The following is a 113880-nucleotide window of genomic DNA, read 5'->3' as shown; positions in this document are numbered from 1 at the left end:
GCTCACCAAGTGCATGGCCCTCGAACTGGCCCCGCACATCCGGGTCAACGCCCTGATCCCCGGCTTCACCGACACCCCCGAAGTCACCGAACGCTACCGGCTGGACGACCCGGACCGGCGCGCGGCCGTCCTCGCCACCATCCCCGCGGGCCGGATCGGCACGCCCCGGGACATCGCCGACGCCCTGGAGTTCCTCGTCACCTCCCGCAGCGCCTACCTCACCGGTCAGCAACTGATCGTGGACGGCGGCAACTTCATGGGCTGATCAGGGCCCGCCCGCGAACTCCCCTACACACCATGGAGCACTACACCATGCACCTGACCCAGGAGCAGCTCGACCACTACCACGACAACGGCTTCCTCCTCATCGAGTCCCTGCTGGATCCGCGCGAGGTGACGGCCCTGCGCGAGGCCTTCGCCCGCGACTGCACCGTCCCCGGCCCCCACCTCGTCACCGAGGAGACGGGCGAGGAGGTCCGCGCCGTCTACGCCTCCCACCACCGGCAGGCGGAGTACGCCGGACTGATCCGCGACCCCCGCGTGCTCGGCCCCGTCCGCCAGCTGCTCACCGACGACGTCTACGTCTACCAGTTCAAGATCAACGCCAAGCCGGCCTTCGGCGGCGACAAGTGGGCCTGGCACCAGGACTACCTCGCCTGGCGGCTCGCCGACGCCCTGCCCGCACCCCGGCAGGTCAACATCGGCGTGTTCCTCGACGACGTCACCGAGTTCAACGGGCCGGTCATCTTCCTGCCCGGCTCCCACCGCAACGGCATGGTGCGCGACGGCCGCAAGGCCGACGCCCGCTCGGATCAGCACCTCGACCCCGACGACATCGCCCTGACCCCCGCCCAGCTCGCCGAGCACGTCGACCGGTACGGCATGACCAGCCCCAAGGGACCGGCCGGATCGGTGGTGTTCTTCTCCCCGGAGATCGTGCACGGCTCCGCGCCGAACATGTCCCCGTTCGCCCGCCGCCTGCTCATCGCCACCTACAACGACGTCACCAACCTGCCCAGCTGGTCCGGCACACCCCGCCCCGAGTACGTCGTCTGCCGCGACAGCGTGCCGCTGCGCCCGTTGTCCGAGCCCTTCCTCGACGCCCTCCAGGGGGTGAAGGCATGACCGCGCGCACCGGAAAGGCCGTGGTCCTGGAGGAGTTCAACGCGCCGCTCGCCCTGCGCGAGTTCGGTATCCCGCAGGCCCCCGCCGGGGGCATGATCGTGGCCTGCGGCTACGGCGGCATCTGCGGCACCGACCTGCACCTCCAGCAGGGCCACCTGCCCATCCCCACCCCGCTCGTCCTGGGGCACGAGGGCTACGGCGTCATCCGTGAACTCGGCGCCGGGGAGCACCGCGACGCCACCGGCGCACCGCTGGCCGAGGGCGACGCGGTGATGTGGGCCTCGTCCATCGCCTGCGGCGAGTGCCCGCCCTGCCGGCTGCACCGGGAACCCACCCTGTGCGAGAACCGCCGCACCTACGGCGTCAACCGCCCGGTGACGGAAGGGGCCGGGCTGTCCGGCTCGTGGGCCGACCACATCGTGCTGCAGCCCGGCACCACCGTCGTCAAGGCGGCCGAGGGCGTCGACCCGCTGGCCGCGATGTCGCTGGCCTGCGCCGGGCCCACCGTGGTCCACGCCCTCTTCGAGCGCCGGCCCGTCCGGCTCGGCGAGACCGTCGTGGTCCAGGGCAGCGGCCCCGTCGGCCTCGCGGCGGCGGCCTTCGCCCAGCTCGCGGGCGCCGCCAAGGTGATCCTCGTCGGCGGCCCCGCCGAACGGCTGGCCCTGGCCGCCAAGGCCGGTATCGGCGACGTGCACATCGACATCGCCGGGGGACAGGACGCCGTTCGGCAGGAGGTGCGCGACGCCACCGGCGGCGCCGGGGCGGACCTCGTCATCGAGTGCGCCGGGGTGCCCGCCGCCGTCGCCCAGGGCCTCACCCTGGCCCGCCGCGGCGGCTCGTACCTGGTCATCGGCCAGTACTCCGACGCGGGCGACACCCTGCTCAACCCGCACCAGATCGTCCACCGCCAGCTCGACGTGATCGGCTCCTGGGCGTTCACCGGAGCCCATCTCACCGAGTACGTACGGCTGTTGCCGACGCTGGCCGCCCGGTTCGACCTCGCGGGGCTGGTGACGGCGTACCCGCTGGAGCAGCACGCCGAGGCGATGGCGGCGGTCGCCGCCGGATCGGTGATGAAGGCCGTGCTCACCAGCTGACCACTCGAAAAGAGATGGGGGAGCCGCCCGCGACACCGCGGGCGGCTCCTTCTCACGTCTCTCCGGCCAGCCGCCGTACGGCCGTTGCCGTCGCCGGGTCGTCCGGCACATAGGCCAGGAAGTGGTGGCCGGGCTCGTCGACGGCCGCCAGCTTCACGTACCGCAGATGCAGATCGCCCGCCACCGGATGGCGGAAGTGCCGCACCGCCGGGTGGAACGCCGCCGTCTCCCGCTGCCCGTACCAGCGGGCCGCCTCCGGATCGGCCAGCAGCTCCTCGACGATCTCGGCGTACCGTCCGTCCCCGGGATGCCGCGCCGCGTGCGACCGGAACTGGCCCAGCAGACTGCGGGCTTCGGGCTCCCACTGCGCCAGCAGCGTCCGGCTCGGCGGCCAGCGGAACACCAGCCACAGCAGATTGCGCTGCTTCGGAGGCAGCCGCGCCGGGTCGGTGAGCAGCGCCGCGTAGCCGGCGTTCCACGCCAGCAGGTCCCAGTGCGGGTCGATCACCACCGCCGGGTTGGGGTCCGTCGCCTCCACCAGCGACAGCAGGTTCCGCGAGACCCAGCCCGGCGCCGCCGCCCCGGCCTCCGGGGCGTCCTCGGTGAACGACAGCACGTGCGCCGTCTCGTCCGCGTCCAGCAGCAGCGCCCGCGCCACCGCGCGCAGCACCTGCTCCGAGGTGCGCACCCGGCCCTGCTCCAGCCACGCGTACCAGGAACTGCTGATCCCGGCCAGCCCGGCCACCTCGCCCCGGCGCAGCCCGGGGGTGCGCCGCCGCGGCGAGCCCGGCAGACCCACGTCGGCGGGGGAGAGCCGCTCCCGGCGGGAGCGCAGGAAGGCCCCGAGCTCCTGACGCGGCGTGCGCGTCGTGGTGTCCATCGTCCCCCGTTCCTCCCCGTGCCGGCTCCTGGCGAGCCTGTCAGCGATGGTAATCGCTTGAGGTGATCACGGCAGGCCGCCGGGGAGTGAGATGGAGGCATGGGTGAAGAGAGGAGCACCTCCCCATGACTACTGTCGCGTCCCCCGTTTCCGCGCCTCCCGCAACCGGGCTGCCCGAGCAGTCGCTCCGGATGCTGAGCGCCGCCGGATTCGTCAGCAACTTCGACCGTTTCTGCATTGCACCGATGCTCGTGCTCATCGGCACCCACCTCGGCGCGTCCCTCTCGACCGTGGTCCTCGCGGCCAGCGGTTACTACCTCTGCTACGGGCTCATGCAGCCGGTGTGGGGGGTGGCCAGCGACCGGCTGGGGAGGGTGCGGGTGATGCGGTTCTCCCTCGCGGGAGCGGCCGTTGCCGCGTTCTGCTCGGCGGCGGCGCCCGACGCGCCGGTGCTGATCGTGGCGCGGGCCGTCGCCGGGGCCTTCTTCGCGGCCTCGATCGCCGCCTCGCTGACCTATGTCGGCGACACCGTCCCCGCGGCGGTGCGGCAACGCCCGCTGAGCTCGCTGATGACGGCCTTCGCCCTGGGCACGGCCGTGGCCACCGTGGTGGCCGGAGTGGTGGCTCTGTACGTCAGCTGGCGCGTGGTGTTCGCCCTGCCGGGCCTGCTCGCGCTGTACCTCGTGTTCGCCCTGCGCCGGCTGGAGGAGCCCGAACGGGAGCCTGTCGGCTCGCTGTTGGCGCCGATGCGGGACGTGCTGCGGTCGGGCTGGCAGTGGTACGTCATGGCCGTGGCCGCCCTGGAGGGCGCGGTGCTGCTGGGCTTCCTGACCTACATCGCCCCGGCGCTGGAGGCACGGGGCGTGCCGACCGCACTCGCCGGTGCGGTGTCCGCGCTCTACGGCGTGGGCTCGATGTCCGCCGCCCAGTGGGTCAAGCGCCTGGTGGGCCAGTGGGGTCCGGTCCGGCTGATCGTGGCGGGCGGCGTGCAGATGGCCGCCGCCTACGCGGTCGCGGCGGTCAGCCAGTCGGTGCCGGCGCTCGTGGTGACGGCCCTGCTGCTGGGCGGCGGCTGGTCGTTCATGCACTCCACGGTCCAGTCGTGGGCGACCGGCCTGTCGGCGACGGCCCGGGCGACCGGTGTGGCGATGTTCGGCGTGGCCCTCTACGTCGGCAGCGCAGTGGCCAGCGCCATCTCGGCCGGCGCGGCCGGGGCGCACCACTACGGGCCCCTGTTCACCGTCGCGGCGGTCCTGACGGTGCCGCTGACGGTGGCGGCGGCGGTGGGACGGTCGCGGTACGGGAAGCAGTAGTTGGCGGTGGTGCTGCTCCTGCCGGGAAGATGTCGTCCCGGCAGGAGCAGCATTCGTTCGTACCGATGTCCCGGGAGGCCGGCGTGACAGCCGTGGTGCATGTGTTCGAGCGGTTGGTGGGTGTCGAGCGGGCACAGTTCGCCCTGTGCGACGCGGAGGCGCCGTTCGGCGGGCGGCCGTGGCAGCTCCCGGCGCTCGACGGGCGGGAGTTGGCCGTCAACGGCAGCGGGTTGATGGTCGCCAGCACCGTTGCGATGCACGATGCGGATGTGCGGTTCGAGGTGTGGGACGGGCCGCCCCCGGAGCAGCCGGCCGGGCCGCCGGTGGGGGAGTGCGTGCTCGACGTGCCGTCCGGCGCCGTGACGGCCTGGGCGGTGGCGCACGGTCCGGCGGGCGAGCCGGTGGAACTGGGCGGGCCCGGAGCGTACGCCGTGCGCCTGTACCGGCATGGAGGAGGCCCGGAGGCGCGGGCACGGCAACGGGCCGCGGACCCGCCGTTGTTCACCGGTCTGGAGCGGTACGTCGTCCAGCTGTGGGCCCGGGTCCGGGGATGACGTACCGCCGACGGTCAGGTCAGTGGATGACGACGTAGAAGGCGTCCTTGTGCAGGATGCGGTCGGCCAGGTACCAGTTGTTCAAGTCGGTTCCGGCGTTGCCGTTCTGGGTGCCGTCGACGTACTTCACGGAGAAGTTGCCGTCGCCCTTGCCCGCGCCCTCCCAGGACGATGCGAAGGGGTACTCGTCGCACTCCTCGCCCGCCTTGTGCGGCAGGTGGGCGCAGGTGCTCTGGACCTTGCTGCGGTTCTTGTTGTACTCGGTGGTGGCCGTCGCGTCCCAGGTGGACACCAGCCGGTGCAGCGGCCTGCCGGAGGCGACGCTGCCGGGAATGGACTTGGTGTGTCCGGCGGGCGCGGGCGGATAGGTGGCCGCCGGGTTGGTCTGGGCGAGCTGTATGTGGCGGGCGACCGCTCCGTTGCGCGTGCTGCGGACGCCGTACTCGCCCATCGTCGGCATGACCCGGTCGAATATCCCCGCGCCCTTGATGCCGAGGTACTTCGCGGAGTCGAACCGGACGCCGTTGTCGAGGAACGCCCCGGTGCCGCCGCTGTTGGTCACGGACGAGCGGATCGCGCAGCGTGCCACCTTGTCCTGGCCGTAACCGTCGCTCACCGGCGAGGCGATGGTGTGGATGGCGGTGCCGCCGGCCTGCCACTCGCTCAGCAGGTTCGGCCCGGAACCGAAGACCCCGCACGCCTTGTTGCTGCCGTCCGGCCCGCGGTAGCCGCCGGTGGTCCACCCGATGGAGAGCAGCCCGTCGGTCGTCACGCCGACCCGCCGGAACCGGTCCATGCCGGTCACCAGCCGGATGACCCGGGAACCCTTGGTGCCGTCCCCCGCCGTGGTGTTCCGCCACGAGACGGTGCCGATCACCTTGCCGCCGCTCACGACGGAGTATCCGAGCGGGGTGACGCGGCAGTACGCGTAGTGGTTGAGGATCTGCTCGCCGGACGTCGGCAGCAGCCTCCGGCACGTGGCCAGATCCGCACCGGCGGCGAGAGCCGACGCACCGTGGGCCGTGGACGTGTAAGTGACCCCCAGCCGTTGCGCGGTCACGTCACCGTGCTCGTGCAGTGTGGCCGGCGGCTGCGGTACGGAATCGCGCCACTGCGCGGACCGGTGCTGGGCTCCGGCATCCCATCTGCTGCCGACGGCAGGCAGCGGATGCGCGGCGTCGACGACCTGTACGGACGTCGTGGTGACGGCGGTGTTCGCGGCTGTACCCGGTTGTGCCACTGCCGAGGTGGCGGGGAGAACGGTGCAGGCGGCGCCGACCAGGGCGGCGGTCAGCGCACGGCGTGTCGGCCAGTGCATGGGCGCTCCTCGAGTCGCTCCGCGCGGCCTGATGGCCACGGGAGGGCGACGCTAGGCACGCCGAACACATGAACCAATAGTTCCGGCCGAACCGCCCTCGGCCGGAGGGCGGTTTTCGGCCACGAGAGCCGCGAGGTGCCCCTGCGCCTCACCATCCCACCGGCATCGCCCGCGGCCCGCGGACCAGCATCTGGGTCTTCCAGACGATGTCACCGGCCAGTTGGAGACCCGGGAGCCGCAAGGAGAGGGCTCTCAGGGCCTCCTGCAGTTCGACGCGGGCCAGCGGGGCGCCGAGGCAGTGGTGGACGCCGTGGCCGAATCCCAGGTGCTGGTTGCCCGTTCGGCCCAGGTCGAGTGCGTCGGGGGCGGCGAAGCGCCGGTCGTCGCGGTTGGCGGCGCCCATCGACACCAGGACGGCCTCGCCCTCGCGCACCAGTGTCCCGCCCACTTCGACGTCCTCGGTGGCGTAGCGGGGGATGCCCGCCGCCATGCCCATGGGGACGAAGCGCAGCAACTCCTCGACCGCGGGCGGGATCAGGGCCGGATCGGCGCCCAGGCGCGCGAGTTCGCCGGGGCGGCCGAGGAGGGTCCAGACGAAATTGGGGATCTGGGTGGCCGTGGTCTCGTGCCCCGCGACCAGCACCGCCACGCACAGGTCGATCAACTCCTGCTCGGACAGCCGGTCCCCCTGGTCACGGGCCTCGATCAGGGACGTCATCAGGTCGTCCGCGGGCCGGACGCGGTGCCCGGCGATCAGCTCCGCCATGTAGGCGCGCAACTCCTGCCGGCTGGCCTCGGCTTCCTCGGCCGTCAGGGAGCTCGTGGAGAGCGCGTCGTCGCTCCACTTGCGGAAGAGCGGCCGGTCGGCCTCGGGCACGCCGAGCATGCGGCAGATGACGGAGACGGGCAGCGGCAGCGCGAAGGCGTCGACCAGGTCGGCCGGCGGGCCGGCCGCCACCATGTCGTCCAGCAGGCTCTCCGCCAGGGCGCGGATGTCCGGCCGCAGCCGCTCCATCCGCTGCACGGTGAACGCCCCGGCCACCAGCCTGCGCAGCCGGGAGTGGTCGGGCGGGTCCATGGCGAGGATGCCGCTGTTGTTCTGGTTCTCCGACTGCCGGGGCTCGTCGTGCGCGACGCATGCGGCGCGGCTGAAGCGCTGGTCGCCCAGGACGAGCCGGGCGTCCGCGTACCGCGTGACCAGCCAGGCCGGTTCGCCGTAGGGCAACTGGACGCGCGGCAGGCCCTCGTGGGCGCGCACCTCGGCGTACCGCTCGGACAGTTCCAGGCCGGCGGCTTCGTTGAAGGGGTAGGCGGCGGGCTCGGCGGGGGAGACGGACATCCGGACTCCTCGTTCGTCGTTCCTTGTTGCTTCACAAGGGGCAGTAAGGTCTCGCGGCGGTGCAGGAGCATGATGTAAGCAGGTGCTTACAACGACCGTAGGGCGGGGCGGGGCAGGCGTCAACAGGGCCTGCCGGCCCGGCGTTTGAGGAGGACCGGACATGACCGCAGAGAAGCCGCCGCGCCGCCGCGATGCCGAGGCCACCCGCAGATGCCTGGTCGAGGCGGCGGCGCAGCTCTTCGCCGAACGGGGCTACGACCGCACGACGGTGCGCGCGATCGCCGACCGCGCCGGCGTCAACCAGGCCCTGCTCTTCCGCTACTTCGGATCGAAGACCGCGCTCTTCGGCGAGGTCGTGGCGATGAACGGCCGCCGCCAACTGGAGGAGACCCCCGCCGAACACCTGCTGCAGTCCGCTCTGAAGAACCTGCTCGCCCCCGGCGGCACGGCGGCCGCCGACCGCTCGCTCGAAGTGTTCCTGCGCTCGGCCGGCAGCGACGACGAGGCGGCCCGGACGAACAGCCGCCTGACCGAGGAGTACACCACTGCGCTCACCGGCCTCACCGACGCCGCCGATGCCGAACTGCGCGCCGCACTCGTCCTCGCCTGGCTGCTCGGCATCGGTCTCACGCGCGTCGTCGTCCGCCAGGAACCGCTCGCCAGTGCCGATCCGGAGCACGTGAGCCGGCTGATGCTGGATGCGGTCCGCAGACTCCTGGAACGGCTGCCGTGACTCGACCTGGCCTGGCCTGACTTGACTTGACCTGACCGCCACCGCCCCCGTCAGCTGCCGACGTACTCCGCCAGATGCTCCCCCGTGAGGGTGGACCGGGCGGCGACGAGGTCGGCCGGCGTGCCCTCGAAGACGATGCGGCCGCCGTCGTGGCCCGCACCGGGGCCGAGGTCGATGATCCAGTCGGCGTGCGCCATGACCGCCTGGTGGTGCTCGACGACGATGACCGACTTGCCGGAGTCGACGAGCCGGTCGAGCAGGCCGAGCAGGTGCTGGACGTCGGCGAGGTGGAGCCCGGCCGTCGGCTCGTCGAGGACGTAGACGCCGCCCTTCTCCGCCATGTGCGTGGCCAGTCTGAGCCGTTGCCGCTCGCCGCCGGACAGCGTGGTGAGCGGCTGGCCGAGGCTGAGGTAGCCGAGCCCGACGTCGGCGAGGCGCTCCAGGATCCGGTGCGCGGCCGGGGTGCGCGCCTCGCCGGTGCCGAAGAACTCCTCGGCCTCGGTCACCGGCATCGCGAGCACCTCGCTGATGTCGCGCCCGCCGAGGCGGTACTCCAGCACCGACGCCTGGTACCGCTTCCCCTCGCACTCCTCGCAGACGGTGGCGACACCGGCCATCATCGCCAGGTCGGTGTAGACCACCCCAGCGCCGTTGCACGTGGGGCACGCACCCTCGGAGTTGGCGCTGAACAGCGCCGGCTTCACGCCGTTGGCCTTGGCGAACGCCTTGCGGACCGGTTCGAGCAGCCCTGTGTACGTCGCCGGGTTGCTCCGCCGGGAGCCGCGGATCGCGCTCTGGTCGACGGACACCACCTCCGTCCCGGGCGGGATGGACCCGTGCACGAGCGAGCTCTTCCCGGAGCCGGCGACACCGGTGACGACGGTCAGCACGCCGAGCGGGATGTCGACGTCGACGCGGCGCAGGTTGTGCGTCGTCGCGCCGCGGACCGGCAGCCGGCCGGTGGGTCTGCGCACCGTCTTCTTGAGGGCGGCCCGGTCGTCGAGATGCCGGCCGGTGACGGTGCCACTGGCCCGCAGCCCCTCGACGGTGCCCTCGAAGCAGACGGTGCCGCCCGCCTGGCCGGCGCCCGGACCGAGGTCCACGACGTGGTCGGCGATCGCGATCACCTCCGGCTTGTGCTCCACGACGAGCACCGTGTTGCCCTTGTCCCGCAGCCGCAGCAGCAGTTCGTTCATCCGCTGGATGTCATGGGGGTGCAGGCCCGTGGTGGGTTCGTCGAAGACGTAGGTGACGTCGGTGAGCGAGGAGCCGAGGTGGCGGATCATCTTGACGCGCTGTGCCTCGCCGCCCGACAGCGTGCCGGACGGCCGGTCGAGCGAGAGGTAGCCCAGGCCGATCTCCACGAACGAGTCGAGCGTGTGCAGGAGTTTGGCAAGCAGCGGCGCCACCGACGGCTCCTCGAGACCGCGGACCCACTCGGCCAGGTCGCTGATCTGCATCGCGCACGCGTCGGCGATGGTGATCCGCTTGATCTTCGACGACTTGGCCCCTTCGGCGAGCCGGGTGCCGTCGCACTCGGGACAGGTGGTGTAGGTGACCGCCCGTTCCACGAACTCCCGGACGTGCGGCTGCATCGCCTCCTTGTCCTTGGCGAGCATCGACTTCCGGATCCGGGGAACGAGACCCTCGTAGGTCATGTTGATGCCTGCGATCTTCATCCGGACCGGCTCGTGATGGAGGAAGTCGTGGAGTTCCTTCTTGCTGTACTTGCGGATCGGCTTGTCCGCGTCGTAGAAACCCGACTCGCTGTAGAGGCGGTGGTTCCAGCCACCCGCCTTGTATCCCGGGACGGTGATCGCGCCGTCGGACAGTGACCTGGAGTCGTCGTAGAGCTGGGCGAGGTCGAGATCGGTGACCGTGCCCCGGCCCTCGCAGCGCGGGCACATGCCGCCGGTGCGGGAGAAGGTCGCCTTCACCGTCTTCTGCGCACCGCGCTCGACCGTGATCGCACCGCTCGCCCTGACCGAGGGGACGTTGAAGGCGAAGGCACCGGGCGGGCCGATGTGGGGCTTCCCGAGTCTGCTGAAGAGGATGCGCAGCATGGCGTTGGCGTCGGTGACGGTGCCGACGGTGGAGCGGGGGTCGGCCCCCATCCGCTGCTGGTCCACGATGATCGCGGTGGTCAGGCCGTCCAGGACGTCGACGTCGGGCCGGGCGAGGGTGGGCATGAAGCCCTGGACGAAGGCGCTGTAGGTCTCGTTGATCAGCCGCTGCGACTCCGCGGCGATCGTGTCGAACACCAGCGAGCTCTTGCCCGAGCCGGAGACGCCGGTGAACACCGTCAGCCGCCGCTTGGGGATCTCGATGCCGACGTCCTTGAGGTTGTTCTCGCGCGCACCGTGCACGCGGATCAGCTCGTGGCGGTCGGCGGCGTGCGGCGCGGACGACCGCGGGGCGGCCTGCACGGGCTTCACCGTCTTCTCGGCGACCTTCTTCGTGGCTTTCTTCGCGACCTTCTTCGTTGCCTTCTTCGCGGCCTGGCTCATCGCGTCGTGCGGGGCTGGGTGAAGCGGAGCATGTTGCCGGCCGGGTCGCGGAAGGCGCAGTCGCGGACGCCGTAGTGCTGGTCCATCGGCTCCTGGAGGACCTCTCCGCCGGCGGCACGGATGCGTTCGAAGGTGGCGTCGCAGTCGTCGGTGGAGAAGATCACGCCGCGCAGCATGCCCTTGGCCAGCAGTTCCGCCATCGCCTGCTTGTCGGCCGGCGAGGCGTTGGGGTTGGCGAGCGGCGGTTCCAGGACGATCTGCACGTCCGGCTGCTCGGGCGACCCGACGGTCACCCAGCGCATGCCCTCGAACGCGACGTCGCCGCGCACCTCGAGGCCGAGGACGTCGCGGTAGAAGGCGAGCGCCTTGTCGTGGTCGTCGACTGCGATGAAGCACTGGGAAAGCTTGATGTTCATGCCCCCGACGCTACGAGGCGGCGGCGGATTCCGCTTCTCCGATCCTGACCGGTTCGCCGTTCCTGCGCGGCCGCGTGAAGATCTTGGCCACGCACGCCGGGATCGCGGCAGCCTCCTCATGGCCGCGGGCCCGGTAGGCGCTGGGGCTCTCGCCGACCAGCTCGGTGAAGCGGGAGCTGAACGACCCGAGCGAGGTGCAGCCGACGGCGAAGCAGACCTCCGTCACGCTCAGATCGCCCCGCCGCAGCAGCGCCTTCGCCCGCTCGACGCGGCGGGTCATCAGATAGCTGTAGGGCGTCTCCCCGAAGGCGGCGCGGAAGCTGCGCGAGAAGTGGCCGGGCGACATGAGGGCGATGTCCGCCAGCGCCGGGACGTCCAGCGGCTGCGCGTAGTCGCGGTCCATCGTGTCCCGGGCGCGGCGCAGCCGCACCAGATCCTCCAGGTTCATGCGCTCCAGCATCGCACGGCGGCGCCGGCCCGCCTCCGGGACCGGAAGCCATGGCCCGCGCTTGACGGGCCGGGCACCCAGCAGGAAACTCATCGCGTGATGAATTATGGCGTGGGGTCCGCCCCCGCGATCCGTGCCGCGGGCCTGACGGTCGTCCGCGGCGGCCGCACCGTCCTGCACGGCCTCGATCTCGACGTCCCCCGCGGCTCGGTCACCGGGCTGCTCGGCCCCAGCGGCTGCGGCAAGACCACGCTGCTCCGCTCGATCGTCGGCGTGCAGCGCGTGGCCGGGGGACGGGTGGAGGTGCTCGGCAGCCCGGCCGGAAGCGCTGCGCTGCGCGACCGGGTCGGCTACGTCACCCAGGCGCCTTCCGTCTACGGCGACCTCAGCGTCACCGAGAACCTGCGCTATTTCGCAGCCGTCCTCGGCGCACCGCCCTCCGACCCTGGCCGCGTGATCGCCCAAGTCGGCCTCACCGCCCACGCGCACGCCCTCGTCGCCCGGCTCTCCGGCGGCCAGCGGGCCCGCGTCTCGCTGGCCGCGGCCCTGCTCGGAACCCCCGAACTGCTCGTCCTGGACGAGCCCACGGTCGGCCTGGACCCGGTCCTCCGGCAGGACCTCTGGCAGCTCTTCCGGCAACTCGCCGACGGGGGCGCCGCCCTGCTGGTCTCCAGTCACGTCATGGACGAGGCCACCCGCTGCGACCGCCTCCTGCTGATGCGCGACGGACGGCTGCTCGCCGCCGGCACCCCCGCGGAACTGCTGCGCAGGACCGGGGCGTCCGACATCGACAGCGCCTTCCTCGCCCTCGTCGCCCAGGACCCGGACGCGACCGCCGCCCTCCCCACCGGAGACCCCTCGTGAACACCACCCGCACCCTCGCCACCGCCCGCCGGGTCCTGGCCCAGCTCCGGCACGACCCGCGCACGATCGCGATGCTGCTCGTGGTGCCCTGCGTGCTGCTCGCCCTGCTCCGCTACATGTTCGACCAGCAGCCCCAGCTCTTCGACCGCGTCGGCGCGGCGCTGCTGGGCATCTTCCCGCTGCTGGTGATGTTTCTGGTGACCTCGGTCGCGATGCTGCGCGAGCGCACCACCGGCACGCTGGAGCGGCTGCTCACCATGCCCCTGGGCCGGCTCGACCTGCTGCTCGGGTACGCCCTCGCCTTCGGCGCGGTCGCCCTCGTGCAGGCGGTTCTCGCCTCGGCGCTGACCCTCGGGCTGCTGGGGCTGAAGGTGGCGGGCCCCGCCTGGCTGCTCTTCGCGGTGGCGGTCGGCGACGGCCTGCTGGGCATGGCGCTCGGCCTGCTGGTCTCCGCGTTCGCGGCCACCGAGTTCCAGGCGGTCCAGTTCCTGCCCGCCGTGATCCTGCCGCAGTTGCTGCTGTGCGGGCTCTTCGTGCCGCGCGCGAACATGGCGGCCGTGCTGCGCTGGATCTCGGACGTCCTGCCGCTCTCGTACGCGGTCGATGCGATGAGCAGGCTGACCGTCGCCACCGGCGTGGACGCCCTGCTGGTACGGGACTTGGCCGTCATCGCGGGCGCCGCCCTGCTCGCGCTGGCGCTCGGCGCGGCCACGCTCCGCCGCCGCACGGCCTGAACCGGACCGTACGGCACGTAAAATAACAACAGGCCGACCTAAAGGGCGCGTAAAATCCCCTCATCCTGATTTTTCTCGATGTGGGGGTACTCCGCCCTGTGGGCACTTCTCTGCGCGCCCTGCGTGCGCTTGTGCTGCTGGCCGGCTTCTATCTGCTCGCGCTTGTCGTGCTCGGCGTGTTCGTCGGCGTCGACGTGGCGGCGTGGATGCGGGCGCCGGCCGTTGCAGCGATCAAAATAACCGCGGTCACCGTCGTGCTCGGACTCCCCGTGCTGAAGGGCGTCTTCGCGCTCGGCGCGTCCAAAGGCGGGGAGGAGCACGGGCTCCCGGTGACCGAGGGCCGGCAGCCCGAACTGTGGCGCGCCGTACGGTCCCTGGCCGAGCGGTCGGGCACCCGGGCGCCGGACGAGATCGTACTGACCGGTGACGTCAACGCGGCCGTCTCCGAGGACACCCGGATGCTGGGCCTGCTGCCCGGCCGGCGCCGCCTGTACCTCGGCGTACCGCTGCTGACGGGCCTGACCGAGCCGCAGTTGCACGCCGTCGTCGCACACGAACTCGGCCACTACGGCAACGCGGACACCCGCGTCGCCGGCATCACACGGCGCGGCCGCGACGCCGTGCAGCGGACGGTGGAGGCCTTCCAGGAGCGCGAGCAGAGGGCCGTCGAGGACGAACGCTCGCGGCAGGAGCGGGCGGCCGCCAAGCGTCTGCGCAAGGGCAAGAAGCCCCGCAAGGTCAACACCGGTGGCGCGGGCTTCGGTTACCGGATGACGGCCAAGCCGTTCCAGGCGTACGCACGCTTCTACCTGCGCGCCACGCACAGCGTCGGCCGGCAGCAGGAGCTCGCCGCCGACCTGCTGGCGGTCCGGGTCGCGGGCCGGGACGCCACGGCCTCGGCCCTGCGGGCGACCGCGGCCCTCGACGCCGCGCACGACCACTACATGGAGCGGTACGCCACGCTGGGCGTCCCGGCGGGCGTGCTCCCGCCGCACGGCGAGGTCTTCGGCGGCCTGCGGCACCTGCTCGCCGACCCGCACCGCCAGGCCGACCTGGCCGAACTGCGCGGCGAGTTGCCGCCCGACGAGCTCTCCCCCTACGACTCGCACCCGCCGGTGGCCGAGCGCGTACGGCTCATCGAGGAGCTCCCGGACGACGGCATGGCGGCGGCACCGGCGCGCCCCGCACTGGAGCTGCTGCGCGACCCCGAGCGGGTGCTGGTGGAGCTGGAGGGCGCGGTCCTCACCCCGGAGGCGCTGGCCCTGGAGCGGGTGGAATGGCCGGAGTTGACGCACCGGGCCGTCCACACGCTCGTACAGAAGGCCGCGCAGCCGCTGCGCTCGGCGATCTCGGAGGCCGGACTGGCGGCAGGGCTTGCCGCGGACGACCTGAACGCCCTGCTGGACGCCGCCGACGCCGGCCGGCTGTGGCAGGTCGCCGGTCACCTGCCCAAGTCGCCGGAGGCGGCGCAGGCGACGGGCCGGGCCGCGCGCGAGTTCCTGCGGCCCGCACTGGAGGCCGGCGTGACCCGGCTCGCGGAACTGGCCCTGGTGGAACGGGCCGGGGCGCGCTGGGAGCTGTCCTGGTCCGCGCCCGCCCGGCTGGTGCTGCCGGGGGCCGGGGACGTGGACGTGGCGGACGCGCTGGCGGCGGCGGTGCGGAGTGCCGTCGCGGACCTCCCGGACACGCTGCCGCTGCGCACGCTCCTCACCGACTGAATCCGAAATCCCCGACAACCGTAGAAAACCGTACCTGTGAGAATTTTCCCCATCCTCGTCCTCGCCGCCATGCTCTTCTTCTGGCTGCGGAACCGGCGGCGCGCCGCGAAACTCGCGCGCGAAGCGGCCGTCGCCGGCGCGGACCTGCTGCCGCCGGAGCGCCAGAACACGGACCGGGCCGCCGCGGACCCCGAGGCGGACGCCATGAACGCGGCCCTCGCCCAGGGCACATGGGAGCCCGCCGCCCGGGCCCTCGCCGCCGCGGGCACGGACTGGGAGCGCCGCTCCTGCCTGGTCGGAGCCGCGGCCGCACGGGCGGTCGAGGACGACACCTGGCTGCAGGCCTGGCGGGCCGCGCACCCCGACGACCCGGACGCCGCCGTGATCCATGCGACCGCGAAGGTGTGGGTCGCCTGGGAGATCCGTGGCGGGCGCTGGGCCGAGGACACCACCGCCGAGCAGTTCGCGGGCTTCCACCGCGTCCTGCGCGAGGCCCGCGAGGACTTCGAGCGGGCCGCGTCCCTGGCCCGTCCCGAGGACCCCACCCCGTACCTGCTGCAGATCCCGCTGTACATGGGCCTGGGTGCCCCGCACGACGCCCTGCACGAGCTGTGGGCCGAGGTCACGTCCCGTGCCCCGTACCACTACGAGGCGCACTGGCGCGCCCTCAATTACTGGTACGCCAAGTGGCACGGCTCCGAAGAGCTCTCCCGCGACTTCGCGGCCCGGGCCGCTGCAACGGCGCCCCCCGGCAGCCTGCTCACCATGTTCCCGCTCCTCAACTGGTACGAGACCCACGACGACAAGGCGCCCGCCGAGGCCTACGGCTGGCCGGAGGTCACCGCTCTCGTCGACGCCGCCCTGGCCGACGTGGCGGCGGCCCGCCCCGACCATCCGCGGCTGGCCGAAGTCCGGCACCTGCTCGCGTACTTCCTCACCAAGGCAGGCCGCCACGAGGCGGCCCTGATCCAGTTCCGGCTGGTGGACGGCCATGTGGGCGCCGTGCCGTGGAGTCACTACAAGAACCCGGCGAAGGTGTTCTGCGCCTACCGCGACAAGGCGCTCAAGGGGGCGCTGGGAGCGGGGCGTTCCTGAAGTGCTTGCGGTGGCCCGCCGTGCGAATCCGCACGGCGGGCACGGTCGTGTCAACCGGTGAAGGCGGCCAGGCCGTTGGGCGTCCCCAGCCCGGTCGGGCCGTCGAAGCCGGGCCCGGCGGTGCACAGGTAGGAGGGGGAGCACGTGGTGGTCGAGCCGCTGGTCACGTCGTTGAGCGAGCCCGTGTGCGCGTAGGGGAACGAGGACGGGTACAAACCGGCGGACGGGGTGCCGGCGTCCGCGTACACGCTCGCGATGATCGGCGAAGCGGCGCTGGTGCCGCCGTAGACGCTCCAGCCGGAGCCGCCGTAGGTCTGGTACACGGCGACACCGGTGGCGGGGTCGGCGACGGCGGCGACGTCGGCGACCGTGCGCTGTGCGCAGCCGCCGTCCGTCTGCCAGGCCGGCTTGGTGTCGTAGGCCGAGCAGCCGGAGCCGGTGCCCTCGGTGGAGCTGGTGTTCCAGACGCTCTCGTTCCAGCCGCGGCTGCTGGAGTCGCGCTTGAGGGAGGTGCCGCCCACTGCGGTGACGTACTGCGAGGCTGCCGGGTACTCGACGCCGTAGCCGCTGTCCCCGGAGGACGCGGTGATGACCACGCCGGGGTGGTTGTAGTAGCTCTCGTCGTAGGAGGCGTCCGAGGCCGACTCCGGGCCGCCGTAGCTGTTGGAGACGTACTGCGCGCCGAGCCGGACGGCGGTGTTGACCGCCGTGCCCAGGTCGGCCGTGCTCGCGGTCTTTGCCTCGACGAGGATGATGTGGGCGTTGGGCGCGATCGCGGAGACCATGTCGAGGTCGAGGGAGATCTCGCCGGCCCAGCCCGTGCTGTTGCGCGGGTAGCTGGTGCCGCCGTGCTCGTCGGTCTTCCGGAAGCACCCGTTGGCCGTGGTGCAGGCGGGCAGCCCGTACTGGCTGCGGTAGGTGGCCAGGTCCGACTCGGCGTTGGGGTCGTTGTAGGCGTCGACGATGGCGATCGTCTGCCCGCTGCCGCCGCCGGCCGGCAGGTTGTAGGCGCTGAGCAGGTCGGCGGGACCGTAGCCGGAGGGAGTGGCGTCGGCGGTGACGCCGAGCGGCTTGACGTGCTGGCGTGCGTTGGTCACGCGCAGGGCGTTGCAGGCCATGGCGCCCGGGGTGGTGGCCTGCGCGCAGGAGCGGACCCACGCGGCGCCGTGCGAGGAACCGGTTGCGGCCTGTGCCTCGGCCGGGGCCGAGGCCATCAGGCCGGAGAGGCCGAGCGCGGCGGTTCCGAGGACGGCGAGGACGGTGCGGCGGGGGGCACGGGATCTGTGGCGTGCCGATATGCGGTCGCTCAAGGTGCTTCCTCCTGAGGCGGATCGACCCGGTGGGCGGGTTGCGCAGACCGTAGTTTTGTCGGTGGACGGTCAACAAGGGGAAGGGGCGGATCCTGGGGAATCCTTGATCTGTTCATGGCGATCACGAGGGGTGCCGGCGCTGCGTCCGCCGGCAGGGCCCCTGCGTCCCGACCCCCGGCCGGCGTGGTGCAGGATGATCATCCGCGCGCCGGCCCGCCCCCGTGGCCCGGCGCGATCGTGATCTCTGGGACAGGCAGGTGGAAGTGACGCACCATTACCTCGACGACCGCGGTTGCAGACCCGGGCTCCGAGCGGCGGGCAGCCGTTCCGCTCGGCGCGGCATACGGGCAGGGGGAGGCCGGTGAACCGGACCCTGACGCTGCACGACGCCGTCGTCGCCGGCATCGCGGTGGCCGCGGGGCTGGCCGCGGCGCTCGTCCTGCGGGTGATCCTGCGCTGGCTCGCCGAACGGGCCCGCAGGACGCGGTGGAACGGGGACGACATCATCGTGGACCTGCTGCGCACGTCCGTGCCGTGGGCCGCGGTGGCGGCCGGTGTCGCGGCGGGTGCTGCGGCTCTGCCGCTGAACCGGGCCGTCGGACACACCGTCAATCAGGTGCTGGAAGTCGTCGTGATCTTCACGGTGACCCTCACCGTGGCCCGCGTCGTCGGCGGGCTGGTGCACTCCGTGGCACAGTCCCGCTCGGGCGTGGCGGGATCGGCCACGATATTCGTCAACATCACGCGGATCGCGGTGCTGGCGATGGGCTTCCTCATCGTCCTGCAGACGCTCGGCATATCCATCGCCCCGCTGCTCACCGCCCTGGGTGTGGGCGGTCTGGCCATCGCACTGGCGTTGAAGGACACGCTGGCCAACCTCTTCGCCGGAGTGCACATCCTCGTGTCGAAGACCGTCCAGCCCGGCGACTACATCCGCCTCAGCAGCGGTGAAGAGGGCTACGTCGTCGACATCAACTGGCGCAACACCGTGGTGGAGCAGCTGGCGAAGAACCTCGTCATCATCCCCAACGGCAAGCTCGCCGGCACGAATATGATCAACTTCAGCCGGCCCGAGCAGAAGCTGTCCGTCACCGTTCAGGTGGGCGTCGCCTACGACAGCGACCTCGAAGAGGTCGAGCGCATCACCATCGAGGTCGCCGAAGGCGTGATGAAGGACGTCACCGGCGCCGTCCCCGACCATGAACCGGCCGTCCGCTTCCACACCTTCGGGGACTCGCGGATCGGCTTCACGGTGATCCTCGGTGTGGGCGAGTTCAGCGACAAGTACCGCATCAAGCACGAGTTCATCAAGCGCCTGCACCAGCGCTACCGCGCCGAGGGCATCCGCGTTCCCGCACCGGAGCGGACCGTTTCGCTGGTGCCGCCGGTCCCTGTCAGCAGGGCGGAGCAGACGGCCCGTTCTGGCGTGTGAGGTTGTCGTCCGACATCCAGCCCGAGGTGTTCGTGCCGGCCACGCGGACCCAGGTCCACGTATTGCCATAGGCGTTGACGACGGAGCAGTGGTACCAGAGCTTCGTGCCGGATTTGGCCAGGGTCACGGACGGACACATCTGGTACGGCCCGGTCTGTATGTGGCTGCTGACGGCCATGAAGCCGTAGGTGCCCGGCTTGGGGTCCGCGTGACTCCAGCCGGTGCAACTCGTCGACACCGGGCTCGGCTTCGCCGTCTGCGGGTTCTGTGTGTTCTGCGCGTTCTGCGAGGGCGACGCGGACGGGGCCGCGCTGCTCGCCGCCGGGCCGGGCTGCTGCGAAGGGGCGGCGGACGGCGGGGCCGATGCCCGGCCGCCGCTGGGGGAGGGGGACGCGCCTCCGTGACGCACCGCGTGCAGCGCGTCGGCTCCGGAACCGTCGTGCCCGCCCGTCAGGGCGTAGGTGACGCCGCCGCCGGCGAGCACGACGGCGGCGGTCGAGGCCGCGATCACGACACGGGTGCGCCGCCGGTTGCGGCCGGCGGCCGCGGGTCCGGGGTCCGCGGCGGGCGGGGGGCCGAAGCCGGGGGCGGGCGCGGGGGTCGAGAGGGCGGTGGGGGTGCGGGGAACGCCGGGGACCGGGGCCGATGGGGTAGGGCTCGTCGCCCTGCCCGCAGCGACCTCCTCCAGCATCCGCCGCGCCTGATCGGCGGTGGGCCGCTGCTCCGGCTCCTTCGCCGTCAGCGCCTGCAGCACCGGCGCGAGCGGCCCGGCCCGGCGGGGCTCGGGCAGCGGCTCCTGGACGATCGCCGTCAGCGTGGACCACACGGACGTGCGGCGGAACGGCGAAGCGCCCTCCACGGCCGCGTACAGCGTCATGCCGAGCGACCAGATGTCGGACGCGGGACCGGGCTCCCTGCCCCGCGCCCGCTCCGGCGGCAGGTAGTCGAGGGAGCCGACGATCTCGCCGCTGCGCGTCAGCTTGGCCATGGCGTCGTCGTCGCCGGAGGCGTCCATGGCGGCGATGCCGAAATCGGTCAGCACGACCCTGCCGCCGCGCTCCAGCAGCACGTTGCCGGGCTTGACGTCCCGGTGCAGCACACCGGCCCGGTGCGCGGCGTCGAGCGCGTCCATCAGCTTCGCGCCGATGGCCGCGGCCTCGTGCGGCTCCAGCGTGCCGCGCTCGGCGAGCACGTCGTCGAGCGAGGGGCCGTCGACGAGCTCCATCACGATGACCGGCAGGCCCTGTTCCTCGGCCACGTCGTGCACGGTGACCACACCGCTGTGCCGGATCCGGGCAGCGGCCTGCGCCTCCCGCTGCATGCGGGCCCGCAGATCGGCCAGTTCGGGCGCGGAGGCGTCGGTGTAGGCCCGCAGCACCTTGACGGCGACTTCGCGGTTGAGCAGCTCGTCCACCGCCCGGGCGACCACACCCATACCGCCGCGCCCGATCGTCGCGGTCACCCGGTAACGCCCACCGAGCACCTGCCCGACCAGCTCCCCGCCGTTGGCCTCCCCCGCTGTCACCGCATGCTCCGTTCCTCGCCCTCGTCCCAGCCCTCGTCGCGTCGCGACGTGGCGCGCACCAGGGTAGGCGTTCCGCTTCGGAGCACTCACCCCGCCCGGTGCCGCGGGTCCCGGTTGCCGGCCATTCACCCGATCGGGTACTTAGTCCGCCGATATGTCCAGCGATAGCGTGACTACATGTCGTGGAGGGGCTTATGGAGCCCTATCTACTTCTTAAGGGGGGAAGACATGCGCTTTTCATCCTTCAAGCGGACGGCGCCCGTGATGGTGGCCTGCCTCGCGGTATTGACGGCGACCCAGGCTTCCGGGCACGCGGCCGAGGCGAGAGCGGCGTCGACGACGGCCCGGAGCGCGGCGATGCGCCAGGAGAAGAACTACCAGGTCGAGGTGGACAACTTCTCCAGCCAGGCCTTCGACGAGATCGCCCTGGCCTTCACGCGCAACAGCACACCCGTCACTCAGATCCTCCACCAGTTCAATGTGCCGGCCTCCAGTGTGGTCATCTTCGACCTCGGCCCGTGCTCCGACGTCAAGCAGTACGCGGTGAGCGGTCTCGTGGGCGGGGAACGCAAGTTCACCACCGGCGACGTCGACGCCGATCCCGTCGGCTGCGACGACATCGTCACCATCCGGGACACGGGCGCACTCGCGATGCACCGGAACGCCCGATGAGGCGCGCGGCCGAGGCGGTTTGCGCCGCCGCGCTGGCACTCGCCGCGGCGGTCGCAACGGCCCCGCAGGCTTCGGCTGCCCACCAGGCCGAAGCAGCGCAGAACTACAGGGTGGATGTCGTCAACCACTCGGGTTTCGGCCTGGACGAGGTCGATCTCGCCGTCGCGCGTTTCAGCGACCCGGTCATCCGGCTGCAAAACCAGCGCCACGTGGTGTCAGGAGCCACCGCGAGCTTCGACCTCGGTTCCTGTTCCGACGTCCGGAAGTTCGCGGCCAGCGCCTTCATCGGCAACCGCGAGGTTCTCCACACCGGAGACATCGACCCCAGCCCGAACTGCCACACCGAAATCGAGATCACGCACACGTGAGCGCGGTGAGAAGGGAGGACTCCGTGAGGCGCCGCATGAGCGTTCTGTTCGCACTGCCTGTGGCAGCGTTGTTCACCGCCACGTCGGGCGGAGCCCCGGCATACGCGGCCAACGGCCACTTCATCTACGAGAACTCGGTCAGCAGAACGGGAGAGATGCTCAACCCGCCCTCGGGGAAGTGCATCAAATTCCCCTATGCGGTCGTCAGGGTCACCAACGCGACCAATCAAAAAGCCCACTTGTTCCAGGACGACAAGTGCAACACGACGGAAATCGCCGCGGTGGCGGCCGATCCGGGAACCGGTAGGGGGACGGCGTGGAGCAAGCCTGACGGAGCCCCTGCCGCACTGGCGGTGAGGTTCGACTGCGACCTTGTCGCCTGCTCCTGAACGGCACCGTTCCGAAGACCGGCCGTCGAAGGCCACGACATGCGGCCCGACATATGTGGTCGGGCCGCACTCGGCGTCCTGTGCACCTGAACGGCTGGAGGCTCACGTAGCGGACGTGCGGGCCGCCGAAGTGGCCTCGCACGATGTGTGGTTGACGCCGGCCGGCGACGGCCCTTCACCGGCCGAGGCCGCCCTGCGGGTGCCGATGAGAGGTCGGCCCGCTCCCGCTCCCGGGGTCAGTTCGAGCGCCGCCGGGCCTGCTTCAGCTCGCGGTCGACGGCCCAGGCGTCGGCAACCGGGCCGATGTGGCCGAGCTTGTCGGGATTGATGACGGCGCGGATGGTCTGGATCTGCCCGTCGAGCACATCGAGGGCCAGGGTGTGGAGCACCTTGCCGTCCCGGTCGCGGAAGATCGCGCCGGGCTGGCCGTTCACCTCGTGCGGCTCGTACGTCACGTCGATCCGGATGAGCCAGGGGAAGACCGTGCCCAGTACCCGGGCCACGTTCTCCGCGCCCACGAGGGCCTTGGCCAGTTGCGGGGCCTTGCCGCCGCCGTCACCGACGAACTGCACGTCGGTGGCCAGCAGTTCCTGCAGCCCGCCCACGTCGCCGTCCTTCAGCGCGTCGAAGAACCGCGTGGCCAGCTCCTGCCGCTCCTGCCGATCCGCCTCGAACCGTGGCCGCCCGGCCTCCATGTGCCGCCGCGCGCGCACGAGCAGCTGCCGGCATGCCGCCTCCGAACGCCCCACCGCCGCGGCGATCTCGTCGAATCCGAAGGCGAACACCTCCCGCATCACGAACACCGCCCGCTCCAGCGGGCTGAGCCGCTCCAGCAGCAGCAGCGCCGCCACCGACACCGAGTCGGCCAGCTCTGCCGACCGCGCCGGATTCTGGTACGGATCGCTCAGCAGCGGCTCGGGGAACCACGGGCCCACGTACTCCTCGCGCCGGACCCGCGCGGAGCGCAGCACGTCGATCGAGATCCGCGTCACCGTGGCCGACAGAAAGGCCTTGGTCGACGTGGGCTCGGTCGCCGAGGCGTCGAAGCGCAGCCACGTCTCCTGCACCGCGTCCTCGGCCTCACCCACACTGCTCAGAATCCGATAGGCGATCGAAAACAGCAGCGGCCGCAGCTCCTCGAACTCCTCGACCTTGCTCACGCCGAATCCCCTCCCCCTGAACCCCTCCCACCCGGCCGCGCGCGCCGGACAGGTACCTTCTGATGATCATCAGGGAGGCCGGCAGGCCAGGGCAACGCCTACCAGCTCGGGGCCCGCAGCGGGACCCGAGCCGTTTGCTGACGTCGTTCAGTGAAACTGTCCGGGTACGTAGTCACCGGCCGGCTGCTGGGTGACGGCGTTCATCCGGTTCGCCATGTTCATGAAGGAGATGTGGAGCACCAGGGCGGTGAGCTGCTCCTCGTCGAAGTGCTTGGCGGCATTCGCCCACACCTCGTCGGTGACCCGGATCGCGGCCCCGTCCGTCATCCGGGTCGTCTGCTCGGCCAGCTCCAGCGCGGCGCGCTCGGCCTCGGTGTAGACCGTGGCCTCCCGCCACGCCGCCACCAGGTTCAACCGCACCGAGGTCTCACCGGCAGCTGCGGCCTCCTTGGTGTGCATGTCGAGGCAGACGGCGCAGCCGTTGATCTGGCTCACGCGCAGCGCCACCAGCTCCTGCGTCGCGGCCGGCAGTGGCGAGTCCTTGATCACCTTGCCCGCCGCCATGATGTGCTTCAGGGCCTTGCCGACGGTCGGGCCGGCGAAGAAGTTCAGCCGCGCGTCCATGGTGTTGCTCCTCGGTGCTCGTCAGTGGCTACACCCTCTGGGACGAGACAGCCCGATTCCCTGTGACACGCACGAATGTGACCCGCGTCTCCCGGCCGGGCGTCGAACCGCACCGCCCACGCCGAAACCCGCGGATTCTTCCACAGACGTCAGCGTCGACCACGCTTGCGCGGTTACTTGTACCAGTAGCGAACTCCCCGGTGATGGGAGCAGGTTCCGCTGAAGCGTGCGCTGTACGAGTACGTCTTGTCCTTGCACTGGGCGGTGGCTCCGCGGGGGTGCCGACTGTTGGCCTTGCAGACACCGGTGGTGTGGTGGGCGCAGCTTGCCGCCTGGGCGGTTGTTGCCGTGATGGTCGAGGTCAGCAGCAGTCCGGCCGTGACCAGGCCGGCCGTGGCGATGCGCATTCTGATGGGCATGGCGGTCGTCCTCCTGTGAACGTGGTTCGAGGGAGCGAGCATGGCGCGTTGATTTTGCCGAACGGGTCCGATCGGATTGCCGGTTACCGGGCCGGTACGCATGAGACCGCACCGTGACCGAGTGTGCGAATCGGGAGCATGACTCGGTCTGCGCCTCCGAACTCGATCGCCCGCATTGCGCCCGCGGAGCCGTCCCTTCCGGCGGAGCGGCTCGACGTCGCCCCGTGATCTATACGCCGGGCATCGCCGCAACACGCGCAAGGTCGCTTGTCAAACGCACAGCTGCCGCAGCTCGTCGCTTCCCTCCACGGGGCCGGTGAACAAGTCCAAGGCCTCGTCCGCCAAGGCGGGGGCCGTGTTCGAGTTCTTCCGCCGGGAAACGGTGCACGCAGTCGAGCAGCAAGTCCGCCGAATCCGGGGGAAGTTCTTCCCACTGCGGCACGTAGGGAATTCCGTCCCCGGCTGCTCGGCTCGGTCGCAGCGGTACATCGGCGAGCTGCTCGCCGATGAGCTGTGCTGTCTGCCCGGCTCGGGGGAGCGGGCTGTGATGGATCACCGACAGGGGCGCGTGCGGCGCGGCCGGAGTGCGTCCAGCACCCGCTCCACGTCGTCGACGGTGTTGTAGAGGTGGAACCCCAGCCGCGCCTTGCCCGCCCGTGTGCTCGCGGTCACCCCCGCGGCCGCCAGCCCGTCCGCATCGGCGTCCAGGGCCACGATCGCGCTGCCCCGCGCGGGCAGGCCGAGCCGGGTGAGGAGCGTGTCGGCCAGGGCCGCGCAGTGGGAGTGGACGGCGGCCAGGTCCAGCGAGGCCAGGTAGGGGAGTGCGGCGGCCGCGCCCAGGTGGGCGAGCCAGACCGGGGCGAGGTCCAGGCGGCGTGATCCCTTCGCCAGGCGCAGGGGCATGCCGTAGACGGTCTGCATGGGCTCTTCGCCCGCGTACCAGCCGGCGTTGACCGGAATGACGCGCTCGAGCGCCCGTGGGTGCACCGCCATCCAGGCGGCCCCGCGCGGGGACAGCAGCCACTTGTACCCGGCGGCGACGACCCAGTCCGCCCAGTCCAGCCGGAGCGGCGTCCAGCCGGCGGCCTGCGTGACGTCCAACACCACCGGAACGCCGCTGCGTTCACGCGCCTCGCGCAGCGCGTCGAGGTCCACGCGTGCGCCGTCCGCGGACTGCACGACGCTCACGGCGGCCACATCGTGGCCGGGGAGCGCTGCCGGCAGCTCGGCCAGGTGCACCTCGGTCACCGTGACGCCGCGGTGCGCCTGGGCCGCGAACGGGAAGGTGGTGCTGGTGAACTCCCCTTCGGCCACCAGCACCTTGGCCCCGTCGGGCAGACCCGCCGCCACCGGGGCCAGCAGCTGGGACACGGCCGTGCCCACGGCCACGCGCCCGATCGGGACACCGATGAGGTCGGCGTAGCCCTGCCGCGACAAGGCCACCGCCTCGTCGAAGTCGTCCGGCGTATCGGCCCCGCGCCGCCACCGGTCCACCCCGGCCGCCACCGCATCGGCGGCCACGCCCGGCGGAATGCCGATGCTCGGCGTGTTCAAGTACCCCTGGGGAACATCGAATTCCGCTCCGAAGGCGTCACGCATGTCTTCATTTTTATCAAGGGTGGTCGGGGTATGGGTCGCCCCGCTCCTATGTCATCATGCGATGACATCGCTCGATGACATGAACTGGGGGCAACCGTGGAGTCCGGGTCCGGATCCGGGGAACAGCGGGGGGCGACGACGCCCCCCTTCACATGGCGGCAGCGGGCGCTCGTGCCCGTACTCGTCTATCTGGGCATGGTCGTGGCCATGGTCAGCAGTCTCGGCGCGCCGCTGGTGCCGCGCATCGCCGTCGTCGACCACGTCTCGCCGGCCACCGCGCAATGGTCGCTGACCATCGCGCTGCTCGTCGGTGCCGTCGCGACCCCGACCATGGGGCGCCTCGGCGACGGGCCCCGGCGCCGGGCCGTGATCCTCGGCGCGGTGGGCGTCGTGCTGGCCGGCAGCGTGCTGGCGGCCCTGCCGCTGGGTTTCGGGGCGCTGCTCACCGGGCGGGCCCTGCAGGGCGTGGGGCTCGGGCTGATACCGCTGGCCATCGCCACCGCGCGCGAGAGCCTGCCCGCCGAGCGGTCGCGGTCGACGGTCGGAGTGCTGTCGATCACCCTGGTCGCCGGAGTCGGCCTCGGCTACCCGGTCACCGGCCTGCTCACCCAACTCTTCGGCCTCCACGCCGGGTTCTGGCTCGCGGCCGTCGTCAGCGCCGTCGCACTGGGCGCCGCCGCGGTCGTCCTGCCGCCCACGCGGCACCTGACACCGCAGCCGCTGGACGTGTTCGGCGCGGTGCTGCTCGGTGTCGCGCTCGCCGGAGTGCTGCTCGTCCTCGGCGAGGGGGAGTCCTGGGGCTGGGTCTCGGCCCGCCTGCTCGGACTGGTCGGCGCGTCGGTGGTCCTGCTGCTGTGGTGGACGGTGCACGAACTGCGCACCCCGCACCCGCTGGTGGACCTGCGGCTGGTCCGGCACCCGGTGGTCCTCACCGCCGATGTGACGGCCGTGATCGCGGGCCTGGGCATGTACGTCCTCATATCCCTGGTGACCCGCTACGCGCAGACCCCGGCCGCGACGGGTTACGGCTTCGGCGCGTCCGTCGTCGTCACCGGCCTGATCCTGCTGCCGTTCTCGGCCGCCAGCGTCGTCTCCAGCAAACTGGCCGGCGTCCTGGCGCGGCGCGTGTCCACCCATGCCGTGCTGCCGGTGGGCTGCACGGTGTCCCTGCTCGCGATGGCCGTCTTCGGCTTCGCGCGCGACAGCCTCTGGGAGCTGTTCCTCGCGATGGGCATCGCCGGACTCGGCGTGGGCTGTACGTTCGCGGCCATGCCCGGCCTCGTCGTCAGCGCGGTCCCGGCGCACGAGACGGGCAGCGCCATCAGCTTCAACCAGGTCCTGCGCTGCGTCGGATACTCCGCGGGCAGCGCGCTGAGCGCGACCGTCCTGGAGGCGCACACCCCCGCGGGCCGGACGCTGCCGTCCGCCGACGGCTACCAGGCCGCCGCGCTGCTGGGATGCGCCGTGTGGCTGGTCACCATCGTGGTCACCGTCGTCCTGCCCGCGCGCTCCCGAGCCGCAACGGTGCATGTGGCGACGGGCGAGAAGAGCGCCGTCGGTGCGGCACCGCACAACGACACCCCCGCGCCCGCGGCCGCCCCGGCGCGGTGCGCACCCGACGACCGGAGGTCCCCATGAGCCCCGAGCAGCAGGCACCGTCCGGGAGCCGGAAGACGCCGCCGGCCGCCGCCCCGCAGCGCCGCCGCGACGCCGGCCGCACCCGCGAGCGGCTGCTCGACGCCGCACAGGAGCTGTTCGCCGAGCGCGGCTTCGACCGCACCACGACCCGCGAGATCGGGGAACGGGCGGGCGCCGACCCGGCGTTGATCGCCCGCTACTTCGGCGGCAAGCCGCAGCTCTACCTCGCGACGCTGCGCGCCATGTCCGACCGGGAGATCCCCGCCGACCTGCTCGACGAGGAGCGGCTGCTCGGCTTCCTGCGCCGGATCACCGACCACGGTCCGGGCCCCGTGACCCGGGCCACCGTGGTGCCGTACAGCGACCCCGTCGTCCAGGAGGCCGCCCGTACCCAGCTGTACGAGCGGCTGGTCGACCCGCTGAGCGAGCACTTCGTCCGGGACGGCGTCCCCGGGGCGCAGTTGCGGGCGGAGCTCGCGGTGGCGGCGCTCACCGGCATCGTCCTCGCCCGCCACGCCGGCGCGCTCACGGAGCTCGCCGCCGCGGATCCCGGCGAACTCCTGGGCCTCGTCCGGGCGTTGCTGGGCGGGGCGGCACGGTCGGCCGGCGACGGAGACGGCGACGAGGCGGTCTGATCCGGTCTGATCCGGTCTGATCGGTAACAGCACTCGCGTGCCGGGACGCGCTGCGGTTGCGCCCCGCGCCTCTCACACCCTTGACCTGCGATGTCAATCGTCTGTTGATCCGAGGGTGGTGCACTGCTCCGCAGTCGCTCCGACCACGAGAGAGGAAACGTTTCATGACCGCACGATCCATCTCGCCCGTGCACCTCCGCCTCTGGGCCGCCGCCGGGCTGGCGGGCGCCGTGACCGCAGGTGTGCTCGCAGCCCCGGCCGCTGCCGCAGCACCGGCCGCCGCAGCCCCGGCCGCACCAACCGGCCCCACCGCACCGGCGACACCGATGCCGTCTACAGCCGGATTACGCGCGGATTACCCCTGCGACCAATATCTGGCGGCCTACAGGGGCCAGACCGTCCGCTCGACGTGGACCTTCCACATCGACGCCCAGGGGCGCCCCGATTGGGCACGTGCCGGTATTCTGTCCGCCGGCAGGTCCCCGCGCAGCGCGTGCGAGACGACGGTGGGGAACATGGGCGGCAAGGGCTATGACGGCGGCCATCTGATAGCCAGTTCGCTGAAGGGCGTCAGCAAGCGCATCAACCTCGTGCCGTTGCGGCACTCGGTCAACATCGGCATCTACAAGATGTTCGAGAACGGCGCGAAGAAATGCCTGAAGGTCCCCGGCATGCAGGTCACCAACTACTCGGCCCTGGCGCGTTACCCCGCAGGGCCGTCCGTGATACCCGACAGCGTCACGGTGTCCATGCTGCCGAGGAAGAGGGGAACGGCGAACACGCAGATCACGCTGGACATCCCCAACAAGGACCTCTCCCCGCAGAAGGTCGCCGCACTCAAGCGGGCGCTCAACGCCGGCCTCGCGGCGAACAAGTGCGGCACCGTGTCCTGAGGATGTCCGCCCGTGGGAGCGCCCGCCCGGCGCTCCCTTGGCGGGAATCGCATTCCCCCTGCAAGGATGTGATCACATACCAAGAGGGAGGACCGCGCGTGGGAAACGTGCTTCTTGAACGCGACGAAGCATTGGCGGAAGCGGCGAGAGCCGGGAATTCCGCGCGGTCCGGGAACGGCCGTTGGCTGTTGTTCGGTGCGACGACGGGCCTGGGGCGCACCGCCCTGCTGGAAGAAGTGATACGGCGCGAGGCCGGAGCCGGCGGGATGCGCGTCGTCCATGCACGCTGCTCGCCCGATGAATCGGCGTTCCCTTTCGCGCTCCTCCGCCAGCTCTTCCCCGAGCTCCGGATTCCCTTCGCGGAGCTGCCGACTGCCGAGGAACAACGGACGTTCCACCGGCTCGTGACCGGTCTGGCCCGGATCGCCGCCCGGCAGCCCGTGCTCATGGCGGTCGACGATCTGCACCACGCCGATGCGGTGTCGCGCCGCTGGATCGGCTATCTGGGGCGCCGGCTGGCGGGGTTGCCCGTGCTGCTGGTGGTCACCGAGTGCCAGGAGGAGGGCGCCACCGTGCGGTCCGGCACGACGGGCACGGTCCTGACGCTCCGCCCGCTCGGCCCGTCGGCCGTCGTCCGTCTCGTGGCCGCCTCCCTTCCCCCCGTCCACGGACACGGCGCCGCCGGGGCCGAGTTGTGCGTCCGGGCATGTGCCGGCAATCCCGCCCTGGTGCACGCCCTCCTCGCCGACCTCGCCGAGGGACCCCTCCCGAACCGGCTCTCCGACCTGGCCGGAAGCCGCTACCGCGACGCGATCGCCCAGTGGTTACGGTCCCGGGTCACCCCGGCGTCGCGCCGCGTCGCCGTGGCTCTCGCCATCGCCTGGGGCGGCCCCGCAGTGCCCCGCAAAGCACTGCTCCGCGAGGCCGCCGGCCTCGGTCCGAACCAGCGTGCCCTGCCCGTCGGCACGTCCAGCCACGGCCGTCTCCTCTCCCACCGGCTGGCGCGCGCAGCCGTGCTCGCGGCAACGGATCCGGACGAACTGGGCGAGCTGCGCGGCAGGTTCGCCCGCCTGCTCGACGAGCACGGCGCACCCGCGGCGACCGTCGCCGCACAGCTGCTCCACATCGACCGGCCCGGCGAGGAGTGGATGACGCAGTCCTTGGAGGACGCGGCCGAGGACGCCGCACGCGACGGACGCATCGACGAGGCCGCCGCCCTCCTCCGGCACGCCCTCACCGCTCCGCTCGCCCCCGGCCGCCGCGCCGCGCTCGCCCTGCGCCTCGGCGCCCTCGAACTGCCCCGCAGCGCCGACGCCGGCATCCGCAGACTGCGCTCGGTGCTGGAGCTGCACGACGACCACCGCGACCGTGCCGCCGTCGCGCCCGCCCTCGGCGCGGCGCTCGTCGCCCGGGGCCGCACCGACACGGCCATGCACGTCATGCGCGAGGCGGGCAGCGCCGTGGAGGACGACGAGCTCGTGCGCGTCCTGCAGACCACCGCCGCCATGATGGCCTCGCACGACGCGGTCGCCTGGCGCAACGCCGTCGCCCGTATGCGGGAGTTGGCGGCGACGGCTCCGGCCGGCATCGAGCCGCTCGCCTGCGGCCTGGTCACCGAGTACGAGGCCGGGACCGGCAGGCTGTCGGCGGCCGAGGCCCTCGGCCGTGTCCTGCCGCGGCTGAAGGCGACGGTGGACCCCCGGATCCGGACCGGCTGGCTGGGCACCGCGGCCACGCTGCTGCAATGGGCCGACCGGCTGGACGAGGCACGCGCGCTCGCCGACGAGTCCCTCCCGGCGCCGCCCCTGCTCCCGGACCTGACGGACGTCGGCCGGCAGTCCCTGGTCGGCGTCCGGGCCGAAGCCGCCCTGTGGGCAGGTGACTTCCGGCGCGTGGTCGACGAGAACACCCCGCTCCTCGACGCCTGCACCGGCCAGGGCATCCGCATGCCCCACCTGATATCCGTGGTGGCGCTCGCCCGCTACGAGCTCGGTCATCGTGCCCGGGCCTGGCGCCTGCTGGACACCGTCGACGAGAAGTGCGAGGAGCGCACGGGCAGTTCATGGAAGTGGGACGAACTGCGCTATGTCCGGGGCCTCCTGCACGCCGCCGAGGGCAGGTGGCAGGAAGCGCTCGACCATCACCTCGCCTGCGGCCGGGGCCAGGAGGCCCGCGACGTCGTCAGCCCCGTGATCACCCCCTGGCGGTCCGGCGCGGCCCACGCCCTGGTCGGACTCGGCCGGCCGGAACAGGCGCTGGAGCTGGCCGAGGCGGAGCTGCGGCACGCGCGGGCCTGGGGCACTCCCCGCACGATCGGCCGGGCGCTGCGGGCCCGCGCCGCAGCCGTGGGCGGCCGCCGGGGCCTCGAGTCGCTGAACGAGGCCGTGGATGCGCTGAGACAGGCACCCGCGCCCGTGGAACTCATCGAGGCCCTGCTCGACCTGGGACACGCACGGATCGCCACCGGGAACGGCCGCAAGGGCCGCAGCGACCTGCACGAGGCCCACGCGCTGGCGCTGCAGCTCCTCGGCCCCGACTCCGCCGCCGGGCGCCTGGCCGGTGCCGCCGAGAACGCCCTGCGGGCCGGGGGCGCCCGCCGGATCGGCCATGTCACGACGGGCAGCGCCGCACTCACCCGGGCCGAGCGGCGCATCGTCGAACTGGCGGCCCGCGGCCGGACGAACGCCGAGATCGGTGCGGCGCTCCATCTGGCCCGCCGCACCGTGGAGACCCACCTCACCAACGCCTACCGGAAGCTCGGGGTGACGCGGCGCACCCAACTCGCGTCCTCCTTGGAGGGAGAGGGGGCCGGACCGTCCTCTGCGCCGGATGAGGCCGCGCTTGCCTGACCGGGTTCAACCGGCCGGAGCAGGGTCCGGGTCGGCGTCCGTGGCGTCCGGCCAGAGGTCGTCGGGGAAGAGGGCGTCGTCGGAATCCGTCTCGGGCAGCAGGGTGGCGAGCATCTGCTGGGCGAACTCGGCGTTGTCGGCGCCGCGGGGCAGCATCACGCTCTCGTAGGCGTGGAGTGCCTCGTCGACGGTGGCATGCCCGACGACGGCCTGGGCGAGTTCGGCGCCGTCGAGCAGGGCGAGGTTGGCGCCCACGCCGGCGGGCGGCATCAGATGGGCGGCGTCGCCGAGCAGGGTGACGCCGGGGACGCGCTGCCACGTATGGGGGACGGGAAGGACGAACTGGGGCCGGTTGACGAACCCGCCCTCGTTGTTGCGCAGGATGTCCAGCAGGCTCTCGTCCCAGCCCTCGAACAGGCCGAGCAGGCGGGCGCGTACGGCTTCGGTGTCCGCGAGGTCGAGGCCGGCGTGCCAGTCCTCGGGGCCGCGGAAGGAGGCGTAGGCGCGGACATGCCCGTTGCTGTTGCGCTGCAGGAAAATGGTGCGGCTGCCCGCCTTGGCCGACATGGTGCCGCGTCCGACCAGGCGGGCGATCCCCGGGTGCCGGTGGTCGACGTCGTCGTAGAGGGCCTCCACCATCGTGACGCCGGTGTAGGCGGGCCGGGCGGCGGAGAGCGCGGGGCGCACCCGGGACCAGGCGCCGTCGGCACCGACGACGAGGTCGAACTCCTCGGCGGTGCCGTCCTGGTGGTGCAGCCGGGCGGTGCCGTCGGGGAGCGGGGTGACGGACTCCACGGGCCGGCCCCAGCGGACGGTGCCCGGTGCGAGGGAGTCCAGCAGGAGGGCACGCAGCTGCCCGCGGTCGATCTCGGGCCTGCTCAGATCGCCGTCGTCGGCCTTGTCGTGACGTATGAGGGCGGCGTGACGGTCGTACATGCGCCACTCCTGGCCCTCGGGCCGGGACAGGGCGAGGAACTGCTCGAACAGACCGGCTGCGCGCAGTGCGACCTGGCCGGTGTCGTCGTGGATGTCGAGGGAGCCGCCCTGCGAGCGGGAGTCCGGGTCGGTGTCGCGCTCGAAGACCGTGACGGGCACGCCGTGCTGCTGCAGGACGCGCGCGCAGACGAGGCCGCCGGGGCCGGCGCCGACGATGGCGATGCGAGGGGTGGTGGACATGGGGAATCGCTCCGTTCCACGGAGTAGGAAGGCCAGCAGCTCCAAAAGTACAACGGCTCCGACTTCGAAGTCGATTCGTTTTACGAGCGAATCTGCCCCAGAGGGTAGGGTGAGGGCATGGCCGAGACGACGACAGGGCGCCGCGAGCGCAAGAAGGCGCGTACCAGGCAGGCCTTGGCGGATGCCGCCCTGCGGCTGTTCACCGAGCGCGGCTTCGACGACGTCGGCGTGCGGGAGATCGCGGAGGCGGCCGACGTCTCGCTGAGCACCCTGTTCAAGCACTTCCCCAGTAAGGAAGCCCTCGTCTTCGATCTGGACGAGGACATCGAGAGCGGCCTGGTCGCCGCCGTCCGCGACCGGGAGCCGGACCGGTCCGTGCTGCATGCCCTGCGCGACCACATCGCGAACACCCATGCCTCCGTACGGCTCGACGACCCCTTTTTCGTCCTCATCGAATCCACCCCCGCCCTGCGGGACTACGCCCGGCGCATGTGGTCCCGTCACGAGAAGGCACTGGCCGCCGCCCTCGCCGAGGCCACCGGCCTCGACCCGGACGCCCCCGCCGTCACCGGCCTGGCCCACTTCGCCCTCGAAGCCCCCGGCATCGCCCGCGAGAGCCCGGACCCGGCCGGGACCGTGCACGAACTGTTCGCCCTGCTGGAACAGGGCTGGGCCGGCAGCGCGTTGGGGCGGTGACCCCTGCCAGGGCCGCAGCCGCCCACGATGCCTGCCCGACCGCCCTGGGCCCGGACCGCCACCGCACCACCGAGGCCCGGGCGTTGCTCGACCGCATCGACGGCGCCCGACCGGGCGGGTGGGAAACCCGATCGCCTTCTTGACCGGGCCCTGGCACGATCCACGGCATGACGACGAACCGAAAGGCACATGCCGCGTAGCCGGCCGGCGCGCATCCGGGCCGGTCTCCCGCACCGGCCTCGGTCGCAGAGCGCGAAGCCCGTCATCGACGGGCTTTCTTCGCGGGCCCTCGCCGCGATCGCCCGTCTGGAACGCAGCAGGAGCTATCTGTCCCCCGGGGACACCGCTGCCGCCGTGCGCCTGTGGAAGGAGCACACCCGCCGGACCGAGCGCCAGTTGTGGGCCGACGAGGACGAAGACGACCCGCACTGGCTCTGCTGCGGCAACCCGCACCACGCCCGCGAACTGCTCGCCGCGGTGATGCAGGCCATGTCGCCCCGCAACGCCCGCGAGCTGCGTCAAGTGGTCGGCCGGCTGGACGCGTTGCTCGGGGATCCCTGAGACGGCGGCCCGGCCCGGCCCGCCCCCAGTCGCCGTACCCCCGGCGCCAGCAGTGCCGCCGTCGTCGCCAGGACGACCACGTCCGCGCACCCCAGCAGGGCCACATCCGCCCCGGCCGCCGCGGCGAGCGGACCGGCCGCGTAGAGCCCCACCGGCGCGAACGCCAGTGAGCCGAACCAGTCGTAGGAGCTCACCCGCGACAGGGCCGCCGCAGGCACCTCGCGTTGGAGGGTCGTCGCCCACAGCACCCCGAAGACGTCCCCCGACACCCCGGCGAGGAAGGCCACCACGACGGTCGGCCAGAGGGGTGCATGCAGGCCCAGCAGCAGCATCGGTGCCGCCGCCGGGAAGGTGGCCAGTACCGCGACGAGCATCGGGCGGCGCGGGCGCAGCCGTGCCGCCAGGGCCGCCCCCGCGATCGTGCCCACCGCCTGGGCCGCCACCACCGCGGACCAGGCGCGGGCCCCGCCCGGGCCGTGTTCGCTCACCAGGGGGCCGAGCACGCCGGTCTCCGCGCTCACCGCCGCCACGACGAACGTGTACTGGAGCACCACCACCCACAGCCACTGGCGTGACGCGAACTCCCGCCAGCCGTCCCGCATATCGCGCCACCCCGAGCCCCCGCCCGTCCGCAACGGGCGCGGTGTGCGCACCCGGATGCCCGCTATCAGGCCGGCCCCGGCGAGGAACGACGCCGCGTCCACGGCCAGTGCCCACCCCGCGCCCACCAGGGAGACCACCACGCCCGACAGCGCCAGGCCCAGCAGCATGGCCGTGTTCATTCCCATGCGCAGCAGCGCGTTCGCCTCCGTCAGCCGGTCCGCGGGCACGATCTCGGGGACCACGGCCGTCATCGCCGGGGCGAACAGCGCGGTCGCCAGCCCCGCCACCGTGGCCAGCCCGGCGAGCGCGGCCAGGGGCGCGTGTCCCGTGAGCGTCATCGCCGCGAGCCCGGTGTAGGCGGCGGCCCCGGTCGACTCGGCGGCGGCCAGCAGCCGGACCCGGGGGACCCGGTCGGCGATCACCCCGCCCACGAGGACGAACAGCAGCTGGGGGAGTGCCTGGCAGGCCAGGACCAGGGACAGTTCGCCGGGTGTGGTCCCGGGCAGCCCCAGGACGGCGAAGGACAGGGCCACGCGCGCGAAGCCGTTGCCCAGCACCGAGACGGTGCGGGCCCAGGAGAGGAGGACGAAGTTGCGGTCCCGCAGCAGCGACGGCGGACCCGTGGGGACCGCCGGCCGCAGGGAGCGGAGAGAGGGGCTGCTCACGTCGCCAAGTGTGCGGCGGGGCAAGGGGATCACTGATCCGAATACCGTCGCCGGAGGGCCGCGCAAGGTGGCCGGTAAATATCTCCAGGAACCGGATATTCCGGAGATAAACTCGACGACCGCACGCCCTCGGGGGACGGCTGATCTCGGTGAAACCGAGCCTGCCGGAAGGACGGAAGCGGGCCCATGGTGCCACGCAGGCGAGCTGTTCTGGACAATGCGATCGCGCGGTACTACGACCGGATCCAGTCGGCGCTCGACCACGTCCGCGAGCACGGCACGGCGGGCGACGGCACGCCGGAGCAGCGACTGCCACAACTCGACGACTCCGTAAGGGAGTTCCTCTCCGTCTCCGGGCTCGCCTCGGCCGCCCTCGGCACGCACCACGGCGTGCGGCTCGTCCTCCTCGACCTCATGCGCAACCCGGCCACCCGCACCACCAAGACCTTCGCCTCCCTGGTCATCGTGGCGCGCGCCGTGCGCCACATCCGCGAGACGGGGGAGCAGCTGATGCTCGTCACCCCGTCGTCGGCGAACAAGGCCACCGCCCTGCGCGACGCGGTGCTGCGCGCCGTCGACGCCGGCCTCGTCACCCGCGACCAGCTGCGCATCGCCTGTGTCGTCCCCCGGGAGTCCGCCGGCAAGGTGTGGCACTCCCGTCTGGCCGCCGATCCCGGACTGCGCGAGCGCAACCCCGTCGTCGTGCACGACGGTTCCGGTGCCGCAGTGAAGGCCCTGGCGCAGGAGGCCGCCGAAACCTGTGCGGCGGAGCTCGCGCGGGCGGCCGGAGTGCATATCTGGCATACGCTCGACCTCGACAACTACCGTGCAGCGGACACCGTACGGGCCTTCTACGAGGCCGAGTTCCTCCCGCTGCCCGAGGGCAGGATCCGCTGGCACTCGCATGCCGTCTCCAGCGCCTTCGGGCTGTTCGGCCACCACCTGGGCACCCGGCTCCTCGCCGCGGAGCCGGGCGCGCGGGACGACCCGCCCGGCTATCTCCTCGTCCAGCACCTGCGGACCCCGGACATGGTGCAGGACCTGTACGCCGGCGCCGCGTCGCCCCCGTACCGCCGGCACCCGGTGAGCGGCCTGTACGTCCAGAACGCCAACCCGGTGTTCCCCGCGGCCGCCTTCGACCCCCGCGAGAGCATCGACCCCACCTTCTACACCGAGCGGCCGGCCACCGCGCCGCGCATGAGCGCGCTGATCCGGGAGCAGGGCGGCAGCGGCATCGTGGTCTCCCTCCACGAGTGCCTCGGCCGTTACGCCCAGGTCCGCGCCCTGGTGGCGCAGGCGGACGTGCAACTGCCCGCGGATCCACGGAAGTTGCGGGAATGGTCGCTGGTGATGGTGGTGACCGGCACCCTGCTGGCGGTCGAGCGCGGACTGGTCCGCGCCGACGAGGTCGTCCTGCACGGCTCCGGCTCGTACGACGCCGACGACTACACCCCGCTGCCCGCCGACGCCCTCCGGCCCGCCGCCCAGTCGGCGGACCTGGCCGAGGTGCTGCACAAGGCCGCGGGCGTCCGGGACACGTGAGGCGGCCGATGCGCACGGGAGTCGTCATCCTTCCCGAACACCCGTGGCCCGAGGCCCGGGAGATCTGGCAGGCCGCCGAGGAAGCCGGCTTCGACCACGCCTGGACGTACGACCACCTGACCTGGCGGTCGCTGCGCGACGCACCGTGGTTCGGCTCGGTCCCGCTGCTGGCCGCCGTCGCCGCGGTCACCCGCCGGATCCGCATCGGCCCCCTGGTGGCCACCCCGAACTTCCGGCACCCGGTCGTCCTGGCCAAGGAGTTGATGACGCTCGACCACATCGCGGGCGGCCGCCTCACCGCGGGGATCGGCGCGGGCGCCGACGGCTTCGACGCCCAGGCGCTGGGCGGTCCCGCGCTGCCGCCGGGCGCCCGCACGCGCCGCTTCGAGGAGTTCGTCACGCTCCTCGACCGCCTGCTCCGGCACCCGGCCACCGACCACGACGGCCCGTTCTACACCGCACGCGACGCCCGCACGGTGCCCGGCTGCGTGCAGCAGCCGCGGATCCCCTTCGCGATCGCGGCGGCCGGCCCGCGCGGCATGCGCCTGGCCGCGCGGTACGGGCAGGCCTGGGTCACCGCGGGCGACCCGGCCCGGCCGGGCCGGGTCACGGGCCCCGCCGTGCTGCCGCTGCTGGCCCGGCAGGCCCGCGCCATGGACGAGGCCTGCGCCCGGGCGGTCCGGGACCCCGCGAGCCTGGACCGCATCGTCCTCGGCAGCCGTCTGGTCCCGGACCTGACCGACTCGGCCGACCGGCTGACCGCCTTCGCCGCCGGCTGCGCGGCGCTGGGCTTCACCGACCTCGTCCTCCACCGGCCCCGCCCCTCCGGGGTGTTCGCCGGAAAGGCCGGGACGTTCGACGCGGTCGTCGCGGCCGCCCTGCCGCACATCGCACGGCTCCGGCCGGCGCACGACGCGAACGGAGGCGCCGCCGGTGGCGACGGACCACGATGACGACTACGGCCGGACGTTCGGCGACGTCTACGACGACTGGTACTCCCTCGACTTCGACGACGGCGAGGCGGCCGTCGAGGTCCTGGCCCGCTACGGGCGCGACGGCGGCGCCCTCGAACTGGGCGTCGGCACCGGCCGCATCGCCATCCCCCTCGCCGCCCGCGGCATCAGCGTCCACGGCGTCGACACCTCGCCCGACATGCTGCGGCGGCTGCGCGCCAAACCCGGCGCCGAGCTCGTCCGCACCGAGCTCGCCGACATGACCGACTGCGACCTCGGCCGCCGCTTCGCGCTCGTCTACTCCGTCTTCAACAGCCTCTTCTGCGTGCCCGACCAGCGCCGTCAGACCGCCTGCTTCGCCGTCGCGGCCCGCCATCTGGCCGGCCCCTGCGGGCGCTTCGTCGTCGACCACCAGATCCCCGACGCCGTCGGCAGCGGCCCCTCCCTCCGCCACCTGCACACCGGACCGGACCGCTTCCGCTTCTCCGTCGTCCGTTGCGACCCGGTCTCCCAGATCATGGAACGGCAGACCATGGTCGTCGAGAACGGCGGCGTCACTCCGTACCGCTCGGTCATCCGGTACGTCTGGCCGTCGGAGATGGACCTGATGGCCGCGGCCGCCGGGCTGGCCCTCGAAGACCGCTGGCCGGGCTGGCAGGGCGGCACCGTACGGCCCGACACCCGGCGCTGCATCTCCGTCTACCGGCCCGTCACCGAGGGGGCGCCGTGAACTCCCCGGCGCCGCCCCGCGCCCCGCTGCCCTCGCGCACCGCCCTGCACGCCCGGTACGCCTGGGACACCGGCCCCTGCCTGGCCCCCGTCCACTGCGGCTGGGACGGTGTACGCGGCCGCCACCGCCCCGTGCGCGCCCGCTCGCTGCCGGCCGGCCCCGTGCGGCTGAGCTACGCGGGGCTGGACGAAGGCCCGCGCCACGTCCTGGAGTTCCTGCGGCAGCAGGGCGTCCCCACCGCGGCAGCCGGCACCGGCGACGCGCCCGCCGACATCCTGCTGCGCGGCACGACGGCCCGGGCCGTGCCCGCCCTGCCCCCGGCCACGCTCCTGCTGCCCTTCCGGGTACGCCTTGTCGTCCCGGTCGGCGAGGGCACCGAGGCGCTGCGCGCGCGGATCTCCCGGCGCGAGCGGCGCGGCTTCGCCGCCCGCCGCAGGGAACGCGGCTGGACCTGGGAACAGGCCACCGGACCCGGCGCGTTCGACCACTTCTACGAGCGGATGCACCTGCCGACCATGCGCCGCCGGCACGGCGGCGCGACCCGCAGCGTCCCGCCCGCCCTCGCCTACGAATGCCTCTTCCGGCGCGGGGCGCTGTTCTTCGTCGTCGAGAACGGCACCCGGGTCGCCGGGGTGCTGTGCGCCCGCCGGGCCCGCTCCCGGACCCTGACCATGCGACTGCTCGGCGTCCTCGACGGGGCCGAGGATCACTACGCGAGCGGCGCCGCCAGGGCGCTCACACACTTCGCCCTGGAGTGGGCCTGCATGCACGGGATGACGCACGTCGACCTCTCGGGCTGCGAGCCGTTCCTCAGCAAGGGCATCTTCCAGTTCAAACAGCGCTTCCACCCCGAATGCCGGCTGCCCGCCGACCACTTCGGCGGCAAGCGGCTCGTCCTGCGCGTCGTGCGCGACACCCCGGGCGTACGGGACCTCCTCGTGGCCAACCCGGTCGTCGCCCTCGCGGCGGGCGGCTTCGAGGCCCTCTACTTCCACGACGCGCACCGGCCGCCGCGCACCGACCTGGCCTGGCAGTGCCCCGGCATCCTGCGCGCCCGGCACCTGGACCTGGACACCTTTCTGCACCCGGTTCCCCGATGACCGGCCACCACCCCTGGTTCGGCACCGGCGAGTTGCCTCCCCCCGCCCGGCCCGGCGCCGAGGAGCTGCGGCAGACCTTCGTGCACGCGATGCGCGACGTGGGGTTCAACGGCGCACAGGTCGCCACCCGGCCGCTGGCCGTGCCGCACGCCTCGGCCGCCGAACTCTACGCCGCGTCGGCCCGGTTGCTGGCCCTCCTGCGCACGGCGCTCCTCGCCGCCGGCCCCGGGCGCGAGGAGCGCATGGCCGCCCTGGCGGTGGACGAGACCCTGCACCCGCTGTTCACCGACGACCGCACCGAGGAGCGCCACTGCGCCTGCATGGCCCGCCCGGATGTGGTGATCGGACCCGGCGGGCCGCAGTTCCTGGAGGTCAACGTGGGCGGCGCGGTCGGCGGCGCCGTGCACACCCATGTCCTCACCCGCACCTGGTGCCGCCTGTACGCGGAGGACCGCGACGGCCCGGACGGCGGGCGGCTCCCGTTCCACAGCCACTCGCTCTTCGCCGAGCGCAGGCGGCTCTTCGAGGCCGTCTGCGCCGAACTGGGGGCCGAGCGCGGCGTCGCCCTGCTCGGCACCGTCCGCGACCTGCCGGGCGTGCACGGCACCCGCTACTTCGACCTGGAGGTCGACCACCTGCGCCGGCACGGTTTCGCCGCCGAGTTCTTCGAACCCGAGGACCTGCACCACGGCCACGGCGCCGACGGACGCTTCCGGTACCCGGTCGGGCTGCGGCACTTCACCGTCACCGAGTGGCGGCACCACGGCATCGACCTCGCCCCGGTGCGCCGCGCCCTCGACGCCGGGTGCCTGTTCCTCGCCCCGCAGACGGCCTATCTCGTCTCCAACAAGAAGGTGCTCGGCTGGATTTCGGAGGGGCGGCCCTGGATGACGGGCGCGGACCGGGAGTTCGTACGCCGTTACCTGCCGTGGACCCGGGTCACCGGCGACCGCGCGGTCGTCTGGCGCGGACGCCGTTACGGCCTGGGCGAGCTGCTGCTGGGCAGGCGGGAGCAGTTCGTGCTGAAGAAGGCCGTGGGCATGTGCGGCGACGGTGTGCTCCTGGGTCCGTCGACGGATCCGGCCGTGTGGGCGGATGCCGTCGAGCGGGCCGTGCGGGAGGAGGACAGCGTCGCGCAGGAATACGTCGAGCCCGGCCGCTGCGCGGCCGGGCTCACGGACGGTACGGAGGCGGGGACGCACACCACGACGATCGCCCCGCTCCTCGGCCCGTACATCGTCGCCGGGCGGCCCGCCGGCTGCCTCGTCCGCTACTTCGCCGACGGCGGGAGCGGGATCGTCAGCATGTACGGGCACGGGGCGCTGATCAACGTGCTGGTCGGTGTCTGACCGGCTCGTCGAGCGAACTCAGGTCGTGGGCGTAGGTGCCGACCGCGTGCGCGATGACGCCGATGTTGGTGTCGAAGGCCTTCAGGTCCAGGTTGCGGAGGGTGTCGCCGGGGGCGTGATAGTTGGGGTCGTAGGCGGTGCCGGCCGTACCGCCGTAGCGCTGTGCCTGCTCCTCGGTCTTGATGCCCTCGGCGCCGGTGAAGGTGCCGCCGGCGGGGATGCCGGCCTCGATGAACGGCCCGTAGTCGGACCGGCCGTCGAAGTCCGTGCCCTCGTGCGGCTGGTGGCGGCGGTCCAGGCAGCCGTTGATCAGCTGCTCGATCTGCGCGGAGCCCTTGGGGCCGGGTCCCGAGCCCTTGTGGTCGGAGTCGTCGCCGTCGTAGACGAACTCGGCCGGGTTGGGCGAGCCGATCATGTCGAAGTTGAGGTAGAGGGCGATCCTTCTGCGCTGCTGTGCGTCGAGGTGGGAGACGTAGTAGTCGGAGCCGAGCAGGCCGAGTTCCTCGCCCGACCACCAGGCGAAGCGGACCTTGTTCACCGGCTGGTGACCGGGCTTGCGGATCTCGCGGGCGAGCTTGAGGGCGACCTCCAGCAGGCCTGCGGAGCCGGAGCCGTTGTCGTTGATGCCGGGCCCCTCGGGCACCGAGTCGAGGTGGCTGCCGAGGGCGACCACGTGCTCGGGGCTGCCGCCCCGGGTCTCGGCGATGACGTTGCGGGTCTGCTTCCTCGAGTGCTCCTGCCGGATGTCCAGGTGCACGGTGACCCCGTCCCGGGCGGCCGCGGCCAGGGCCTCGCCGTCGGCCCTGGAGATGCCCGCGGTGGGGATACGGCCCTCGGCGGGGCTGCCGAAGGTGCCGTGCAGGGCGGCGTCCCGGCCCTCGTCGTCGTAGACGACGGCGCCGACGGCTCCTGCTTGCGCCGCGGCGGCCTGCTTCTCGGCGAAGGTGCAGCCGCCGCGCCGAACGAGGGTGATCCTGCCGGCGAAGGCGCCGGCGGTGTAGTCGCCGGGGGAGCATCCGGGAGCCTTGTCCCCGCGGGCGACGGCGACGGGGGCGTCGATGCCGCCCTCGGGCGTGGACGGGGAGAAGGTGAACGCCGACACCTTCAGCTCGCGCGGCTGCGGAGAGACGACCGAGAGATTCTCGGTGAGCGTCTTGGCCTGCCAGATCTCGAAGTTCTGGTACGAGACGTCGTAACCGGCCTTCTGCAGCAGCGCGTTGACGTACTCGGTGGAGGCCTCGTGACCGGGGGTACCGGCGGCGCGGTTGCCGCCGTTGGCGTCGGCGATCTGCTGGAACTTCTGCAGATGGCGGTAGGCGCTCCTGGCGGAGGACGCCCGGACCAGGCGGTCCGCGAACTGGTCGGCCTGTCTGCGCCGATGCTCCGCCGGGGCGGCGGCGAGCAGCAGGGGGGTGGCGACGGCGGAGGCGGCGAGAGCCGCTATCGCCCGGCGGCGAAGTGGTACGCGCACGGGGGTCCTTCCGGGCAGGGGCGGGGCGGCCACGGCGCGGGGTGTGCCGCGGCTGGGACCGACCGTACCCAGATGCGTGCAGGTCGATGCGGCTCCGCCGCGTGGGCGGGACCATGGCGCCCCGTAAGGGGCGCTGGGGGTACCCCCAGCGCCCCTGACGGGGCGCCTCCCCCTTACGGGGCCGGCAACCGCGGCGGCGAGGCCAGAGTCGCGTCCACGACGCGGCGCACCGTCTCCTCGTCCAGGCTCTTCTCGGAGAACAGGCTGCGGAAGAGCATGGTGCCCGCCCAGGAGTCCAGGACGAGGGAGACGTCCGTGTCCGGCGGGAGCAGCCCGCGTTCGACTGCACGGACCACCACCGAGCGGGAGGCCGCCTTGCGGCCCTCGATGAGGTCCTCCTTCAGGTGCCGCCCCAGTTCGGAGTTGTCGGCCGAGTCCGCGACGAGGGCGAGGAGCACCGCCCGCAGCTTCGAGGAGCCGAACAGGTCGGCCAGCGTGCCGGCGACGGCGAGCAGTTCGGTGCGGCTGTCGCCGGTGTCCTCGTCCGGCACGCCGGGCAGCTGGTCGCGGACCGCGTCGAGCACGAGGGCGGCCTTGTTGGGCCAGGACCGGTAGATCGTGGCCTTGCCCACGGACGCCTCCGTGGCCACGCCGCCGATGGTCAGCTTGGTGTAACCGTGCTGGGCGAGCAGGCGCAGCGTGGCGGCGAGGATACGTCTGCGGGCGTCGAGGTCGCGCCGGTGTTCGCCGGTGAAATCGGTTACTTGCTGGAGAATCCTCTTCTGTCCCATCAGCGCTCTCTCATGCTGGTGCCACGGGCCGTTCGAGGCCTCGCCGGATGTGAACGATACGGATCGTTCTGTTGCGGATGCTAACACCGGTGCAACGTCGGCGCATTGCCGGTGTTCAAAATTTCAAGTGCCGGAATCTCCGAGGTCAGCGCGGTGCCGCAGACGATGCCCACGTCGGCGCCCCACTGCAGGACCCAGCGGCCCGCATGCCGTACCGGAACCCCGGCCGGAAACAGCCCGGACGGTGTCTCGATACGGCGCAGTGTGCCCAAGGACGCCTCACCCCATTTGACGACGCACTCCTTGTACGTCCAGCGCAGGGCGAATGCAACCCCCGGCCGACTGTCCGCGGCAACGGCCGCCGCTTCCGCGGCAGTCAGGGCATGGCGGGCCGCGGCGGCCGGGGGCCCGCCCGGCCGCACCGCCTCGGCGTCCACCACGACACCGCCCTCCCCGGCGGCGGCCGCCGCATGGCCGCGCGTATGGCTGAGGCTCACGGAGACCCCGGGCAGCTCCGCGACATACGGCCTCCCGTGGTCCGACGCGCCGCATCCCGGGCACAAGTGACGGAGCGTCAATGACGCCGGATCCACCCCGGCCACCCGCGCCGCGCAGGCCCGCACCAGCAGGTGCGCGGCGACGTAGTCGTCCCGGGCGGCCGGGGAACGGAAGCGTGCGGCACGGGCCTGCTCGGCAGCGGTGAACGCGGTACGGACGGCCTGCAACCGGCCCAGCACGACGGCCGATCCACCGGCCAGCACCAGAGCGCCCCCCAACGGACCGCCCCTATCCGGCCGTTCGCCCGGCGATCCACTCGCCGATGCGCGCGGCGACCGGACCGCCGGCCCGGGCCCAGCGCACATGGTCGACCCGCGCGCCGTCCTCCGGGGCGAAGTGCCAGCGCTCCACGGAGCACGACGCCAGCTTGGCGCACAACCGCTCCACCGCACCCGCCGGCGCCAACGCGTCCCCCGCCACCGACACGGCCAGCACCGGCAGCTGCACCTGTGCCATCCGTTCCTCGTAGGGGATGTCGGCACCGGACGGCCGGAAGCGGCCCGTGCGGCCGATCCGCGCCCAGTCCCGGATCAGCCGGCCCGGCTGCCGCCCCCCGAACCCCAGCCGGTGGCCCGGGAAGTAGCCCCACAGCGTGGCGACGGCCGCGGCGAGCTGGGTGCTCAGCAGCACGCGCAGCGCCCCGGCACCGGGGAAACCGCGGAAGTGCACCGACCCAGCGGCCACGAACACCAGCCCGGCCACGCCCTTGGGCTCGCGCGCCGCGTACAGCGCCGTCACCTGACCGCCGATGCTGTGACCCAGCACGTACAGGGGCACCTCCACCCCGAACCGCTCCCGCGCCGCGGACACCACGGCCGGCCAGTCCCGGGTGGCCAGTTCCTGATAGCCGTACCGCGCGCCACGCCCCGGACGCGGCCCGCTCTCGCCCTGGCCGCGCAGGTCCGCGGCGACCACCGCGATGCCCAGGGCCGCCAACTCGGCGCAGAACGGCGCGTAGTACGACGCCTTCACGGCGAACGCAGGCCACAGCACCACCACCGCCCGCGGCTCCCCGGCGGGCACGGTGACCTGCGCCACCACCCGGGCCGGGGCGGCGCCGGGCAGCGGCACCACTAGCCGTTCCGGCTCCTGCGGTCCGGCGCTCACCGGGCGGCTCCGTCCAGCAGCATGTACGCGAGGCGTGCGTCCTGGGTCTCGCGGGACCAGCGCTCGGCCGCCTCCATCCGCTCCTCGACGCCGGTGTCGACCAGCCTGCGCCCCGGCCAGATCTCGTAGTCCCCCACCAGATGCCCGTGTTCGGCGAGCCCCTGCTGGAAGAGCGTCTCCCGGCGGAACAGCACCTCGGCCATGGGCAGCTTCTCCCACAGCCGGCGCCCCTCCTCGACGATCTCCAGCAGCCGCGGCCGCTCCCCGGGACGGTCCGTCAGGTACTGGCGCACCACGGAGCTGCCGACCGCGAGGTGGCGTATCTCGTCCATGTTGGCGCCCCGCTCCACCAGGGCCGCCGACGGGTCCAGCGGGCGCCACTTGCGCTCGCTCAGCTCCGCGGCGGGGGCCAGGATCCCCTCGACCAGCACCGTCAGCACCAGCACGCCCCCGTGGAAGTCACCGCGGTCGCGCAGCACATGGAGGCCGAACTCCTCCAGCGGATCGAGCACGGCCGCCGCCGAGGTCGCCGCCGTCCGCGCCACCTCTGCCGCCAGCTCCTCCTCGGAGACGTCCACCCGCAGCAGGTGGTCCCGGAACGCCCGGGCGTGCCGCGCCTCGTCGACCAGCTGCGTCGCGAAGAACTCCAGACAGTCCCGCCCGGGGGCGTGGTACACGAGGAAGGACAGCGCACGCGTGGCCTTCTCCTCGGCCAGGTGCCGGAAGGTGAACTCGTCCACGAGCGCCTCGCGCAGCGGCCCCGGACGGCGCACGGCCTCCGTCGGACCCGCGTCCGCCACCGAGCCGTCCGCGAGGCGGCGCAGCATCGTCCCGGCGACGTGCTCGAACCAGTACGGCAGATTGCAGTGCTGCGGGGTCAGTTCCAGGGTGCGGGCGCCCTCGAGCACGCTCGGGGCGCGGTCCCAGTCGGCCTCGACGGGGAGACGGTTCATGATGTGCCTTCCTCGGGATCGGGATGGTCGGTGCGGTGCGCCGCTCACACGGCGCCGGTGGTGCGCAGCAGGTGCCAGACGGCGGACGGGCGGACGCCGCCCTGGAAGGCGGCGTACTCGGGCTCGACGGTGTGCGGCGCCCACTTGAGCTTGAACGCCTCCTGGGTACGGGCCGGATAGACGGCCCGCCCGTGCTCGGCGACCAGTCGCAGCGCCCGCGTCAACAGGGGCCCGGCGGCGGCAGGTTCGTGCACGTCCGCCAGTCCTGCGAACGGGGTCAGCCCCAGGTGCAGCCAGCGTGCGCCCTCCTCCCGGAACCGGGTCAGGGCGGTGAGGTTGACCAGCTCGACGGTGCCGACCGGGGCCTGCGGGAAACGCCGGGTCAGGTCGTACAGCCAGCCGGGCCGGGTGCCCCACACCGGGGAGTAGGTGAGGTAGCCGACCGTCCGGCCGTGCTGCCGGGCCAGGAACGTGCGGCGCAACGGCCCGGCGGGGCCGCCGCGTTCGCCGACGAGGAACGCCAGCTCCTTCACGTGCCGGCCCTTCGCCCGCAGCCAGGCGGCGTCGATGGCGTCCAGCTCCCGCCGGTCGCCCGGGTCGCCGGGGTCCGTCTCGACGACCGTGACCCCTTCACGGCGGGCCCGGTTGACGTTCTGCCGCACCTTGGCCAGCGCCTTGCCGCCCAGGGTGAAGCGGCCCAGGTCGATCCCGTACGTGCAGCCGATCTGGTTCACCGAGAAGCCGCGCTCCGCGTACAGCGCCACATCGTCCCGGCCGACCTGGGCCGCGGTCAGCAGCGGCGGGCGCCGCCCGCCTGCGGACAGGTGCGCCAGGAACTCGTCCAGCAGCGCCCCGCGGTCGCCCGGCCCCGCGAACGGGCCGCCGAACTGCACCACATGGCGCCGCCCGGGCCGGTACGCGATCAGCCCGGACACCTGACGGCCCGTATAGCGGCCGGTGTTCCGGTTGAGCGCGAGGACGGCGCTGGGGTGGTCGGCGTGGGCGCTCAGCAGGTCCGCCGCGCGGGCTGCGGGCGGCGGCACGGTCGGGGCGCTCACCCGCGGCTCCCCGCGGGCCGGCCGGCGAGGGCCGCCTCGAACTCGGTGAACGCCGGGTGCGCCTTGGGCTCGAACTCGACGGAGAACGGCTTGAGGAAGTTGCCCAGCAGCCCGCGGTCGCCGCACAGGTGCACCGGCACGGCCAGCAGCGCCCACTCCCAGCCGAACAGCCACGCCCAGAGCCCCACCACCGCGCCCGCCGTCAGCCAGCTGTGCATGGTGTTGTAGAGGACGTAGTAGACGCGGGGGACCTCGCCGCCCCTGGCCCGGTGATGGGCGAGCGCACCGGGCAGGTAGCCGATCACGTCGATGTAGGCGAAGAGCCCGACGGCGGCCGCCCAGTCGACGTCCCGCCAGTGCCACAGCAGGAGTCCTGCCGCGACGACCAGTCCCACGGTGTACTCGGCGCGCAGCAGCCGGTAGGTGACCGGCGACTCGAACCGGTTGGCGGCGTCCATCAGTTGGCCTCCTGGTCCAGCAGGGCCCGGAGGATGTCCGTGATGGTCTCGCGCAGCACGCGTTCGGCCACCGGGTCGATGATCCCCGCCAGGCTCGGCAGCCCGAAGTCGAACTTCGCGGAGAAGCGCACCGCACTCGCACCGGCGCCGTCCGCGCGGATCTCCCACTGGCCGTCGAACGTCTCGAAGTCGCCCTCGGTCTGGCTGAAGGTGATCGTCAGTGCGGTGTCGTCGAAGACGTCCTCCTCCGACCAGCACAGCACGCCGTTGCGGAAGTCCACCTCCCAGTCGCTGAGCAGGGGGCTGCCGGCCTCGGCGGGGTGCACCGTCACCTTCCGTACGGTGGCGACGAGTTCGGGGTAGCGCGCGAAGTCGCGCACCCGCTCGTAGGCCTCCTGGGCGCTCGCGCCCGCGGCCCGGAATTCCAGTTCGACCGATCGCATCTCAGTTGCTCCTCGTCCGTGCCGCCGGCACCGGGGATGGTTCGGGGAAGCGCTCGCCGAGCGCCCGGGCGGCGCCCGCGACCGCCTCCGTCAGTTCGTCGGCCTCCGCGTCCGTGAGCACGGCCGGCGGGGTGAAGCGCACCACGGAGTGGGCGTTGAGGGAGTGGTTGACGATGACGTTCCGCTCCAGCAGCTCCAGCAGGAACTCCCCGGCGCCGCCCGCGTCGTGGAACTCCACCCCGATCAGCAGACCCACCCCGCGGACCTCGCGGATCAGGTGCGCGCAGTGCTCCGCGACCACTGCGCGCAGCCGCTCCAGCAGCAGGGCGCCGAGCCGCCGCGACCGTTCCACCAGGCCCTCGTCCTCGATGACGGCGACCGCCGCCTCCGCTGCGGCCATGGCGACCGGGGCCGCCGAGAAGGTGGAGGTGTGCACGAACGGGTCCCGGTCGAAGGCGGCGAACGCCTGCGGGGTGGCGACGGCCGCGGCCACCGGAATCACGCCGCCGCTGAGCGACTTGCCCGCCAGCAGCACGTCCGGGACCACGCCCTCGCGGTCCGCGCCCCACCAGTGGCCGAGCCGGCCGAGCCCGGTCATCACCTCGTCCAGGACGAAGAACGCCCCGGTCGCCCGGCACACCGCGGCCACCTCCCGCAGATAGCCCTCGGGCGGGACGACGACCCCGGCCTCGCCCTGCACGGGTTCCACGATCACCACGGTGTCCGAGCCGTCGCCGCCGATCACCTCGGCCAGCGCGGCCGCGTCCCCGTAGGGCACGTGCACGGTGTCCGGCAGCAGCGGCAGGAACGGGTCCTGGTAGAGCGGCTTGCCGGTGGCGGACAGGGCGCCGAGCGTCTTGCCGTGGTAACCGCCCACGGTCGAGACGATCCTGCGGTGGCCGCGGCTGCGCGCCAGCTTGAGGGCCGTCTCGACGGCCTCCGCGCCCGAGTTGGTGAAGTGCACCCGCTCCAGGCCCTCCGGTGCGACCCGGGCCAGCGCGGCGGCGGCCCGGGCGGCCACCGGCTCCAGCAGCAGCCGGGTGGCCAGCGGATGCGTGCGCACCTGGTGCTCGACAGCCGCCACCACGCGCGGGTGGCAGGCGCCGGTGAGGAACACGCCGTAGCCGCCCGCGTTGAGGAACTCCCGCCCGTCGGCGGTGCGCACCCGCGAACCGGACGAGGCGACCTCGACGTGCCCGCCGAACATCTCGCCGAGCTTGCCCCGGCCCCGGCTCAGGTGGGCCTTGTACATGCCCGCGACCGACGCGCCGGTCACGGAGCTCTGTGCTGTCACTGCTGCTCTCCTCCGTTGCTCACTGCACCCGCAGCGGTGCGCCCGCGTGGTGGTCGACCAGGGCCTGGGCGGTGCTCGACCGGGACGGCGGGTGGAAGGCCAGGGCCCGGCTGACGGCCAGCAGGTGCCCGATGTCGGGGGCCGTGGCGAAGGCGAGCCCGCCCAGCAGTTCGGCCGCCCGGTCGGCGGTGTCCACCAGCAGTTCCTGCACCGCGTAGCGGGCGGTGAGCGAGGCGGCCAGCTCGTCGTTGCCCACCCGGCCGTCGTCGACCCTGCGGGCCACGTGCTCGGCCAGGGCCGCGGCCGCCTCCGTCCCCGTGATCAGCGCCGCGCGGTCCGTGGCGGAACCGCGCCCGGCGGCCAGCGCGGTCTCGGCGAGGCGGGCGACCGCCCCGGTGTACGCCGAGGTCACCAGCAGCTCGAACCAGACGAAGCCGACGGTCTGCAGGGTGTCCAGACCGGTGCCCAGCTCCGTCTGCGTGCGCAGCATCAGCTCGCCGGGGACGAACACGTCCTCCAGCAGCACCTCGTCGCTCTCGGCGCCCGCGAGGAACGGCGCCTCCCAGAACGGCCGCCTGCTGATGCCGGGGGAGTCGGCCGGCACCAGGGCGACCCCCAGCTCGCTGCCGTCCCCGCCGTCCGCCGCGGGCAGTGCGACGCCCGCGGTGAGCAGGTTCATCGAACGGGTCAGGCTGCACGGCTTCTTGGCGCCGTTGACCAGGAACCCGCCGTCGACGGGCCGCGCCGTCACCGACGCGTCCAGGATGCCCGTCCCGGTGCGGCCCTCGGCGAAGCCCGAGGCGACCAGCAGCCGGTCCCGGGCGATGCCCTCGATGAGCATCCACTCCAGGCCGCTCGCCTCCGCCGAGCCCACCAGGGCCACCAGGCTCGCGACCGAGAAGTTGTGCATGGCCGTCGCCACCCCGAGCGAGGGCGACAGCGCGCCCAGCGCCCGGCCCACCCGGACGGCCTCCAGCGCGCCCGCCCCGCCGCCCCCGTACAGGCCCGGGATCAGCAGCCCCGGTCCGCCGGCCCGGCGGAAGGCGTCCAGCCCCGGGCCGCCGGGCGCCTCCAGCACCGGCAGCGGCACACCGGCCAGTTCCTCGGCCAGGCCGGGCAGGAACTTCTCGCACGCTTCGCGTGCACGGTCCATGGTCCGCATCAGACGGTCGCCTCCTCGGCAGAGTCCCCGAACACCGCGGCGCTCGGCCGCCGTACGTCCCGTGCCACGCTCACGCCCTGCAGGTGCGAGGTGCGCAGCACGGGGTAGTTGGCCTCGCCGCCGGGGCCGCCGGTCAGGCCGGTTCCCCCGTGCGTGGGCAGGACGGGCAGGAAGCCCACGTGCGAGTCGTTGACCTTCAGCAGCCCCCCGTTGCGCACCCCGGCCAGCCACCGGTCCACGACCGAGTCGTCCGAGGTCCACAGGGAGTTGCGCAGCCCGTACTCGTTGCCGTTGACGAACGCCACGACCGCGGCGAGCAGTTCGTCGTCGTCCCGGCCGTCCTCGGGGACGACGACGGGCAGCAGCGGGAAGAACGTCTCGTGCCGCACGGCGTCCAGGTCGCGGGCGCCCTTGAGCCCGTCGACGCGCACGACGGTGGGTTCGAGGAACAGCCCGCCGGTGTCGTCCTGTTCGCCGTCCACGTCGAGCCTGCGCCCGCCGGCCACGAGCCGGGCACCGCCCGCCAGGGCCTGGTGCAGGACGTCGAAGAACGTGTCGGTGCGCAGCACCGGGGAGAGCAGGGCGTCGGCGGCCTCCGGGAAGCCGGGGCGGATGCGCCGGGCGCGTTCGCACAGCTTCTCCAGCAGGGCGTCGGCGACCCGCGGGTGCACCACGGCGCAGTTGGGCACCATGCAGATCTGGCCGGAGCCCAGGAACGACTCGGCGAGCGCCTCGGCCGCCAGGTCCAGGTCGGCGTCGTGCCACACCACGCAGATGTCGTTGCCGGCCAGTTCGAGGACCGGCTTCTTGCCGTGGGCCACGCACGCGGCCCCGAACGCCACCCCCTGCTCGCTGCCGCCGAAGTACATGATGTCGTCGACGAGCGGGTCCTGCAGCCACTGCTCCAGCGTGGCCCGCGCGTCGGAGCAGAGGACGGACAGGGCCGCGGCGGGCGCGCCCACCGCCTCCAGGGCCGGTGCGATCAGCTCGCGCAGGACGTGCATCACCCCGAGGGGCGCGCTGCGCGGGGCCCGGACCACCAGGGCGTTGCCCGCGGCGAGCACCCACACGCCCAACAGGGCATTGGCCACTGTGGCGTTCTGCGGCGGGTTGAGGCACACGACTCCGTCGGCCACCCGGCGCACCGTCAGTTCCCGCCCGGCCGTGCGCACTTGGTGCTCCAGCTGTCCGGCGAGGAACTCCCGTGTCGGCGCGGCGGTGTTGGCGAGCATCCCGGCCGCCTCCCAGCGGGCCAGGGACCGAGGGTGCCCTTCGGCGATCATCAGCTCGACGATCTCGTCGTGCTTCTCGCGGACGAGGTCGTGGAACACCTCGATCAGCCGCATCCGGGTGGCGAGCGGTGCGGTGGACCACTCCGCGGCGGCGCGGGCGGCGGAGCGGACCGCCGCCTCGACGTCGTGCCGGTCGGCCACCGCACAGCGGCCGATCACCTCGTCCCCGGTGTCCTCGGGCCGGATCCGGCCCTGTTCCAGACCGCGCTTGAGCCGGAAGGAGCCGAAGAAGTCGCGGAGCATCGCCGAGGCCCGCACGGTGTAGACCCACTGCTGCGCGGGGTGTTCCCGCCCGTCGATGTACGAACCGTAGCTCAGCACGGCGTCCTCACCGCTCTCCGTCGTAGAGGGCCACGGCCTCGTCGAAGGCCGCGCCGAGGCGGGTGACGGGGTCGCCGTCGTCGAACATCGAGAAGTGGTCGCCCGGCACCTTGGTGACCGACAGCTGCCCCGTGATGTGCTGCTGCCACAGCGACTTGTCGCGCGCCGTGATGCGCAGCGCGTCCAGCAGCGCGGTGCCCTCGGCCTGTTCGGCCTGCAGCAGCATGATGTCCCCCGCGAACCTGCGGTCCGGGTAGTAGCCCTTGAGCAGGTCGTGGTTGTGCTGCCACACCGCGAGGAAGCCCCGGTCGAGCAGCGCCTGCGGGTCGGTGTCCTCCAAGGCGGCCGACTCCAGCAGCAGGGGGAAGGCCGCCTCGAAGTCCTCGGCGTCCACGTGCCCGCCCACGTAGCTCTCCGGCACGTGGGTGTCGAGCATCACCAGGTGCTCCACCTCCTGGCCCGCCTGCTGGAGCTGCAGTGCCATCTCGAAGGCGACGTTGCCTCCGAAGGAGTAGCCGCCGAGCCGGTACGGGCCCTCCGGCTGCTCGCTGCGGATCCGTTCGACGTACAGCGCGGCCAGGTCCCGCAGGGTGGCGGGCTGCCGGGCGGGGTCGGAGGGGAAGGAGAGGGCCGCGAGGGGCATGGCGGAGCGCGAGTGGGCGGCGAGCTTGAAGTAGAGGAAGTTGGTGCCGCCCGCGGGGTGGACGAGGTAGGTGGTGCGGCCCTCGCCCTCCCGGATGCGGGTGATGCCGCTGTGCCGGGACGCGCTGCCGGAGAGCGCGCCGCGCAGCCACCCCGCCATCTGGTCGGGGGTGCGCAGCTGCTCGAACTCGTCGATGTCCAGCGCGACGCCGAACAGGTCGCGCAGCGAGCTGACGATCTCGACGGCGAGCATGGAGTCGCCGCCCAGGTCGTAGTAGTCGTCGTCGGGCGCGATCTGGTCCATGCCCAGGTGGGACTCCAGGACCGCGATGACGCGCTCCAGCAGCCCGTCCCCGGCGGCAGCGGGCTCGGGCGCCGGGGCGGCGGGCGCCTCGCGGCGGGGCGCGTCCGGTGCGATCCAGTGCCGTTCCGGCCGCAGCGGGTGGCCGGGCAGGGAGACCTTGCGGGCCGGTCCGAACGTCCACTGCGCGGTGGGGAGTTCGCCGTTCGGTGCGCCGCCGTCGAGCAGGGCGTCCAGGCCGGCGCGCAGCTCGTCGGCGGTCGCGGCGGTGAAGGCGTGCCCGACGGGCATGCGGGAGCGGCCGGTGTACAGCGTGTACGCGATGTCGCGCACCGCGGCCGCGTCCTCCGTGCCCGTCAGTGCGTCCCGCAGCGCGCGGGCCGAGGCGGTCAGCGCCTCCTCGTCCTTCGCGGTGAGCACGACGGGGAAGCGGGTGCCGGGCTCCGTGGCGGACAACTCGGCGACAGGGGGCGCGACTTCGAGGACAGCGTGGGCGTTGGTGCCGCCGAGCCCGAAGGAGCTGACGGCCGCTGCACGCAACGGGTTCCCGGTGCGGTCCACGGCCGCGGCCGGCACGGTGAACGGCAGGCCGGCGGCGTTCAGCAGGGGGTTGGGCTCGGTGAAGTTGATCTGCGGCGGCACCGCCTGGTGGTGCAGGGCGAGGGCCGCCTTGATCAGCCCGGTGACCCCGGCCGCGGCGTCCAGGTGGCCGATGTTGGCCTTCACGCTGCCGATGAGGCAGCCGGGGGCGGGGCCGCCCGCCGCCCGGTAGGCGGCGGCCAGGGCGCCCAGCTCCAGCGGATCCCCGACGGCGGTGCCCGTGCCGTGCGTCTCGACGTACCCGACGGCGTCGGCGGGCACGCCGGAGGCCGCCAACGCCGCCTCGATGCAGGCCTGTTGTCCGGCCGGGCCCGGCGCGGTGAAGCCGATCTTGTCGGATCCGTCGTTGTTGACGGCCGTCCCGCGGACGACCGCATAGATGCGGTCGCCGTCGGCCAGGGCGTCCTCCAGCCGCTTGAGGACGACGACGCCGCAGCCGTTGCCCTTGACCGTCCCCGCGGACTGCGCGTCGAAGACCCGGCAGTGACCGTCCCGGGAGAGGATGCCGCCCTCCTGGTAGGCGTAACCCGACGTCTGCGGGAAGGTGATGCTCACGCCGCCGGCGAGCGCGGCCCGCACCTCGCCGCGGGCCAGCGCCGCGCATGCCAGGTGGACGGCGGTCAGCGAGCTGGAGCAGGCGGTCTGCACGCTCATGCTCGGCCCGCGCAGGCCCAGTTTGTAGGACACCCGGGTCGCCAGGAAGTCCTTGTCGTTGCCGAGCAGTACGGGGTACGACAGCGCCGCGTCGGCGTACTCGGCGGAGCGCAGCACGTTGGCGAGCAGGTAGGTGCTCAGGCTGCCGGCGGCGAACACCCCCACCGGGCCGCTGCCGTCCCCCGGTGCCAGCCCCGCGTCCTCCAGGGCCTGCCAGGCGCAGGTCAGGAAGACGCGGTGCTGCGGGTCCATCAGGCGCGCGTCGCGCTGGGTGATGCCGAAGAAGCCGGCGTCGAAGAGGTCGGCGTCCGCCAGGTCGGCGCCGTAGGGCACCCGGTTCGGCGCGGCGGCCTCGTCCTCGGACAGTCCGGCGTCCGCCAGCTCCTGCGGGGTGAAGCGGCGGACCGCCTCCGCGCCGTCCGTCAGCCGCTCCCAGAACTCGCCGGTGTCCGCGGCGCCGGGGAAGCGCCCGGCCATGCCGACGACGGCCACCGGGCCGTGCCCGGCCGGTGTCTGCTCAGTCATTGATCGTCCCCCGTGCGGTGTCGATGTGTGCGGCCAGCCGCCGCACCGTGGTGTGCGAGAAGAGCTCGATCATTTCCAGCTCCGGGACGGCGAGCGCCTCGCGGAGCAGCCGGTGCACCTCGACGACGTGCATCGAGGAGCCGCCGATGTCGAAGAAGTTGTCGTCCGGCCCGAACGTGACGCCGGGCAGCACGCGGCTCCACACCGCGCGCACCGCGTCCTCGGTGGAGGCCGAGCCGGCCGCCGCGTGCTCCGGCGCGGCCGCCGTGGCATCAGCGGGCCAGGGCAGGGCCGCCTCGTCGACCTTGCCGTTGATGGTCAGCGGCAGCGCGGCGGTCCGCACGATGCGGGCGGGCACCATGTACGCGGGCAGCCGCTCGCGCAGCACCTGCCGCACCGCGGCGTCGTCCGGCACGGCCGGTCCGGCCGCGAAGGCCACCAACTGCGGGTGCTGCGGGTCGCGTTCGTCCAGCCGCACCGCGCACTCGCGGACGCCGCCGACCGTCAGCAGGGCGGTCTCGATCTCGCCCAGCTCGATCCGGAAGCCGCGCAGCTGCACCTGCTTGTCGATCCGCCCGAGGTGGACGAGCGTCCCGTCGGGACGCACGGCACCGAGGTCGCCGGAGCGGTAGACCCGTTCCCCGCCGCGCAACGGGAAGCGCTCCGCGGTCAGTTCGGGGCGGCCGAGGTAGCCCGCGGTGACGCCCGCGCCGCCCACGATCATCTCGCCGGGCACCCCGGGCGGGCAGGTGTTGCCGTCCTCGTCGACCACGGTGACGGTCAGGTCGGGCAGCGGGCGCCCGATGACCGAGGCGGTCTCGGTGCGGGCGCTCTCCGGGGTGATGGCGTGGTGGGTGACGTGCACGGTGGTCTCGGTGATCCCGTACATGTTCACCAGCTGCGCGCGCTCGCCCATGATCTCGTACCAGGGCAGCAGCGCGGAGTAGCGCAGCGCCTCGCCGCCGAAGACCACGCTCCGCACGGCCAGCCGGCCGGCGTCCTCGGGAGCGAGGACCTTCAGCAGCTGGGAGAACGCGGACGGCGTCTGGTTGAGGACCGTGACCTGCTCGCGGACCAGGAACTCCTTGAACGCGTCAGGGGACTTGGCGCAGGTCTCGGGCACCACGGCGAGCGTGCCGCCGTACAGCACGGCGCCGAAGATCTCCCACACGGAGAAGTCGAAGGCGTAGGAGTGGAACAGGCTCCAGGTGTCCCCGGGCCCGAAGCCGAAGTGCCGTTCGCTGCCGCGCATCAGCCGCATCACGTTGCGGTGGGTGACCTGGACGCCCTTGGGGCGCCCGGTGGAGCCCGAGGTGAAGATGACGTACGCGCAGGCCTCCGGGTCGTCCTCCGGGACCGGCGGGCGCTCCCCTGCGGTGCCCGGGGCGAGGAGCCCGTCCGCGGGGAGGGAGCGCACGCCCGAGGACGGCCAGTGCTCCTCGTCCTCGACGACCGCGATGCCCTCCGGGAAGGCCGTCAGGATCTGCTCGATCCGGGCGGTGGGGGAGTGCGGGTCCAACGGCACATACGTCTTGCGGGCCTTGAGCGTGCCGAGGATGACGGCGACGAGGTCCGTCCCGCGGCGCATGGCGATGCCGACGTGGCCGCCCGGTACCTGCTCCAGGAGCCGGCGGGCCACGCGGTCGGCGCGCTCGTCGAGTTCGGCGTAGGTGAGCGTGCCGTCCTCGGCGCGGACGGCCGTGCGCTGCGGGTGGGTGCGTGCGGTCTCCTCGAACCAGGCGGCCAGCGACGCCGGAACGGCGAACGGCTCCTGCCCGGCCTCCGGGTTGACCAGGGCGAACAGCTGCGCCTCCGCGGCGGGCGGGAGCGCGGGGATGTCCTCCAGGCGGCGCTTGGGGTCCTCGGCGGCCAGCCCGACGACGTGGTGCATCACGGCGAGCGGGTCGGTGGCCCACTGCTCGTCCGAGCACTCGACGTTGACCGCGAAGTCCGCCCCGTAGTCCTCGACGTTCATCGACAGCGGGTACTTCACCAGGCGGCGGGGCAGCGGCAGCGACTCCACCGTGGTGCCGGGCAGCCGGATCTCCAGTGGCTGCTTGTAGTAGGTGAAGGCGTTGTCGGTGGCGAGCAGCCCGCTGCCGATGCGCGGGGCGGCCTCGCGGGCGGCGGCGCCCAGGTCGAGGTCCTGGTGGCGCAGCATGCCGACGCTCGTGGACTGCACGGTGCGCAGCAGGTCCTCGAAGGTGCCGTGGTCGCCGAGGTCGACGGCCAGGGGAAGGGTGTTGACGTAGTAGCCGAAGGCCTGCCGCTGGCGCAGGCCGCGGCGGTTGGCCAGCGGGATCCCGGCGACCAGGGCGCGGTTGCCGGTCACGCGGGCGTAGGTGACCAGGTAGGCGGCGAGGAAGAAGGCGAACGGCGTGCAGCCGAGGTCCTTGGCCCGGGCGCGGACGGCGGCGCTGAGCCCGGCGCCGAGCTCCAGCCGGCGCTCCTCGCCGCGCAGGGCGCCGCCCGCGGTCCGGCGGCCCTGGAGGCGGTCGTCGCCGAGCGTGGTGAGGTGGCCCAGCCGCTCGCGGAAGAACTCGACGGCCGCGGGCGAGGGCGCGGCGGGCTGCACCAGGGCCGCCGGGTCGTCCTCGCACGCGGGGGAGAGGGCCGACTGCGGGTCGGCGTAGAGGCGTTCGAGCTCGGCGGCGAAGTTGTAGAAGCTGTAGCCGTCGTTGACCAGGTGGGAGAAGAGCAGCGTGAGGTGGACGGCTTCGTCGTCCCGGTAGATGCGGAAGTCGTACTGCCGGGGTGCGTCGGGCGGCAGGGGAGTGTCGGCCTGTTCGGCGAGGATCCGGGCGACCTCCTCGCGGGCGTCGCCCGTGAGCACGGTGACCGGGACGTCCGGCTCCTCCGCGGGCCGGCGGTGGACGGCCCGTACGGTGCCGGCATGCTGTTCGAAGGCGGTGTTGAGGGCGCGGATGCCGGCGCCGAGGCGGCGCAGCACGGTGCGCAGGCGCTCGACGTCGACGTCGCCGGTGATGCGGTACGCGGCGCAGAGGTTGAAGGATGCGTCGTCGGGGAAGAGCTGGGCATGGGTGTGCAGTTTGAGCTGGGCCGGGGTGGCCGGCGGGGCGGCAGAGGCAGCAGTCATGAAATGTCCCCCATGAATCGGTTCTTCTGTGCCGTGGCTCAGTGGGAAGGTCCGCTGATGTCCCACGCGAACTTCCGTGAGAGCGCGCGCGGCAGGTGGCGCAGCCCCCAAGCGGCGATCTTGTAGCGGGAGCTGGGGATGCTGAGCACCCTGCCCCGGCGCAGGTCCTGCAGGGCGGTGCGGGCGACGTCGTCCGCGTCGAGCCAGAGCCAGGCGGGCGGGAAGGTGGTGGGAATGCCGGCGCGCTGGTGGAACTCGGTCCGGGTGTAGCCCGGGAGCAGGGCCGTCATGCGGATGCCCGCGGAGCGGACCTGCCGTGAGGTGGCCAGGGACTCGGTGAAGCCGATGATCCAGGCCTTGCTCGCGGGATAGGTGGAGCTGAGCCAGGCGGGGCCGAGGCCCGCGACGCTGGCGACGTTGAGGATGGCGCCGGAGCGGCGCTTCGTCATCTGCTCCAGGGCGGCGTTGGTGAGCCGCAGCACCGCGCGGACGTTGAGGTCGAGCAGTCTCTCCTCGGCCTCGATCCCGGTGTCGAGGAAGGGGCGTTCGTAGCCGATTCCGGCGTTGTTGACGAGCAGGTCGACGGCGGGCCCGTCGGCGAGCCGTGCGGTGACGGCGGCGCAGCCCTCGTCGGTGGTGAGGTCGGCGGGGAGCACGTCGGCGCGGACGCCGTGGCCCAGCGCCAGGCGGGCGGCGTGCTGTTCGAGGTCGGTGCCGGACCGGGCGACGAGCACCAGGTCCCAGCCCTGTTCGGCGAGGGCCCGGGTGAAGGCCTTCCCCAGGCCTGCGGTGGCTCCGGTGACGAGTGCGGTGGGCATGCTTCAGCTCCGGTGGTGGATCCGTGGGCGGGGCCCGGAGACGGGCGGAGGGCTCAGGCGGCGTCGGCGGCCGGGGCGGCGGCGAGCACCCGGTCGCGCACGGCGGCGAACCCGGCGAGGGCGCGGTCGAGTTGGGCGCGGGTCTGCACCGCGGTGTAGCTGGTGCGCAGGCGCGGGGAGGCGGCGGGCGGCAGCACGGCGTTGACGTACACGCCCTGGTCGACCAGGAGTTGCCAGGCCTGCAGGGTGGCGAGCTCGTCGCCGGTCCCGACGGGCACGATGGGCGTGGTGCTCGCACCCACCTCGTAGCCCAGCGCGGCCAGTTCGCGGCGCATGAAGTCCGCGTTGTCCACGACGCTGCTGCACCGCCAGGGCTCGGTGCGCAGGATGCGCAGCGACTCCAGGGCGGCCGCGGCGTTGGCCGGGCTCGCGCTCGCGGAGAACATCAGGCTGCGGGCGTTGTGGCGCAGGTAGTCGATGACGTCCTCGTCGCCGAGGACGGCCCCGCCGATGGAGCCGAAGGCCTTGGAGAAGGTGAGGGTGATCAGCGGCACGTCGTCGGTGAGACCGAAGTGCGAGCAGGTGCCGCGGCCCTTGTCGAGCACGCCCGCCCCGTGGGCGTCGTCGACGAGGAGCGTGGCGCCGTACTCCTCGCAGACGCGGACCAGTTCGGGCAGCGGGCAGAGGTCGCCCTCCATGCTGTAGACCCCGTCGACGATCACCATGCGGCCGCCGCGCCCGGGGAGCCGTTCGAGCTTCGCCGCGAGGGCGGCGGTGTCGTTGTGCGCGAACCACTGGATCCGGGCGCGGCTCATCCGGGCGGCGTCGATGAGCGAGGCGTGCGCCTCCTTGTCGACGAACAGGGTGTCGCCCGGGCCGCACAGGCCCGCGACGGCGGCGAGGTTGGCCTGGTAGCCGGTGGTGAGCACCAGGGCGGCCGGCTTGCCGAAGAAGGCGGCCAGTTCCTGCTCCAGGCGGTCGTGCAGTTCGAGGTTGCCGTTGAGGAAGCGCGATCCGGTGCAGCCCGCGCCGTGCTGCCGGGCGGCCCGGGCGGCCGCCTCGGTCACCCGCGGGTCGGTGCTCAGCCCGAGGTAGTCGTTGGACCCGCACATGACCACCTCCCGGCCGTCCGCCAGGCGTGCCGTGCCCGCGTCCCGGCCGTCGAAGGCGAGGAAGTACGGATACAGCCCGCTCTCCCGCGCCGTACGTGCCCTGGTGTAGGCCGTGCACTTTTCTATGACGCTCAACTGCTCACCTTTCCGCGGTGTGGGAAAAAGACATGGAGGTGCCCCGGCGAGGAATGCTGACGACGATTTCCTGGACGACCCTGCCGAGAATGTCGGACAGCGTGGTCAATTCCCGTTCGGCCGCCGCTCCGGGCGGCGGGGAAACGGTGTCGTTGCGGTACCGGGGCTCCACGGATTCTTCGTGGAGTGGCGCCATCAGTGGTCCCGGGCGCCCTGACGGAGACGGAAGGCGGGTGCGGCGCAACAGCGCGCAACGGAGATCGCGGCGGCGACCTTGATCATTATTCCCCCATGGTTGACTCGCCCGCGCCGGCAACGTTGCAGATCACGCCAGTTGCCCCCGTTGGCAGCGGGCCGATCGCCCCGGAACGGCCGCCCTCGGGCGGCCACTCGGAACGATCCGACTCGTTCCAAACCTACGGTCGGGCCGGGGGCCCGTCAAGTGAAGATCACGTGAACGGGGCGACAGCAAAAGGCTGTTGCGGATTCCGGTTACGACCGGTTACTTTCTGCGGGCGCCGAACGGACATGACCGGCCGTCAAAGAACCGGAGGTTATCGATGGCACGTCGGTGGACGGTGGAGGAAAGCATTCTGGTGCGCGCCCCGCGGGCACGGCTCTATTCGGCCGTGGCGGATGTGCGGGCGATGGGGAGATGGAGCCCGGAATGCCGCGCGGTCTGGGTGCCGCACCCGCCGCTCCGCGCCGGCCGGGGATTCTTCGGCTTCAACAGGAAAGGCCCGTTCGTATGGTTCACCTGGTGCCGCGTCGTCCGTGCCGAGCACCCGCGGGAGTTCGCCTTCGACGTGAGCACCTTCGGCCTGCCCGTGGCCCGCTGGGGCTACCGCTTCGAGACCGTGGCGGACGCGGGCGCCGACGGCTCCGGGGGAGGGGACACGAAGGTCACCGAGTACTGGCAGGACCTGCGCACCGGCCCCGGCGCCCGGTTCACCGAACTCCTGGGCCTGGTCTTCACCGGCACCCCCGCCGCGCGCCGGGCCGAGGCCAACCGGGCCGGCATGCGCATCACGCTGCGGCGGATCAAGGACGCCGTGGAGCGCTGACACAACGTCACGAGAGGGGCAGCAGCCCATGGATTCCACTCCCGGCGCGGGATCGTTCGCCCCGCTCCAGGCCGCCGTGCGCGAGGCCGGGCTGATGCGGCCCCGGCACGGCTGGTACGCCGCGAAGTTCGTCACCAACTCCGCCCTGCTCGGCGGCTCCTGGGTCCTCTTCGCCTGCCTCGGCGACTCCTGGTGGCAGCTCGGCACGGCGGTGCTGCTGGCCTTCGCCTACGGGCAGACCGGGCTGCTCGGCCACGACGTCGGCCACGGCCAGGTCACCCGCAGCCGGCGGGCGATGGACGTGCTCGGCCTGGTCCACGGGAACCTCTTCCTGGGCTTCAGTTACGGCTGGTGGATGAACCACCACACCCGTCACCACAGCCACCCGAACCACCTCGACCTCGACCCGGACATCCTGCGCCGGGTGGTCGCCTTCTCCCCGCGCCAGGCCGAGGACGTCTCCCGGCTGCGCGCCTGGGTGATACGCCGTCAGGTGGTCTTGTTCTTCCCGCTGTTGACCCTGGAGGCACTGGGCCTGCGGATCGGGTCCGTCCTCGCCATCCGGCGCGGTGTCGTCCGCCGTCCGCGCACCGAGAGCGTGCTGCTGGCCGTGCACGCCGTGCTCTACGCCGCAGCGGTCCTCGCCGTCCTCGGTCCGCTGCGCGCCGTCCTCTTCGTCGCCGTCCACCAGGGGCTGTTCGGGGTCTACCTGGGCTGCGTCTTCGCGCCCAACCACAAGGGGATGCCCGTGCGCGACGGCGCGGACGAGCCCGACTGGCTGAGCCGGCAGGTGCTCACCTCGCGCAACATCCGTAGCACCCGCCTGCACGACTTCTGCTACGGCGGGCTCAACTACCAGATCGAGCACCACCTCTTCCCCGGCCTGCCGCGCCCCGCGCTGCGCGCGAGCCGCCCGGTCGTCAGGGCCTACTGCGCCGAACGCGGCCTGGACTACTACGAGGTGTCCGCCGCCCGCTCCTACCGCGAGATCCTCCGGCACCTGCGCACGGTCAGCGACCAGGTTGCGCAGGGCGCTGCGCCGCCCGCCCGGCCCCGTCCGTCAGCAGTCCGATGAGGTCGTCGGTGAAGGACGCGGCCACCGGCTCGCGCCGCACCAGCACCCGCATCCACAGGGCGCCGGCCATGGCGTCCACGAGTGGCGCAGGGTCGAAGTCCGGCGGCAGCTCGCCACGTTGCACGGCGCGCTCGAAGACCGGCTGGTGGCGGCCGAAGCGGTCGTCGAGGAAGGAGACCACCAACTCCCGCATCGCCTGGTGGCGCACCGCCCCCACCAGGGCCGACTCCACCACCGCCCGCCGCCGTTCGTCGCTCAGCAGTGCCTGCACCTGCCCGGCGATTGCTTCGAGGTCGCCGCGCAGGCTCCCGGTGTCCGCGTCCTCGAACTGCATGGCGGGCGCGTGCAGCAGAGCGTCCCGCAGCAGTTCGGACTTCGAGGGCCACCAGCGGTAGATGGTGGTCTTGTTCACCCCGGAGCTCTGGGCCACGCCCTCGATCGTCAGCGCGTCGTAGCCGCGCGCGGCCAGGAGCCCCAGGGTGGCCGTGAAGATCTCGGCCTTGCGGCGGGGGCCGCCGCCGGCCGGTGCCGGGTTCCTGGTCATGGCTGTGTGCTCCGTTCTCGCTCCGGTGGTCTCGGCTGCATCCTTCCGGCTTCCGGTCGTGGAAGCGAAAAGCAACGCAACGTTCTGTTGCAAAGTTAGTCCGGTGCTCTCTACTATCGCAACGCACCGTTGCGTTGCCTTGTTGGGGAAACGGCCGGCACTCGGGAGACGGAGACACGATGACGAACGGGTTGAGCCAGGCCCCGGGCCTCCCCGGGATCTGGACGGCAGGACCGGACGACGCCCCTCCGCTGGTGCTCGTCCACGGCATCCGGCTCTCCGCCCGGATGTGGGACCCGCACGCAGCCCGGCTCGCCCCGCGGTTCCGCATCACCGCGCCCGACCTCCCGGCCCACGGGGCGCTGCAGGGCGAGCGGTTCACCCTGGAGGACGCCGTGGCCCGCGTGGACGCGGCCGTGACCGAGGCCTCCGCGGCGACCGGGCGGCGCCCGCTGGTCGCCGGCTCCTCCCTGGGCGGATATGTGGCCCTCGCCTACGGCGCAGCACACCCCGACCGCACCGCCGCCCTGCTCGTGCACGGCGCCACCGCCCGCCCCGAGCGCTTCACGGGCCGGGTGTACCGCACCGCGGCCCGCACCTTCGAGAAGCTGGGCCCGGAGCGCACCGCGCGCCTCACCGACCGGGCGCTGCGCCGCCAACTGCCCCCCGACAGCTACGCGGCCGTCATGTCGGGCGGCTTGGCCGTCCGCGCCTTCTCCGCGGTCGTCGACGACCTCACCCGCCGCGACTTCCTCGCGGTCGCCGCCCGTGTCCGCGTCCCCCTCCTGCTCGTCAACAGCCGCAGAGATCCGCTGTTCCGCGCCCAGGAGAAGGCGTTCCTGCACGTCGTGCAGGAGTCCGGCGGCCATGTCCGGCTGTGCCACGTGAACGGGTACCACACGCTGTCCATCAGCGACCCCGAGGCCTTCGCCCGGCTGCTGGAGCGGGGGCACCGCCACCTGTCGCAGGCGGTGCCCGCCGCGTTCGAGCGCCCGGCCCGGCCCTGACACCACCCACCTCTTCCCCGACCGACCGAAAGGCGGCCCCGCAGTGCGGGCAAGCACTCTCTGGAAACAACCCCGTGCCTGGGTTGTCGTCGTCATCGGCGGCCTGCTGGCCGCGCTCAGCACCATCGCCTACATCGGCCCCGCCTCCGACCCCCAGGGCCGGCTGCACGACCTGCCCCTGGTGCTCGTCGACCAGGACCAGGGAGCGCAACTCCCCGGCGGCACCGCCGTCCGGCTCGGCCAGGACGTCACCGCGCGCATCCAGGAGGCGGGTCACCGGGACGGCCGCGTCGCATGGCGCACCGTGGGATCCCGCGAGGACGCGCAGAAGATCCTCACCTCGGGCGACGCCTACGCCGCGCTCGTCGTGCCCCGGGACTTCAGCCGCGCCGCACTCTCGCTCGTCGCCCCCGGCGGCACGCCCCGGCGCCCGGCCATGACCGTCCTCACCAACGAGGGCTCCGGCGGCCTCGCCTCCTCGATGGGCGAGAAGGCGGCCCGCCAGGCGGCGGCCGCCGCCTCCGCCGGACTCGGCACGACCCTCGCCGAGCGCGCCCGCTCCGGCCTGGCCGCACCGAGCGCCGACCGTCTGGTCCTGCTCCAGGACCCGGTGCGGGTGCTGGCCGAGCCCGCCCGGCACACCTCCGGTGTCACGGCAGGCGGTTCCCTCACCGTCTACATGGCCATCGCCCTGCTCATCTCCGGTCTGCTGCCCGCCGTCCTGCTCACCACCACCGTCGACGCGAGCCTGGGCTACGCCCCGCTGGAGGTCGGCCCGCGCCGCGTGATGAAGCCGGTGATCGGCATCGCCCGCTCCGCCACCTTCCTCGCCAAGTCGGGCATCGGCATCGTCATGGGCTTCGTGGCCGGCAGCGCGGTGGACGCCGTCGCGGTGTGGGGCATCGGCGTCGAACCCGACAAGCCTGTGCAGCTGTGGCTGTTCTGCGGCGCCGCGTGCGCGGCGGTCACCCTGCTGACGCTGGCGCTGTTCGCGGTCTTCGGCACGCCGGGACAGGTCCTCGCGCTGCTGCTCATCACCCTGTTCGGCATCCCCATGTCCGGCGGCACGATCCCGCTGGAGGCCCAGCCGCGGTTCGCGGACGCGGTGGGTGGCGTGCTGCCGGCCCGTCATGTGACCGAAGGCATCCGCTCGTTGGTCTTCTTCGACGGCCGGGGCTCCGGCCTGACGCAGGCCTGTGCGGTGCTGGGGGCCTACGGGCTCGGCGCGCTCGTCGTGGGCTACGTGGTCTCGCGGCTGTACGACCGGCGGGGCTGGACCCGGGCCACGGAGCACGAACTCGCCCATCCCGAGGCCGTGGTGGCCATGGCGAGGTGACGCGCCGTCCGGTTCCGCCTGTCGACCGCCCCCGCCCCCGCCCGCGGCGCGAAAGCATCGAAACATTATTGCGGGCTTGCGCAAAGGTGCAATCATTGCTGCGGGGCGCATGCCGATGCGCCCGGCTCGATGAGTTCCCCGGTCGACGGCGGAGAGGTACGCGGCATCCGGAGCGACCCATGTCGGGCGACGACGGGCGAAGGAAGGTGCCGCAGGTGCCGCGGGGCAGCACACCCTCAACAGGCAGCAGGAACATCCGGATCGGTGCGGCCGTGGCCGAGATCGAGGGCCTCTACACCGCACTGCGGGCCGCGGGCCAGGGCGGGCACCGCGACCGTCTCCTCACCGAACTCGCCCAGGCCGGGCGGCGTCTGTCCGAACTGGCCCTGAGCCAGCCGTCGGACCGGACGGTCATGGTGCCGTCGCGCTCGCGCTGGCGCCGCCGCCGGGTGCTCGCCGCCAAGGGTGCGGGCTGGATCGCCGCCCGGACCTCCCGCCGGACGGGCTGAGCCCCGGCCGTCCGGCCCCGTCCGGCATAATCGGCAACCGAGGAGGCCAGGTGAGGACGAAGCACGCTGCCCGATGGGCCATGGCAACGCTGGTCGTATGCGCCCTGACGTCGTGTTCCGGCCATGATCCCGCACCTGCGTCGTCCCCCTCCGCCGAGCCGGGCGCCCCGTCGCCGAGCGCCGACGCCGGCAAGCCGCGGGCCAATGAGGATCCGTCCCACTACGCCGCACCCGTCGCCAGGTACGCGGCGCAGGCCGGGATCCACCCGCAGCTGCTGATGGCCGTCCTCTACAACGAGTCCTACAAACCGCACGACCCCGACTTCCAGCGCGCCTGGCAGAAGATCAAGCCGGACGCCGCGTTCGGCATCGCCAACATGCACAAGGCCGCCTTCGACGAGACCAAGCAGGGACGGGACTTCGCGCACCGCGACTGGCAGGAACTCCCCGACGACACGAACCTGGCCATCGAGGCCGCCGCCTGGTTCCTGCACGACCTCGCAGCGCAGCTGCCCGCCCACTGGTCCGGCCCGTACACCAGGGACGAGCTGCTCGCCCTCGGCTACAACGCCGGCGGGGGCAATATGGCCGCCTTCGCCCGCGGGGCGAAGCCCGGCGCCGATGCGCAGACCTATCTCGACCGGCTCCGCACCAACTGGTCCACGGCGGCCGCGGCCCTCAAGAAATCCTGAGACGACCCGAGACGCCCCGAGACGTTCCGGGACGTCCTGACCGGCGGCGACGGAGCGCACTCGGTTAGCCTGAGGGCACAATGAACTGCTTCACGACGCCCTGGGGCGAACTCGACCTCGCCCGCTTCCCCGCGGACCCCCGCGACCCGTTCCGCGCCTGGGACGCCGCCGACGAGTACCTGCTGCGGCACCTGGCGGGGACCGACGGGGAACCGGTGGACCTGTCGGGCGCCGTGGCCGTCGTGGGCGACCGCTGGGGCGCCCTGGTGACCGCGCTCGCCGCGCACCGCCCCGTGCAGATCACCGACTCGTACCTCGGGCAACAGGCCACCCGCGCCAACCTGGCCCGCAACGGCGCCGCTCCGGACGCGGTACGGCTGCTGACGACGCAGGACACCCCGCCGGACCGGATCGACGTGCTGATCGTGCGCGTCCCCAAGAGCCTCGCGCTCCTGGAGGACCAGCTGCACCGCCTCGCCCCCGCCGTCCACGAGGGCACCGTCGTCGTGGGCACCGGCATGGTCAAGGAGATCCACACCTCGACTCTCCAGCTCTTCGAGCGCATCCTCGGGCCGACCCGGACCTCCCTGGCCGTGAAGAAGGCGCGTCTGATCTTCTGCACCCCGGACCCCGCACGCACCCCCGGCACCAACCCCTGGCCGCACACCTACACCCTGCCCACCGGCATCGGGGCGGCCTCCGGGATGACCGTCACCAACCACGCGGGCGTCTTCTGCGCCGAACGCCTCGACATCGGCACCCGGTTCTTCCTGGGCCACCTGCCGCACCGCCAGGGCCCGGACCGGGTGGTCGACCTCGGCTGCGGCAACGGCGTGCTCGGCACCGCGGCCGCCCTGGCCAACCCCGCCTCCGAAGTGACCTTCGTGGACGAGTCCTTCCAGGCCGTGGCCTCCGCGGAGGCCACCTTCCGCGCCAACGCCGGGACCGCCGCCACGGCGGAGTTCCGGGTGGGCGACGGCCTCGCGGGCGTACCGGAGGGCTCGGCGGACCTGGTCCTCAACAACCCGCCGTTCCACTCGCACCAGGCCACCACCGATGCCACGGCCCGGCGCATGTTCACCGGCTCCCGCAAGGTGCTGCGCCCCGGCGGCGAACTCTGGGTCGTCGGCAACCGCCACCTCGGCTACCACGTGAAGCTCAAGCGCATCTTCGGCAACTGCGAACTCGTCGCCGGCGACCCCAAGTTCGTCGTCCTGCGCGCCGTCAGACGCTGACCTCGCCCCCCAACTGCCGCAGCAGGCCGAGGCGGTCGTAGGTCCACCAGGCCTCCTCGATGCGGCCGTCCCGGAAGCGGAACTCCGTGACACCGGCCATCTCCGCCTGACGGCCGGTCGGCGCGATGCCCATGAACGTGCCCCGGTGCGTGCCGCGCCACGTCCAGCGGACGCAGACCCGGTCCGCCTCGGCCAGCTCGCCTTCCAGCGTGAAGCGGAAGTCGAAGGCCTGCCGCCAGTCGGCGACGGCGTTCTTCAGCGGCTCCGTGCCGACGACACTGGCCGCCTCCTGGCCGACGTCGTGGTGGCGGTAGTCGGCCAGGCACAGCTCGTCGACGAGCGAGAGATGCCCGTCCATGGCGACCTCGTCGAAGAACCGGCGCGCGGTCGCCTTGTTGAGCTGGTCCTCCCGGACGACGTCGAGGTCCGTGAACGTCGGCATGCCGTCGCAGAGCGACACCATCTCCTCGAAGATCCGGTTGGTCTCCGGGAGATTGGAATTGCTCATGGCCTTTTCGTAGGAGGGGAATTCGATGATCTCCACGTAATGGTCCGGTTCCGTGTGGTCCCGGCCGACGAGGGAGTGGGTGGCCGTGCGCTTCCCCTCGGTCTGTTCGACCCAGGCGTCCAAGAGGCGGTTCATCTCGGAGTATTTGCTGGTTCTGCAGTCAATTACCTGGACGAATGTCATGACACATCGCCTCCCGAGGTCGATTCCAGACTAGTGCCGCGGAACTCAGACCTCCAGTTCGCCCTCGATCCGCTTGAGCTGGTGCCGGGCCATGGCCAGATTGGCGCGCTTGGCGTCGAGCACCAGGTAGAGGAAGAGCCCGTTGCCGCCGCGCCCGGTCAGCAGCCTGATCAGGTGGTACTGGCTGCCGAGGGTGATCAGTATGTCCTCGATGGAGTCCTGGATGCCCAGCATCTCCATGGTCCGCAGCTTGGCCCGCACCACGTCCGTGTTCCCGGCGGCGGCGACATTCAGATCGAGCGACTGCGAGCCGCCCAGCGTGCCCAGCGCCATTCCGCTTCCATAGTCCACAAGGGCCACGCCGAGAGCTCCCTCGATCGAGCTCATCGTGTCCTTGAGGGCCGTTTCGGTGTTCAGCACGTCAATTCCTTTTCAGGGTGAGGTGTTTCCCGGCGAATCCGCCGGATGAAGGGGGAAGGCCTCAGGGCCGGGCCTGGCGCTCCAGCGTGCCTTCGACCAGCGCGGCGATCCGCGGGCCCGTCCTGCGGGCCTCCAGGTTCAGCCGGCCGACGTTGGCCTCGGCCGACGCGAGCAGCGTCAGCACGCACGAGGTCCCGGCCGCGTAGGTGGCCACGTAGCCGCGCTCGCCGGAGACGAGCAGTTCCCGGAAACCGCCGTGGCCCACGGCCTCCGTCAGCCGGGCGCCCACGCCCAGCGCCGCGGCGGTCAGCGCCGCGAGGCCGTCCGGTTCCACGTCGCCGACCACGTGCGCGATCACCAGCCCGTCCTTGCTGGCCACCAGCGCACCGGTCAGGTGCGGGACCCGGACACGTAGCCCCTGGAGCTCGGAGAGCACCTCGGGTGCGGCGGTCATCGGCTGCCTCCTTCCGGCGAACTGTCTCAGGGCGCGCCGCATCATGAGCGCGGTGCGGCGGGGGTCATGGACCGGGTCACAGAGCCTCCAGTGCGTCACGGATCCGGTACAGCAGGGAGATCTCCGGAACGGCCGGGTCCGCGGCCCGGGGCGTGGGACCGCCCGGCGCCGGAACCCCTGCCTCCGGGGTACGGACCAGCCCGGCGGCCGCCAGCCGCCGGACGTCGAGCAGTGTGGCGAAGGCCGAGCGCCCCAGGGCCCGGGCGATCTGCAGCGGGGTGCGCACGCCGTCGGCCGCCGCCAGGACGGCCCGCCGCCCGCACGTCGGCTCGTCGCATCCGGCCCCCCCGGCCCCCGCACCGGAGGCCGGGACGACCGGGGCCACGTCCACCTCCGGCCGCGGCCAGGCGAGTTCGAGCAAGGCGCGCCGCCGGCTCACCTCGCGCTGCAGGACGGACACGGGTACCGGCCGCACCGGCCCGAACCAGTGCCGCGCCTCCTTCAGGAACCGGTCCGGTGCCTGCTGGGAGCGGTCGAGCGGGAAGAGGACGAAGTAGGCGGCGTCGAACAGCGCGCTCAGATGGCACAGTTCGAGCTCGCCCCGGCTCAGCCGGCCACGCTCGACCAGGAAGCACCCGGCCCGGTAGTCCGGCCCGCCGGTCTCGACCGCTTCCTCCCACTCCTGCGCCGACAACCGCCCGCCGGCGGTGAGCCGCCACCCCACGTCCGGCACCGCCGGACTCTCGGCGTGCACCACGGCGCCGTCGGCGAGGTAGAGCGCCCCGACCCGGCCGTGCAGCGCACCGGTGGCCCCGGTCGCGGCGAGCCGGGTCAGCACGGCGCCGGGTGCGGTGTCCGTCGCGCCGGTCATGCCGGCACCAGCCGGGCGGTGATGTCCTTGAGCCGGAACAGGGCCACCGCCAGATTGGCCTCGGTGCGGTCGAGCCACAGGTAGAGGAAGACGCTGCTGTCGAAGGAGGTCTCGACGAAGCGGATCAGGTGGTAACTGTCCTGTGCGGTGACGATCATGTCCTCGACCGGACCCGGCCCCGGCCGCGGGCCGGCCGCGGCGGTGAACGCCCCGCTCTCGAAGGCCAGCCGGGCCAGCTCGGCGACCTCCGCCGCCGTGGTCTCGTGGTCGCGGCCCGTCCCCGCCTCGGGGCTGCAGCCCGCCGCCCCGAGGGCCAGCCCGCTGCTCCAGTCCACCAGACTCGCGCCCCGGGCCCCCGGGATGGTCATGGCCTCGGCTAAGCACCCGTCGATACCGGTCACACGATCCTCTCCCGATTACCAGTGGCGTGCCCCGTGCGACGGAAGGTAACCGATAAAAGCACTCGGACGTGAGGGATTTGGCATTTTCCATCGGCACATCTGCCCCCAGTGGTAGGGGAGGCTGCCGCCGGTTCCGGGTCCGCGCAGGTCGCGTAGGGTGGCGGGATGACGACCCACGCCGTCGAAGCCGCCGCCGTCGCCCTGCACCGGGGCATGTGGACCCCGATCCCCGAGGAACTGACCCTGGCCAGTGAGTTCTTCGCCCGCCGAGAGCAGCTGGAGCAGCGCCTGCTGCCCGGAATGCCCCCCTGCCGCACCCCGCAGGGCTGGGTGACCCAGCACGTCCTCTGGCTGGAAGACGCCGCCCGCGTCGCCGACGAACTGCTGGCGCTCTGGCGGGACTATCTGCCGGGCAGTCACATGGTGGTGCTGCTGCAGGCCTACGCGGACCACGCACGTCGGGTCGGGCCGCTGGCGCAGCAGCTGACCCGGGCGTGGGCGACGGAACGGCCGGGCTCCTGCTCGCACCAGGAGACGGTGTGGTGGGAGGACTGGCACCTTCCTGCCGAGCAGCGGCGGCAGTTGGACGAGCTGACGCACAGCACGATCGTGATCGGCTCGGTGATGGTGTCGGCGCTTTCGCAGGCGGGGTACTAGGCCGGGCCGCCCCGGAGGGGCGCGGGGCTGTGCTGGATCATGCGGCTCCGCCGCGTGGGCGCGCGAGTAACCACGACGCGCCCGCAGTCGAAGTTCCCGGGGCTTCGCCCCGGACCCCAGGGGTGGTGCGTCGGCTGCAGGCCGTCTGTGGCTGGTCGCGCAGTTCCCCGCGCCCCTACGGGGCGCGGTTCGGCGCCGGCACCTGGACGGAGTTCCGGCGACAGCGTCGGCGGCGTATCGCCGCAGTAGTCGAACACGGCCTGTACCGGCGTGTCCCGTGTGAGGTAGAGCGTGACCCCGAGCCAGAGGAAGAACACCGGCCGCGCGCGTCTTCTTCGACTTCCCCCGGATTCCGCCGCAGGACCGCTCGCTCGGCCGGCTCATGTTCACCCGTCCCCGCGCCCGTTCGCTGTTCCTCGGCTGGGAGGGCACGGCACGCGAGAGGAGACGGTACGCCGGCCGTACGACCCCGAACTCGCCCCCCGCGTCGGCGGGTTGCTGGCCGGGAGCGCCGACTTCCGGCGGCTGTGGACGGCCCAGTTCCCCTTCGACGCGGCCCGTGAACCCTCCAGGCCGGCGTGCCCCGAACTCGGCACCACGCTGCGGCTGTCCTGGGAGGCGTTCGAGCCGGCGGACGCCGGCGACGCGTGGATGGTCGTCTGCACCGCGGCCGAGGGATCGCCGTCGGCCGACGCCCTGCGCACGCCGGCCAACCGCCCTGCCGTACCGGCAGGGTGAGGGCGCTGTGCCCTCACCACAGGTTCCGCCCGGCCCATATCGGGTCCCCTGCGTACGGGTCGTACGCCTCCAGGTTGTCCGCGGCCGGGTGTTCGCGCCCGGCCGGCCCGCTCGCGAACGCCCGCAGCAGGTTCGCCGTCACCCGGCCCGTGAACCGCGCCGCCCCCGGCGGTATCCCGTGCCCGCCGTCCCCCGTCAGCGACTCCACCCACCGCATGGTGCCGCTGTTGAACACCCCGGCCCCGCTGCCCACCGTGTAGTACGCGGTGTCCGCGAACGACCGCACCCCGCGGCACACCAGCCGCGAGTGGGCCAGGATCTCGATCGGGCGCGGGGTGGCCGGGCCGGCGTCGACCCGGTCGTACTCCGTGCCCACCAGGTTCGGGAAGGCCGTGCCGCGCACCGCCCCGGTGCCCTCCAGGAGCCAGTGGCCGGGCTCGGCCACCACATAGTCCGCGGTCGTCGGGTTCGACTCGTACAGCGTGCCGGTCAGCGCGTTCTCCGGATCCGCGTGCGGCGGCTCGCGCCAGTCCGTCGTCACGGCCGCGTCGTCCTTGCCGTACAGCGGATCCCGGCGCCAGTCCGTCTTGTAGCAGACGACCAGGCGCTGCTCCAGGCGGATGCGGCGGAAGCAGGCGTTCGCCCCGAGGAAGGCGACGTTGGTGCCGGCGTCCCGGGCGGCCGTGACATGCGCCCGCATCGCCGGGGTCCAGTACTCGTCATGGCCCAGCGAGACGACGGCGTGCGCGCCGTGCAGCAGCTGCGGGTCGCGGTCGAGGTCCATCGAGGTGGTGTACGCGAGCGGCAGCCCCAGCCGTTCCGCGAGCGCGATGGCGGGCTGCTCGTACGTGGTGAACAGCGGCGCGCCGTCCCGGTCGTACGGCCGGTCGCAGCTGACCGCGAGCGAGCGCGAGCCGGAGTCGTCCTTGCCGCCGGGGCCGTAGTAGAGGCTGTATCCGCCCCAGGTGTTGTACGCCTGCCAGGTGGCGACCGCGTTGACCAGGACGAGCCTGCCGGCGGTGCTCGCGGACCGGACGGTGAGGGGTATGTGGCGCTGGTCGCCGGAGTCGGCGGTGAGCCGGATCAGGTACGCGCCTTCGGGCCAGCCGCGGGTGGAGACCCGGAGCGACGGCTGCCAGGAGGCGGCGACGGTCCGCGTCTCGCCGGCCGGCCGGGCCGGGGGCTGTGCGGTGCCGGGTATGCGCTCCGACGCCCAGACCTTGCGCGCCTGGGCACCCCCGTACCAGCCCATCCGGAAGGCCTCGGCGCGGAAGCCCTTGGCCGTGGTGGAGACGCACAGGGAGAACGCCTCTCCCGGCAGCACGCTGACGCGGTCCGCGTACCCCTCGACCGCACGGTCCGCGCCCCGCTGCCGCAGTCCCCAGTCGCGGTCGCCGGGACGCCCGTTCTCGGCCGGCACCGACAGCATCCCGTCGCCCGCGGTACCCGCCTCCGGGCCGGAGCCGGAATCCGCCGTGCACCCGGCGAGGAACACACCGGCCCCCGCCGCGGCGCCCGCGCCGAGGAAGTGCCGCCGGTCCCATTCCTGCTCGCCCATGTCGGGCTCATTACGCGCGAGTGCGTACGGCCCTGCAACCGCAGAGCGGAACGCCCTGCTCCGATCGGGTTTCCCGTGCCGCCGGACCGCGCCTCCGGCCGCTCCGATAGCATGTTCGACCTGTCGATGATCACTCATCGTCGGTCCCTCACGGAAAACATGCAGCCCAGCACGACGAGCACATTCCTTTGACCAACATCCAGTAAATCGGCCAGATAATTGATATCCACATCATCGCGAATGCCTTCGCGAATAAAATTGCGGACGATACTGTGGGCCGCGGCGGGTGCGGTGGCCCTCGGATTTCTCATCGCACTGGAAATCGCCGCGCGTCACTACGGCCTGCCGGGGCCGATGACCAATCAGGCGAAGGAGGTGATACTCGCCCCCAAATCGGGGCCGCTGCTGTACGGCAGCATGGGATTGATGATGGTCGTGCTCACCTGGCGGGAACGGTTCATCGCAGCCGGCATCGCCGTCGGCATCGACATCGCCTTCTTCCTGGTGCGGTGGGCGGTCGGCGCCAAGATGATGTTCGGCAACGGCGCGTTGTGGGTGGTCCTGGGCTATGCGGTCATCGCCGTCACCCGGCGCACCGGCCGGGAACGCACCCTGCTGCTGAAGGGCGTCGCACTGGGCCTGCTGCTGGTGGCCGGCCGTAAAACCGGCGACACCTGGCTGCTCATCACGTCGAAGACCCGCCCCATGGTGCTCGACCAGTATCTGGCGACCGCCGACCACGCGCTGGGCAACCCCTCGTGGCTGGTGGGCCGGCTGGTCAGGGCGAGCGGTCCGATCGGCTCCCACCTTCTCGACTACGTCTACATCCAGCTCGCGGTGGCCGCGGTCGTGGTCGCCCTGTATCAGCTGCGCAACGTGGCGGCCGAGCGGCGGTTCCCGCGCCACCACCTGGTGCGCACCTTCCTGGTGATAGGCCTCCTCGGGCCAGGCATCTACATGATCTTCCCGGTCGTCGGACCGACCTTCGCCTACGGCGCCGACGGCGGGCACTGGGCGGTGGCCACCAGCTGGCCGGACGCGCTGCCGAGCGGGCTGCCGCACCACATGCCGTTCGACGAGATCACCCCGCGCAACTGCATGCCAAGCCTGCACACGGCGTGGGCCACCGCGATCTTCATCCATTCCCGCAAGGGCCCGAGGATTCTGCGGTTCTTCGGTGCGTTCTGGCTGGTCGCCACGCTCGGCGCCACGCTGGGATTCGGCTACCACTACGGCACGGACATCATCGCCGGTGTGGTGTTCACGCTGACCATCGAGGCGGCGCTGCGCTCGCAGGAACGCGGCTGGGAACGCTCGGGAATCCGGCTGGCCGCTTACGGCGCCGTGGTCTTCGCCGCACTTCTGGTGGCGTACCGCTATCTGCCGGTGGAAATGGCCGGACACCCGTGGATCTTCGGACCGCTTCTCCTGCTGGCGATGGCGTCGGTGATCTACGGCTATGTACGGACCGTCGGTCAGTGGGAACCGAAGCCCGCACCGGTGCGGAAGCTGGAACCGCAGCCCGAACCGGTGTGAAACCGGGCCGGGCCCCGCAGGGTGCCCGGCGTCAACCCCGGACCCGTTGTGTCCCCCCGACGGCTGGACCGCCGCGGCCCGCGGAACCGACAACCGTCTCGGCGGTTAAGCGCATAGTCGCCATCCGCCGGGCCGGTTCCGGCCCATGCCCCTCAGGGAGACATATGCTTCAGCGCCTCGCAGCGACCGCACTCGGCCTCGTCCTCTCGGCCGCAGGAGTCATGGGGGCGGCCGTCCCGGCCGGCGCCCACGGGGACGACCACGGCACCCTGGGGCATGGGATCGGGCGCGCCGTCGGGCACGACGAATGCACTGCGGGCAACATCTGCTTCTGGTCCGAACCCGGCTTCCGCGGCGAGAAGACCGTCTACAAGTCGGCGCTCGTGGAATGCACCCGCATCGTCAAGCCGTCCGCCGACGCCCCGGAACGGCTCATGACCGCCCGCTCGGTGAAGAACCGCACCGACCGTACCGTCGTCATCGGCTACAACGACCCGCTGTGCCTGGTCCCCAGCAGCATCACCGCCTCACGGACCCCGCTCCACCTCTCCGCCCTGTCCGACAACGCCGACCTCGGTGCCGGCATCCGGTACATCCGCTCCACCTGACGGGCACCCCGCCGGGCCCCGGCTCCTGCCGTCAGTGATGGAACGCCGTCGCCACGCTCTCGGGCCGTCCCAACGGCCCGTGCTGGCGGCGGAGTTCGGGCAGCAGGGAGCGCAGGTCCTCCAGGAAATGCTCGGCGAGGTCGAGCGAGAAGCCGTTGCGGCAGACGACGCGGAGCACCGACAGGTCCTCGCGGTTCGGGGGGAAGGAGTACGCCGGGACCAGCCAGCCCCGCTCGCGCAGCCGGCGCGAGACGTCGAACACGTCGTAGCTGTCGACTCCGCCGGCCGTGGTGAAGGCGAAGACCGGCAGCTCGTCGCCGCGGGTCAGCAGGCGGAAGTCGCCCATGGCGCCGATGCCTTCGGACAGGGTGCAGGCCACGTCCCGCGCGTTCTGCTGCACGGCGCGGAAGCCCTCGCGGCCCAGCCGCAGGAAGGTGTAGTACTGCGCGGCCACCTGGGCCCCGGGGCGGGAGAAGTTCAGCGCGAAGGTCGGCATGTCGCCGCCGAGGTAGTTGACGCGGAAGACCAGTTCCTCGGGCAGCGCCTCGTGGCTCCGCCACAGCGCCCAGCCGACCCCCGGGTAGACCAGCCCGTACTTGTGGCCCGACGTGTTGATGGACGTCACCCGCGGCAGGCGGAAGTCCCACACGAGGTCCTCGTCGAGGAACGGCGCGATCATCGCCCCGGACGCGCCGTCCACGTGGACCGGCACGTCCAGCCCCGTCCGCTCCTGCAACGCGTCGAGAGCGGCGCACACGTCGGCGACGGGCTCGTAGGACCCGTCGAACGTCGAGCCCAGCACGGTCACGACGCCGATGGTGTCCACATCGCACAGCGCGGCGGCGGCCTGCGGGTCGAGATGGAAGCGCTCGCCCTCCATCGGCACCTGGCGCGCCTCGACCTCCCAGAAGTTGCAGAACTTCTCCCAGCAGACCTGCACGTTGGCGCCCATCACCAGATTGGGCCGCGCGCCGCCGTGCGGATAGCGGTCCGCGTGGGCGAGTGCCCAGCGGCGTTTGAGGGCGAGCCCGGCGAGCATGCACGCCTCGCTCGACCCGGTCGTCGAACAGCCGATGGCCGAGGCCGGGTCGGGGGCGTGCCACAGGTCGGCGAGCATCGTCACGCAGCGCTGCTCGAGTTCGGCGGTGCGCGGGTACTCGTCCTTGTCGATCATGTTCTTGTCCCGGCACTCGGCCATCAGCGCCGCCGCCTGCGGTTCCATCCATGTGGTGACGAACGTCGCCAGGTTGAGGCGGGCGTTGCCGTCGAGCATCAGCTCGTCGCGGACGAACTGGTAGGCCGTGTGCGGGGCCATCGGTCCGTCCGGAAGACGCAGCCGGGGCGGTTCCACCGCCATGCCGGCGACGGGGTCGGCCTCGCCGTAGAAGGGATTGACCGCATAGCCGCGCTTGCGGGCCGCGCCGGCGCGGCCGCCCTTGTGCAGTGCCATAACCGTGACAATACGGACCGAATCTCCGCAGGGGGCGGGGGCTCACCGCGGGGCCGCGCCGCGGATATCGATCCCCTGCACGGGGTACGTGCATCAGCACGGAGTGGGTGGCGGCGCCAGGGAGGGCAGCCCGGTGAGCGGACTGAACAAGGGGATCGAGCGGGTCGGGGTACAGCTCAGCTGGGATCCCGCACCCGCGGGGGCGCCGGATCACGACCTGGACCTCATCGCGGCGACGTACCGCACCGACGACAGGTACGGCGACCCCGCATATCTGGTGCACTTCGACAGCCGGGCACCCGACGGCACGATCACGCTCCACCGGGACAGCCGCACGGGCCGGGGCTTCGGCGCCGACGAGGCCATGACGCTGGAGCTGGGCCGGCTGTCCGAGTCCTACGGCCGCGTGGTGGTGGGCGTGGCCATCCAGCAGGGCGGCGGACGCCTGACGTTCGGCGACGTCGCCCGCCCCGGAGTCCGTATCACCGAGGGGTACCGCGAGCTCGCCGTGGAGGGCTTCGCCTCCGTCGCGTGGGCGACGGCCGCGGCGGTCGCGGAGTTCGTCCGAGACGGGGCGGGGGCCTGGGTCCACCGTCCCGGCGTCAGGGGGTTCGACGCGGACCCGACGGCCTTCGCGGAACAGATGGGCAGGAAGCCGGAGGCGTAATCCAGTGGCGCCCGCGGGCCGTTCGCCTGCACTCTGACCCGGTGAAAGAACCCGAACACCGGATCAGGGCGCAGTACGGCGCGTCCACCGTCACCGTCTACCAGGCCTATGACCCCGGGATCGGGCTGCCCGCCGCGCGCGACGGCCGGTTCCCTCCCGCCTGGAAGAGGGACCGGATGACATGGATCAAACCCTCGTTCCTGTGGATGATGTACCGCTGCGGCTGGGGCACCAAGGAGGGGCAGCAGACCGTCCTGGCCGTCGAGATCACCCGCGAGGGCTTCGAGTGGGCGCTGCGCCACTCCTGCCTCTCGCACTACGCGCCCGGTGTGCACGCCGACCGGGAGGACTGGAAGCGGCAGTTGACGGCCGCGCCGGCGCGGGTGCAGTGGGACCCCGAGCGCGATCTGCACCTGCAGCCGCTGCCCCACCGCTCGTTGCAGCTGGGTTTGTCGGGGGAGGCATCGCGCCGGTACGCCGACGAATGGACCGTCGCCATCCGTGACGTGACGCCGCTCGCGGCCGGGATCCGTGCGCACGTCCGCGAAGGCCGCACGGAACAGGCGGCCGCGCTGCTGCCCGAGGAGCGGCCCTACCCGGCGGACGACGAACTCCTCCGGCACCTGCGGCGCTGACGGCCCGTCCGCGCGCGGCAGTTCACATGCGGTCGAGCAGGTCCTGCAGACCGGGCAGCACACGGGACGTCCAGCCGCCGCCCATGAGGGAACGGGCGCGCTGCTGCAGGGGGTTGTCCGGGTCGAAGCCCTCGTGCGCGAGGAAGAGGCGGGTGCCGGTGCCCTCCGGGTGGAGGGTCCAGGTGATGGTCCAGTCCACGTCGGCGCCGGGCGCCGGGTCGGCGTCCTGCCAGCGGATGCTCAGCATCTTCTCCGGCTCGAACGCCAGCACTTCGGCCTGGACCGTGCCGGAGAAGCCGGTCGCGGGAATCGGCACGGCCCGCATGGTGTAGCGGTGGCCGACCACGAGCCGGAAGTCGCCGGGCATCAGCCACTGGGCGATCAGCTCCGGCTCGGTCAGCGCGCGCCAGACCTTCGCGGGCGGGTGGGACAGGAACTGGTCCGTGCGGACGGCGGTGAGGTCGTCGGTCATGAGATGTCATCTCTCTCGTCGGTGTCTTCCATCCGGTCCAGCACGTCGCGCAGCCCGGCCAGCCTCTCGCGCCAGAACCGCTCGAACGGGCCGAGCCACTCCTGCACCTCGTGCAGGGGAACCGGCTCCAGCCGGTACAGCCGCTGCCGGCCCGCCCTCCGCTCGCTGACCAGCCCCGCCTCGCGCAGCACCCGCAGGTGCTCCGAGAAGCTCGGGCGGGCCATGGCGAAGCGGCCGGCCAGCGAGGAGACCGGCTGGGGCCCCTCCTCGCGCAGCATCCGCAGCACCTCGCGCCGCACCGGGCTGGCCAGTGCCGCGAAGACGCGGTCGTGGCGGGTCTCTGCAGTCGTCGGCATGCCCCCACTATAGGTAGGAGATTTCCTACGTGTCATGTCGATCTCCGCGCGGCCGCCCCGGCCCCGCGCCCCACGAACGGGTGGATTGCCGCGGTTCGCCGGGCATCCCATCGGGGGGCTACGGCATCGTGCAACCGCTCCCACCCGAGCTGTGCAGTACTGCCAACTGCAAGAGAAGGGAAGCGAGTTGACTGCAGAGATCGATCGGAAGAGCGAGGCGGCGGAGGAGGAATTACGGTTCCGCTCGCCCACCCTCGCCGTCTTCGAGAAGAGCCCCCTCACCGCCCGCTCGATGAGCAGGCGCCTGCCCCGCCTCGTGCGCAAGGCGCTCGGCCTGGCCTGGCGCGTGGACCGGCGTGCCGTCGTCGCGCTGCTGTGCTTCCAGGGCCTGTCCGGCGCGTTCGAGGCCTTCGGCCTGCTGGCCACCACCGGCACCATCACCGCACTGATCGCCTCCGGCCACGTCCGGGACCGGCTGCAGGAGGCGCTGCCCTCCCTGCTGGTGCTCGCCGGGGCGGCCGGGGCGCGTGCCCTGCTGGGCATCGCCGTCTCCCACCTCTCCAGCCGGCTGGCCCCGCGGATCTCCCGCGAGGCCGAGCTGCAGATGCTCGACGCCGCGCTCGCCGCCGAGCTCGTGGCCTACGACCACCCCGGCTTCAACGACAAGCGCGAGGCCGCCGACCGGGGCGCGGACGTCGCCCAGGACCTGCTCACCGAGTCCCAGGACCTGATGGCCTGCGCCGCCTCCCTGATCGCCGCGGCCGGCGTCGTCACCCTGCTGCACCCGGTGCTGCTGCCGCTGCTCCTCCTGGCGGCGCTCCCGCAGGGCCTCGCCGCCGTGCGCGGCGCCCGTGTGCACTACCAGACCTCGAAGGCCCTGAGCGCCGACCGCCGCGTCCTCAGCCACCTGCGCTGGTACGCCACCGAGAAGTCCTTCGCCGACCAGCTCCGCTCGTGCACCATGTCCGGCTTCCTGCTGGGGCGTTACCGGGCCATCGGCGACCGGATCGACCGCGCCACCGACGCGGCCGTCCGGCAGAGCTCCCGTTACGCACTGGCCGGGGCGCTCGCCGGCGGGGTGGCCTCCGCGCTGGTCTGGGCGGCGCTGGCCGGGCTGCTGGCCACGGGGCACATGTCGGTCGCCTCGGCGGGCACGGCGGTCTTCGCGCTGCGCTCGGTCGGCTCGTCGCTGCGCGGCATGGTCGGGTACGGCGCCCGCCTGTTCCGCACCGGGCTGTACCTGGACGACTGGGCGGACTTCATCGCCGAGGCCGGCGGCCACCGGGTGCAGCACGGCGGCGCGGACCCGGGTCCGGACGCGCCGCTGACGGTCCGGACGGAGGCGCTGACGTACTGCTATCCGGGCTCGGACCGCCCGGCCCTGGAGAAGGTCGCGCTGGAGGTGCGCCGCGGCGAAGTCCTCGCCCTGGTCGGGGAGAACGGCTCCGGCAAGACCACCCTCAGCCGGCTGCTGACCGGGCTCTACCTCCCCACCGACGGCAGCGTCACCTGGGACGGCAAGGACACCGCCACCCTCGACCGGCAGGCGCTGTGGCGCCGCTCGGCCGTCGTCCCCCAGCACTACGCCCACTGGCCCCTGACCGCCCGCGAGAACATCACCCTCGGGCAGCCGTACGGCTCCGGGGGCGACGAGACCGTCCTGCACGCCGCGGAGCTCGCGGGCGCCCGTGAGGTCGTCGACGGGCTGCGCAGCGGACTCGACACCCTGCTGGCCCGGGAGTGGTTCGGGGGAGTTCAGCTGTCCGGCGGGCAGTGGCAGCGCATCGCCATCGCACGGGCCTTCTACCGGCAGGCGGGGCTGCTGGTGCTGGACGAGCCGACCAGTGCCCTCGACGCACGTGCGGAGCACCGCATCTTCGCGGGCCTGCGGGCGGCCGCCCGGGACCGCGCCGTCGTCCTGGTCACGCACCGGCTGGCGAACGTCGCCGTCGCGGACCGGATCGTCGTCCTCGACCACGGCCGGGTCGTGCAGTACGGCACGTACGGCGAACTCGTCGCGGCGCCCGGGCTGTTCAGGGAACTGTGGGAGCTCCAGAACGACCGCGGGGTGCCGGCGCAGCGCGGGGCCGGTGATGCCCCCGGCTGCACGACCGGTTGACGTGCTGTCCAGCCCGAGTTGACGAGCGCGTGGCGGACGCCGCCGGTCCGTTCCCGCCGCGGGAGCCCCACGGCACCGCCACCACCTGCGAGCACGACGCGGCGCCGGATCCCGGCGCCGCCGGAAAACGGAACGGAGTGGCCGGAACAGGCGGACATCCGTTGAACGCCGGGCAGGCTCCGCCCACGATGTAGCCGGACCTGGCGACCGGGTGGCCGGCCGAGTGCGCCCGCCGGGCCGGTGGGAGGTGAGGGCCCGTGGCACTGCGTATCCACTTCACCAGCGCGGACTTCCCGCAGACGAGGCTGGCCCAGGCGCCCGACCCGCTGTGGGAGGTCCTGCTCAGCCTGCACATGCTGCAGACCCACGACGGGCCGCTGGTGTTCGACCAGTGGCGCCGCCGCACCCGGGCCAGGCTCGACGGAAGCATGCGGCAGCTCCTCGCCCTCGCACCGCCGCGCGGCTACTCGCCCGACTTCCTCACCCCCGCCGCCGCAACCGGAGGCCTCGAAGCCGGCATCGACGCCGTGCTGTCCACCCCCGGCACCCGGCTGCGCGACGACCTCGTCCAACTCGCCGTCTCCCAGCGGCGGATGCCGCCCGGCGCCCGGCTGCTCGCCGAAGGCGACCCCCGGGCCCTGCGCGACCTGGGGGAGGCCATCCGCGCGTACCACCGCGTGGCCCTCGCCCCCTACTGGTCGCGCCTGCGCAGCGACATCGGTGCGGACCTGGCCGCCCGCACCCGCGCGGCCACCGGGTCCGACGCCTTCTTCGACCACCTCCTGCGCACCCTGCACCCCGGCCTGCACTGGGAGCGGCCCGTGCTGACCATGCTCGGGCCGCATGTGAACGGCGACCTGCATCTGGGCGGCCGCGGGCTGCTGTTGCTGCCCTCGTACTTCTGCTGGCGCAAACCCACGATGCTCCGGAACCAGGACCTGCCGCCCGTCGTGGTGTACCCGGTCGAGCACACGACCGGCCGGCTGCTGCAGGACCCCGCCGGCCAGGGCGGCCTCGCCGCGCTCCTCGGCCGGACCCGGGCGGTCCTGCTGGAGACCATCGCCGACGGCAGCACCACCACCGAACTCGCCCGCTCCGCCGACATCGCCGCCGCCACCGCGAGCCACCACCTCACCGTGCTGCGCGAAGCCGGCCTCGTCGTCACCCGGCGCGTGGGCGGCGCCGCGCACCACACCCTCACCCCGCTCGGCGCGGAACTGCTGGGAAGCGGCAGCGCGCTGTAAGGGCCGTGAGGCGCACTCCGCTGACCTCGCGGATTAGATACGGGTCGAATGCCGTGGCCGACCGGCCCGCGCTCCGGGACCCTGGGCGGAGAAGACGGGGGATGCGGGGGAAACGGGGGATCCACCGTGACGAGTCGCGGGCCGTGGCACGCAGCGGGACCAGTCCGGCCGATCTCGGCCACTGCCCTGGTACTGGCCTTTCTGCTGGTGTCCGTCACCACAGGCGTGGCGCGGTCCGCGCACTCGGCAGCGGTCGTGATGCCGGCGGGGATGACCGCCGGGGTCGCCGTCTTCGACCGCCGGACGGGGGCGTTCACCGAACGGACCGGCGCGGACCGCCCCTTCCGGTCGGCATCGGTCGTGAAACTGCTGATCGCACTGGACGTGCTCTGGGACCGCGGACCGGCCTACGACCTGCCGCCCGACGACCGGGTCCGGCTGGAGCTGATGCTCACCGCGAGTGACGACGATGCGGCGAGCCACTACTGGACGGAGCGCGGCGAATCCGCCCTCGTGACGCGCATGGCCGGCCGGCTCGGTCTGCGGAGCACCACCGGGCCGCCCCCGGACTTCCCCGGCTACTGGGGATATTCGGCCATAACTGCGGCCGACACCGTGCGCATCTACCGTTACCTGCTGGACTCCGCGCCAACACCGGTGCGCGAGTTCGTGATGGGAAATCTGCGACGGTCGGTGCCGTACGGGACGGACGGGTTCTTCCAGCACTTCGGCATCCCCGCGGTGTTCGAACGCCCGTGGGCGGTGAAACAGGGCTGGTCCGGCTTCAGTTCACCGGCCACCACCACGGCCCCCGGTCCCGACGACCGCAAGCGGGCCGCGGTGACGGGCATCGACCTGGTCCGTCCGGCCCTGCACACCACCGGCACGGTCGGCGACGGCGACCGCTGCATCGTCGTCGCCCTGACGCTGCAGCCCGTCGGCACCACCGCCGACGCCGGATACGCGGCCGTCGACGACCTCGTCCGCAGCCTCTCCGTGCCCGGCGCGACGCCCAAGCGGCCGCCGAAGTAGCCCCGCACCGGCCGCTGCGGAGCCGCGAGCGCTCGCCCGGGCAGGTGATATATGGCGGCCATCGACGGCGGTCGGCCGCCGACGGGTGCCCCGCCGCGCGACGATGCCCGGGCCGGGTCGTGCACTGCCGTCCCCGGTTCCGACCGTCGTCGTCGCGTGGAGGTGCCGTGTATACCGCCGAGCTCGCTGTCAAGACCCTCGAACCCACCGCCCAGGAGGACCAGTTGGCGGAGGACTACGCCAGCATCCTCGACACCGTCGCCCACATCGACCGGAGCCTGCGGGACGGCGAGTGGCACAGTGTCCGGGACGGCCTCGACCAGCTCATCAGCGCCGCCGAGGACATGTGGTCCTCGCTGTCCGCCTCCGACCCCGGAGCCGAGGACCCGGACGAGGACTTCGACGACGGCCGGCCGGACCCGGCCCTGGACACCGACACCGCGAAGGTGCGCCAGCTCGTCGCCGTCTACACCGAACCCCATGTCATCGGCCGCACCCTCTACCCGGTGAGCGGCATCAACGACCCGCAGCTGCGCGCCGCGGTGGAGCGCGAGGACGCCGGGCAGGACCCCGTACCGGAGCAACAGGGCGTCCCCGCCGAGCTCGTTCACTGACCGGTATCCCTGCACCGCCGCCACGGACCCCGGCACGACCACGCCAGCGGATCGGGTAATATTCCTTTCGCGCCGCTAGCTCAGTTGGTCAGAGCAGCTGACTCTTAATCAGCAGGTCCGGGGTTCGAGTCCCTGGTGGCGCACTGGACAGCGAGGGCCCCGCCGAACGGCGGGGCCCTCGTCCGTGTGTCAGTGACCGGCGGGCGGTGCCGGTTCGGCGGCGGAGCGGAGCAGGCCGCGGGAGACGGCGGTCGCCCCGGCCTGGAACCGGCTCGTGGCGTCCAGTTCCTCCATGATGTCGGCGATGTGGCGCCGGGTCGTGCGCAGGGACATGCCGAGACGGCGTGCGATCGCCTCGTCCTTCAGGCCGGCCGCGAGCAGCTGCAGGATGGTCTCGTCGACCTCCCGGGCCACCTGCTCCAGACCTTGGCCGGCGGCGTCGGCGAACGGGGTCGCGCGGTCCCAGGTCTGCTCGAAGATCTCGCACAGGTAGGCCACGGTGGACGGTTCGCGGATCACCACGGCACCCCAGGAGCCGTCCGCGACGGGGATGAAGGCGAGCTCCCGGTCGAAGGCGATGAGCCGGCCGAACAGTTCGTGCGCGGTGCGGTACCGGGCGCCCAGGGCGGAGGCGGCGGCGACGTAGGCCTGGCTGGGGCCGTTGAAGCGGGCCGTGTGGTGGTAGAGGGTGCGGATCCGGATGCCGCGCTCCAGCATGGCCCGGTCGCGGCCGAGGGCCTCCTCCATGGCCGCGGGCACCCGGGAGCCGCCGCCCGGCTGGCTGGTGAGCATCTCCTCGCGGCAGCGCGCCGAGGCCAGGTTGAGTGCGTCGCGCACCTCCTCCAGGCTCTCGACGACCTCCACCGCCGCGGTGCGCGAGCGGCGTTGGTGGTAGTACGGCACGAAACGGTCGAGCTCCGCGCGGAGTGCGGCGAGGTCCTGCTGCTGTTCCCGGATCCGGGCCTCCAGCGGTGCGGACAGCCGCTCCGCCGCCTGCTCGGGCGCCACCGCGAAGCCCGCCCCCGGGTCGTCCGGGCTCTGCCGCACCAGTCCCGCCGCGAGCAGCCGCTTCATGCCGAGCGCGGCCTCCTCCGGGGGGAGCCCGGTGCCCGCGGCGACCGCCCCGGGATCCGTCAGGCGGTGCTCCAACACCCAGGCATAGACAGTCAGGTCGGCCTCCTGCAGGCCCTTCCCGGCCCAACTCCAGCCACTCTGACCTATTTCTTCCACATCCGTCCCCGGGTCGCTTTGCTGCCAGACAGTTTGGTGAGGCATTCGCCCCATAGCGTCAGGATAGGCACCCGCACAGACTGTTCGTACCACCGAACAGCAGGGACCCCCGCGATCCGGGGCCCGCACCGAGCACCCGAGGACCGTTATGAACCCCCCCAAGCTGCCCAAGAAGTCCGCACTGGCCGTCCTGACCGTCGCCCTGCTGGCCGTCGCCGCGCCCACCGCGTCCGCGAGTTCGCCCCGGACAGCCGCCGACCTGCCGCACAAGATCGTGATCACGGACCAGGCCGGCCCCCGTGGCGGTGGCCACCGCACGGAGGACAGCTCCTGGGGCGGCTGACCGGCCCGGTCCCCGCACCTCCCTTCCCCGCCACCCCCCATGCCATCGGAGCCCGACATGACGGACACCGCCGTCTCCCCGCCCGCGTTCTCCCGCCGTGAGCAGGAAGTGCTCGTGCTGCTCGCCCGCGGCGAGACCTACGGGACCATCGCACGGCAGATGGGGCTCAGCCCCCATACCGTCGACACCTATCTGCGCCGCCTCCGCAGCAAGACGGGCGCCGCCAACCGCACCCAACTCGCCTTCCACGCCTTCCGCCTGGGCTACGGGGCCTAGAGTCTGTCCGGCGGATTTTCGCCGGTGGGTGCGGTGCGCCCCGTCAGGGGCGCGGGGAACTGCGCGACCGGCCACCGACGGCCCGCAGCCGACGCACCACCCCAGGGGTCCGGGGCGAAGCCCCGGGAACCTCGGCTGCGGGCGCGTCGTGGCTTGTCGCGCAGTTCCCCGCGCCCCTGACGGGGCGCTGTGGTGCCGCACGACGAAGATCCGCCGGACACGCCGGGCTCCCGTGGCGGCGCGCGTCCACCCCTGTCGCGCCGGTCCGTCGCCGACGGCCGTTCCCTGCACCCAGCCGTGCACGGGAACGGCCGTCGTCGTGTTTTCCCCGGCCTTTCCCCGCCGTTCCCGTGTCACGTGAATCCGGTACCGGACATGCGGTAACCGCCCTGCGTGTAACGGAATTCCGTGGCTGTACCGGCGGCACGGTGCCCGGCATGCTCGTATCTGCCACCGGAAATTCCGGCGGGCCGAATTCCGGACGAGGAGTGCTTTCCCGTGTGCCTGGGGGCAGCAGTGCAGCAGGAGTGTCCGCCGCAAGGGCAACCGGAAGGATTCCAGGGGGAACTGGCCCGTTTTCTCCGGGGACACCTCGGGCGCGGTCCGGGCCTGCTCTGGCCGGAGCACGAGGACGGCGACCCCGCGGACTGGGACCACCCCTGGGCGGACCGGCTGGCCGCCGGGCTCACCCGCCTGCTGGGCCGCCCCGTGCACCACGTGCCCGGTGACCCTGCCCGGTACGTCACGGCCGGCCCCGATGCGCAGTACGACCTGCTCGTCCTCCAGACCACCGGGGGAAGCGGCTGGCACCTGTTCCCGCCCGACGGGCCCGACGCCCCGCCGCGGACCCTGCGGCTGCGCGGCGGCGAGGCGCTCTACCTTCCGGCCGGCTGTCCGGCAGCCGTCCGGCAGCGGGCCACGGCGCGGCACCTGCGCTTCGTCATCGGCGCCCCGGGCTGATCCACCGTCCCGCCCGGATCCACCCATCGGAAAGCGTTGCACGACCTCAGGGAATTCATCGTGTCCATTGACGACCGCCCCGATTCCGCACCCGGCCCCCACGACTCCGGCAATTCCTTTCCGGCGTCCCGGGAACAGCGCAGGATGTATTTCCTGCACCGGCTGGAGGACGGCGGAACCGCGTACCACATGCCCGTCTTCCACGCCTTCGACGGCCCGGTCGACGGCGCCGTCCTCGCCGAGTGCGCCCAGCGGCTGCTGGACCGGCACGAGGCCCTGCGCACCCGGTTCGCGCTGCAGGACGGCGAACTGCTCCAGGTCGTCGACGACGATGCCCGGCTCGTGTGGCACACCGCCGACGCCGCGGGGGCGGAGGACGTCGAACGCTGGATGGAGGCCGAGCACCACCGGCCCTTCGACCTGCACACCGGGCCGCTCTTCCGCGCCGGACTGCTCACGGCCCCGGACTCCGCGCACCTCGTGCTGAACATGCACCACATCGTCGCGGACGGCTGGTCGGTCGGCGTCATGATGCGCGAACTCCTGAGCGACTACGCGGCACTGACAGGTGGCGGCGCACCGGACGCCCCGGACGAGGAGCCCGGCTTCCAGTACGCCGACTACGCCGCCTGGCAGGAGGAGTGGCTGGACAGCCCGGCCGCACGGCGCCGGCTCGCCTACTGGGCCGAACAACTCGCCGGAGATCTGCCGCAGTCAGCCCTGCCGCGCGACCACCGCTCACCGGCCCCCGGCCTCCGCGACACCGCCGCCCTGCACGAGTTCCCCGTCCCGGCGCCCGCCCTCGACGCCCTGCGCGCCCTGTGCCGGGAGACCGGCAGCACGCTCTACACGGGCATGCTCGCCGTGTTCCAGGTGCTCATGAGCCGGTACACGGGACAGGACGACGTCCTCGTCGGCACCCCGGTCGCCAACCGCAACCGCAAGGAGTTCCAGGACACCGTCGGCCTGTTCGTCAACACCGTGGTCATCCGCTCCGACCTCGCCGACGGGCCCTCCTTCCGCGAGCACCTGGAGCGCGTCCGCGACACGGTGCTCGACGCCCAGGACCACCAGGACCTGCCGTTCGAACGGATCGTGGAGCACCTCAACCCCGAACGGACCGGTGACGGCGCCCCCCTGTTCCATGTGATGTTCGGCCACCACGACGAGAGCGGCATGACGCAGGGCCTGCCCGGCCCCCGCGCCCGGTACGTCGAAGGCCCCGCAGGCAGCGCCAAGTTCGACCTGACCTTCGACGTCGTGGAGGGCGACGACGGCGTCCGGTGCCGGCTGGAGTACCACGCCGGTCTCTACGAGGCCGCCACCGTCGAGCGGTTCGCCCGCCACTACCGGCGGCTGCTGGAGGAGGCCACGGCCCGCCCGGCGCTGTCCGTCCACGACCTGCCCATGCTCGCCGACGACGAACGGCGCGCCCTCGGCACCCCGCTGCCCGCCACACACACGGACACGGACACGGCCGCGGACCCCGGCCCGTGCGCCCACGAACTCTTCGCCCGGCACGCGGCCCTTACGCCCGACGCCGTCGCCCTGGTCCACGAGGGCACCCGCCTCACCTACCGCGAACTCGACCGGCAGGCCAACCGCATCGCCCACCGGCTGCGCGCCCTCGGCGTCGGCCCCGACACGCTCGTGGGCCTGTGCATCCGCCGCTCACCGGAACTGGTGACCGGTCTGCTCGGCATCCTCAAGGCCGGCGGCGCCTACCTGCCGCTCGACCCCGACAACCCGCCCGAGCGGCTGCGCTACATCATCGGCGACGTACAACTGACCCACCTCGTCGGCACGTCCGACACCGCCGCCCTGTGGGACGGCCTGCCGCTGCACGCGATCGACCTGACGGCCGACGCCGCGTCCCTCGCAGCCGAGCCGGACACCGCGCCGGAGGCCGGGGTGACCCCGGACCACCTCGCCTACGCCATCTACACCTCCGGATCCACCGGCCGCCCCAAGGGCACCCTCATCCCGCACCGGAACATCACCCGGCTCTTCTCCGCCACCGACCACTGGTTCGGCTTCGGCCCCGACGACGTCTGGACGCTCTTCCACTCGGTCGCCTTCGACTTCTCCGTCTGGGAGCTGTGGGGCGCGCTCGCCCACGGCGGCCGTCTCGTGGTGGTGCCCTACGGGACCAGCCGTTCCCCCGAGGACTTCCACCGGCTGCTGCGCACCGAGCAGGTCACGGTGCTCAACCAGACGCCGTCCGCCTTCTACCAGCTGGCCCGCGCCGACGCCCTGCACACCCCGGACGGGGGCGGCGAACTCGCCCTGCGGTACGTCGTCTTCGGCGGCGAGGCACTGGACGTGGCCGCGCTCGCCCCGTGGTTCGACCGGCACCCGGACACCGCGCCGCAGCTGGTGAACATGTACGGCATCACGGAGACCACCGTGCACGTCACCTACCGGCCGCTGACCGCGCGCGACGCCCGGGAGGGCCGCGGCAGCGTCATCGGCGTGCCCATCCCCGACCTGCGGCTGCACCTGCTCGACCGGCACGGCCGGCCCGTACCGCCCGGCGTGGCGGGGGAGTTGTTCGTCGGCGGGGCCGGACTGGCCCGCGGCTATCTCGGACGTCCGGCCCTGACCGCCGAGCGGTTCCCCGCCGACGCGTCCGCGGACCGGCCCGGCGACCGCCTCTACCGCACGGGCGACCTGGCCCGCGTGCTCGCCGACGGCGAGCTCGAATACCTGGGGCGCATCGACGACCAGGTCAAGATCCGGGGCTTCCGCATCGAACTGGGCGAGGTCGAGGCCGCCCTCGCGGCCCACCCGCTGGCCGACGCCGCGGTCGTGCTCGTGCGGCCCGATGCCACCGGGGCGGACATGCTCGTCGGCTACGTCGCCGTCGCGTCCGGCACCCCGGAGGGCGAGCCCGGCGTGGAGGCCCTGCGCGAGCACCTCGCCGAGCGCATCCCCTCCTATATGATCCCCGCCGCCTTCGTGCTGCTTCCCGGATTCCCCCTGACCCCCAACGGCAAGGTGGACCGCCGCCGGCTGCCGGACCCGGCCCTCGCCGCGGCCGGCGCGGACACGGCGTACGAGCCGCCGCAGGGCCCCGTCGAGACCGTCCTCGCCGAGGTCTGGCAGCAGGTGCTCGGCCGCGAGCGGGTGGGCGCGAACGACAACTACTTCGCCCTCGGCGGCGATTCGATCCGCAGCATCCGGCTGCTGGCGCAGGCCCGGGAACGGGGACTGGAGTTCACCGTCGCCGACGTGATGCGCCATCAGACCGTCCGCAGGCTGGCCGCCGTGGCCACCGCGTCCGGCACCGGGACCGCCCTGGCGCCCTTCGCGCTGCTGTCCGACGAGGACCGTGCCGCCCTGCCCGACGGGCTGGACGACGCCTACCCGATGACCCGGCTCCAGGCCGGCATGCTCTTCCACAGCGACCTGCCCGCCGACGGAACCTTCTACCACAACGTCGCGAGCCTCCACGTCCGGGCGGCCTACGACGAGCAGGCCTGGCGCGACACCGTGGCCCTCCTGGCCCGCCGCCACGACATGCTGCGCACCTCCTTCGAGCTGACCGGGTTCGGCGAACCCCTGCAGCTCGTGCACCGGGACGCCGCGCCCGTCATCACCTTCGAGGACCTGACCGCGCTGGACGAGGACGGGCAGCGGGCGGCCGTCGCAGCACGTTACGAGGCCGAGCGGCGACGCCCGTTCGACTGGCGGCAGGCACCCCTGCTCCGCTTCCACGTCCAACGCCGGTCGGGCGGCACCTTCCAGCTCTTCATGGCCGAGCACCACGCGGTCATGGACGGCTGGAGCGAGCGGTCGCTCTTCACGGAGCTGAGCACCTGCTACCTCGACCTCCTCGCCGGACGGGACGCGACCGCCGAAGGACCCCGCTCGCGCTTCGCCTCCTTCGTCGCCCTGGAACGCGCCGCCCTCGACAGCGGGGAACAGCAGCGGTTCTGGGCGGAGCAGACGGCGGACATGGCCGTCACCCGGCTGCCCCGCCTGCGGCAGGCGGGCGGCCCCGCCCGGATGAGCTGGCACCTCGCGCCCCTGCCGGACGGACTGCACCCGCAACTGGCCGCTCTGGCACGGGAGTCGGGCGTCCCGCTGCGCACCGTCCTGCTCGCCGCGCACCTGCGGGTGATGGCGCTGCTGGGCGGCACCGACGACGTCACCACCGGCGCGGTCTTCAACGGGCGCACCGAGGAGACCGACGGCGACCGGACCGTCGGCATCTTCCTCAACACCCTGCCCTTCCGGCTGACCCTGCCCGACGGCGACGGGCGCGCGTTCGTCCGGGCGGTCGCGGAGCAGGACCTGCGCATCCAGGAGCACCGCCGCTACCCGCTGGCGGAGATCGTGCGGACCGCGGGCGGCACGGCCCTCTTCGAGACCTTCTTCAACTTCACCCACTTCCACGTCGAGCAACAGGGCCCGGCAGCAGGCGACTTCGCCGTCCTGGCCGAGGACGGCGAGGCCGGGACCGACTTCGCCTTCGGCGCGGAGTTCTCCGTCACCCCCGACGGCGAACGGCTGGAGCTCGGACTGCGCTACGACGCCGCCCAGTTCACCGAGGAACAGATCGCGGCCGCCCACGGCTACTACGCCACGGCACTGGGCCTGCTGGCCGACGCGCCGGACGCGGACTTCCTCGCCGCCGACCTGCTCTCCGAGGCGGAGCACCGCACCCTCGCGCAGTGGAACGCCACGGACGCCGCGTACGACGCCCCGCACCTGCTGCACCGGCTGATCGAGCAGCAGGCCGGGGCGACGCCGGACGCACCCGCCGTGCGCTTCGAGGGCCGGAGCACGACATACCGGGAGCTCGACGCACAGGCCGGCCGGCTCGCCGCCGCCCTGCGCGAACTCGGCGCAGGACCGGGGACGTTCGTCGGCGTCCTGCTGGAACGCTCGCACGCCCTGCCCGTCACCCTGCTGGGCATCCTCAAGTCCGGTGCGGCCTACGTGCCGCTGGACCCCGGCCACCCCGAGCCGCGCGTGACCGCCCTGCTGGCCGAGGCCGGCATCGGGCTCGTCGTCACCGACGAGCGCTGGACGGAGCCCCTGCAGCGCGCGGGCGTCCGGGCCGTCCGGCCGGACGCCACTGCGTCGCACGAGACGCCCGGCAGCGCGGCGGGGCCGGACGACCCCGCATACATGATCTTCACGTCGGGCTCCACCGGGAAGCCCAAGGGCGTCGTGGTCTCCCACCGCGCCATCGCCAACCGGCTGTTGTGGATGCAGGACGCCTACGCCCTGCAACCCCTGGAGCGTGTGCTGCAGAAGACGCCCTACACCTTCGACGTCTCGGTGTGGGAGTTCTTCTGGCCCCTGATGACCGGCGCCACCCTCGTCCTGGCCCGGCCCGGCGGCCAGCGCGACCCCGCCTACCTGGCCCGCACGATCCAGGAGGAGCGCATCAGCACCGTGCACTTCGTGCCCTCGATGCTGAGCGTCTTCCTGGAGGAGCCCGCAGCGGCCCGCTGCACCGGCCTGACCCGGGTGGTGTGCAGCGGCGAGGCCCTGCCGTACGAGGTGCAGAGCCGCTTCTTCGAGCGGCTGCCGGACGCCGGGCTGCACAACCTGTACGGGCCGACGGAGGCCGCGGTCGACGTCACGTACTGGAGCTGCCACGAGGACGGCACCGGCGTGGTGCCCATCGGCCGGCCCATCGCCAACATGCGCACCCACGTCCTCGACCGGCGCCTGCACGAAGTGCCGTTGGGCGTGACAGGGGAGCTCTACCTCGAAGGCGTCGGCCTGGCCCACGGCTACCACGGGCAGCCGGAGCTGACCGCCGAGCGCTTCGTCACGCACACCGGCCGCGACGGGGCGGCCCGCCGCCTCTACCGCACCGGCGACCTGGCCCGGCACCGGCCCGGCGGCGAGCTGGAGTACGCGGGACGCACCGACCACCAGCTGAAGATCCGTGGCTTCCGGGTCGAACCGGGCGAGATCGAGGCCGTCCTGACGGACCACGAGGCGGTGCGCGAATGCGCCGTCCTGCTGCGCGGCGAGCGGCTGACCGCCTACGTCGTCGCCGTCACCGGACACGAGGCCGACCCCGCCGGTCTTGCCGGGTTCGCCCGGCAGCACCTGCCCGAGTACATGGTCCCCGCGGCCTGGGTGGCACTCGACGCCCTGCCGCTGACCGCCAACGGCAAGCTCGACCGGGCCGCCCTGCCCGAGCCCGACGCCACGGCGGTCACCGGCGGCCGGATCCCGGCACCGCCGCGGGACGAGACCGAGTCGCGCCTGATCGGCATCTGGGAACGGCTGCTGGACGGCGGCCCGGTCGGCATCCACGACGACTTCTTCGCCGTCGGCGGCCACTCCATCGCGGCCCTCCGGCTGATCGGCCGCATCAACGAGGAGTTCGGCGAACGGCTGAGCGTCTCCGCCGTCCTGGAACACCCGACCGTCGCCCGGCAGGCCGCCCTCCTCGGGGACACCGCCCGCCGGACCCCCGACGACGGCGTGGTGCGCCTGCGCCCCGGAGGCGACCGGCCCCCGCTGTTCCTGCTGCACCCCGTCGGCGGGCACGTCTTCTGCTACCGGGCCCTGGCCACCGCCCTGGGCACCGGCCGGCCCGTCCACGGCCTGACCGCCCCCGGACTGGCCGAGGACGCGCCGGAACCGCAGCCCCGCACCGTCGAGGACCTCGCCGCGGCCCACGTCCGGGCCCTGCGCCGGGTGCAGCCCGCCGGGCCGTACCACCTCGCCGGCTGGTCCTTCGGCGGACTGCTCGCCTACGAGGCGGCCGCCCAACTGCGCGCCGCGGGCGAGGAGGTGGCCGGCGTCGCCCTGCTCGACAGCTCCTACCCGGACCCGCAGAACGTCCCCGGCGACGAGGCCGGAATGCTGGAGTGGTTCTACGAGGACCTGGCGCGGGCGGCCGGCTCCGACTTCGGCGACGCCTCCCGCAGCGCCCTGCGCGCGGCAGCGGACGCCGCGACCGGACCCGGCGACCGGCTGAAGGCCCTGGCCGCACAGGCCGCCGAGGAGCAGATCGCCCCCGGGCTCGACGCCGCCCGGCTGGCCCGCCACTACGCGGTCTTCCGCACCGGCATCCTCGCCGCCGCGCAGTACCGGCCGCCGGTCCTGGCCGGCCCGGTGCTCTTCCACCGGAGCACCGACGGCGCCGCCCTGGACTCCGCACGCCGCTGGGCCGCACGCGTCGACGGCGGCCTCACCGTCCACGACAGCGACGCCGACCACTACACGCTGATGCGCTTCCCGCACATCACGGCCGTCGCCGACACCCTGTGACCCCGGCAGACCTGCCCCCGAACCGAGAACGGAACACCACGTGACGAGCGAAGAAGACGGCCGGGTGGCCGCACTGAGCGGCCGGATCGCCGGCGGCCCGAGCGCACTGCTGCACGACGAGGTGCTCGAGCCCCAGTTCCGCTTCGAGTCCCGCCACCTGATCGGCCACTACGTCGCCATCGAGAAGGTGCTGGCCGCCGAGTACGAGCGGATGGACATCCTGACGCCCGGCGAGGCGCACGCCGTCGCCGCCCGGCTCGACGGCGTCGGCACCGCCACCCTCACCGCCCGGCCCGGCGCCAACATGTCCGACATCGCCTTCGCCCTGGAGCGCCACGTCGAGCAGGGCCTGGAACGGCCCGTCGCCCGCTGGCACGTCGACCGCAGCCGCAACGACCTCCAGTCCTGCGCCCAGCTGATGTTCGGCCGGGACCGGCTCGCGGGCTTCGCCCGCAGCCTGCTCGAACTGGGCGCGGCCGCCCGCGACTTGGCGGAGGCCACCCGCGAACTGCCCATGCCCGGCTACACCCACTTCCAGGCCGCCCAGGTCATCACCCCCGGCTTCTACCTCGCCGCGGTCGGCGAGCAGGTGCTGCACAGCACGCGGCGGCTGCTGGCCACCTACGACGGCATCGACGCCTGCCCGCTCGGCGCCGGCGCCATGGCGGGCCAGGAACTTCCCTGGGACCGCGACCGGATGGCCCGCCTGCTGGGCTTCGCCCGGCCCCAGCCCAGCGCCCTGACCTCCGTCGCCTCCCGGCGCTGGAGCGCGGAGACCACCGCGGAGCTCGGCCTGCTCGGCGCCGCCCTCAGCCGCTTCGCCACCGACCTGCTGACCTGGGGGAGCAGCGAGTACGGGTTCATCGAGCTGCCCGACGAGCTGTCCGGCATCTCCTCCGCCATGCCGCAGAAGAAGAACTACCCGGTCCTCGAACGCATCCGGGGCCGCACCGCGCACCTGGGCGCCTTCCACCTCGACGCCCTGCTCGGACAGCGCAACACCCCCTTCTGCAACCTGGTCGAGGTCTCCAAGGAGGCCAACACCCACCTGCTGGACGCCTTCGAGTCGGCCCACGGCACGGTCCGGCTGTTCACCGAGGTGCTGCGCCGCCTGTCCTTCCGGCCGGAGCGCATGCGCGAGGCCTGCGAGCGCGAGTTCCTCGGCGGGTTCAGCCTCGCCAATGCGCTGACCCTGACGGCCGGTGTGCCCTGGCGCACCGCCCAGGTCGTCGCCGGGCGCTACGTCGTCCTGGCCGCCGGCGCGGGCCTCGCCCCCGCCCCGGGCGACCCGGCCCTGCTGGAGGCGGCCGCCGCGGAGAAGGGCGTGACCGTCACCGGAGCGGCCGCCCTGCTCGCCGAGGCCTTCGACGTCCGGCGCGGACTGGAGCGCATGTCCTCGGCCGGCTCGGCCCACCCCGAGGCCGTGCGGCGGCTGCTGGAGGAACTGGACGCGGAACACGTCCGGCTGAGCGCGGAGTGGGACCGGCGCGCGGCGGCGGTGCGTGCCGGAGCCGTCGAGACCGACCGGGTGCTGGGACTTGCGGCGCCCCGTAAGGGGCGCGGGGAACTGCGCGACCAGCCACAGACAGCCCGCAGCTGCAGTACCGGACTGCCGACGGAGCGGGGTGAGAACAGTGTCGGGACCGACGACGACGCACGCCGCAAGCACTGAAGGCCTCGGGCACACGGTCCAACGGACCGGCGAGGGACGGGCGTTCGGCACCTTCGGCGAGCTGCTCCAAGGGGCCCTGCCAGGGGACGGCGGCGACTTCCTCGTCACCTTCCCCCTCGCCCGCTGGTCGACCGCCGTCTTCCGGCACCGGCCCGGCGCCCGCGGCGTGACCGTGCACCCGGCCCACAAGGGCAAGTCCCGTGCCGTGGCCGAGCAGGTGCTCGCCGCGCTCGGCATGCCCGGCGGCGGCGAGCTGGAGATCTCCGCCGACCTGCCCGAGGGCAAGGGCCTGGCCAGCTCCTCCGCCGACCTCGTGGCCACGGTGCGCGCGGTCGGGGCGGCCCGGGGCGTGCGCTTCCGGCCCGCCGAGATCGAGGCGTTCCTGCGCGGCATCGAGCCCGCGGACGGGGTGATGTACGACGAGATCGTCGCCTTCCACCACCGCGAGGTCCGGCTGGCCCGCCGGCTCGGCACCCTGCCGCCGCTCGCCGTCGTCGCCCACGACGAGGGCGGCCAGGTCGACACCGTCACGCACAACCGCCGGCCCCGCACCTTCGACGCGGCGTCCCGGCACGAGTACGCCGCCCTGCTCGACCGCCTGACCACGGCCGTCGCCGATGGCGACCTGCGCACCGTCGGCGCCGTCGCCACCCGCAGCGCCGAGCTCAACGCCCGGCTCCGCCCCCGCGGCGGATTCGCGGAACTGCACGCGCTCTGCCGCGAGGTCGACGGCCTCGGCCTGGTCCTCGCCCACAGCGGCACCATGCTCGGCATCCTCCTGGAGGCCGCCGACCCGGCCCTGGACAGCAAGACGCAGCACGTCCGCGCCGCCTGCACGGCCCTCGGCGGCGAGGTCTCCGTGCACCGCTCCCTGGGCACGGGCGACGTCTGGAACCCCGCCCCGGCCGCCGCCGTGCCCGCCATCGCCCGCCCCCACCGTCCGGAGTACTGACCATGCTGTTCGACACCATGACCGAGGCCATCGGCCACACCCCCCTGGTGCGCCTGCGCCTCGGAGCGGACCGGGACGTGGAGGTCTACGCCAAGCTGGAGCTGCAGAACCCCTTCGCCATGAAGGACCGGGTGGCCCGCCACATCGTCCAGGAAGCCCGCCGGCTGGGCGTCCTGCAGCCCGGGGCACCCGTCATCGAGAGCTCCTCGGGCACCATGGCCCTCGGCGTCGCCCTCGTCGGCCGTTCGCTCGGGCACCCGGTGCACATCGTCACCGACCCCCGCATCGACCCCGTCACCCTCGCCAAACTCCGCGCCCTGGGCTGCGAGGTGCACATCGTGCAGGCCATGACCAGCCACGGCTGGCAGAGCGCCCGCCTGGAGCGGCTCGAGGAGCTGATGCGCGACCTGCCCGGCGCCTTCTGGCCCCAGCAGTACGCCAACCCCGACAACCCCGGCGCCTACCGCACCCTCGCCGCCGAACTCCTCGCCGACCTCGGCCCGTTCGACACCCTCGTCGGCGCCGTGGGCAGCGGCGGATCCCTGTGCGGCTCCGCCCGCGCCCTCAAGGAGTCCCTGCCCGGCCTGCGCGTCGTCGGCGTCGACTGCGTCGGCAGCGCCCTGTTCGGCCAGCCCGACGTGCCGCAGCGGCTGCAGAGCGGGCTCGGCAACAGCCTCCTGCCCAAGAACCTCGACCGCCCGCTCGTCGACGAGGTCCACTGGCTCAACGACCACGAGGCCTTCGCCGCCTCCTGGGACCTGGCCCGCGAACAGCAGATCTTCGCCGGCAACACCTCGGGCTCGGTCTACCGCGTGCTCGGCGGCCTCGCCGCCGAAGCCGCCCCCGGCACCCGCATCGTCGGCATCTTCCCCGACCGCGGCGACCGCTACGCCGACACCGTCTACAGCGAGGAGCACTGGGCCGGACACCGCCTGGAGCAGCTGCCGGTGAACCCCGCGCCCGAGGCCGTCGCTCCCGGCGAGACCGCCCTGGCCTGGTCCCGCATGCCGCTGCAGGTGCCGCAGGAGCTCCGGCGGCACCTGCTGTTCGTCGAGTCCAACACCACCGGCACCGGCATGCTCGCCCTCGGCCTGGCCCGTGAACTGGACACCGTGCCCGTCCTGCTCACCAACGACCCCGCCCGCTACGCCGGACTGCAGGAGACCGGCTGCGAGGTCATCGTCTGCGACACCAACTCCCAGCCGGAGCTGCGCCGTACGGTCCAGGAGCGGTTCCGCCGCGAGGAGCTCGCCGGCGTCACCACCACCAGCGACTTCTACGTACCGGCCGTGGCCTCCCTGGCCCGCTGGCTGGGCCTGCCCGGCAACCCCGAGGAAGCCGTGGCCCGTTGCCGCGACAAGGCCGGCCTGCGGCGGACCCTGCACCGTGCCGGAGTGCGCCAGCCCCGGTTCGAGGTCGTCACGGAGGCGGCCGGCGTGGCGGCGGCGGTGACCCGCATCGGACTGCCCTGCGTGGTCAAGCCGGTCGACGACTCCGGCTCCACCAACGTCCTGCTGTGCGCCGACGAGCCCACCGCGACGGCCCAGGCCGAACGGATCCTCGCGATCACCACGAACGTGCGCGGCATGCCCACCGCCCGGGCCGTGCTCGTCGAGGAGTACCTGGACGCGCCCGAGTACAGCGTGGAGATGTTCACCTGGGACGGCGGCACCGAGTGCGTGGGCATCACCGCCAAGTCCGTCACCGGGGCACCGCACTTCGTCGAGCACCGCCACCTCTTCCCCGCCGACCTCCCGGCACCCGTCGCCCAGGAGATCACCGAGACCGTCCGCAGCGCCCTGGACGCCGCCGGCATACGCCTCGGCGCCACGCACACCGAGGTGCGGCTCACCGCGGAGGGCGCCGCCGTCATCGAGATCAATCCGCGCCTCGCCGGCGGGATGATCCCCGAACTCGTCCGCCTCGCAAGCGGCGTTCGCCTGCTCGAACAGCAGCTGCGGGTCGCGCTGGGACTCGCGCCCCGGCTCAAGCCGGACCACCACGGCCACGCCGGCATCCAGTTCCTGCTCGCCCCGCAGGACGGGGTGCTGGCCGCCGTCGAGGGCACCGCGGAGGCCGCGGCCGTCGAGGGCGTCGAGACCGTCACCGTCACCGCCGCACCCGGCAGGCCCGTGCACCGCCCGCGCAGCGCCGCCGACCGGCTGGGCCACGTCATCGCCCGGCACGACAGCGGACAGGACGTGACCCGCGCGCTCGACACGGCCCGCGACCGGCTGCGCGTCGTCACCGACTGACCCCGGCCGCCCGCCACCCGACCACCACTCACCCAGGAATCCGAGGAACCGCAGCCATGAGCAACCCCTTCGAGAACGACGCCGCCCCCTACCTCGTGCTCAGGAACCACGAGAACCAGCACTCCCTGTGGCCCGCCGCCACCGCCGTCCCCGCCGGCTGGACCCGCGTGCACGGCGAGGACACCCGCCAGGGATGCCTGGACTACGTCGAGGCCCACTGGACGGACATGCGCCCCGCGAGCCTGGTGGCCGCCCTCGGGGACCCGCGCCCCTGACCCCGGAACCGGCGAACACCGAGGAGAACCGAGGAGAACTGCGGAGAACCGTGGAGAACCACCATGCCTGACGCACCGAGCACCGCCACCGCCGAGGACACCCTCCGCGCCCTGTTCGCGGAGGTCCTCGGAGTCCCGGAGGCCGGCCCCGACGACAGCTTCACCGGGCTGGGCGGGGACAGCATCCTGGCCATCCAGCTGGTCAGCCGCGCCCGGCTGGCCGGGCTCGTCCTCAGCACCCGCGACGTGCTGCGCAAGGACACCGTCCGCGCCCTGGCCGCCGCGGCCCGCGAGCCCGAGCGCACCGCCCCGGCGGATCCGCCGCAGCGCACCGGCCGGATCACCCCCACCCCGATCATGCACTGGCTGCGCGAACTGGGCGGCCCCGTGGACACGTACCACCAGTCCCTGGTGGTCCGCACCCCCGCCGGGCTGCAACAGGACGCCCTGGAGACGATCCTGCAGGCCCTGCTCGACACCCACGACGCCCTGCGGCTGCGGCTGCCCTCGGGCACCGCGTCCGCGGTGTGGGAACCGGTGATCGAGCCGCCGGGGGCCGTCGCCGCGGCCGGCCTGCTCGTCCGTACCGATGCACGGGACGTGGACGACGCCGCCCTGCCGGAGATGATGAAACGTCATATAGCCGTGGCACGGGGCCTGTTGGCCCCGCAGAACGGTGTCATGGTCCGGGCGGTGTGGCTGGACCGGGGGCCCGCCCGGCAGGGCCGGCTCGCCCTGCTCGTCCACCACCTCGTCGTCGACGGCGTCTCCTGGCGCATCCTCCAGGACGACCTCGTCACCTGCTGGGAGGCGCTGTCCCGGGGCGAGGAGCCCCGGCCGGAGCCCGCCCGCACCCCCTTCGCGCACTGGTCGGCCGTCCTCGCCACCGAGGCCGGCCGCGGCCGGCGGATGGCGGAGGCCGGCGCCTGGCAGGAGACGCTGCGCACCGATCCCGCCCCGCTCGGCGGGATCTGTGCCCTGGACCGGCTGGCCCCGGAGCGCGCGGAGTGCACCTTCACCGTCACCCTGCCGTCCGAGGTCACCGTCCCCCTGCTGACCGGCGCGCCGTCCCTCGTCAACGGCACCGTCAACGACGTCCTGCTGACCGGCCTGGCCCTGGCCGTCCTCGCCTGGCGGCGGGGGCAGGGCGGCGGCGCGGACGACGGGGGAGCGGTGCTGGTCGACCTGGAGGGCCACGGCCGCGAGGAGCTCACCGAGGGCCTGGACCTCTCCCGCACGGTCGGCTGGTTCACCTCCGTGTACCCCGTCCGCTTCGCGCTCGGCGCGGTGGACACCGACGACGCCCGCTCCGGCGGCGCGGCCGTCGGAGCCGCCCTGCGACAGGTCAAGGAGGCCCTGCGGGCCGTCCCCGACAAGGGCATCGGCCACGGACTCCTGCGCCACCTCAACTCCCTGACCGGCCCCGGCCTCGCCGCCCGCGGCATCCCCGGGATCGGCTTCAACTACCTGGGCCGCTTCCCGATGGGCGACGAGGCCGACTGGGCGGCGGCCCCCGGGCACGACTTCGCCCTCGACTCCGCCGACGAGGGTCTGCCCATGGCGCACGCCGTCGAGGTCAACTCCGCGGCCCACGAGGGGCCCGGCGGGCTCGTCCTGACCGCCACCTGGACCTGGGCGGACAACGCCTACCGGGCCGAGCAGGTCCGGGCCCTGGCCGACGAGTGGTTCGCCATGCTGACGGCCGTCGCCGCCCACGCACAACGTCCCGGCACCGGCGGCCCGACCCCGTCCGACGTGTCCCTCTCCGGGATCAGCCAGGCCGATCTCGACGACTTCGCATCCCAGCTGGGGGAGTTGCTGTGACCCTCGTACCGCCGACCGACCTCGTCCCCCTCTCCCACGCCCAGCAGCGGCTGTGGCTCCTCGCCCGCACCGGCGACGCCGCGCTCTACAACATCCCCCTCGGCCTCCGGCTGCGGGGCCGCCTGGACCGCGACGCGCTGCGCGCCGCGCTCACGGATGTGACGGAACGTCACGAATCGCTGCGGACCGTCTTCCCCGAGCACGACGGACACCCCGGTCAGCTCGTCCTCGACGCCGGCAGCGCCGCCCCCGCATGGACGGTGACGCACTGCCCCGCGGAGGAACGGGAACAGCACATCCGCAGCGCCGCCGAGCACGCCTTCGACCTGGCGGCCGAACCGCCGCTGCGCGCCGACCTCCTGGTCCACGGCGACGAGGACCACTACCTGCTGCTGGTACTGCACCACATCGCGGGCGACGGGCGCTCCATGGAACTGCTCGTGCGGGACCTCGCGGCCGCGTACACGGCACGGCTGACGGGCGGCAGCCCCGACTGGCCCGAACTCCCCGTCCAGTACCCGGACTTCGCCCTCTGGCAGCGCGACCTGCTCGGCGACCCGGCCGACCCCGGCAGCCTCCACGCGCAGCAGCTCGGCCACTGGGCCGGGCGGCTCGCCGGACTGCCCGAAGAGCTGGACCTGCCGTTCGACCGGCCCCGCCCGGCGGCCGCGAGCCACCGCGGCGCCGTGGTCTCCGCCCGCCTCGGCGCGGACGCGCACCGGGCCCTGGCCGCGCTCGCCGGCGCGCACCGGGCCACGCCGTTCATGGCGGTCCAGGCCGCCTTCGCGGCCCTGCTCACCCGGCTCGGCGCCGGGACCGACCTGCCGCTGGGCTGCCCCGTCGACGGCCGCGACGACGAGGCGCTGGAGGACCTCGTCGGCTTTTTCGTCCACACCCTCGTCGTCCGCGCCGACACCTCCGGCGACCCGTCCTTCGGCACCCTGCTGGAGCGGGTGCGGGACACCGTCCTGGAGGCCCGGACCCACGCGGACGTCCCCTTCGAGGCCCTGGTCGAGCAGGTCAACCCGGCCCGGTCCCCGGCCCGGCACCCCCTGTTCCAGGTGGCCGTCGCCCAGCAGACCGGCGGCGGCACCGGGCCGCACTTCCCCGGCCTGACCGCCGCGACGGAGCCGGTGCGCACCGGGACCGCCAAGTTCGACCTCACCCTGGAGGTCGACGAGCACGACGGCCCCGGCGGGATCGGCCTCACCCTCGAATACGCCACCGACCTCTTCGACGCGGCCGGCGCGCAGCGCCTCCTCGACCGGCTGGTGCGGCTGACCGCCGCGGCGACCGCGGACCCCGGCATCCCGCTGAGCCGGCTCGACGTCCTCGACCCCGCCGAGCGACACGCCGTCCTCACCGGCTGGCAGGGCAGCCCGGCCGCGGACACCGACCGCACCGTCCACGGCGTGTTCGCCGAACAGGTCCGCACCGGCCCGGACCGTCCCGCCGTCGTCTGCGGGCCGCGCCGGGCGACCTACGGCGAACTCGACGCCCGCGCCGAGCGGATCGCCCGCCGGCTGACCGCCGTGGGCGTGCGCCCCGGCGACGCCGTGGCCGTCCTGATGGAGCGCTCGGTCGAACTCGTCGCGGCCTGCCTCGGCATCCTCAAGGCCGGTGCCGCCTACATCCCCCTGGACGCCCGGGCGCCGCAGGCCCGTACCGCGGGCATCGTCGCCGACACCGGGGCCGTGGTCCTGCTCGCCGACGACGGCTCCGCCGCCGTGCCCGGCATCCGGCACACCCTGCGCATCGCGGGGCACGAGGACGAGCCGCTGCCGCCGCTCGCGGGCAGCGCGGCCGTCACCGGTCACCCCGACGCTCTCGCCTACGTGATGTACACCTCCGGGTCCACCGGCACGCCCAAGGGCGTGGCCGTCGCCCACCGCGAGGTGGTCGCGCTCGCCCTGGACCGGCGCTGGCGCGGCGGGGCGCACGAGCGGGTGCTGTTCCGCTCGCCGCACGCCTTCGACGCCTCCACCTACGAGCTGTGGGTGCCGCTGCTGACCGGCGGCCTGGTCGTGGTGGCCCCGCCCGGCGAGCTGGACGTCGACGCACTGGGCCGCCTCATCGCCGAACAGCGCGTCACCGGCACCTTCCTGACCGCCGCCCTGTTCAACGTGCTCGCCGACCGCTGCCTTCCTCAACTCGCCACGCTGCGCGAGGTGATGACCGGCGGCGAGGCGGCCTCGCCGCCCGTGGTGCGCCGGGTCCTGGAGGCATGCCCGGACACCGTGGTGACCAACGCGTACGGGCCCACCGAGACCACCACGTTCGCCGCGACCCTCGCCCTGCGCGCGGGACAGGAGGTGCCCGCCGGCCAGGTGCCCATCGGCCACCCCCTGGACGGCACCCGGCTGTACGTCCTCGACGAGGGCCTCGCGCCCGTGCCGCCGGGCGTCCCGGGCGAGCTCTACATCGCCGGATCGGGCCTGGCCCGGGGCTACTTCGGCCGCCCCGGCCAGACCGCCGAGCGCTTCGTCGCCTGCCCGTTCGGGCCCGCGGGGGAGCGGATGTACCGCACGGGCGACCGCGCCCGGTGGAACACCCGCGGCCAGGTGGAGTACCTCGGGCGTGCCGACCGGCAGGTCAAGATCCGCGGCTTCCGCATCGAACCCGGCGAGATCGAGGCGGTGCTCGCCGCCCACCCCGCGGTCGGCCAGGCGGCCGTCACCGTCGTGACCGGGCCCTCCGGCCCCGCCCTCGCCGGCTACGTCGTCCCCGCCGACGGCGCCCCCGCCCCCGAACCGGCGGAACTGCGCGGCCACTTGAGTGCGACGCTGCCGGACTACATGGTCCCCGCCGACCTCGTCATGCTCGACCGCTTCCCCGTCACGCCCAACGGCAAGCTCGACCTCGCCGCGCTCCCCGCCCCCGGGCAGGGCCCGGCCGGCGGCACGTACGCCGCGCCGCGCAACGACAACGAGCGGGCCCTGTGCGAGGTGTGGCAGCGCGTGCTCGGCCGCGAACGCATCGGCGTCCACGACGACTTCTTCGACCTGGGCGGGCACTCCCTGCTGGCCACCCGGCTGCTGTCCGAGATCCGGTCCGCCCTCGGTGCCGCACCGACCGTCCGCCAGTTCTTCGCCGGTCCCACCGTCGCCGCCCTGGCCGCCCTGCTCGACGCCGGGACCGCCCCCGCCGCCGACGAGGAACCGCCCGTCGTCCGCCGCGCCCGCCGCCGCCCCGCCCACTGACCCGCCGCACCCCCGAGGAACCCACCCGCATGAGCCAGCCGACCCCGCAGTCCCGCATCGAGGACGTCCTGCCCCTGTCCCCCCTGCAGGACGGCCTCCTCTTCCACGCCCAGTACGACGAGAACGACACCGACATCTACGTCGCCCAGCTGCTGTTCCACCTCTCCGGCCCGCTCGACCCCGAACGGCTGCGCAGCGCGGCCGACGCGGTCCTGGAACGGCACGCCGTCCTGCGCGCCGGCTTCCTGCGCCGCTCGAACGGCGACCACGCCCAGGTCGTCCAGCGCGGCGTCCGGGTGCCGTGGACCGAGACGGACCTGACCGACCGGGACGCGGCCGCCCAGCGGGCCGCCCTCGACGCGCTGCTCCACGACGACCGGCGGCGCCGCTTCGACCTCACCCGCGCCCCGCTGCTGCGCTTCACCCTGCTGCGCACCGGACCGCAGGAACACCGGCTGCTCCTGACGTACCATCACATCCTCATGGACGGCTGGTCCTGGCCCGTCCTCGTCCGCGAGATGCTGACCGTCCACCACGCGGAGCCCGGCCGGGACCCGCTGCCCGCCGTCACGCCCTACCGCTCCTTCCTGACCTGGCTCGGCGAGCGCGACCGCGAGGCGGCCCGCGAGGCATGGAAGAGGGCACTGGCCGGCCTGAGCGGCGGCACGCGTACCGCCCCGACGGCCCCGGGCCCGGGCGGGGTGCTGCCCGACCGGGTCGAGACCGCCCTCGCCGAGGAGGCCACCGCACGCCTCACCGCCCTGGCCCGCAGCCTGCGCCTCACCCCGAGCATCGTGCTCCAGGGCCTGTGGGCGGTGCTGCTCGGCCAGCGCGTCCGCAGCGACGACGTCGTCTTCGGCGCCGTCGTCAGCGGCCGCGCCCCCGAACTGCCCGGTGTCGCCGACATCGTGGGCCTGCTCATCAACACCGTGCCGGTCCGGGTGCGCATCGACCGCGCCGAGCCCCTGGCCGAACTCCTCGGGCGCCTCCAGGAGGAGCAGGCGCAGCTGATCGACCACCACCACCTCGGCCTCACCGAGATCCAGCAACTCGCCGGTGCCGGTGAGCTGTTCGACTCCTGCGTGGCGTTCCAGAACTTCCCCGTCGACCCGGCCGGCCTGGCCGCCCTCTCCGACGGCGAGCTCACGGTCACGGCCGTGGAACCGTACGACGCCGCGCACTACCCGCTGAGCCTGACCGCCATCCCCGGGCCCCGACTGTGCCTGCAGATCGACTACCGCCCCGACGTCTTCGACCGGGACGACGCCGACGCCCTGCTGGCCCGGCTGGTCCGCGTCCTCGACGCGCTGACCGCCGACCCGCAGCTGACCGTCGGCGACCTGGACACCCTCTCCGCCGCCGAGCGGCACCGGGTCCTGACCGAGTGGAACGACACCGCGCGGGAGGAGGACTACGCGGAGGCCGTCGAGCGCGTGCGCGCCCACGCCGCGCGCACCCCCGACGCCCCCGCCGTCACCGCCGAGGGCCTGGAGATCCCCTACGGGGAACTGATCGCCCGCGTCGACGCCCTGAGCAGTCGGCTGCTGACCGCGGGGGTGCGTGCGGGCTCCCTGGTCGCCGTGCTCTCCGAGCCCACCGTCCGGGTCCCCGTCGCCCTGCTCGGCATCCTCGGCGCGGGCGCCGCCTACGTGCCGCTCGACCCCGAGGGCCCGGTCGGCCGCACCGCCGGGCTGCTCGCCGACGGCGGGATCGGCTGGCTGCTGGCCGCCCCGGACCGGCGGGCCCGCGCGGAGGAGATCGCCGCCGCCGCGGGCGGCACGGTCCGGGTACTGACCCTGGACGACGCCGCCGGTGCCGCGGAACGGCCGCCCGCGGCCGGGGGCCGGGACGCCCTCGCCTACGTCTGCTTCACCTCCGGCTCCACCGGGAAGCCCAAGGGCGCCATGGTGCACCGCCGCGGCATGAACAACCACCTCCTCGCCAAGGTCGAGGACCTCGGACTGACCGCCGCCGACAGCGTGGTGATGAACGCCCCCCTGACCTTCGACATCTCCGTCTGGCAGATGCTCGCCCCGCTGATCACCGGCGGCCGGGTGCACATGGTCTCCCGCGACACCGCGCGCGACACCCAGGCCCTCTTCGGCGAGGCGGCCCGGGAGGGCATCACCGTCCTGGAGACCGTCCCCTCCTTCGTCCGCGCCGCGGTGGACCTGTGGGACACCGGAGCCCCCGTCCCCGCGCTGCCCGCCCTGCGCCGCTTCATCGTCAACGGCGAGGTCCTCCCGCCCGAACTCTGCGCACGCTGGTACGCGCGCCACCCCGCCGCCGCGATCGTCAACGCCTACGGCCTCACCGAGTGCTCCGACGACAACACCCACGCCTTCATCCCCCACGACGTGGCCGGTCAACTCGACCAGGGGCGGCTGCCGGTGGGCCGCCCGCTGCGCAACAACCGCCTCTACATCCTCGACCAGGGACTCGCGCCCGTCCCGCCCGGCGTCCCCGGCGAACTGTTCATCGCGGGCACCGGCGTGGGGCCCGGCTACCTCAACGACCCGCGCCGCACGGCCGAGCGCTACGTCCCGGACCCCTTCTCCGGCGAGCCGGGCGCCCGGATGTACCGCACCGGGGACCTGGCCCGGTTCCGCGCCGACGGCCAGCTGGACTTCCTCGGGCGGCAGGACCACCAGGTCAAGATCCGGGGCAACCGCATCGAACTCGGCGAGGTGGAGACCGCCCTGCGCGCCGCCCCCGGAGTCACCGAGGCCGTCGTCGCCGTCGACCGGGACGGCGCCGGACAGCAGCGGCTCATCGCCTACTTCACCGGCGCCGCGGCCCCCGGCGAGGTCCGCGGTGCGCTGGCGGAGGCCCTGCCCGGCTACATGGTCCCCTCGATGTTCCTGCACCTGCCGGCCTTCCCGCTCACCACCAACGGCAAGCTCGACCGCAAGGCCCTGCCCGCCCCCGCGACGGTCGCGCACAGCACCGGCCGGGCCCCGGCCACGGACCGCGAGCGGGCCGTGTGCGAGGTCTTCGCGGAGGTCCTCGGCCTGCCCACTGCGGGCCTCGACGACGACTTCTTCGCCCACGGCGGCCACTCGCTGCTCGCCTCCCGCCTCGTCGGCCGCATCCGCACGGTCCTCGGCTCCGACATCGGCATCCGGGACCTGTTCGCCACCCCCACCCCGGCCGGCATCGCCGCCCGCCTCGACGCGGCCGCCCCCGCCCCCGCACGCCCGGCCCTGCGCCCCCGCGCCCGGCGGGCCGCCGGAGCCTGACGGGCCCGCACCCCGCGCCGAACCGACTGGAGAGACCCGACCCTCATGACCTGGACGCACACCCCCGTACCGCTGCGCATCGCGCAGCAGGCGGCTCGCACCCCCGAAGCCGTCGCCGTGAGCAGCCCCACCGGTGACCTGACGTACCGTCAACTCGACCGCAGGGCACGGTCACTGGCCCACGACCTGCGCAGCGCCGGGGCGGGCCCCGAGCATCCCGTGCTCCTCGGCGTGCGGCGCGGGGCCGACTGGGCCGTCGGGCTGCTGGGCATCTGGTACGCGGGCGCCGCCCTGCTGCCCGTCGACCTCGCCGCCCCCGACGAGCGGCTGCGCACCATCGTCGCCGCGTCCGGCACCCGGCATGCCGTCGTGCCCACGCACGAGGACGCCACCGCACTGCGACGGCGCTGCGGCGCCGAACTGTTCTGGGCCGCCACGCGCGAGGCGGCCCCCGCGGACGGCCCCGTGGCCGAGGTCCTGCCCGGCACCCTCGCCTATGTGCTGTTCACCTCCGGCTCGACCGGCGTGCCCAAGCCCGTGGCCGTCGCCCACGCCAGCCTGGAGCACCAGGCGATGGCCCTCGCCGGGCGCTACGGCCTGACCGGCGAGGACCGCGTCCTGCAGTTCGCCGCACCCGCCTTCGACGTGTCGCTCGAGGAGGCCGTGCCCACCTGGTGCACCGGCGGCACCGCCGTGTTCGTCGCCGACAACGTCCTCTCGCCCGCCGAACTGGAGCCGGTGCTCGACGGCCGCGGCGTCACCGTCGTCAACCTGCCCACCCCCTACTGGGCCCAGTGGGCCCGGGACGTCGACCGCCGCCCCCGGCCGCTGCCCGCCGCACTGCGCCTGGCCGTCATCGGCAGCGACGCCGGCCGCATGGCCGACCTCGTCCGCTGGTCCGCCGCGGGCGGCCCGCCGGTCGTCAGCTCGTACGGCCTGACCGAATCCACCATCACGGCCACCTGCTACGAGCCCGCCCCCGCGGAGCTCGCCGGGCGGGACGGCGACGCGGTGATCCCGATCGGCGTGCCGCTGCCGGACGTGCACGCCCATGTCCTGGACGCCGCCCTGCGCGAGACGCCCGCGGGCACCCCGGGGGAGCTGTACCTGGGCGGCCCCTGCCTCGCCCGCGGCTACCACGGCCGCCCGGGCCTCACCGCCGAACGGTTCGTCGCCGACCCCTTCTCCGGTGAGCCGGGCGCCCGGATGTACCGCACCGGGGACCGCGTCGTGCGCGGCCCCGACGGCACGCTGGCCTTCCTCGGCCGCTCCGACGACCAGGTCAAGATCCGGGGGCACCGCGTCGAACTCAAGGAGGCCGAGGCGGCCGTGGCCGCCCACCCCGCCGTGCGGGACGTGGTGGTGCGGGCCGTGCACGACCTCGGCGAGCCCCGTCTCGCCGCCTACGTGGCTCTCGACCCGGCAACTCCCGCACGGCCGGAGGAGATCCGCGACTTCGTCGCCGGCCGGGCGCCCGGCTATCTCGTACCGTCCCACGTCCTGGTCCTGGACGCCCTGCCGCGCACCCCGGGCGGCAAGCTCGACCCCCGGGCCCTGCCCGCCGCCCCCGTACCGCAGCCCGCCCACCGCTGAACCACCGAGGAAGAACCCAGGTGTCCGTCCCCACTGCCTCCGCCGCCCCCGAGACCGCCGCGCTGCAACACCAACGCCGCCGCGACTTCCGGCTGTTCATGTCCACCCACATCTGCAACGAGCTCGGCGGCAGCATCACCTACGTCGCGCTCCCGCTGATGGCGGTGCTCACCCTGCACGCCTCCGCGCTCCAGGTCGGCCTGCTGTCCGCCGCGGAACAGGCCGCGTTCCTCGTCCTCGGGCTGCCCGCGGGCGCCTGGGTCGACCGGATGCGCCGCCGCAACGTCATGATCGCGGCCGACCTGCTGCGGGTCGTCCTCCTCACCGCCGTGCCGGTCGCCTACCTGCTCGACCTGCACTCCATGGCCCTGCTCTACACCACGGCGCTGCTGCTGGGCTGCGCCCGGCTGTTCGGCGACGTCGCCGACCAGAGCTATCTGCCCACGTTGGTCGGCACGGACTCGCTCATCAGCGGCAACTCCAAGCTGGAGACCGTCCGTTCGGCCGCCGAGTTCGGCGGACCCGGCATCGCGGGCTTCCTCGTCCAGGCCTTCGGCGCGGCGGGGACGATCGCGAGCCAGGCCGTCACCTCGCTGGCGTCGGTGGTCTTCCTCGGCAGCATCCGGGCCCGCGAGGAACGGCCCGCCCCCGCCGCGCGCGGCGACCTGCTGAAGGACATCCGCGAGGGCCTGTCCTTCGTCCTCGGCCACCGCATCCTGCGCCTCATCGCCCTCAACACCGCGGCCGTCAATCTCTTCCTGAGCGCGATCTTCGCGATCAACGTCCTCTTCCTGACCCGCACGGTCGGCCTCCCGCCCGCCGCGGTCGGCTGGGTCATCACCATGTCCACCCTCGGCGCCATGGCCGGCGCGGTCCTCACCGAGCGGCTCTCCAAGGCCGTGGGAGCCGCCCGGCTGACCTGGCTGTCACTGCTGGTGACGGCCCCCTTCGGGCTGCTGCTCCCGCTGGCGGAGAAGGACTGGCGCATCGGGCTGTTCGTCCTGGGCTCGATCGTGCAGTCGGCGGGCGTCACCGTCTACAACATCTGCCAGGTGACGTACCGTCAGACCGTTTGCCCTCCGGGGCTGTTGGGCCGGATGACCGCCACGATGCGGTTCCTGGTGTGGGGCGTCCTCCCGCTGAGCGGGCTCATGGCCGGTGCGCTCGGGCAGTTCGCCGGCGTCCGGCAGACGATGTGGATCTGCGCGGCCGCCCTGGCGCTGGCCCCGCTGGTCCTGCTCTGCTCGCCCCTGCGCCGGATGCGCGACTTCGAACCGTCGGACACGCCCTAGGGCGTGTCCGACGGGTCAGCACGGGCCCCGCGACGCTCCCCCAGCTACCGCTGGGAGGTGCCCCCAGGCACGGCACCTCGCCGCGTTGTCGCATCACCCGAGTACGCCCAGTACGCGGGTAATGCTCCGCCTTGCGATGCACCGCACCAGACGCCGCGGAGCCCGCACCGACCCATCGGACACGCCCTAGTCACCCAGGATGTCAGTGAGCACCGCAGCGGCGCTGATCTCGCACTCCCTGGTGGAGGTCAGCAGGGTCAGCGTCCGTTTCCCGGCCAGCTCCCGCAGGTGCCGCAGGGCTTCGGTGTGCTCCGCGTCGCGCAGTTCCGCCCGGTAGCGGCGGCCGAACTCGGCGAACTTCTCGGGGTCGTGGCCGTACCACCGGCGCAGTGCGGTGGACGGGGCCACGGCCTTGCACCATTCGTCCAGTGCGGCCTTCTCCTTGCTCAGCCCGCGCGGCCAGATGCGGTCGACGAGCACCCGGGTGCCGTCGCCGCGCTCGGGGTCCTCGTAGACCCGGCGTGCACGCACCTGCTGCCCCTGGGCCACCGTCGCCTCCTCGGGCTGCTGATGTGTCCGCCTGCGTCCTATCCTGAGGCGGAACGGCCGTGTCCGCATCCGGTGCCGGCCGGTCCGGGAGGAGGAGAGGGCGATGCGCCAGATCGCCACGATGGTCGACATAGCCGCGACCCCGGCCCGGGTCTGGGAGGTACTGACCGACCTGCCCCGCTACCCCGACTGGAACCCCTTCATCCGGGAGGCGTCCGGCGAGATCGCCCCGGGCGCCCGGCTGCGGCTGCGGATGTTCCCCGTCCACGGCCGTACGGTGACCTTCCGGCCCCGCATACGCACCGCCGTTCCGCAGCGGGAGCTGTCCTGGACGGGACGGCTCGTACTGCCGGGCCTCTTCGACGGGCTGCACCGGTTCGTCCTCACCGACCTGGACGGCGGCGGCACCCGGGTGGTCCAGGACGAGAAGTTCACCGGCCTGCTGGTCCCCGCCTTCGCCGGGACCGTCGCCCGGACGACCGAGGACTTCGACGCCCTCAACCGGGCACTGCGCAAGCGGTGCGAGAGGGTCCGGGTCTGACGTCCTCGCGATGCGGCCCGGCACCGTCCGCGGTAGAAGTGGAGCGCAGGCCGCCGAACATCCGAGGGAGCCCCTCCATGCCGACTGACGAACTGACGCGTTTCCTCGCGGCGCTGAGCCCCGCGAACCGGCAGAAGGTCGAGCAGCAGCCGCAGGAGCAGCAGGAGAAGCTGGCCGCCGCCTGGGAGGCCGAGCTCCGCGAGGACCGGGACCTGGACACGCTCAGCGAGCTGTCACCGCACGCCGCCGAGGACGAGGCGGCCGAGCGGATCGTCCGGGAACTGCTCTGAGAACTGCTCCGGCACCGCCGGTCACACGTGGTCGACCAGCCCCTTGGCGCCTTTCGAGAGCGCGCAGTGCGCCCCGCAGAAGAAGCGTCCGTCCGCTTCCACGCCATGTCCGACGATCTTGACCCCGCAGTGCTCGCAGATCGGGGCCATCTTGTGAATGGCACACTCGAACGAGTCGAACACGTGTCGGGCGCCCTGGGCCTCCACGGTGAAGGCCATCGCGTATTCGTTGCCGCACACTTCGCACTGAGACATGGCCGCATGGTCCGGTGCGCCGCCGGGAGTGGCAACGCTGCCGCGGGCGGGTCGCCGCCGGCCACCCGTCCGGCCGCCCGCCGGCCGTACGAACGGAGGGCCGTCGTGGCGCCGGTGGCATATTCCGGTCAACTCGTACGCATGTTCCCGGATGGGACCCTGCCCCGCACCAGCGCCGCGTGCCACTTGTCCGTCCTGTCCCCTGGCCGGTCCTGATCGGGCGGTGCTGTCAGGCCGCGCGCGCCTTCCTACGCTCCACCGCCATGAACTCCACACGGCTCAGACGTTTCGGCCTGTCCGCTGTCCTCGCCGCCGCCCTCGGCGCCGGCCTGGCCCAGCCCGCCTCGGCGGCCCCGGCACCGGCCATGGCCATCGCCGCCGACAAGGCGTCGGCGACGCCGGGTTCGACGGTCACCCTCACCATGACCTTCACCAACGACCAGACCACGAACACCCAGTTCGTGTACCAGTCGATCCAGCCGACGTGGAACACCTCGCAGGACCCGGGGCTGAAGTACACCTTCAAGTCCTGCAGCGGTGACGCGGTCCAGTGCGACGTCTCCAACCAGAGCGGCGTCGTGCGCTACAACGTGCCCGTCGTCCCCGGGGCCAGCCGCACGGTCAAGCTGACCTACCAGATCGCCGCCGACTCGGCCTGCGGCCCGAGCAGGCGGATCGAGCTCTACTCCTACCTGTACTACGAGTACCAGGGCGGACAGGCCAAGAAGGACGGGATCTACCCGGTGGGCACGGACATCACGTGCGCCACGACGCCGAGCGCGGCGGCCGCTCACAAGTAGCACCGTCACCGGGCGGCTCGCGACGGCCGGCCGGTTCTCCGAACAGTGCGACACCTTGAGATCCCGCCCGGTCAGGACCCCGTCCTGGCCGGGCCTTTCCTCTCCCGGACCCGTTACGGCCGGTACAGCCACGGCGTGGTGACGCTCAGCGCCGTGAACCCCAGCCGCTCCAGGATCGGACGGCTCTGGTCGGACGCGTCCACCTGCAGGTAGCGGACGCCGTGCTCGGCCGCGATGCGCGCGCGATGGGCGATCAGCGCCCGGTAGACGCCCCGCCCCCGCCATTCCGGCACCGTCCCGCCACCCCACAGCCCGGCGAAGTCCGTCCCCGGGCAGAACTCCATGCGGGCCGAGCTCACCGGCCGGTCGCCGGCCATCGCGAGGACCGCGACGAGCCTGTCCGGCTCCCGCTCCAGCTGCTCCAGGACCCGCTCGCCGAGGCGGCGGCCCGGTGTGCCGAAGGCCTGTTCGTGGACCTCCGTCATAAGGGCCACGCCGGCCGCGTCGGTCACCGGCTGCAGCCGGATGCCCTCCGGCGGGCCGGTGTCGGGCGACAGGGCGGAGACCGGGGCGACCATCAGGGTCTCCGCGGGCTCGGGCACGAAGCCGGCCGCCCGGAGCCGGCCGGCGAGATCCGCGGGCCGGTCGTGGGAGTACAGCTTCCACTCGAACTCGCGGCCCAGTGCGGTGAAGTGCTCGACCTGGGCCCTGACCGCCCCGTCCGCCGTCCCCTCGTCGAGGCCGGACCACAGGATGCCGTGCCAGCCGTGCTCGGCCGCGCACACCTGCCGTACGACCCCGTCCGCCCGTTCGATCCGGGCCCCGGGGCCGTCGGGGCGGGCGTTCCGGCGCATCTGGCGGTCGAACAGCGCCAGCAACTCGTCTCGATCCATCCGCACACTGCAGCACCGGGACGGCCGGCGGGCAACCGATTTCCGTGGTCAGAGGCCGCGCAGGGCGGGCAGCAACTCCTCGGCGGCCCAGCGCAGATAGCCGCTCTGGTGGTCGCCGCCGACCTGCACCAGGGCGACCTCGGTGAACCCCGCCTCGGTGAACTGCCGTACGGCCGCCACGAAGTCCTCGACCCGGGTCCCGCAGGGGATCGCCTGGACGACGTCGTCCTTGGTGACGAACCGGGACGCGGCGGCGAAGGAGACCTCGTGCGGCAGTTCGGCCAGGACCCGCCAGCCGAGGCCGAACCAGCGGAACTGCGCGTGGGCCCGCTCGATCGCCGCGTCCCGGTCCGGGTCGTAACAGACGGCGAGCTGCCCGATACGGGG

Annotated in this window: 102 protein-coding genes and 1 tRNA gene (2 of these 103 running past the window's edge); 59 read left to right on the top strand and 44 right to left on the bottom strand. The window is 73.1% G+C overall.

Annotated features, from left to right (window positions below; translation table 11 throughout):
- The 3 genes in view from HG542_RS09640 to HG542_RS09630 are tightly spaced (at most 32 nt apart) and all read left to right on the top strand, a layout consistent with a single transcriptional unit that may run on beyond the window.
- On the top strand, window positions 1-265 hold the end of the coding sequence (locus HG542_RS09640) for an SDR family NAD(P)-dependent oxidoreductase (RefSeq protein WP_171079693.1). It extends 473 nt beyond the left edge of the window; 265 of the gene's 738 nt are visible here — the last part of the coding sequence; the start codon falls outside the window, past its left edge; its stop codon occupies window positions 263-265.
- 32 nt (window positions 266-297) lie between these two features.
- Complete coding sequence (locus tag HG542_RS09635) at window positions 298-1125, top strand: phytanoyl-CoA dioxygenase family protein (protein WP_171079692.1); 828 nt, start codon at window positions 298-300, stop codon at window positions 1123-1125.
- Window positions 1122-2222: a zinc-binding dehydrogenase gene (locus HG542_RS09630; RefSeq protein WP_171079691.1), complete on the top strand. Its 1101-nt coding sequence runs from the start codon at window positions 1122-1124 to the stop codon at window positions 2220-2222. The genes HG542_RS09635 and HG542_RS09630 overlap by 4 nt, the downstream gene beginning before the upstream one ends.
- 52 nt (window positions 2223-2274) lie before the next feature.
- Here the strand turns inward: HG542_RS09630 and HG542_RS09625 are convergent, their stop codons facing one another.
- Window positions 2275-3102: a helix-turn-helix transcriptional regulator gene (locus HG542_RS09625; RefSeq protein WP_171079690.1), complete on the bottom strand. Its 828-nt coding sequence runs from the start codon at window positions 3100-3102 to the stop codon at window positions 2275-2277.
- A gap of 125 nt (window positions 3103-3227) precedes the next feature.
- Here HG542_RS09625 and HG542_RS09620 point away from each other — a divergent pair, with 125 nt between their 5' ends.
- Together HG542_RS09620 and HG542_RS09615 are read left to right on the top strand one after the other, a co-directional pair.
- A complete protein-coding gene (locus HG542_RS09620) occupies window positions 3228-4415 on the top strand; it encodes an MFS transporter (protein ID WP_171079689.1) in 1188 nt (395 codons plus the stop codon).
- A gap of 83 nt (window positions 4416-4498) precedes the next feature.
- Complete coding sequence (locus HG542_RS09615) at window positions 4499-4969, top strand: hypothetical protein (RefSeq protein WP_171079688.1); 471 nt, start codon at window positions 4499-4501, stop codon at window positions 4967-4969.
- Between the two features lie 19 nt (window positions 4970-4988).
- On the opposite strand, the gene HG542_RS09610 is transcribed toward HG542_RS09615, so the two are convergent.
- Together HG542_RS09610 and HG542_RS09605 are read right to left on the bottom strand one after the other, a co-directional pair.
- Window positions 4989-6287, bottom strand: a complete 1299-nt coding sequence (locus tag HG542_RS09610) for a NucA/NucB deoxyribonuclease domain-containing protein (protein WP_171079687.1) — start codon at window positions 6285-6287, stop codon at window positions 4989-4991.
- A gap of 148 nt (window positions 6288-6435) precedes the next feature.
- A complete protein-coding gene (locus HG542_RS09605) occupies window positions 6436-7626 on the bottom strand; it encodes a cytochrome P450 (RefSeq protein WP_171079686.1) in 1191 nt (396 codons plus the stop codon).
- A 160-nt stretch (window positions 7627-7786) separates the two neighbouring features.
- Between HG542_RS09605 and HG542_RS09600 the strand changes: the two genes are divergently transcribed.
- Window positions 7787-8359, top strand: a complete 573-nt coding sequence (locus HG542_RS09600) for a TetR/AcrR family transcriptional regulator (RefSeq protein WP_171079685.1) — start codon at window positions 7787-7789, stop codon at window positions 8357-8359.
- Window positions 8360-8409: 50 nt separating this feature from the next.
- Here HG542_RS09600 and HG542_RS09595 read toward each other — a convergent pair whose 3' ends face one another.
- From HG542_RS09595 to HG542_RS09585, 3 genes are read right to left on the bottom strand one after another with little or no spacing between them, the layout of a single operon-like run.
- On the bottom strand, window positions 8410-10866 hold the full coding sequence (locus HG542_RS09595; RefSeq protein WP_171079684.1) for an ATP-binding cassette domain-containing protein: 2457 nt from the start codon (window positions 10864-10866) through the stop codon (window positions 8410-8412).
- Window positions 10863-11282 (bottom strand): VOC family protein, encoded by a 420-nt coding sequence (locus HG542_RS09590; RefSeq protein WP_171079683.1) that lies wholly within the window; start codon window positions 11280-11282, stop codon window positions 10863-10865. The genes HG542_RS09595 and HG542_RS09590 overlap by 4 nt, the downstream gene beginning before the upstream one ends.
- A 10-nt stretch (window positions 11283-11292) precedes the next feature.
- On the bottom strand, window positions 11293-11730 hold the full coding sequence (locus tag HG542_RS09585; RefSeq protein WP_171079746.1) for a helix-turn-helix domain-containing protein: 438 nt from the start codon (window positions 11728-11730) through the stop codon (window positions 11293-11295).
- 99 nt (window positions 11731-11829) lie between these two features.
- Between HG542_RS09585 and HG542_RS09580 the strand changes: the two genes are divergently transcribed.
- The 4 genes from HG542_RS09580 (at window position 11830) to HG542_RS09565 (ending at window position 16141) form a co-directional block, all read left to right on the top strand.
- Window positions 11830-12594 carry an ABC transporter ATP-binding protein gene (locus tag HG542_RS09580; RefSeq protein WP_171079744.1) on the top strand — a complete coding sequence of 255 codons (765 nt, stop codon included), beginning with the start codon at window positions 11830-11832 and terminating at the stop codon, window positions 12592-12594.
- A complete protein-coding gene (locus HG542_RS09575; RefSeq protein WP_171079682.1) occupies window positions 12591-13328 on the top strand; it encodes an ABC transporter permease in 738 nt (245 codons plus the stop codon). Before HG542_RS09580 ends, HG542_RS09575 begins: the two co-directional genes overlap by 4 nt.
- A gap of 98 nt (window positions 13329-13426) precedes the next feature.
- Window positions 13427-15046: a M48 family metalloprotease gene (locus HG542_RS09570; protein WP_171079681.1), complete on the top strand. Its 1620-nt coding sequence runs from the start codon at window positions 13427-13429 to the stop codon at window positions 15044-15046.
- Window positions 15047-15082: 36 nt separating this feature from the next.
- Window positions 15083-16141 (top strand): hypothetical protein, encoded by a 1059-nt coding sequence (locus tag HG542_RS09565; protein WP_229922586.1) that lies wholly within the window; start codon window positions 15083-15085, stop codon window positions 16139-16141.
- 50 nt (window positions 16142-16191) lie between these two features.
- Here the strand turns inward: HG542_RS09565 and HG542_RS09560 are convergent, their stop codons facing one another.
- Window positions 16192-17451: a S53 family peptidase gene (locus HG542_RS09560; protein ID WP_171079680.1), complete on the bottom strand. Its 1260-nt coding sequence runs from the start codon at window positions 17449-17451 to the stop codon at window positions 16192-16194.
- Window positions 17452-17812: 361 nt separating this feature from the next.
- Between HG542_RS09560 and HG542_RS09555 the strand changes: the two genes are divergently transcribed.
- Window positions 17813-18883: a mechanosensitive ion channel family protein gene (locus tag HG542_RS09555; RefSeq protein WP_171079679.1), complete on the top strand. Its 1071-nt coding sequence runs from the start codon at window positions 17813-17815 to the stop codon at window positions 18881-18883.
- Here the strand turns inward: HG542_RS09555 and HG542_RS09550 are convergent.
- Window positions 18846-20408, bottom strand: a complete 1563-nt coding sequence (locus HG542_RS09550; RefSeq protein ID WP_171079678.1) for a serine/threonine-protein kinase — start codon at window positions 20406-20408, stop codon at window positions 18846-18848. The two genes, HG542_RS09555 and HG542_RS09550, sit on opposite strands and share 38 nt — an antisense overlap.
- Before the next feature lie 228 nt (window positions 20409-20636).
- On the opposite strand from HG542_RS09550, the gene HG542_RS09545 reads away from it, so the two are divergent.
- Genes HG542_RS09545 through HG542_RS09535 form a run of 3 tightly spaced genes read left to right on the top strand, consistent with a single transcriptional unit; the run spans window position 20637 to window position 21837 of the window.
- A complete protein-coding gene (locus tag HG542_RS09545; protein WP_171079677.1) occupies window positions 20637-21080 on the top strand; it encodes a hypothetical protein in 444 nt (147 codons plus the stop codon).
- Entirely contained in the window at window positions 21077-21448 is a 372-nt protein-coding gene (locus HG542_RS09540) for a hypothetical protein (protein ID WP_171079676.1), read from the top strand. The genes HG542_RS09545 and HG542_RS09540 overlap by 4 nt, the downstream gene beginning before the upstream one ends.
- 35 nt (window positions 21449-21483) lie before the next feature.
- On the top strand, window positions 21484-21837 hold the full coding sequence (locus HG542_RS09535) for a hypothetical protein (RefSeq protein ID WP_171079675.1): 354 nt from the start codon (window positions 21484-21486) through the stop codon (window positions 21835-21837).
- Window positions 21838-22073: 236 nt separating this feature from the next.
- On the opposite strand, the gene HG542_RS09530 is transcribed toward HG542_RS09535, so the two are convergent.
- The 4 genes from HG542_RS09530 to HG542_RS09515 all read right to left on the bottom strand — a co-directional run bounded on the left by HG542_RS09530 (window position 22074) and on the right by HG542_RS09515 (window position 25639).
- Window positions 22074-22997, bottom strand: a complete 924-nt coding sequence (locus HG542_RS09530) for an RNA polymerase sigma-70 factor (RefSeq protein ID WP_171079674.1) — start codon at window positions 22995-22997, stop codon at window positions 22074-22076.
- 147 nt (window positions 22998-23144) lie between these two features.
- The gene (locus HG542_RS09525) at window positions 23145-23621 is read right to left on the bottom strand and encodes a carboxymuconolactone decarboxylase family protein (RefSeq protein WP_171079673.1); all 477 of its coding nucleotides are present in this window, start codon (window positions 23619-23621) and stop codon (window positions 23145-23147) included.
- A gap of 173 nt (window positions 23622-23794) precedes the next feature.
- On the bottom strand, window positions 23795-24040 hold the full coding sequence (locus HG542_RS09520) for a DUF3761 domain-containing protein (RefSeq protein WP_229922585.1): 246 nt from the start codon (window positions 24038-24040) through the stop codon (window positions 23795-23797).
- A 552-nt stretch (window positions 24041-24592) separates the two neighbouring features.
- Window positions 24593-25639, bottom strand: coding sequence for an aminotransferase class V-fold PLP-dependent enzyme (locus tag HG542_RS09515; protein WP_171079671.1), 1047 nt, complete (start codon window positions 25637-25639; stop codon window positions 24593-24595).
- A gap of 96 nt (window positions 25640-25735) precedes the next feature.
- Here HG542_RS09515 and HG542_RS09510 point away from each other — a divergent pair, with 96 nt between their 5' ends.
- The 4 genes from HG542_RS09510 to HG542_RS09495 all read left to right on the top strand — a co-directional run bounded on the left by HG542_RS09510 (window position 25736) and on the right by HG542_RS09495 (window position 31654).
- Window positions 25736-27277, top strand: a complete 1542-nt coding sequence (locus HG542_RS09510) for an MFS transporter (RefSeq protein WP_308699100.1) — start codon at window positions 25736-25738, stop codon at window positions 27275-27277.
- The gene (locus HG542_RS09505; protein ID WP_171079670.1) at window positions 27274-27912 is read left to right on the top strand and encodes a TetR/AcrR family transcriptional regulator; all 639 of its coding nucleotides are present in this window, start codon (window positions 27274-27276) and stop codon (window positions 27910-27912) included. Before HG542_RS09510 ends, HG542_RS09505 begins: the two co-directional genes overlap by 4 nt.
- A 164-nt stretch (window positions 27913-28076) precedes the next feature.
- Window positions 28077-28805, top strand: coding sequence for a DNA/RNA non-specific endonuclease (locus tag HG542_RS09500; RefSeq protein WP_171079669.1), 729 nt, complete (start codon window positions 28077-28079; stop codon window positions 28803-28805).
- A gap of 98 nt (window positions 28806-28903) precedes the next feature.
- Entirely contained in the window at window positions 28904-31654 is a 2751-nt protein-coding gene (locus HG542_RS09495; protein WP_171079668.1) for a helix-turn-helix transcriptional regulator, read from the top strand.
- 6 nt (window positions 31655-31660) lie between these two features.
- Here the strand turns inward: HG542_RS09495 and HG542_RS09490 are convergent, their stop codons facing one another.
- The gene (locus HG542_RS09490) at window positions 31661-32830 is read right to left on the bottom strand and encodes an FAD-dependent oxidoreductase (RefSeq protein WP_171079667.1); all 1170 of its coding nucleotides are present in this window, start codon (window positions 32828-32830) and stop codon (window positions 31661-31663) included.
- A gap of 117 nt (window positions 32831-32947) precedes the next feature.
- Here HG542_RS09490 and HG542_RS09485 point away from each other — a divergent pair, with 117 nt between their 5' ends.
- Entirely contained in the window at window positions 32948-33526 is a 579-nt protein-coding gene (locus HG542_RS09485) for a TetR/AcrR family transcriptional regulator (RefSeq protein WP_171079666.1), read from the top strand.
- A gap of 189 nt (window positions 33527-33715) precedes the next feature.
- Entirely contained in the window at window positions 33716-34087 is a 372-nt protein-coding gene (locus HG542_RS34895; RefSeq protein WP_227725744.1) for a hypothetical protein, read from the top strand.
- On the opposite strand, the gene HG542_RS34890 is transcribed toward HG542_RS34895, so the two are convergent.
- Window positions 34045-35355 (bottom strand): MFS transporter, encoded by a 1311-nt coding sequence (locus tag HG542_RS34890; RefSeq protein WP_229922583.1) that lies wholly within the window; start codon window positions 35353-35355, stop codon window positions 34045-34047. The genes HG542_RS34895 and HG542_RS34890 overlap by 43 nt on opposite strands.
- Window positions 35356-35541: 186 nt before the next feature.
- Here HG542_RS34890 and HG542_RS34885 point away from each other — a divergent pair, with 186 nt between their 5' ends.
- The 5 genes from HG542_RS34885 to HG542_RS09450 are packed head-to-tail and all read left to right on the top strand — an operon-like array spanning window position 35542 to window position 41029.
- Complete coding sequence (locus HG542_RS34885; RefSeq protein WP_171079665.1) at window positions 35542-36897, top strand: DUF6002 family protein; 1356 nt, start codon at window positions 35542-35544, stop codon at window positions 36895-36897.
- A gap of 8 nt (window positions 36898-36905) precedes the next feature.
- Window positions 36906-37850 carry an LLM class flavin-dependent oxidoreductase gene (locus HG542_RS09465; RefSeq protein WP_171079664.1) on the top strand — a complete coding sequence of 315 codons (945 nt, stop codon included), beginning with the start codon at window positions 36906-36908 and terminating at the stop codon, window positions 37848-37850.
- Window positions 37831-38580 carry a class I SAM-dependent methyltransferase gene (locus HG542_RS09460; RefSeq protein ID WP_171079663.1) on the top strand — a complete coding sequence of 250 codons (750 nt, stop codon included), beginning with the start codon at window positions 37831-37833 and terminating at the stop codon, window positions 38578-38580. The genes HG542_RS09465 and HG542_RS09460 overlap by 20 nt, the downstream gene beginning before the upstream one ends.
- Window positions 38577-39680 carry a GNAT family N-acetyltransferase gene (locus HG542_RS09455; protein ID WP_171079662.1) on the top strand — a complete coding sequence of 368 codons (1104 nt, stop codon included), beginning with the start codon at window positions 38577-38579 and terminating at the stop codon, window positions 39678-39680. The genes HG542_RS09460 and HG542_RS09455 overlap by 4 nt, the downstream gene beginning before the upstream one ends.
- A complete protein-coding gene (locus HG542_RS09450; protein ID WP_171079661.1) occupies window positions 39677-41029 on the top strand; it encodes a hypothetical protein in 1353 nt (450 codons plus the stop codon). Before HG542_RS09455 ends, HG542_RS09450 begins: the two co-directional genes overlap by 4 nt.
- Here the strand turns inward: HG542_RS09450 and HG542_RS09445 are convergent.
- The 15 genes from HG542_RS09445 to HG542_RS09375 all read right to left on the bottom strand — a co-directional run bounded on the left by HG542_RS09445 (window position 41007) and on the right by HG542_RS09375 (window position 59821).
- Window positions 41007-42500, bottom strand: a complete 1494-nt coding sequence (locus HG542_RS09445; protein WP_229922582.1) for a M28 family metallopeptidase — start codon at window positions 42498-42500, stop codon at window positions 41007-41009. The genes HG542_RS09450 and HG542_RS09445 overlap by 23 nt on opposite strands.
- Before the next feature lie 173 nt (window positions 42501-42673).
- Window positions 42674-43291, bottom strand: coding sequence for a TetR/AcrR family transcriptional regulator (locus tag HG542_RS09440; protein ID WP_171079660.1), 618 nt, complete (start codon window positions 43289-43291; stop codon window positions 42674-42676).
- A gap of 80 nt (window positions 43292-43371) precedes the next feature.
- Window positions 43372-44067, bottom strand: a complete 696-nt coding sequence (locus HG542_RS09435; protein WP_171079659.1) for a 4'-phosphopantetheinyl transferase family protein — start codon at window positions 44065-44067, stop codon at window positions 43372-43374.
- Window positions 44068-44077: 10 nt separating this feature from the next.
- Window positions 44078-44956 (bottom strand): alpha/beta hydrolase family protein, encoded by an 879-nt coding sequence (locus tag HG542_RS09430; protein WP_171079658.1) that lies wholly within the window; start codon window positions 44954-44956, stop codon window positions 44078-44080.
- On the bottom strand, window positions 44953-45909 hold the full coding sequence (locus HG542_RS09425; RefSeq protein ID WP_171079657.1) for a VlmB-like protein: 957 nt from the start codon (window positions 45907-45909) through the stop codon (window positions 44953-44955). The genes HG542_RS09430 and HG542_RS09425 overlap by 4 nt, the downstream gene beginning before the upstream one ends.
- A 44-nt stretch (window positions 45910-45953) precedes the next feature.
- Entirely contained in the window at window positions 45954-46967 is a 1014-nt protein-coding gene (locus HG542_RS09420) for a bifunctional lysylphosphatidylglycerol flippase/synthetase MprF (RefSeq protein WP_229922581.1), read from the bottom strand.
- Window positions 46964-47425, bottom strand: coding sequence for a hypothetical protein (locus tag HG542_RS09415; RefSeq protein ID WP_171079656.1), 462 nt, complete (start codon window positions 47423-47425; stop codon window positions 46964-46966). Before HG542_RS09415 ends, HG542_RS09420 begins: the two co-directional genes overlap by 4 nt.
- On the bottom strand, window positions 47425-47868 hold the full coding sequence (locus HG542_RS09410; RefSeq protein WP_171079655.1) for a type II toxin-antitoxin system RatA family toxin: 444 nt from the start codon (window positions 47866-47868) through the stop codon (window positions 47425-47427). The genes HG542_RS09415 and HG542_RS09410 overlap by 1 nt, the downstream gene beginning before the upstream one ends.
- Before the next feature lies 1 nt (window position 47869).
- Entirely contained in the window at window positions 47870-49120 is a 1251-nt protein-coding gene (locus tag HG542_RS09405) for an aspartate aminotransferase family protein (RefSeq protein WP_171079737.1), read from the bottom strand.
- A gap of 61 nt (window positions 49121-49181) precedes the next feature.
- Window positions 49182-50315 (bottom strand): acyl-CoA dehydrogenase family protein, encoded by a 1134-nt coding sequence (locus HG542_RS09400; RefSeq protein ID WP_306665289.1) that lies wholly within the window; start codon window positions 50313-50315, stop codon window positions 49182-49184.
- Between the two features lie 8 nt (window positions 50316-50323).
- On the bottom strand, window positions 50324-51937 hold the full coding sequence (locus HG542_RS09395; protein WP_229922579.1) for an aldehyde dehydrogenase family protein: 1614 nt from the start codon (window positions 51935-51937) through the stop codon (window positions 50324-50326).
- A 7-nt stretch (window positions 51938-51944) separates the two neighbouring features.
- Complete coding sequence (locus tag HG542_RS09390) at window positions 51945-54659, bottom strand: beta-ketoacyl synthase N-terminal-like domain-containing protein (protein ID WP_171079653.1); 2715 nt, start codon at window positions 54657-54659, stop codon at window positions 51945-51947.
- On the bottom strand, window positions 54652-57756 hold the full coding sequence (locus tag HG542_RS09385) for a non-ribosomal peptide synthetase (RefSeq protein ID WP_171079652.1): 3105 nt from the start codon (window positions 57754-57756) through the stop codon (window positions 54652-54654). Before HG542_RS09385 ends, HG542_RS09390 begins: the two co-directional genes overlap by 8 nt.
- Before the next feature lie 38 nt (window positions 57757-57794).
- Window positions 57795-58574 carry an SDR family NAD(P)-dependent oxidoreductase gene (locus HG542_RS09380; RefSeq protein WP_171079651.1) on the bottom strand — a complete coding sequence of 260 codons (780 nt, stop codon included), beginning with the start codon at window positions 58572-58574 and terminating at the stop codon, window positions 57795-57797.
- 53 nt (window positions 58575-58627) lie between these two features.
- The gene (locus HG542_RS09375) at window positions 58628-59821 is read right to left on the bottom strand and encodes an aminotransferase class I/II-fold pyridoxal phosphate-dependent enzyme (RefSeq protein ID WP_171079650.1); all 1194 of its coding nucleotides are present in this window, start codon (window positions 59819-59821) and stop codon (window positions 58628-58630) included.
- A 560-nt stretch (window positions 59822-60381) separates the two neighbouring features.
- Here HG542_RS09375 and HG542_RS09370 point away from each other — a divergent pair.
- Together HG542_RS09370 and HG542_RS09365 are read left to right on the top strand one after the other, a co-directional pair.
- Complete coding sequence (locus HG542_RS09370; protein WP_171079649.1) at window positions 60382-60885, top strand: SRPBCC family protein; 504 nt, start codon at window positions 60382-60384, stop codon at window positions 60883-60885.
- 28 nt (window positions 60886-60913) lie between these two features.
- Window positions 60914-61960 carry a fatty acid desaturase family protein gene (locus tag HG542_RS09365; RefSeq protein WP_171079648.1) on the top strand — a complete coding sequence of 349 codons (1047 nt, stop codon included), beginning with the start codon at window positions 60914-60916 and terminating at the stop codon, window positions 61958-61960.
- Here HG542_RS09365 and HG542_RS09360 read toward each other — a convergent pair.
- Window positions 61896-62504: a TetR/AcrR family transcriptional regulator gene (locus HG542_RS09360; RefSeq protein WP_171079647.1), complete on the bottom strand. Its 609-nt coding sequence runs from the start codon at window positions 62502-62504 to the stop codon at window positions 61896-61898. The genes HG542_RS09365 and HG542_RS09360 overlap by 65 nt on opposite strands.
- Before the next feature lie 179 nt (window positions 62505-62683).
- Between HG542_RS09360 and HG542_RS09355 the strand changes: the two genes are divergently transcribed.
- The 5 genes from HG542_RS09355 to HG542_RS09335 all read left to right on the top strand — a co-directional run bounded on the left by HG542_RS09355 (window position 62684) and on the right by HG542_RS09335 (window position 67283).
- The gene (locus HG542_RS09355) at window positions 62684-63511 is read left to right on the top strand and encodes an alpha/beta fold hydrolase (protein WP_171079646.1); all 828 of its coding nucleotides are present in this window, start codon (window positions 62684-62686) and stop codon (window positions 63509-63511) included.
- A gap of 43 nt (window positions 63512-63554) precedes the next feature.
- On the top strand, window positions 63555-64847 hold the full coding sequence (locus HG542_RS09350; protein ID WP_171079645.1) for a YhgE/Pip domain-containing protein: 1293 nt from the start codon (window positions 63555-63557) through the stop codon (window positions 64845-64847).
- A gap of 179 nt (window positions 64848-65026) precedes the next feature.
- Window positions 65027-65356 carry a hypothetical protein gene (locus tag HG542_RS09345; protein ID WP_176606356.1) on the top strand — a complete coding sequence of 110 codons (330 nt, stop codon included), beginning with the start codon at window positions 65027-65029 and terminating at the stop codon, window positions 65354-65356.
- 80 nt (window positions 65357-65436) lie between these two features.
- Window positions 65437-66048: a transglycosylase SLT domain-containing protein gene (locus HG542_RS09340; protein WP_171079734.1), complete on the top strand. Its 612-nt coding sequence runs from the start codon at window positions 65437-65439 to the stop codon at window positions 66046-66048.
- A gap of 80 nt (window positions 66049-66128) precedes the next feature.
- Complete coding sequence (locus tag HG542_RS09335) at window positions 66129-67283, top strand: methyltransferase (RefSeq protein ID WP_171079644.1); 1155 nt, start codon at window positions 66129-66131, stop codon at window positions 67281-67283.
- Here HG542_RS09335 and HG542_RS09330 read toward each other — a convergent pair.
- From HG542_RS09330 to HG542_RS09310, 5 genes are all read right to left on the bottom strand, one after another.
- A complete protein-coding gene (locus tag HG542_RS09330; RefSeq protein WP_171079643.1) occupies window positions 67273-67974 on the bottom strand; it encodes an ester cyclase in 702 nt (233 codons plus the stop codon). The two genes, HG542_RS09335 and HG542_RS09330, sit on opposite strands and share 11 nt — an antisense overlap.
- Window positions 67975-68019: 45 nt before the next feature.
- Window positions 68020-68394, bottom strand: a complete 375-nt coding sequence (locus tag HG542_RS09325) for a hypothetical protein (RefSeq protein ID WP_171079642.1) — start codon at window positions 68392-68394, stop codon at window positions 68020-68022.
- Window positions 68395-68455: 61 nt separating this feature from the next.
- Window positions 68456-68848 carry a roadblock/LC7 domain-containing protein gene (locus HG542_RS09320; RefSeq protein ID WP_373313122.1) on the bottom strand — a complete coding sequence of 131 codons (393 nt, stop codon included), beginning with the start codon at window positions 68846-68848 and terminating at the stop codon, window positions 68456-68458.
- A 76-nt stretch (window positions 68849-68924) separates the two neighbouring features.
- A complete protein-coding gene (locus HG542_RS09315) occupies window positions 68925-69719 on the bottom strand; it encodes a transcriptional regulator (protein ID WP_171079641.1) in 795 nt (264 codons plus the stop codon).
- Window positions 69716-70087, bottom strand: a complete 372-nt coding sequence (locus HG542_RS09310; protein ID WP_176606355.1) for a hypothetical protein — start codon at window positions 70085-70087, stop codon at window positions 69716-69718. Before HG542_RS09310 ends, HG542_RS09315 begins: the two co-directional genes overlap by 4 nt.
- 198 nt (window positions 70088-70285) lie before the next feature.
- Between HG542_RS09310 and HG542_RS09305 the strand changes: the two genes are divergently transcribed.
- Window positions 70286-70777, top strand: coding sequence for a hypothetical protein (locus HG542_RS09305; RefSeq protein WP_171079639.1), 492 nt, complete (start codon window positions 70286-70288; stop codon window positions 70775-70777).
- A 291-nt stretch (window positions 70778-71068) separates the two neighbouring features.
- The gene (locus tag HG542_RS34880) at window positions 71069-71515 is read left to right on the top strand and encodes an MmyB family transcriptional regulator (RefSeq protein ID WP_171079638.1); all 447 of its coding nucleotides are present in this window, start codon (window positions 71069-71071) and stop codon (window positions 71513-71515) included.
- A gap of 13 nt (window positions 71516-71528) precedes the next feature.
- Here the strand turns inward: HG542_RS34880 and HG542_RS09295 are convergent, their stop codons facing one another.
- Window positions 71529-73073: a N,N-dimethylformamidase beta subunit family domain-containing protein gene (locus tag HG542_RS09295; RefSeq protein ID WP_171079637.1), complete on the bottom strand. Its 1545-nt coding sequence runs from the start codon at window positions 73071-73073 to the stop codon at window positions 71529-71531.
- Between the two features lie 240 nt (window positions 73074-73313).
- Between HG542_RS09295 and HG542_RS09290 the strand changes: the two genes are divergently transcribed.
- The gene (locus tag HG542_RS09290; protein WP_171079636.1) at window positions 73314-74609 is read left to right on the top strand and encodes a phosphatase PAP2 family protein; all 1296 of its coding nucleotides are present in this window, start codon (window positions 73314-73316) and stop codon (window positions 74607-74609) included.
- Between the two features lie 164 nt (window positions 74610-74773).
- Window positions 74774-75217 (top strand): peptidase inhibitor family I36 protein, encoded by a 444-nt coding sequence (locus tag HG542_RS09285; protein WP_171079635.1) that lies wholly within the window; start codon window positions 74774-74776, stop codon window positions 75215-75217.
- A 31-nt stretch (window positions 75218-75248) separates the two neighbouring features.
- On the opposite strand, the gene gad is transcribed toward HG542_RS09285, so the two are convergent.
- Window positions 75249-76667, bottom strand: coding sequence for a glutamate decarboxylase (gene gad / locus HG542_RS09280; RefSeq protein ID WP_171079634.1), 1419 nt, complete (start codon window positions 76665-76667; stop codon window positions 75249-75251).
- Between the two features lie 133 nt (window positions 76668-76800).
- Between gad and HG542_RS09275 the strand changes: the two genes are divergently transcribed.
- Both HG542_RS09275 and HG542_RS09270 read left to right on the top strand, forming a co-directional pair.
- The gene (locus HG542_RS09275) at window positions 76801-77334 is read left to right on the top strand and encodes a TerD family protein (protein WP_171079633.1); all 534 of its coding nucleotides are present in this window, start codon (window positions 76801-76803) and stop codon (window positions 77332-77334) included.
- 41 nt (window positions 77335-77375) lie between these two features.
- Window positions 77376-77969, top strand: coding sequence for a DUF4291 domain-containing protein (locus HG542_RS09270; protein WP_171079632.1), 594 nt, complete (start codon window positions 77376-77378; stop codon window positions 77967-77969).
- Window positions 77970-77991: 22 nt separating this feature from the next.
- Here HG542_RS09270 and HG542_RS09265 read toward each other — a convergent pair whose 3' ends face one another.
- A complete protein-coding gene (locus HG542_RS09265) occupies window positions 77992-78441 on the bottom strand; it encodes an SRPBCC family protein (protein ID WP_171079631.1) in 450 nt (149 codons plus the stop codon).
- Window positions 78438-78797 carry an ArsR/SmtB family transcription factor gene (locus HG542_RS09260; protein WP_171079630.1) on the bottom strand — a complete coding sequence of 120 codons (360 nt, stop codon included), beginning with the start codon at window positions 78795-78797 and terminating at the stop codon, window positions 78438-78440. The genes HG542_RS09265 and HG542_RS09260 overlap by 4 nt, the downstream gene beginning before the upstream one ends.
- 187 nt (window positions 78798-78984) lie before the next feature.
- Here HG542_RS09260 and HG542_RS09255 point away from each other — a divergent pair, with 187 nt between their 5' ends.
- The 5 genes from HG542_RS09255 to HG542_RS09235 all read left to right on the top strand — a co-directional run bounded on the left by HG542_RS09255 (window position 78985) and on the right by HG542_RS09235 (window position 83949).
- Window positions 78985-80916, top strand: a complete 1932-nt coding sequence (locus HG542_RS09255; protein WP_229922577.1) for an ABC transporter ATP-binding protein — start codon at window positions 78985-78987, stop codon at window positions 80914-80916.
- Between the two features lie 257 nt (window positions 80917-81173).
- On the top strand, window positions 81174-82160 hold the full coding sequence (locus HG542_RS09250; protein WP_171079628.1) for an ArsR/SmtB family transcription factor: 987 nt from the start codon (window positions 81174-81176) through the stop codon (window positions 82158-82160).
- Between the two features lie 207 nt (window positions 82161-82367).
- Complete coding sequence (locus HG542_RS09245; protein ID WP_229922576.1) at window positions 82368-83192, top strand: serine hydrolase; 825 nt, start codon at window positions 82368-82370, stop codon at window positions 83190-83192.
- Between the two features lie 167 nt (window positions 83193-83359).
- Entirely contained in the window at window positions 83360-83806 is a 447-nt protein-coding gene (locus HG542_RS09240; RefSeq protein ID WP_171079627.1) for a hypothetical protein, read from the top strand.
- A 69-nt stretch (window positions 83807-83875) separates the two neighbouring features.
- Window positions 83876-83949, top strand: a tRNA-Lys gene (locus HG542_RS09235).
- Between the two features lie 46 nt (window positions 83950-83995).
- Here HG542_RS09235 and HG542_RS09230 read toward each other — a convergent pair.
- Window positions 83996-84958, bottom strand: coding sequence for a helix-turn-helix transcriptional regulator (locus HG542_RS09230; protein ID WP_227725780.1), 963 nt, complete (start codon window positions 84956-84958; stop codon window positions 83996-83998).
- A 226-nt stretch (window positions 84959-85184) separates the two neighbouring features.
- On the opposite strand from HG542_RS09230, the gene HG542_RS09225 reads away from it, so the two are divergent.
- The 13 genes from HG542_RS09225 (at window position 85185) to HG542_RS09165 (ending at window position 110165) form a co-directional block, all read left to right on the top strand.
- Window positions 85185-85379, top strand: coding sequence for a hypothetical protein (locus HG542_RS09225; RefSeq protein ID WP_171079626.1), 195 nt, complete (start codon window positions 85185-85187; stop codon window positions 85377-85379).
- A 57-nt stretch (window positions 85380-85436) separates the two neighbouring features.
- Window positions 85437-85655 carry a response regulator transcription factor gene (locus HG542_RS09220; protein ID WP_171079625.1) on the top strand — a complete coding sequence of 73 codons (219 nt, stop codon included), beginning with the start codon at window positions 85437-85439 and terminating at the stop codon, window positions 85653-85655.
- A 516-nt stretch (window positions 85656-86171) separates the two neighbouring features.
- Window positions 86172-86615: a hypothetical protein gene (locus HG542_RS09215; RefSeq protein ID WP_171079624.1), complete on the top strand. Its 444-nt coding sequence runs from the start codon at window positions 86172-86174 to the stop codon at window positions 86613-86615.
- A 60-nt stretch (window positions 86616-86675) separates the two neighbouring features.
- Complete coding sequence (locus HG542_RS09210; protein WP_171079623.1) at window positions 86676-93863, top strand: non-ribosomal peptide synthetase; 7188 nt, start codon at window positions 86676-86678, stop codon at window positions 93861-93863.
- 40 nt (window positions 93864-93903) lie between these two features.
- Window positions 93904-95535 (top strand): argininosuccinate lyase, encoded by a 1632-nt coding sequence (locus HG542_RS09205; protein ID WP_229922575.1) that lies wholly within the window; start codon window positions 93904-93906, stop codon window positions 95533-95535.
- Window positions 95498-96487: a GHMP family kinase ATP-binding protein gene (locus HG542_RS09200; RefSeq protein WP_171079622.1), complete on the top strand. Its 990-nt coding sequence runs from the start codon at window positions 95498-95500 to the stop codon at window positions 96485-96487. Before HG542_RS09205 ends, HG542_RS09200 begins: the two co-directional genes overlap by 38 nt.
- Window positions 96488-96489: 2 nt before the next feature.
- Window positions 96490-98742 (top strand): pyridoxal-phosphate dependent enzyme, encoded by a 2253-nt coding sequence (locus HG542_RS09195; RefSeq protein WP_171079621.1) that lies wholly within the window; start codon window positions 96490-96492, stop codon window positions 98740-98742.
- Between the two features lie 56 nt (window positions 98743-98798).
- The gene (locus HG542_RS09190; RefSeq protein WP_171079620.1) at window positions 98799-99017 is read left to right on the top strand and encodes an MbtH family protein; all 219 of its coding nucleotides are present in this window, start codon (window positions 98799-98801) and stop codon (window positions 99015-99017) included.
- Between the two features lie 63 nt (window positions 99018-99080).
- Window positions 99081-100841 (top strand): condensation domain-containing protein, encoded by a 1761-nt coding sequence (locus HG542_RS09185; RefSeq protein WP_171079619.1) that lies wholly within the window; start codon window positions 99081-99083, stop codon window positions 100839-100841.
- Window positions 100838-104041 carry a non-ribosomal peptide synthetase gene (locus tag HG542_RS09180; RefSeq protein ID WP_171079618.1) on the top strand — a complete coding sequence of 1068 codons (3204 nt, stop codon included), beginning with the start codon at window positions 100838-100840 and terminating at the stop codon, window positions 104039-104041. Before HG542_RS09185 ends, HG542_RS09180 begins: the two co-directional genes overlap by 4 nt.
- A gap of 29 nt (window positions 104042-104070) precedes the next feature.
- Window positions 104071-107280: a non-ribosomal peptide synthetase gene (locus HG542_RS09175; protein WP_171079617.1), complete on the top strand. Its 3210-nt coding sequence runs from the start codon at window positions 104071-104073 to the stop codon at window positions 107278-107280.
- A 45-nt stretch (window positions 107281-107325) separates the two neighbouring features.
- Window positions 107326-108873 carry an amino acid adenylation domain-containing protein gene (locus tag HG542_RS09170; protein ID WP_171079616.1) on the top strand — a complete coding sequence of 516 codons (1548 nt, stop codon included), beginning with the start codon at window positions 107326-107328 and terminating at the stop codon, window positions 108871-108873.
- A 20-nt stretch (window positions 108874-108893) separates the two neighbouring features.
- Window positions 108894-110165 (top strand): MFS transporter, encoded by a 1272-nt coding sequence (locus HG542_RS09165; protein ID WP_218039016.1) that lies wholly within the window; start codon window positions 108894-108896, stop codon window positions 110163-110165.
- Between the two features lie 186 nt (window positions 110166-110351).
- Here HG542_RS09165 and HG542_RS09160 read toward each other — a convergent pair whose 3' ends face one another.
- On the bottom strand, window positions 110352-110846 hold the full coding sequence (locus HG542_RS09160) for a DUF488 domain-containing protein (protein ID WP_306665288.1): 495 nt from the start codon (window positions 110844-110846) through the stop codon (window positions 110352-110354).
- Between HG542_RS09160 and HG542_RS09155 the strand changes: the two genes are divergently transcribed.
- A complete protein-coding gene (locus HG542_RS09155; RefSeq protein WP_171079615.1) occupies window positions 110818-111255 on the top strand; it encodes an SRPBCC domain-containing protein in 438 nt (145 codons plus the stop codon). The two genes, HG542_RS09160 and HG542_RS09155, sit on opposite strands and share 29 nt — an antisense overlap.
- Before the next feature lie 77 nt (window positions 111256-111332).
- Complete coding sequence (locus HG542_RS09150; RefSeq protein WP_171079614.1) at window positions 111333-111545, top strand: hypothetical protein; 213 nt, start codon at window positions 111333-111335, stop codon at window positions 111543-111545.
- 21 nt (window positions 111546-111566) lie between these two features.
- Here the strand turns inward: HG542_RS09150 and HG542_RS09145 are convergent, their stop codons facing one another.
- Window positions 111567-111800: a metallothionein gene (locus tag HG542_RS09145; protein ID WP_171079613.1), complete on the bottom strand. Its 234-nt coding sequence runs from the start codon at window positions 111798-111800 to the stop codon at window positions 111567-111569.
- Between the two features lie 263 nt (window positions 111801-112063).
- Between HG542_RS09145 and HG542_RS09140 the strand changes: the two genes are divergently transcribed.
- On the top strand, window positions 112064-112600 hold the full coding sequence (locus tag HG542_RS09140) for a hypothetical protein (RefSeq protein WP_171079612.1): 537 nt from the start codon (window positions 112064-112066) through the stop codon (window positions 112598-112600).
- 113 nt (window positions 112601-112713) lie between these two features.
- Here HG542_RS09140 and HG542_RS09135 read toward each other — a convergent pair whose 3' ends face one another.
- Together HG542_RS09135 and HG542_RS09130 are read right to left on the bottom strand one after the other, a co-directional pair.
- A complete protein-coding gene (locus HG542_RS09135; protein WP_171079611.1) occupies window positions 112714-113493 on the bottom strand; it encodes a GNAT family N-acetyltransferase in 780 nt (259 codons plus the stop codon).
- A 48-nt stretch (window positions 113494-113541) separates the two neighbouring features.
- Window positions 113542-113880 carry the final stretch of an LLM class F420-dependent oxidoreductase gene (locus HG542_RS09130; RefSeq protein ID WP_171079610.1) on the bottom strand. Its footprint extends 627 nt past the window's final position, so 339 of the gene's 966 nt are visible here — the last part of the coding sequence; its start codon lies off the right edge, out of view; it ends in the stop codon at window positions 113542-113544.

The organism is Streptomyces morookaense, from assembly GCF_013030945.1.
Classification (GTDB): Bacteria; Actinomycetota; Actinomycetes; order Streptomycetales; family Streptomycetaceae; genus Streptomyces; species Streptomyces morookaensis.
Note: the sequence above shows the minus strand (reverse complement) of the source record. Positions and strands in the feature narration are given on the sequence as shown.

Bases quoted from the DNA above. Each gene is read 5' to 3' on its own strand.
- HG542_RS09635 (WP_171079692.1), top strand. From the start codon at position 298: ATGGAGCACTACACCATGCACCTGACCCAGGAGCAGCTCGACCACTAC.
- HG542_RS09630 (WP_171079691.1), top strand. From the start codon at position 1,122: ATGACCGCGCGCACCGGAAAGGCCGTGGTCCTGGAGGAGTTCAACGCG.
- HG542_RS09625 (WP_171079690.1), bottom strand. From the start codon at position 3,102: ATGGACACCACGACGCGCACGCCGCGTCAGGAGCTCGGGGCCTTCCTG.
- HG542_RS09620 (WP_171079689.1), top strand. From the start codon at position 3,228: ATGACTACTGTCGCGTCCCCCGTTTCCGCGCCTCCCGCAACCGGGCTG.
- HG542_RS09610 (WP_171079687.1), bottom strand. From the start codon at position 6,287: ATGCACTGGCCGACACGCCGTGCGCTGACCGCCGCCCTGGTCGGCGCC.
- HG542_RS09605 (WP_171079686.1), bottom strand. From the start codon at position 7,626: ATGTCCGTCTCCCCCGCCGAGCCCGCCGCCTACCCCTTCAACGAAGCC.
- HG542_RS09600 (WP_171079685.1), top strand. From the start codon at position 7,787: ATGACCGCAGAGAAGCCGCCGCGCCGCCGCGATGCCGAGGCCACCCGC.
- HG542_RS09595 (WP_171079684.1), bottom strand. From the start codon at position 10,866: ATGAGCCAGGCCGCGAAGAAGGCAACGAAGAAGGTCGCGAAGAAAGCC.
- HG542_RS09590 (WP_171079683.1), bottom strand. From the start codon at position 11,282: ATGAACATCAAGCTTTCCCAGTGCTTCATCGCAGTCGACGACCACGAC.
- HG542_RS09585 (WP_171079746.1), bottom strand. From the start codon at position 11,730: ATGAACCTGGAGGATCTGGTGCGGCTGCGCCGCGCCCGGGACACGATG.
- HG542_RS09580 (WP_171079744.1), top strand. From the start codon at position 11,830: ATGAATTATGGCGTGGGGTCCGCCCCCGCGATCCGTGCCGCGGGCCTG.
- HG542_RS09545 (WP_171079677.1), top strand. From the start codon at position 20,637: ATGCGCTTTTCATCCTTCAAGCGGACGGCGCCCGTGATGGTGGCCTGC.
- HG542_RS09540 (WP_171079676.1), top strand. From the start codon at position 21,077: ATGAGGCGCGCGGCCGAGGCGGTTTGCGCCGCCGCGCTGGCACTCGCC.
- HG542_RS09535 (WP_171079675.1), top strand. From the start codon at position 21,484: ATGAGCGTTCTGTTCGCACTGCCTGTGGCAGCGTTGTTCACCGCCACG.
- HG542_RS09525 (WP_171079673.1), bottom strand. From the start codon at position 23,621: ATGGACGCGCGGCTGAACTTCTTCGCCGGCCCGACCGTCGGCAAGGCC.
- HG542_RS09520 (WP_229922585.1), bottom strand. From the start codon at position 24,040: ATGCCCATCAGAATGCGCATCGCCACGGCCGGCCTGGTCACGGCCGGA.
- HG542_RS09515 (WP_171079671.1), bottom strand. From the start codon at position 25,639: ATGCGTGACGCCTTCGGAGCGGAATTCGATGTTCCCCAGGGGTACTTG.
- HG542_RS09505 (WP_171079670.1), top strand. From the start codon at position 27,274: ATGAGCCCCGAGCAGCAGGCACCGTCCGGGAGCCGGAAGACGCCGCCG.
- HG542_RS09500 (WP_171079669.1), top strand. From the start codon at position 28,077: ATGACCGCACGATCCATCTCGCCCGTGCACCTCCGCCTCTGGGCCGCC.
- HG542_RS09490 (WP_171079667.1), bottom strand. From the start codon at position 32,830: ATGTCCACCACCCCTCGCATCGCCATCGTCGGCGCCGGCCCCGGCGGC.
- HG542_RS09485 (WP_171079666.1), top strand. From the start codon at position 32,948: ATGGCCGAGACGACGACAGGGCGCCGCGAGCGCAAGAAGGCGCGTACC.
- HG542_RS34895 (WP_227725744.1), top strand. From the start codon at position 33,716: ATGCCGCGTAGCCGGCCGGCGCGCATCCGGGCCGGTCTCCCGCACCGG.
- HG542_RS34885 (WP_171079665.1), top strand. From the start codon at position 35,542: ATGGTGCCACGCAGGCGAGCTGTTCTGGACAATGCGATCGCGCGGTAC.
- HG542_RS09465 (WP_171079664.1), top strand. From the start codon at position 36,906: ATGCGCACGGGAGTCGTCATCCTTCCCGAACACCCGTGGCCCGAGGCC.
- HG542_RS09450 (WP_171079661.1), top strand. From the start codon at position 39,677: ATGACCGGCCACCACCCCTGGTTCGGCACCGGCGAGTTGCCTCCCCCC.
- HG542_RS09440 (WP_171079660.1), bottom strand. From the start codon at position 43,291: ATGGGACAGAAGAGGATTCTCCAGCAAGTAACCGATTTCACCGGCGAA.
- HG542_RS09425 (WP_171079657.1), bottom strand. From the start codon at position 45,909: ATGAACCGTCTCCCCGTCGAGGCCGACTGGGACCGCGCCCCGAGCGTG.
- HG542_RS09415 (WP_171079656.1), bottom strand. From the start codon at position 47,425: ATGGACGCCGCCAACCGGTTCGAGTCGCCGGTCACCTACCGGCTGCTG.
- HG542_RS09410 (WP_171079655.1), bottom strand. From the start codon at position 47,868: ATGCGATCGGTCGAACTGGAATTCCGGGCCGCGGGCGCGAGCGCCCAG.
- HG542_RS09405 (WP_171079737.1), bottom strand. From the start codon at position 49,120: ATGTACAAGGCCCACCTGAGCCGGGGCCGGGGCAAGCTCGGCGAGATG.
- HG542_RS09400 (WP_306665289.1), bottom strand. From the start codon at position 50,315: ATGGACCGTGCACGCGAAGCGTGCGAGAAGTTCCTGCCCGGCCTGGCC.
- HG542_RS09390 (WP_171079653.1), bottom strand. From the start codon at position 54,659: ATGACTGAGCAGACACCGGCCGGGCACGGCCCGGTGGCCGTCGTCGGC.
- HG542_RS09385 (WP_171079652.1), bottom strand. From the start codon at position 57,756: ATGACTGCTGCCTCTGCCGCCCCGCCGGCCACCCCGGCCCAGCTCAAA.
- HG542_RS09380 (WP_171079651.1), bottom strand. From the start codon at position 58,574: ATGCCCACCGCACTCGTCACCGGAGCCACCGCAGGCCTGGGGAAGGCC.
- HG542_RS09370 (WP_171079649.1), top strand. From the start codon at position 60,382: ATGGCACGTCGGTGGACGGTGGAGGAAAGCATTCTGGTGCGCGCCCCG.
- HG542_RS09365 (WP_171079648.1), top strand. From the start codon at position 60,914: ATGGATTCCACTCCCGGCGCGGGATCGTTCGCCCCGCTCCAGGCCGCC.
- HG542_RS09360 (WP_171079647.1), bottom strand. From the start codon at position 62,504: ATGACCAGGAACCCGGCACCGGCCGGCGGCGGCCCCCGCCGCAAGGCC.
- HG542_RS09355 (WP_171079646.1), top strand. From the start codon at position 62,684: ATGACGAACGGGTTGAGCCAGGCCCCGGGCCTCCCCGGGATCTGGACG.
- HG542_RS09345 (WP_176606356.1), top strand. From the start codon at position 65,027: ATGTCGGGCGACGACGGGCGAAGGAAGGTGCCGCAGGTGCCGCGGGGC.
- HG542_RS09340 (WP_171079734.1), top strand. From the start codon at position 65,437: ATGGCAACGCTGGTCGTATGCGCCCTGACGTCGTGTTCCGGCCATGAT.
- HG542_RS09335 (WP_171079644.1), top strand. From the start codon at position 66,129: ATGAACTGCTTCACGACGCCCTGGGGCGAACTCGACCTCGCCCGCTTC.
- HG542_RS09330 (WP_171079643.1), bottom strand. From the start codon at position 67,974: ATGACATTCGTCCAGGTAATTGACTGCAGAACCAGCAAATACTCCGAG.
- HG542_RS09320 (WP_373313122.1), bottom strand. From the start codon at position 68,848: ATGACCGCCGCACCCGAGGTGCTCTCCGAGCTCCAGGGGCTACGTGTC.
- HG542_RS09315 (WP_171079641.1), bottom strand. From the start codon at position 69,719: ATGACCGGCGCGACGGACACCGCACCCGGCGCCGTGCTGACCCGGCTC.
- HG542_RS09310 (WP_176606355.1), bottom strand. From the start codon at position 70,087: ATGACCATCCCGGGGGCCCGGGGCGCGAGTCTGGTGGACTGGAGCAGC.
- HG542_RS09305 (WP_171079639.1), top strand. From the start codon at position 70,286: ATGACGACCCACGCCGTCGAAGCCGCCGCCGTCGCCCTGCACCGGGGC.
- HG542_RS09295 (WP_171079637.1), bottom strand. From the start codon at position 73,073: ATGGGCGAGCAGGAATGGGACCGGCGGCACTTCCTCGGCGCGGGCGCC.
- HG542_RS09290 (WP_171079636.1), top strand. From the start codon at position 73,314: ATGCCTTCGCGAATAAAATTGCGGACGATACTGTGGGCCGCGGCGGGT.
- HG542_RS09285 (WP_171079635.1), top strand. From the start codon at position 74,774: ATGCTTCAGCGCCTCGCAGCGACCGCACTCGGCCTCGTCCTCTCGGCC.
- gad (WP_171079634.1), bottom strand. From the start codon at position 76,667: ATGGCACTGCACAAGGGCGGCCGCGCCGGCGCGGCCCGCAAGCGCGGC.
- HG542_RS09265 (WP_171079631.1), bottom strand. From the start codon at position 78,441: ATGACCGACGACCTCACCGCCGTCCGCACGGACCAGTTCCTGTCCCAC.
- HG542_RS09260 (WP_171079630.1), bottom strand. From the start codon at position 78,797: ATGCCGACGACTGCAGAGACCCGCCACGACCGCGTCTTCGCGGCACTG.
- HG542_RS09225 (WP_171079626.1), top strand. From the start codon at position 85,185: ATGAACCCCCCCAAGCTGCCCAAGAAGTCCGCACTGGCCGTCCTGACC.
- HG542_RS09220 (WP_171079625.1), top strand. From the start codon at position 85,437: ATGACGGACACCGCCGTCTCCCCGCCCGCGTTCTCCCGCCGTGAGCAG.
- HG542_RS09195 (WP_171079621.1), top strand. From the start codon at position 96,490: ATGCTGTTCGACACCATGACCGAGGCCATCGGCCACACCCCCCTGGTG.
- HG542_RS09190 (WP_171079620.1), top strand. From the start codon at position 98,799: ATGAGCAACCCCTTCGAGAACGACGCCGCCCCCTACCTCGTGCTCAGG.
- HG542_RS09185 (WP_171079619.1), top strand. From the start codon at position 99,081: ATGCCTGACGCACCGAGCACCGCCACCGCCGAGGACACCCTCCGCGCC.
- HG542_RS09175 (WP_171079617.1), top strand. From the start codon at position 104,071: ATGAGCCAGCCGACCCCGCAGTCCCGCATCGAGGACGTCCTGCCCCTG.
- HG542_RS09170 (WP_171079616.1), top strand. From the start codon at position 107,326: ATGACCTGGACGCACACCCCCGTACCGCTGCGCATCGCGCAGCAGGCG.
- HG542_RS09155 (WP_171079615.1), top strand. From the start codon at position 110,818: ATGCGCCAGATCGCCACGATGGTCGACATAGCCGCGACCCCGGCCCGG.
- HG542_RS09160 (WP_306665288.1), bottom strand. From the start codon at position 110,846: ATGTCGACCATCGTGGCGATCTGGCGCATCGCCCTCTCCTCCTCCCGG.
- HG542_RS09150 (WP_171079614.1), top strand. From the start codon at position 111,333: ATGCCGACTGACGAACTGACGCGTTTCCTCGCGGCGCTGAGCCCCGCG.
- HG542_RS09145 (WP_171079613.1), bottom strand. From the start codon at position 111,800: ATGTCTCAGTGCGAAGTGTGCGGCAACGAATACGCGATGGCCTTCACC.
- HG542_RS09140 (WP_171079612.1), top strand. From the start codon at position 112,064: ATGAACTCCACACGGCTCAGACGTTTCGGCCTGTCCGCTGTCCTCGCC.
- HG542_RS09135 (WP_171079611.1), bottom strand. From the start codon at position 113,493: ATGGATCGAGACGAGTTGCTGGCGCTGTTCGACCGCCAGATGCGCCGG.